Below are 115,343 nucleotides of genomic sequence, written 5' to 3' on the forward strand. Positions count from 1 at the left end.
AACAGGCGCTGTACGCGCTCGATAATTTCGACCCGTTTGGCCAGGCCAATGTCTTATCCCGCGGCATGATCGGCGATATCGGCGGCCAGCCGATGGTCGCCTCACCGCTGTACAAGCAGCATTTCAACCTGGCAACCGGCGCGTGCTTTGAAGATGACACCGTCAAAGTCGCCACCTATCCCACCCGGATCGCCAATAACCGGGTCTCAGTCTGTGTCCAGGATGTCCCATGAAATATCATTACTCTATTGCCGACGTTTTTTATTGAAAAAATCGCGTCATCCTGCTTCGTCATAAACCTCTGTAGGGACGTAAAATCTTGCGTCTCTATCTTCCTGGTTTAATCTCCTTTCAACTCACTTTAAAAGCGATTTTTTCAAAACTCTCTTGAGCTTAAGCATTTCTTGGGTACATTGTTAAGGTCTGTACGAATGCCAAAGGTTTAGCAACCTGAGCATACAAACCACATCAACAAGGAATTCATTCTATGGCTGGCAAAATTCTGATTTACGGCGGTTATGGCGCAACCGGTTCGGCAACGGCTCGCGCTCTTGGTGAGCGTGGCAATGATCTTCATTTGGTTGGCCGAAATGAGGTCAAACTCAAGGCTCTTGCAACAGAGCTGGGCGCCGGTTATACCGTCGGCGATATCAATGACGCCACTCTTTTTGCCCGCGCATCAAGCGATGCGGGAGAGATTTTGAAAGGCTTAGTCTATGCCGTAGGTTCAATCAATTTACGAGGGCTTCAACGCCTCACCGAAGCCGATTTTCTCAATGACTTCAGGATCAATGCTTTGGGAGCGGCATTAGCCGTGCAGGCGGCTTTGCCGATGCTCAAGAAGAGCGTCGAAGGCGCATCGGTGCTGTTTTATTCCAGCGTAGCCGCTTTACAGGGTTTTGCCTTTCATGCCTCAGTCGGCATGGCTAAAGGCGCGGTGTCGGGCTTGACATTGTCGCTTGCAGCCGAGCTTGCTCCTAAAATACGCGTTAATGCGATAGCGCCTTCACTGACCCGAACACCTCTGGCTGATGGCATTCTTGCCAATGAAAAATTAGCCGCCGACATTGCCGAAATGCATGCCTTACAACGATTGGGAGAACCCGAGGATATTGCGGCTCTCAGCGCCTTTCTATTGTCATCTCAAGCCAGCTGGATAACCGGACAGATCATCAGTGTTGACGGAGGCCGATCAACTTTGCGCGTCAAAGGCTGATCAACCCGGATTGCCGGATAAACTCAGAACCGGCTATAAACTTCCTGATTAGCAAGCTGTTTAAGATCAAACGCTTTATCCGTTTAGTCGACCGAGTCATTTCTGCAGGGATTGCCAAAATCCAGACCCCATGGATAGCTCGAAGCTTACCCTCCATGACACTGGATGCCCGTTTCCAGGCGGGCATCACGGGCTTTAGCTTTAGCTGAAACAGCTTGTAATCAGGTTAAACTTTGACTCAAATGGCAATGAAGCCGCCTGATTATTTAGCCTGATCAATGTCACCTGAAATTCCAGCAATTCTCAGTTTGATCTTTTCGCCGTCATTTTGGTCTGGAAAAAGCCTTTTGAGGAACGCCGTAAACCCTTCCATGAGGACTTGACTGCAGCATCTGACCGCCAAGGAGGGTGGAAATGCAGATTTTGTCCGGAATAAAAATCTGCCCTGCTGCCGACATCCTCAAAAAGCTTCCCCAGCCCCTTTTTTGTTCAAATTGAGAATTGCTGCTGAAATTCACATTGACACTTTTATTGTCAAAGTGTCTTGTTTATTTACTATAGATGTTTAGACTTACCCCCCTGGTTAGTAAGCCGGGGTATTCTCCCGGCTATTTTATTTATAGATTTAAATCTTAGCGTGGATATGGATGAAAAATTGGTTTCGTTTTCTGTGTTTTTTTGTTCTAAGCTTCTTTGTTGCCGTTTTTATCTGGGCCAGCCATGCTGTTTTTGTCCTCGATAATGTCAATGTTTATTCAGAAAACGGACCGCTTGAAAACATGCAGGTTGGCTTGATAGCCATCAGTTGCTTCGTTTTTTTAACACCACTCGCACTGAAAAAGAGTTCGGAAAAACTGACCCACCTTTTTTGTTTTTGGCTTTGTTACAGTTTCCTAGTAAGGGAGTTAGACATTGAAAGACTTGACGCACCTGATTTCCTTGTGTTGATAGGCTCCGGTATTGGCAGAAATATTATATTGGCAGTGGGATTTATTTCACTAACGGGCTATGCCTTGTCTAAATTCTCTTACTATAAAGAAGTCGCTTTAGCCTTTCTTAAATCAAAGACAGGCTTATTATTAATGCTTGGCGGGCTGTTTCTAGTGATTGGAACGCTGTTTGAAATAAGTTCTTCAATTAATCAAAATGTCTTATTTGAAGAACTTTTTGAACTGGGCGGATACTGTTTTATTTTGGTGTCAGCTTTGTCTCTTAACTTCATTTCCACTCCGGAAACAAGTTCCGTCACAATGCCAGGCAAAATCTAAACTAGCTGGGTTTCCCAAGCCCTCGAGGTCAGTGCTTACGGCGCTGACCTCGCAAAACATTGAAGCGGTCAGGCAAAGCTAATGATGGTGAATGTGTTCGCGAATAACCGATTCATCCTCAACCACCAGATTTTTATTCAGTGACTGGGCAACCAAATCTGACACATGACTATTCAGTGACTCGCGCAACACCCCTAAAAAAGCAGGTGGCGCGACTAAAATCAGTTTTCCGTATTCGTTGTTGACGCGGCCCTGGTCAAGTTTAACGCCTATTTGTTTGGCAAACACCACCGCTTCGTGGTGTTTAAAATCGGTGGGGGCTTCAAAAGTATGGTCACCTTCACCATGGCCTCCAGCGATACCTCCCTGCCTATCGGATAGCTCATTCAACTCGCGCATTCTACCTTCGACATGAACCATTCCATCAAACTCCTGCATTGGCTCGGTCAGACTGGTCGATGAGAAAAATCTTGCTCTGGAACTATCAGCGACTACAACCCAGGTTACCAACATAAAACCCCCTACGCATTAAATTATCGACTTGCAAAATCTAGAATTGGATTAGTCATAACTTTCCCGAGGCAGACATGCCCAGCAGCATCAAGAAAGAAACAGTGATTTCGAAGCGGATTTTATACTTTGGAAATAAGGGCGTCTTAAAATTGAGTTTGAATTGAGTTGGAACGCAGATAGATGGTTTGTTTCCTGCACGAAAGCCCGTCTAAAAGCCAGCAGTCTACAGACTGGCTCAGCTGGAACGGGCCAGATCGTCAATGGCTGTTTTAACAATGCCATGAAGCGCTGTGCCGTCTTTTTCGCAATAGTCAATGATCTCGCGGCGCATTCTCGGATCCCAGGATCTTAAAATATGATTTCTGATGCCGACAGATGCCGCCTCTTTGTCACTTTCTGCGTTAAAAAAATCGCCTATGTCATTGGCCATTTTGATGAGTCTTTCTATATTCATGGTAATTCGTTCTTGATCAAGGAAGGATAAGGGGGATGTGTCAACCTACGGGAGTGAGCATAAACCACATGCTGATCATCGCGGGCAAAGCCGACCAGCGTCAGTCCGGTTTCTTCCGCCAAACGTATTGCCAAGCCTGTAGGTGCAGAAATGGCCGCCAGCATAACGATGCCCACACTGGCCGTTTTTTGAACCATTTCGTAGCTGGCCCGACTGGTCACAATCACAAAACCACCGGCTAGATTCTCTGCATTCGATAATAGCGAACCTATCAGTTTATCCAGCGCATTGTGCCGACCTACATCCTCGCGAATGTTTTGAATGCCGGAACCGGGGACAACCCAGGCTGCGGCATGGACGGCTCCGGTCAATTGATTAAGCCGCTGATGCAGCTTGATTTTATCCAATGTATTCAAAAGCTCGGCTGCGGTTACCGTCAACTCGCCTTGAACGGGCTCAGGACTGCGGACGGCTTGCTGCAGCGTACTGGCACCGCATAAGCCGCAACCGGTGCGGCCTGTTAAATTTCTGCCTTTATCTGACAAACATTGGAAGCGCTGCTCCGGAATTTTCAACCTGACTTCAATGCCATTGGAACGCGTCACGACGCGCGAATTAAGCAATTCGGAACGGTCCTTGATAATTCCTTCGGTGATACTGAAACCCAAGGCAAAATCTTCAAGGTTAGTCGGTGTCGCCAGCATCACAACATGCGGCTGACCGTTATAAACCAGAGAAACGGGGACTTCCTCGGCAATATAATCCTGCTGCACAATCTGCTCGCCCCCGGTCCAGCGTTCGACCCGGCTTTGCTGGTAACTGGGCCAACCCAGTTCCAGCGACGACGGCATAACAGCAGAGCCGTTAAGCATGGTGACTACCTTGTTCCAGCAATTCCAGTTGCTGCTGTGAAAATGCCTCGTATTTTTGCTGCCATTCTGATGATTGGCTTACTTTAGCGACCTGCACCGCGGTAACTTTATATTCCGGACAGTTGGTTGCCCAATCAGAGTTATCGGTGGTAATCACATTCGCACCCGATTCAGGAAAGTGGAACGTGGTGTAAACCACGCCCGGCTGAACCCGTTCGCTGATCAACGCACGTAACACAGTTTCACCGGAACGACTTTTAATTCCTACCCAATCGTCATTAACAATACCTCTGTCTTCGGCATCATGAGGATGAATTTCCAGGCGGTCTTCGGAATGCCAGGCGACATTTTCGGTACGTCGGGTTTGCGCGCCGACATTGTATTGCGACAGAATCCGGCCGGTGGTCAGAATCAGCGGGAACATGCGGGTTGTACGTTCCTGAGTCGCGACATACTCGGTCAGCATAAACAAGCCTTTACCACCGGGACGCATAAAGCTTTGCTCATGCATGGTCGGTGTGCCGTCTGGTGTTTCATCATTACAAGGCCACTGCACACTGCCCAGGCGGTCAATTTTTTCATAGCTAACGGACGCAAAAGAAGGCGTTAATCGGGCAATCTCGGCCATGATTTCGGAAGGATGCGAATAATTCATTGGATAGCCCATCGCATTGGACAGCAGTTGCGTAATCTCCCAGTCTTCATAACCACCCAAAGGTTTCATGACTTTACGCACGGGTGAAATACGGCGTTCGGCATTGGTGAAGGTGCCGTTTTTTTCCAGGAAAGACGAACCGGGCAAAAATACATGCGCAAATTTGGCGGTTTCATTCAAAAACAGATCCTGCACGATCACGCATTCCATTTCCCTTAGTGCATGGTGGACATGCTGAATGTCGGGGTCCGATTGCGCAATGTCCTCGCCTTCGACATAAAGCCCTTTAAAAGTGCCGTCACTGGCGGCATCGAACATATTCGGAATGCGCAAACCGGGTTCGGATTCAAGTATGACATTCCAGTCATTTTCAAACAGCGTGCGCGTTTCGGTATCGGACACATGGCGATATCCGGGGAACTCATGCGGAAACGAGCCCATGTCGCAGGAACCTTGAACGTTGTTTTGACCGCGCAACGGATTGACACCCACCCCTTCCCGGCCCAGATTACCTGTTGCCATCGCCAGATTGGCAATGCCGATGACTGTCGTTGAACCTTGACTGTGCTCGGTAACCCCCAAACCATAGTAAATGGCGCCATTGGCTCCGGTAGCATAAAGCCTGGCCGCTGCTCGCACATCAGCAGCCGGCACACCGGTCACTGCTTCTGTCACTTCAGGCGCATGGCGCGGATCGGCGATAAAGGTTGTCCATTTTTCGAATGCCGCCTTCTCGCAGCGTTCTTGCACAAAGTCTTGATCGACTAAATTTTCAGTGACGACAACATGTGCAATGGCATTGATCAAGGCAACGTTAGTACCGGGCCGCAGTTTCAGATGATAATCGGCTTTGACATGCGGGGTTTTGACCAAATCGATGCCGCGAGGATCTATAACAACCAGTTTTGCGCCTTGACGCAGACGTTTTTTCATCAACGACCCAAAAACCGGATGACCGTCCGTCGGGTTAGCACCGATAACCATGATGACATCAGCTTTCATCACCGAATCAAAGTTCTGGGTTCCGGACGATTCACCAAAGGTTTGTTTGAGCCCGTAGCCGGTGGGCGAATGGCAGACGCGGGCGCAGGTGTCGACATTATTATTACCGAAACCGGCGCGAACCAGTTTTTGCACCAGATACGTTTCTTCATTGGTGCAGCGCGATGACGTGATGCCGCCTATTGCACCAATACCATAATTTGCCTGGATGCGCTTCAACTCGGATGCGGCATAACTGATAGCCTCTTCCCAACTGACTTCCTGCCAGGGATCTTTGATGCTTTTACGAATCATCGGTTGGGTAATACGATCTTTATGCGTCGCATAACCGAACGCAAACCGGCCCTTGACACAGGAATGGCCATGATTGGCTTTGCCGTCTTTGTGCGGCACCATACGGATAACCTGATCGCCTTTCATTTCTGCCCGGAATGAACAGCCGACGCCGCAATAAGCACAGGTCGTAACAACCGCATGTTCAGGCTGACCATGCTCGATGACCGATTTTTCCATCAATGTCGCCGTTGGACAGGCTTGCACGCAAGCACCACATGAGACACATTCCGAATCCATAAAGGCTTCGTTTTGGCCGGGCGAGACTTTGGAATCAAATCCGCGTCCGTCTATGGTCAGTGCAAAGGTACCCTGGGTTTCCTCGCAGGCTCTGACACAACGGGAGCAGACGATACATTTACTGGGATCGAAGCTGAAATAAGGATTGCTTTCATCCTTCACCGCATTCAGATGATTTTCACCTTGAGGGTTATAACGGACCTCACGTAAGCCCACCGCACCGGCCATGTCCTGCAATTCGCAATCGCCGTTTGCCGAACAAGTCAAGCAATCCAGGGGATGGTCGGAAATATAGAGCTCCATGATCCCGCGGCGAACATCGGCCAGCTTTTTATTCTGCGTGACCACTTTCATGCCTTCGGCAACCGGAGTAATACAGGAAGCGGGCATACCTCGCGCGCCTTCAATCTGGACAACACACAGGCGACAGGAACCAAAAGGCTCGACGCTGTCAGTGGCGCATAATTTCGGAATATCGATACCGATGCTTGCTGCCGCCCGCATCACCGATGTTCCGGCAGGCGCTGTCACCTGAAATCCGTCGATTTCCAGATTAACCAGCGTAGAAGCAGTCCTGGCGGGTGTTCCAAAGTCTTGTTCTTTATTCATGGACATAGTATTTCCTCCAGAAAGTTTAAGCCGCTTCAGCTTGATCGGTCAGTCCGAAATCGAGCGGAAAATGGTTTAAGGCGCTTAAAACAGGATAAGGCGTCATTCCGCCCAGGGCGCACAAGGAGCCATTGAGCAGGGTGTCGCACAAATCGCGCAGTAACGGGATGTTTTTATTGAGTTCGCGGCCATTGATAATGTCATCCAGTACTTCCATGCCGCGCGTCGATCCTATCCGGCAGGGTGTGCATTTGCCACACGATTCTATGGCGCAAAACTCCATGCTGTAACGGGCCATTTCCGCCATATCGACCGTGTCATCGAAAACCACGATGCCGCCATGCCCGACAACGGCCCAAATAGCGGCAAACGCTTCATAATCCAGGGGTGTATCGAATTGTGATTCGGGTAAATAGGCCCCCAAAGGACCGCCGACCTGCACCGCCTTGATCGGTCTTCCGCTGGCTGAACCGCCGCCAAAGTCATAAAGCAATTCACGCAAGGTCAAACCGAATGCCAATTCAACCAAACCGGGACATTTGATATTACCGGCCAGTTGTATCGGTAAGGTTCCGCGCGAACGGCCCATGCCGAAATCGCGGTAGAATTCACCGCCTTTATCCAAAATGATAGGGACTGAAGCCAACGAGATAACATTATTGACGATAGTCGGTTTACCGAATAATCCGCTGATTGCGGGCAGTGGTGGCTTAAATCTGACCAAGCCACGTTTGCCTTCCAGGCTTTCCATTAGCGACGTTTCTTCACCACAGACATAAGCGCCGGCACCCAGGCGGACTTCCAACTCAAAGGTTTTACCGCTACCCTGAATGTTTTGACCCAGATAGCCTGCCGCATAAGCCTTAGCGATTGCGGTATTCAGCGCTTTGTGAGCATGCGGATATTCAACGCGCAAATAGATATAACCTTGCGTCGCTCCCACCGCAATACCGGCGATGGTCATGCCCTCTATCAGCACAAACGGATCGCCCTCCATCACCATGCGATCGGAAAAAGTACCCGAATCGCCTTCATCGGCATTACAGATAATGTATTTTTGATCCGCCTCGGCATTCAATACGGTATTCCATTTGATTCCGGTTGGAAATGCCGCACCGCCACGGCCACGCAAACCGGAATCGGTCACCTGCCTGACAATGTCTGCACCGCTGATGGTCAGCGCATTATTGAGACCACGGTAGCCGTCATGTGCCAGATAATCTTCCAGACTGACCGGATCGGTAAGCCCGATCCTGGCAAAAGTCAAACGTTGCTGTTTTTTAAAAAACGGCAGTTCTTCTGTTAAACCTAAAAACAAGGGGTGCGGACTGCCGCTCAGAAAGCCGGAATCGAACAATCCGGAGACATCATGCACTTGTACCGATCCATAAGCGACCCGGCCCAGCTCAGTCAGCACTTCCACTAAAGGCTCCAGCCAGAACAGTCCTCTTGAGCCATTTCGAATCAAGCGGATATCGATACCTCGCTGTTGCGCTTCCCGGCTGACTACCTGGGCAATTCGTTCCGCGCCCAACGCTAGTGCGCCTGAATCACAAGAGATATAAACAGTGACCGCCATGATTAAGCTCCTATCTCGACTAATGAACGATCAAAGGTTTCCGGAGAAACCCGCCCGAAAACCTCCGAGTCAATCTGCATCGCCGGTGAACAGGAACAAAGTCCCAGGCAATAAACCGGTTCCAAAGAGAACTTGCCGTCCGGAGTGGTTTCGTGAAAATCAATACCCAGCCTGTTTTTGACATGCGCTTCCAAGTGCTTACTGCCCATAGCCTGACACGATTCCGCCCGGCATAAATGAATCGTATGCTGACCCGGAGCCGATTCCCTGAAATAGTGATAAAAACTGATCACGCCATGCACTTCCGCACGCGACAAGTTCAGTTCTGAGGCGATAAAAGTAATGCTGTCTTTGGGAATATAGCCGAATGCATTTTGAATCTCATGCAGGATGGGCAGCAAAGCGCCGGGCTTATCCTTGAGGCGTGTAGTGATGTCTTGCAATGTCGTTTGCATCGAAGCGGTTTCAGTCATATTTATCTCGCTATGCGATCCGGATCGGCTCAGACACTCACGGATCGGAGCCGGGTAATTAAAAGTCACTTGGAATTGAGCCATCAGTCATTAAACCGGACGTTTTAAATTAGACAGGAGCAGTCAATCCTTCTGTAATGAAAGCAGGTCAATTATCTCTACTCTCGAGAATATCATGAGAATACTCTTTTGTAAAAAACACATAATAAAACATAATTTAACAATTTATAAAATGACTCGTTAAATTGATTATTTTTCCTATTTTTTATGTCTTTTAATTATAGGAACAAAGTTTGATCTGTAAAAATCACAATTTTTTGACCTTATTATCACTGATTCTGATAATGTCTTACGGGAAAGCCGGCCATACACTGAGATTGCTTGGACCTGATAAGCTCGCTATATTGTTGGGCCAAGTAATGCTTTTAGCGAGGTCTGTCCCTTGTCCGACATGATGACCGTTCATGAGGTTGCCGAATATTTGCGCGTAAAAGAACGCAAGATTTATGATTTAATTACTCAAAAACAAATTCCCTGCACCCGCGTGACCGGAAAATGGCTTTTTCCCAGGTATTTGATCGATATGTGGTTGATGCAAAACAGCGAGTCGGTCTCACAAGACACGTTATTCAGAACCGTTCCTGAAATTGTCGTAGGCAGTCATGACCCACTGTTGGAGTGGGCTTTACGCGAAAGCAGCCTGCCTATGGCCATGCAGGCCACCGGAAGTATGGAGGGTTTGAGCCGCTTTGCAGCTAGTGAAGCGCTGATCTGCGGCATGCATGTTCTGGATACCGAAAGCGGGGAGTTCAATGTCCCGGTGATTAAAAACGCGTTACCGGATCACAGCGTGGTCGCAATCGAGTGGGCTTGGCGTGAACAAGGACTGGTCGTCGCAGCGGGCAATCCTTTGCAAATCATTTGCATGGACGACCTGATCAACAAGAAAGCGGTTTTAATCGATAGGCAAAGCGGCGCAGGGAGCCGCATTTTGCTCGACTATTTGCTTGAAAAATCAGGGATAGACAAGACACAAATCAAAATCGCTGACAAACCTGCCCGAACCGAAATTGATGTAGGTCTGACCATCTCCAGCGGCAAAGCCGATGCCGGTATCGCGGTAGCTTCGGTCGCGAGGCAACTACATCTGGATTTTATCCCGTTGACAAAAGAACGCTTCGATCTGGTGATGCGGCGTTATGATTATTTCGAAGCTCCGGTTCAACGCCTGCTTGAATTTACACACACACCCGCATTTGCGGAAAAAGCCAGGGAACTGAGCGGTTATGATTTATCGGGTGCAGGTAAAGTCGTTTTGAATTTACGTTAAGTAAAGAGTAACCACTCGTCGGCTTTGAATTGATATCCAATTGGTCAATCGTATTAAAATTGCGCCAAAACCCATTTCATTTATCTCAACATGTCTATTCAATCGACCTTCAAACCGGCCTGGTGGCTTACCAATCAACATTTACAAACCATTTATCCCTCATTGTTCAGAACCGTACCCAATCCACCGGACTATTTCCGGGAACGACTGACGACACCGGATGATGATTTTATCGATGTTGATTTTTGCGGAACCGGTCCAAAGCCTTTAATCATGCTTTTACATGGTCTGACCGGAAGTTCGCAGTCGGGTTATATCAAAGGCCTGCAATCTGTTTTATTAAAAAAAGGGTTTCGAAGTGCTGCGCTCAACTTTCGTGGCTGTAGCGGCCAATCCAACAACAGCGCCCGTTGTTATCATTCGGGCGAGACTGAAGATATCCATTTTTTATATCAAACTCTGCGTGAACGCGAACCTCATACGCCGATTGGCGCAGCCGGTTTTTCTCTGGGCGGGAATGTTTTGCTCAAATGGCTGGGCGAACAAGGTGACAATTTGGATCTGTTTGGTGCCGTGGCCGTATCCGTTCCGTTGCTTCTGGGTCATTGTGCGACCAAGCTGGACCAGGGCATGTCGAGGCTTTACCGTAAGAACCTGTTAAAAGAACTAAAAGAATACATGACGCAAAAAGCGCAGCATTTGGAGCATATAGGCCGGCAAAGGGACTTAGACAGAATCAGGAAGCTGGGTGATTTATCGAATATCCGTTCATTCTGGCAGTACGATGACCGGGTTGTCGCCAGACTGCATGGCTTCAAGGATGTCAATGACTATTACCAGCGCTCCAGCTCACGCCAGTTTCTCAAATCGATTACCGTGCCGGTCTTGTTGATTCAGGCTGAAGATGACCCCTTTATGACACAGGAAGTGCTGCCGGCTTTGAATGAGGTTTCGGCAAGCGTCGAATTGGAATTTACCCCGAAAGGCGGGCATGTCGGTTTCGTTTCAGGCCGCCTGCCCTTGAGACCTGTCTTTTGGCTGGAGACACGCATCCCAGCCTTTTTCGATGAGAAATACAAAAAGCCAGAAGCGGCTAATTGATATCGATTGCGTGACAGTCTTTATTCCCGTTGCTGTCTCCAGCGGTAATAAACCTGACCGTCATCACATTGCCAGCTTAAGCGCTGGGTTCCGGTCTCACTGACAAGCTGTTTGCATTGGTGATCTTGTTTGAATTGCTCCCATTGCCCTTCATCCAGATTAGCACTGGCATAAAGACTCCAAAGCTTGAAAATAACCAGCGCGAAAATGCCTGCAATCATAATATCAACGGGTTTCGCGCGAAATTTCCGAAAGTTGAAGCTATTGGGAAGTTTGAAATTCATAGGTGCTCCTTTGGAACCAGGATTTAATCATACACGTTTGCAATTGCCTATCCTGCCTTAGGACAGCAATTCCCAGTTTCATAATTTCAGCGTCACTTTGAGCTGAGGGAAAGTTTTTAATAAATCCCCCTCGATCCCCCCCTTTTTTCAAAGGGGGAAGTGATTTGTAGCGATACCCTTAGTCTGAAATAGAAGAAGGCTGACAGTCCTAACTTTCGTCTTGATTGATTAAAGGCGCTACGGACTGCAAAAAAGGCGACAACACCTGATCAACTTCGGCCAATTCCGCCAGAATAATATCCAATGACTGCCCTTGATGGATGGCAAGATCCAACGCTGCAGCTTGACTGTGTATGACTTCTAAACCCAGGGTTGCGGAAACGCCTTTCAGTGTATGAGAAAGGCGTTTCGCCTTTTCCATTTCGCCCGTTGCCAGATGACTCCTCATTAATGCGACATCTTGTCCATGACCCTCTACAAACATTTTGAGCAGTTTGGCATATTTGGTCATATTGCCTCTGACAACGCTCAAACCGGCATCGAGATTCACCCCGTCAAGCCCCTCTAAAAGTGATCTCAAAGCATAATCGTCCTGAGCTTTTTTATCTTCATTGAGCTTAATTGAGCCGATTTTTTGATTTATTAACCACTTCAATATAATTTGGTAAAGCAGATCGGGATCGACAGGTTTGCCGATAAAGTCATTCATACCCGCATTTAAACAAAGCCGTCTATCCTCGTCAAAAGCATTTGCCGTCATTGCCAGAATGGGAACTTCTTTATTACCAGGCGATTGACGAATCAAGCGCGTGGCTTCCATGCCATCCATTACCGGCATTTTCATATCCATCAAAACCAGCGCATAAGACCGCAGCTCCATTTGCTGCACTGCTTTGAGACCATTATCGACAATATCTACCTGCAAACCAACTGCCGCCAGCAATTCGCGGGCTACCTCCTGATTGACAAGATCATCTTCTGCAACAAGAACCCGGACCTCTGCATATTGACTGCGCAAAGTTTGCTCTGCCACGTTACTCTCCTTACACGTCCAGGTCATTTGATCAGGAATATTTTGACTCTGGGTTTTACCTAATAAAACGGAAAACCAGAAAAGGCTGCCTTTTCCCAGTTGACTTTCGACACCTACATCACCCCCCATCAACAAGGCCAAACGCTTGGTAATCGCCAATCCTAGACCCGTGCCGCCAAACCTGCGCGTCGTCGACTCGTCGGCCTGGGTAAATGCTTTGAACAATTTTTTCTTTTGATCATCAGCCAGGCCGACACCCTGATCTTTAACCGCAATACGCAACATAACCGCTGCTTTGTCTGTTTCAATCACCTGGGATGTCACGGTAATTTGTCCGGAGTCGGAAAACTTGATCGCATTACCTAAAAAATTAATCAGCATCTGCCGCAAACGAAGTGCATCACCGATCAAAACCGCAGGAACTGTCGGATCATGTTCCATGACCAGTCGCAAACCTTTTTCTGCGGCTCGCTGGCCCACCATGCTTAGCGCATCACCCATCAAGCGTTGCGGTGCAAATTCACTCTGTTCAATGTTCAATTGCCCTGCTTCAATTTTTGATAAATCGAGAATATCATTGATGATAGCTAATAAATGCTGAGCCGCATCTTCAACCTTACCTAATTGGTTCCGGGAATGAGGATCGGTAATAGCCTTTCGCAGCAAATGCGTCAAACCAAGAATAGCATTCATTGGCGTCCGAATTTCATGGCTCATATTGGCCAGGAACGTACTTTTCGCCTGATTGGCTTCTTCAGCTTGCCTTTTGGCCTCAACCAGCTCAACGGTTCGAGTCTGCACCAGCTCTTCTAAATGCCCCCGATAGTTATTGAGCTCCTGCTCGGCTATTTTTCGTGAAGTTATATCCCGGCTAATACAAAATACCAACTTTTCGCCATCCCAAACGGTACCGCTGGCGCTGACTTCAACATCGAAAAGAAAACCATCTTTACGGCGATGCTGTGTTTCAAAAATAGTCTGGGTCTGTAACAGATTGGAAAAGTCTTTTTCAACCTGCTCTTGAGTAAAGCACGCATCGAAATCCCAAGTATAAAGATCCATCACCTCCTCGACGGTGTACCCCAGCATATCGGCAAAACGCTGATTAGCCTCACGCACCCGATGCTGCTGATCAATGATGACTATGCCGTCCCTTGAATTATCGATCAGCGCCTGACGACGTTCCATCTCGTACGCCAGTGATTTTTCAAGCTCTCTGTGCTGAGTGATATCCGTCCAGATCGCAACGATAAAGTAACAATTCTGCAGTTTGATCATCTGCTTGCTGATATTCATGTTTCGCAGGCGACCGTCTGCGTGCAGTAAAACCGTTTCAAAATTATCATTACCTGCTTCAAGCATACTCGAACTGCTATACTTGGCCGAAGCGGGCACAAGATCCTTAATCCCTAAAAGCTTGAAATCTTCCCGGTCATACCCTAATCCCAAGCAAGCTGCCGAATTGAATTCGACAAAGCGGCCCATAACCGGGTCAATCAACACTATCCCTACCGCCGCCTGTGTAACGATAGAACGGAAAATTTCGTTACGCTCCCGAAGCAGTCTAGCCGTTTTCCGCCTGTCCATAACACTCGCCAAACGCTCAGCTATGCTATCGATCAAGATGCGTTCTTCTGGTAAAAACAGCGACTCCACTTTAAACGGCGGCTCTGCTGTATAGATAACACTGACACTCCCTATCAGTTCCTGCTGGGATTTGATAGCCGCTGTCTGGACATAGGGACTATCCTGATAAAGATCACTGGTGTAAAACGTTCCACACCATTCAATACAAGCTCCGGCGATGTCGTTATATCGCCAACCATCGGGCAACAGATCGACTACTCCTTGCAGCATCACCTCCAGATCCTGCTCCACATTTTCAGTAATGCTGTACACAGCGTGCAAACATTTCTGCTCTTTGATACGCTCGTTAAGCGCCAACTGAATTTCCCGCCTGTCAGTGATATCCCGAGTAACACCTAAAACGCCTATCAACTGATTAGCACTGTCGTACATCGGCGTTTTTATTGTTTCAAAATACCCCCTGTAACCGCCGTCGGCAAAAGTCAGCCATTCTTCATTTACGCGAGACTGATTGGCTTTTATCGCCTCAAGATCATTTTTTCTGAAAAAATCAGCCTCTTCCTGACTGAAATAATCGTAATCTGATGTTCCTATCGCATCTTGTTCGGAAACGCCTAAAAGTCGCTCAAACATCCGGTTGCATGAAATGTAAAAACCTCCGGGATCTTTTACCCACACTAAATCAGGTATCGTTTCAATGAGGGTTCGCATCCTTACTTCACTCAGTTTTAAAGCAGCATCATTCTGCTTGCGTTCACTGATATCCCTGACAATCACCTGTATAAAAGTTTGCCCCTCCATGCTAAACGAATTTAAGTGAATCTCTGCATCAAATTCAGCGCCAGAAAGCTGTTTATGCCGCCATTCAAACAGACTAAGCTTTCCCTGCATGACTTGATCAATTTTAATTTTGACCAATTCGACAGAATCAGAGCCGTCCGGCTGAACCTGTGGCGAAAACACCGCCGGTGAGGCGCCTATAAATTCATCACGTTCACAACCAAAAAGCTGCAAGGCTTTTTCATTGCACGCTACAAACAGACCATCCTGGATTATCGCAATGGCATCGGCTGAGTTCTCGAATAATGTGCGGTATCGGATTTCGCTGGCATGGATTAGCGCTTCAGTCCTGGTACGCTCGGATATGTCGCTCCAAATAGCGACCAAGAAAGGCCGCTCTCTAAGATAGATCAGAAAGTTATTGGCGCGTATATACATCAACGCACCATTTTTATGTCGATGTACCGTTTCGAAAACATACATCCCGGCTTTAGCTATTTCTCTAATTTTAATCGCCACCTGATTGGCATCCATCTCGCCTTGTATATCAGGAATACTCAAATTAGAAAATTCCTCACGGGAATACCCCAACCCATGACAAGCCGCCTCGTTAAATTCTACAAAACGAAACGTATCAACATCAATCAGGCAAATGCCATCCGAGGCATTAGTCACTATGGCGCGATAAATTTCCTCACGTTCAGCCAAAGCGGTTTGTAAATATTCCTGGGGAGTAATGTCTTTGTAGGAAATAACCCGGCACGGGGCGTCTTTAATAACCAGGGACTTACTGCTGCGCGTTAGTACTCTGCCATCCTGACAATACAGCTTGTCGCGGATGACATCCCGGTCCAGATGAAGGCTTGAACCAAAAAAATCTCGATGATCCGGATCAATTAACTGATCCAAAACGTGTTGATGAAGAACTGTGTAGTCTGGTGTATTGACCAAATTAGCCGGAATTCGCCAAAGTTCGAAATAGCGATGATTGGCAATCAAAACTTTATTGTCTTGAGTGATGACCAGAATGCCCTCGTCGGTAGAATCCAAGGTCATCTTCAATAGCGCTTCCGTATGGAGTAACTGATCTTCCGTCCTTTTTTGCAGCGTAATATCGGTAAGCATCGAAAAACTACCGGCAAACTGATCATTTTCATCGGTAATTGCCGAGGTCGTGACTTTGACCCAAACGACTTGCCCGTCTTTGTCACGCATACGTTGTTCATATTCAGCCGGCAAGCCTTTTTTTACCTGCGCCATCAGCCGTCGATGATCATCCAGATCCTCATCCGGAATAAACCGGCTAATAGCCAGCCCAATCAGTTCAGGTTCAGACCAACCTAATAGCGCCGCGATACGCTTATTCACAAACGTGATTCGCTCGCTTGCATCCAGTGTCAAAATACCCTCGTTTGCCAGTTCCATAATGCGCTGATTACGCAGCTGACTTTCGGCTAAAGCCAGTTCGTTTACTTTGCGCTCCGTGATGTCCATCGATGTGCACAGACTGAGTTCAGGACGCCCCAACTGATCACGCCTGACCACCCTTGATCGCGTGTGTAACCAAAGCCAATCCGAGAGGTCAGATCTCATCCGGTAAACCACATCTACCAGGGGATTGTCAGCCTGCATCGCTTGATCAAACTGGAATATGACGCTGTCTTTATCATCAGGATGAACGAGCGCCAGCCAGTCATCAAAAGTCTTGGCCGCTTCCGCTGCTTCAATCCCCAATATTTTTAAACAGTTTTCCTGAAAACGCAGCCTGCCACTAACAAAGTCAATTTCCCAAAAGCCCAGATGGGTGACTTCTACCGCTAAACGTAAACGCTGTTCAATATGCCGACGACTCGCCGCTAACTTGTCCTTTTGATGCTGGGTCGCCGCCAACAAAATATTGGTACCAATTCGCTCCATTAAGCTGTGGCGACTGATAAGACCTTCCACTTTGCTTTGCTGATTAACAACCACCAGATGCTGCAATGATTGGCATTGCATAAGCTCTAACGCATCAAGAACCGCTGTAGTGCTTGGCACAGTCATAGCCGGCTGATGCATTATTTGCACGACCGGAATCAAGTTTAAAGGACTGGAATTCATCGCTGAAATGACAGCAGGAATATCTCGCTCAGTTAAAATCCCCAGCGATTTTTCGTCTTCCATGACCAACACATAGGAACTTTGTTTTAGCAACATCAAAGCTATTGCTTCATCTAAAGATGACGAAGAATGTATGCGCGGCAACTCCTTATCCATAATGCCATTAAGATCTCCCAACTGCCTTACCAACGTCACGCCCATATGCCTGAAAAAATCAGACTCACTGACGATACCGGCAACCAACTCGTGCTCATCGACAACCACAAGATGGCGGATTGGACGATCCAGAAACAGCGTTAAAGCTGTCTCAATAGTGCATTTTTTCTTAATCGTTACAACAGGCGAGGTCATGACCTCATTAATCGGAGTAAGAGGGGAAATATGCGCGTGAGCCAGTTTCAACAAATCCCGCTCAGTTAAAATTCCCAGCGGTTTGCCGTGTTCCGTTATAACAATCGAAGAAATTTGATCCTCAGCCATTTGTCTGGCCGCTTGACCCAGCAAACAATCCGAAGAGACCAGGCATACCGCAACGTTCATGATGTCGGCAGTGGTCAAATCATAAACTGATTTCAAGTGTTCACCCCTTTAAAACGAATGCACGATGGAGCATTAAATCCATGCTAATTGGAAAGCGTCATGGATCTTAAATTTTACCGCAAAACGTTGACTCATTAACCAAGCAACAGAATCAGATACAAATATCGTTTAAATTATGAAAAAGATATAGGCGATTAGAAATAAATCTGCTGAAAACTTGTGCGACAACACACATATTTAAATCAGTAAGAACAAAATCCGGGGCTTAGAAATCAGGCCCATGATTTATAACACCCTTATCTGTGAATTCAGCGATTAGCCCAGTCCTTTCTCTCCTTCAAATTGAGAATTACGCTTAAGAGCATTTCAAGCTAGTTTAATCTCAGTTTTAGGTTACAATATGGGGTTTTTCGATTCTGGACGCGTTTTGTAGGGGATAGCTCTCGCAGGTGAATGCTTAAACACAGTCACTCGAGCCGTAAGTAGTGCTGATGATCTTCATTTTGGATTTTAGCAGTGCAGACCCATTCCCACTGCAGAAACCGGTGATTAAAAGCGTTTCCCTAAGAAACCCGGGCATGTCCTGATGAAAAGTTTTTTATGCCTTAAGCCTTAACTTTTAGAGTACAAACATGACAGATCTATCGCTATACAGAAACATCGGCATATTCGCGCACGTGGATGCCGGGAAAACAACTACGACAGAGCGGATTCTTAAACTCACCGGAAAAATCCACAAAATTGGTGAAGTGCATGACGGCGCTGCGACCACAGATTTCATGGAACAAGAACAAGAACGCGGCATTACCATTCAATCTGCGGCGACTACCTGTTTCTGGAAAGATTATCGCTTTAACATTATTGACACTCCCGGGCACGTTGACTTTACCATTGAAGTTTACCGCTCGTTGAAAGTTCTTGATGGCGGGATCGGTGTTTTCTGTGGCTCCGGGGGCGTAGAACCGCAATCCGAAACCAACTGGCGCTATGCAAACGACTCAAAAGTTTCACGTGTTATCTACGTCAACAAACTGGATAGAACCGGCGCAGATTTCTACCGTGTGGTTAAGCAGGTTCAAGATGTTTTGGGTGCGGTTCCGGTTGTCATGACCCTGCCTATCGGCACTGAAGATGAGTTTGTCGGTGTTGTCGACTTGTTAACCGAAAAAGCCTGGATTTGGGATAACTCCGGCGACCCAATGAATTATGAAATCACTGACGTTCCTGCCAACATGCTGGAAGACGTTAAAAAATGGCGCGCCGAATTGATCGAAAAGGTTGTCGATCAAGATGACGATGTCATGGAAAAATACCTGGAAGGCGAAGAACCCGATATCGAAACACTGAAGCGATGCATCCGCAAAGGCGCTATCAAGATGGATTTCTTCCCAACTTTTTGCGGCTCATCGTTCAAAAACAAGGGCGTGCAATTGGTTCTGGATGGCGTTATTGATTATCTGCCATGCCCAACCGAAGTCAATCCCCAACCGGAAGTTGATTTGGAAGGCAACGAAACTGGTAACTTCGCTATCGTTGATCCCAACAGACCATTACGGGCACTGGCATTCAAGATCATGGACGACCGTTACGGTGCATTGACGTTCTTACGCATTTATTCCGGTCGTCTTGAAAAAGGCACCAACGTTTTAAATACGTTCACCGGCAAAACCGAACGTATTGGCCGTATCGTAGAAATGCATGCGGATAACCGCGCAGAAATCGATTCAGCACAAGCGGGTGACATTGTTGCCGTGTTGGGCATGAAAAACGTTCAAACCGGTCACACATTATGCGACCCGAAAGAACCGGCCACTTTAGAGCCTATGGTTTTCCCTGATCCGGTCATCTCAATCGCCGTGGCTCCAAAAGATAAAAGCGCATCAGAAAAAATGGGCGTTGCACTGGGCAAAATGATCCAGGAAGACCCTTCATTCCGCGTTGAAACCGATATCGACAGCGGTGAAACCATTCTTAAAGGGATGGGAGAACTGCATTTGGATATTAAAGTTGATATTCTGCGCAGAACGCATGGTGTTGACGTTATCGTTGGTAAACCCCAGGTGGCTTATCGCGAAACGATCACTCGCCGGGTTGAAGACAGCTACACGCATAAAAAGCAAACCGGTGGTTCAGGCCAATACGCGAAGATTGATTACGTTATTGAGCCAGGCGAACCGGGCAGCGGCTATGTTTTCGAATCAGCGGTTACCGGTGGTAACGTACCTAAAGAATACTGGCCTGCTGTTGATAAAGGCTTCAAAAACAGCCTGGACAAAGGTGTTTTGGCAGGATTCCCCTGCTTGGACTTCAAAGTTATTCTTACTGACGGTGGGTTCCACGCGGTTGACTCCTCGGCGATTGCTTTTGAAATTGCCGCCCGTGCCGCTTATCGCCAAACGGTTCCTAAAGCCGGCCCACAATTGATCGAACCGATCATGAAAATAGATGTATACACACCTGAAGATCACGTAGGTGATGTCATCGGTGACCTTAACCGCCGCCGCGGCATGATCAAGTCACAAGAAGCGGGCGTCACTGGCGTCCGGATCAAAGCCGAAGCACCGCTGAGCGAAATGTTTGGCTATATCGGTGATTTACGGACTATGACTTCAGGTCGCGGTCAGTTCTCCATGGAGTTTTCTCATTACTTACCTTGTCCGAAAAACGTTTCGGATGAGGTCATTAAAGAAACTTTGGAACGCAACGCTAAAAAGTAAGAATCGCTATTAATTAGCCGATTCAAAGCCCCTGGCAAACGTGTTTGCCAGGGGCTTTTTTTTACCTTAATTTTCACTGATCATTACCCAACCAGTGCCGAGAATATTCTGTTTCTCAGGATTATTTGGATTAAATCAATACACCATCAATCGATCAGCAATTCTCAGTTTGATCTTTTCGAAGTCAATTTGGTCCGGGAAAAGCCTTTTGAGGAACGCCGTAAACCCTTCCATGCGGACTTGACAGCAGCACCTGACAGCCGAAATGCAGATTTTGTCAGGAATAAAAACCTGCCCTGCTACCGACATCCTCAAAAAGATTCCCTCAGCCCTTTTTTCTCTTCAAATTGAGAATCGCTGTCAATCGATCAATGGAGGTTTTTTTGATCTTTAGCTTAATTATCAGTATGCTCGAGGTGTGAACTGAACTGAGGATTGACTTATGACCAAATCGACTTACCGGGAACGGTTACTTGCTCTGTCCAATCAGTTAATCAAAATCCAAAAACCGATTCAAATTTTGGATTCGATCAAATGGCCACGCGAGATAAGAACTGAATTTTTTGACCATAAATTTCGAAGACTACCCGCTGTTGACGCAGCGTTTTATCAGAAACAAACACCTAATTACGATGTCTCTGCGGTTTTTGAAGCGCTGAATGAGCTTCGCCTGACTATCGCACGCGAATTGGGTAAAACCGATCCGTTAGGCCTGATATTGCAAGACACAACAACCCAGTACATGCGGGTTATCAGCTTACTCCGCACACGCGGCACGCCTGATTTCTTAATGCACAGCCAATCACTCTACGGTTCGGCCAAAGACCATCTGTGCGGCGACAATAAAAGCCTGCTGGAACTCGGCGAAAGTTTATGCGGTATTTTTTCGTTACCGGGCGCCAAACATCTTAATCGCGCCTATCCCAAAGTATTTTCAGCGGAGGATGCCGTACAACGCTTATCTCAACGTTTGTCGAATCATTTTGGTGACGGTGCTCTGAGCGTTGTGCTGGATGATGGCATTGTTTCGGATGCCTCAGCGGGGGGAGATAAAATAAAAATCAATAAAAATGCCAGCTTTTCAGAACTAGACCTGCAAGTTCTGGAAGTTCATGAAGGCTGGGTGCATGTCGGAACAACCCTAAATGGTCGCAACCAGCCCTGGGCTACCTGGCTGAGTGTAGGTTCGCCCCGCATTACGGCGACACAGGAAGGTTTAGCCGTTCTAATCGAGACATTAACCTTTAGTTCATTTCCGAACCGGGCCAAGCGCATAAGCGATAGAGTGATTGCTATTGATATGGCTGAACAAGGTGCGGATTTTCTGGAAGTTTTTCACTATTTCTGCGACTCCGGCATCAGCCCAAGCGACAGCTATACGATTGCGCAGCGGGTCTTTAGAGGCGGCATGGTAAAAGGCGGGGCATGTTTTACCAAGGACTTATCGTATGTCAGAGGCTTTATTGAACTGGTTAACTTCATCAGAACCGCGACATTGGAAGGCGTACCTGAAATCTTACCGATGCTCTTCGTAGGCAAAGTGACGCTGGACGACATTCCCGTAATTTATGAACACTATCTTGATGGTTTAATCAGCCCACCTGAACATCTGCCACCCATGTTCAGAGACTTGAATGGACTTTATGTGTGGTTCGGTTTTTCATCGGGCATAGCTCAAATCAATATCAATAATGTACAAGACCATTTCAGCGAAATGTTCAGCCATATTGCCCGATTGCCCGCTGCTCCCAGTCCCGATTGTGAGCTAAGTTAATTCATTTCAAAAACTCACTGTATAATGAATCGGTTAATTTTTATTGAATATCAAGCCCATATCATTACACCTACCTTCACTTTTTTCTTCAGGAGCATTTTATGCAAAAACAGCAGTTTTATGCGTTAAGTTTAATCATTTTTTCAGCATGTTTTTTTTCGAAACTGTCTTTTGCCGCTGAAGACTTAGTAGCCGCCCAGCGCGTCATTGAAAAAAGCGCCACGCAAATTCAAGACAATCTGAAACTCCCCATTTATCAGAATGATTTCAATAAAGCGGCAAACTTTGTTGATGGAGTCGTCTCGCAATTTGTCGATATGCCAAGAGTCTCTTTACTGGTGCTGGGTAATAACATTCGCAAAGCGTCACCTGATCAAAGACAACGGTTTATGAACGAATTCAAGACGCTTCTTGTCCGGACATATACCCAGGCATTTCTTGAATATAAAGAGTGGCGGATTTCTTTTATGCCTAACAACGATTCAAAAGACGATGGCAGAACCATAGTCAGGGCCCAAGTCATTCAGCCCGGTAAACAACCCGTCAATATCAGTTACCGGATGATACTGAACAAAAAAGGTGAGTGGAAAGTTTATGACATCATGATAGAGGGCATTAGTCTTATCACCAATTACCGGACTACCTTTAATCAGGAAATTGCCCAGACCGGTTCTATCGACGGCGTAATTCAAAGTTTGGTAGACAAAAACAACAGATCCCGCCTGAATTAACAATCATTGTCATGAGTGCCCTGCATTAGTCTGCTTAAGTCGCTTTTTTGCGGGGGACATGCGGGCGCTTCAAAACCACCCCAACTCACAACATAAAGGCTGAAAAGTTTAAACTAAAGCTTCAGATCAAATTTACCTTTATAGTTGAACGGCAGCTTGATGAATTGATTGGCGAGTTGAATATCGCCTCTTAATTCATAACTCAATTTTTCATGCCTGGCTCTTTTGAGCAGGCGCAGCAACACACTGAGGTTTGAACTGACGGGCAAAGATATGACTTGGTCGCCGAATTCGGGGATGGTGATTTCTTGATCTGAAACACCCTGAGCAAATTTATACCCTTCCACATCAAGGAAATACTGCATGCCTTTTATGGATAAAGCGGCATCATTCGGATTTTGAACACGAAGTTTGAGTTTAAATCGCTGTTCAAACAAGCCTAGAGCAATGGGTGAGATACCGACCAGAGAAAGATGAGGTGTTTTAAAGTCACTGACAAAATAAGAACAAGCAGAAAGCCAACACGTAAAAAAGACAATTCCAATCAATTTTATTTTTTTCACAAGCCTCTCGTCGGCGGGCTGATTTTAAGATTTTTTACCCTGGAGGTTTATTGAATTTATTCGTCGGAATTGTCGAGAATCTTGACTTTTAGTAGATGGATGCGCCGACTGTCAGCCTTTAGCACTTCAAATCGAAACCGGTCCTCCACGACTTTCTCGCCTTTCTTGGGCAGATGACCCAGACGCGTCACAATAAAACCACCGACTGTATCGTATTCATCTGTCGCGAAATCAGTGGAAAAGTATTCGTCAAAATCTTCAATCGGAGTCAGCGCCTTTACCGTATATTCGGCATCGCTGCGTCTAAAAATATAATCTTCTTCATCGCCTTCCAGATCGTGTTCGTCTTCAATTTCACCCACAATCTGTTCCAGAACATCCTCTATCGTCACCAAACCGGCAGCAGCTCCGTATTCATCGACCACAATAGCCATATGATTGCGGTTGGTCCTGAACTCTTTGAGCAAAATATTCAATCGCTTGCTTTCCGGAACCACACTGACCGGGCGCATGATTTCTTCAATCTTGATGGTCAGGTCTGACAAAATATGGGACAACAAATCCTTTGCCAATAAGACGCCAACCACTTTACTACGGTCATCTTCTATAACCGGAAAACGAGAATGCCCATGTTCCAGCACTAAAGGCAGTATGGATTTAAGTTCGGCATCATGAGGAACCACCACCATTTGTACGCGCGGAATCATGATATCCCTGACGCGCATTTCAGAAACCTCCATGACACCTTCAATCATTGCAAACGCGTCACTGTCGATCAGATGATTATCTTTCGCTTCCCTGAGAATATCCATCAAATCCTCTTGATCCTGGGGATCACCGCTGAGCATTTGTCCGATTTTACTTAACCAGCTTTTTTGTGTGCCACCATTACTACTGTGAGGAGATTCCTCGCTCATGATTCGCATACCTCGTTATACGGGTTTTGGATATTTAATCGGGCTAAAATAGCAATTTCATGGGACTCCATTGCTTCGGCCTCAATCTCGTCAATATGATCAAAGCCTAACAAATGAAGCACGCCGTGTACAATGATATGAGCCCAATGGTCGTTTAGCAATTTATTTTGTTCAGTCGCTTCTTCCGCTAAAACCGGAGCACATACAACTAAATCGCCTAAGAGGTTAACTTCCAGAGAAACGCCCTCCGGCACTTCAAAAGGAAAACTTAAGACATTGGTGGAGCCGTTTTTATGACGGTATTGCTCGTTGAGCTCCGCGCTCTCTTCTTTATCGACAACCCGCACTACCAATTCCGCATCGTGGGCATGGCCGTCCAATGCTTCATCAACCCACTGGTGAATCAGTTCTTCGCTTGGTAAACCTGACGGATCAACCATCCACTGAATTTCAATATGATTCATTGAGGCGGCTTGTTATTTTTTTCAAAAGCCTCATAGGCGAGCACTATTCGCTGAACCAGAGGATGCCTGACCACGTCCTTGGCAGCAAAAAAAGTAAAACTGATGCCCTCCACATCTTTGAGCACCTGGAGCACATGACGTAACCCGGACATTTTTTCCGAAGGCAGATCAATTTGCGTGACATCACCGGTAACTACCGCTGTAGAACCAAAGCCGACCCGGGTCAGGAACATTTTGATCTGCTCGACCGTGGTATTTTGCGCCTCATCAAGAATAATAAATGAATCGTTTAGCGTTCTTCCCCGCATGAAAGCCAAAGGCGCCACTTCAATAACGTCTCGTTCAATCAATTTTTCGACACGTTCATAGCCCAGCATTTCGTACAAAGCATCATACAAAGGCCGCAGGTAAGGATCGACTTTTTGAGCCATATCGCCGGGCAAAAAACCCAACTTTTCACCCGCCTCTACTGCCGGACGCACCAAGATAATACGCCTGACTTTTTCAGCTTGTAAGGCATCGACTGCGCATGCAACCGCCAAATAAGTCTTACCGGTTCCCGCAGGCCCAACGCCAAAATTGATGTCGTGGGACATAATTTTTTTAAGGTAATTTTGCTGATTGGTACCGCGCCCTTTGACAACACCACGCTTGGTTTTAATCATCACATGATTATTGAGCTCAGTATCGGCATGCCCCGCATTAACGGCATCATCAATACTTGATTCCTGCATCGCCAGATGAACCTGTTCCGGCGTCAGGAGTTCCTGACCCGTGGATTCAAACAATTTGTGCATCACGGCACAGGCGGCTTTGACTGATTCGTCACCGCCTGTAACCTTGAAGTGATTGCCGCGATTGGCTATTTCGACTTTGAGCCGCGTTTCGATTTGCCTCAGGTGGCTATCAAATTGACCGCAAAGATTGGAGAGTCTGCCGTTATCCGACGGCAACAGGGTGATTTCCTCAGAATACATCTAATGTTTCAGCTTGATTTTTTATCTTATCGACTGAAGATTCAACCAGTCGGCCTCTAAGTGAATTGGGCAATGCCTCAGTAATAAATACGTCGACAAATTGTCCGGTCAAACGCGGATGCCCGATAAAATTAACCACGCGGTTATTTTCAGTTCTACCTTGCATTTGTAATAAGTTCTTTTTTGATTGCCCCTCAACCAAAATGGTTTGAGTGGTCCCAATCATGTTGTTTGAAATAGTGACCGCCATGTCGTTAATCAAGTCCTGCAATCGCTTGAGCCTCAACTTTTTGACATCCGCAGGCACATCATCCGGTAAATCGGCGGCCGGCGTGCCCGGTCTTTGGCTGTAAATAAAACTGTAGGACAGATCGAAACCGACTTCCCTTATCAGGCGCAGGGTATCTTCGAATTGTTCATCTGTCTCACCCGGAAACCCGATTATAAAATCAGACGACAAAGTCAAATTAGGCCTAACTTTACGCAATTTACGGATGGTTTCGATGTAGTCAGCCCGCACATGACCACGCTTCATTGCCTTAAGAATGGCGTCACTGCCGCTTTGCACCGGTAAATGTAAATGATTGACCAGTTTTGGAATTTCCGCAAAGGCATCGATTAAGCTATCGGTAAACTCAACAGGATTAGAGGTTACAAAGCGGATCCTGTCGATACCGTCAATCGCAGCCACATGATGCAACAGTAAGGCAAAATCGGCAATATCGCCGTCCGCCATCAGACCTCGGTAGGCATTGACATTTTGACCTAACAAACAGACTTCCCTAACGCCCTGGTCTGCCAAGGCCGAAATCTCGGTAAGCACATCATTCAGAGGACGACTGATTTCCTCTCCACGCGTATAGGGGACGACACAGAAAGTACAATATTTGCTGCATCCTTCCATCACCGATACGAATGCTTTTGGTCCCTCTGCTCTCGGTTCAGGCAACGCATCAAATTTCTCTATTTCAGGAAAACTGATATCGATAACCCGCCGCTTTTTACTACGCGCTTCATCCAGCAATTGCGGCAAACGATGCAAGGTTTGCGGGCCGAAAACGATGTCGACAAAAGGTGCACGTTGCTGAATCGCCGCACCTTCCTGACTGGCCACACAGCCACCGACGCCAATGATGACATCAGGACGCAGTTCCTTGAACGGTCGCCACACACCCAGCGCTGAAAATACTTTTTCCTGCGCTTTTTCGCGTACCGAACAGGTATTTAATAATAAAACGTCAGCCTCATCCGGCTTATCGGTCAACTCCAGTCCATGCGAGGCTTTGAGTACATCCCGCATCTTGTCGGAATCGTACTCGTTCATCTGGCAGCCGTTAGTCTGAATATAAAGTTTTTGGGTCATACAACACTGCAAATAAAGTTACACATCAAACACCGAACAACCCTTCCATCGTTATCCGGTATTTATAAAAAACAAGCAAAAAAGCCCGAGCTCTTTAAACACGGGCTTTAACTTTGGAATTAATTATACCCTGAAAAAATGATATTCAAACAAATCAGTATGATCTGCAATCTGATCCGGAATTCTTCTTAACTCAGTAAACTTCGAGCATTTGGCTAAACGGCGATCTAATTCCTGCGGACTTGCGCCACCTGTTTATAGGGGTTTGACGATAGCCACCACCCCAAATTTGGGGTGATCAAAATAATGTTGTTCGTTGAATTTAATCCGGCGCACTTCATTCAGTCGATAGAATTGGTTGGGTAACGGCTGAAATTCAAGGTCAAGAATCAACTCAAGATATTCACCTCGTTGAATACGGACAAACCCGCTAACTTCCCCACTCACATCCTTGATACGCACCGCTTCTCCGGTTGCATTGGCACTGAGAGTCTGTTGCCAGGCAGCATGCATCAAAACATTGTAGGAAAGCTGTACGGCCAATTTATCGTAAACCGGCTTAAGCATTTTTGCAGTTTCGGCAACGCTTCCCAAAACATCAATATCCAGAACGGCATCAGGCCATTGAATCCTGGTTTGCGTCTGATCAAACAATTCGGTGCTGGGCATATCTTGAGAAAACACAACCAGTTCGACTTGAAAGCTGTCTTCGGCGCAAACCTGAAAAACACATAAAACCAATCCGAAAAAAACACTCAACCGCATTAACTTTAACATCAAGATACCCTATGCTCTGGAGCCAACACTAAAACCAGCCTTTACGTTTAAAAATCCAATAAGGTGCAATTCCGGACAACACCATCAACAAAAGTGCACCCGGATAACCCCACAACCACTTCAGCTCGGGCATCATCTCAAAGTTCATCCCATAAATACTCGCAATCAGCGTCGGGGGCATAAATACCACAGCAGCGATGGAGAACGTCTTAATAATCTGATTCTGCTCAATATTAATGAAACCTAAAGCTGCATCCATCAAAAAGTTGATTTTTTCAAACATAAACGTGGTATGCGACAACAAGGTATCCATGTCGCGCATCATATCGTGAATAGGCAGTTGGACTTCCTTATCCAGACGCATATGCCGCTGTAAAAATGCGACTGAACGTTGCGTATCCATTAAACAGAGACGGATTTTACCGTTACTGTCTTCAAGCTTGGCCAATTGATCAATCCCATGTTCGTGGTCTGCATCATCTTCCTCAAGAATCTGATAACTGACCTGCTCCAGCAGGCAAAACACATCTTCAATCGCATCAGCCAGATTCTCAATTTTTTGACCAAATATTTCAATTAACAGGTTCTTAGGTGAATCAACTTCAACCTGTTGACGCCGCGCCCGCATCCGCAGCAGCCTGAAATCGGCCAAATCCAGTCCTTCTCTGAGCGAAATCAAGCGCTCGGGCTGTAAAATAAAGGCTACGGAAACCGTATCCAGGCGGCCTTCACTTTGGGCTAGAAACAAGGAATGGATATGAATTCCGTTCTCATCGATAAAATACCGGGCGGATGCCTCAATTTCATCGACTTCATCAGAATCAGGCAATTGCGTATGTAAAAACGTCTGCAGCTGGGTTCGCTCAAGCTCATTCGGATCATGCGCATCAATCCAGTGCGCTTCATAAAGCAGTTGTTTACGGATTTCCTTTGGCAGATATTGTGCGTTGAGAACGCCGTCTTTTATATTGCATAGTCTCAGCATGAGGCTATCTCTTTACCTGTATTTATGTGATAGATGTGATGTGCGAGCATTTTACCTGAAGCCTTGACGGATGAAGCATTTATCCGAAAACAGACCATCAATTCAGCACGCACTGGTATCTGCTCAGCCCCTCACATTTTAGTGGGTGTAGGTAGTTGATTGAAAAGGCTTCTGCAAGAAGGATGTTGCAGAGAGCTACAGGGACGTATTGATGCATCCTTTGAAATCAAGCACCTGCCCCTTAATTCAAAACGGGCGAGAGTTATACACACTGAATAACACATCAATCGTCAAAATAATGTAATGCTCCCAATAACGGTGTTTTCGGATTGAGTGATAACTTGACGGACACTTTGTCCAGCAAAGGCGTAAAACGGCCTTTTGCTTTAAACGCATCCATAAACACACCGTTCTGCAAGAAAGGGCGTATTTTCGGGCCGATACCTCCGCCGATATAGACGCCGCCAATTGCAAAGGATTTTAACACCAGATTTCCGGCTTCCGCCCCATACAACTCGGCAAACAACCGGACAGCCTCGGCACAAAGCGCGTCTTCTCCATTAACCCCCAAGCGGGAGATGATGGCATTCCGATCCACGCCTTCATTATAGAGGGCATTGACAGGAGGAACAGCAGGGCATTCCGGAGCAAATTGCTGCTCGCGTAGGAAATCGTATAAATGACTGAATCCGATACCGGAAATAAGCCGTTCGCAACTGACATGATCATTATATTTTCTGCGCATGTAACTCAGCAGCAAATCCTGTTGTGTATTTTGGGCAGCGAAATCGCAGTGGCCGCCTTCGGTCGCCAGCGGATGGTATTTTACACCGTCCCAGTACAATATGGCTTCACCCAGACCTGTTCCTGCGGCGATCACTGCGATATTGCCTGCGTGGCGCTGTGCATTAGGGTTGAGTTCCAGTAAATCTTTTTCAGGCAAATGCAACATACCCAGTGCCATCGCTTCCAGGTCATTCAATAGTCTGACCTTGGCCACATTCAGTTTAACTTTCAAATCTTCTGCATCCAGAATCCAAGGCAAATTGGTTGGATGACAACGCTGATCCAGCACAGGTCCGGCAACGCCAAAACAAACAGCTGAAAGGGTAACGCCATCCGGCAGAAACGCAGCAAGCAGTTGATCGAACTCCATAAAATCGGCGCTCGCATAGGTTTCTTCTCGCTCGCATACCAATGAACCGTCGGCTCCTTTTTTAAACAATGTCAATACTGTTTTGGTCCCACCTATATCGCCTGCAAGAATCATAGAATACCTTCTTGTTCTGAGTGTTGATTATTATCCAGTAAATGTATAAGGGCATCGAGCATTGCGTTTGCGACTTTATGCGGTGGTAACTGATAAAAGGCCTGCCAGGCGAAGGACACCTGTTCTTCATAATGCTCCTGCGCTTCAGGGTGACTTTCCAGCCAGGTTATGCGAACAGCATGACCAATGATGACATCAATAATCAAGGTATCGTCAATCTGCAAAGCCGGGTTTTCCTGCATTATCGAAGCCATAGCCAGAAGCGCCTCGACGGTCAGTTGCCGATAAACCGGAGACTGTATTTTATTGAGTAGATGACTGACAAAAAGTTTAAAGCTTTGTTCACCCGAGGTCATATGCGCCAAAGTGGTTTCACTGTCCAGACGTCGATTACTGTTGAACTTTTCACCTATCATCAAGCCTTTGCAGTGATGCAAAATTTCCCACACGCAGGCAAAGAAAGACTCATTTTCACGGCCGACGCTACCTTGCCGCTCCCGCCATTCATACCAATCTTCCGCATCATCCCTGCGGGCATCCATAGCCGGAGAAAAACGTGCGGTAGCCAACTCGCGCTGTTCACCATCAATATGCAACAGCTCGACCCGGCCTAATTGATCTTGAACCTGACTGTAATTCCTGAGTGTATCCTCAACTTTGGCTGCCAACTGATGGGGCGGCATGGCTAATATTTCGTTAAATGCCTGATCCAGCGTGCCATCGGAAAGCCGTTTTCGCGTCGCCAGAATTAATTGCAGAATATGTCCGACCCTGATGGTATGCATATCGGCAAACAACTCGGGATCGGATTTGATCAGCATGCCCAAATAGATAATCAGTTCCTGGATAAGAATCTGTTCACTGATATTTCCGGTGCTGTTATAGGTTCTGATCGTTTGCAGTATTTCCGAAGAATCTGCCGGACGCTTCAAAGTGGCTTTACCGCTGTATGCCCGACCTACCGTCAATTGATGCTGCCTGACTAATATTTCAGTAGCCGCCTGCTCAAGATTAATATCGTATTTACCCAGCAAACCGGCACAACGCCTGACTATATCCCAGACATGCAGGTCACCCGCCCTGGCATAAATCTCTTCCAGTAAATCTTTGACCGAGCAGTCTTCTGAATCGGGCGCCGTCAGGTTTAACGCGTAATCAAGCCCATGACGTAACGTTAATTGAGACAAGGCTTCCAACTGCCCGTAGAGGGACTGCCCTGACATCAAATAATCGATTAAACCGGCATCATCATTGATTTCAAAATCCATCGCGGCTTGAGCAGTCAAAAGCATCGGCGTCGAATTGTCACTGGACAATAAATGCGCGAACGGCCGCTCGGAGGTATCCGATAACGGCTCTGAAAACTCAAAATCATGCAAGTAATCAATTTTTTCATGGCTGGTCGCCGACGCCATATCGGATAAAGACCCCAAACGCACCGGAATAGTCTTGATCAAACCGCCTTGCAATTCCTTGATAAAATCAATCAGGACATCCCTGCCTTGATTTTTCAACATATTCCCTTTGATCGTCATGACCATCAGCGGATTGCCCTGCCTGTCCCAATGTCGGTAAACATAAGAAATTTCCAGACGTAACCGCTGAATCAGCAAGCGATTATCCATAGCCAGATAGAAACCTTTCTGGCTTAAAAACTGCGGCAAAAATACCAGGCGCTGATTGGCCAACACATAAATCTGCGAAGTCGCCAGCGTTCTTAACTGTCGGTCGGGACGCCCGGTCAAGCCAATCCGATCATTTCTGCCGATATGGGTATACGCTCTGGCCAGTTCACTCGCCTCACGCATCTGTATTGGAGCAATTTCAGCCAAGGTCTGCGTTGGAATACCTGCGCTCAGCAAATCTTTCTGGACGGCTTCATCCTCAGACAGCAAGGCAAACTGCATGGTTACTTCCTGAGTTTTTTTCGCTGTTTTGTGACGACCCAGCGGGTCGATATCATTGATATCAAGCAACCCGTCCTGAATCAAACTACCCAGCACATAAAGACTTTGCGCCCACACCAGTGGAATATTTTCATTGGGTTTACGAGGCTGACTGTGTGGCAATGCTTTTTCCGCCTCAATTAAATCACGCGGCACGCTATAAAGCTCGGGCAGCAATTTTTGTCCGTTCTGTTCAACCATGAGACGGTCAATTTTTTCACGGTAGTCTTTTGCGCCTTCCTGATGATTCGCGAAAAGCCGGTTCAACAGTAAATAAGTAAAAAACAGCGGCCATTCGCATTCAATGTCCATAAACTGCTTAAGTTCATGCGGATCATAATGCAGCCGGTGACTGTCCTCTATTTCTGTTTGATGCCCATCGAGTAAAAAACGCTTACAGCCGTAACGGCCTTGCAATTTATCGATAATAAGTTGTTCGGTCCTGTTACGCAGCGAATCCTGGTCAACAGCGAACGCGGGATAACCAATCACGCTAAGAACCGCAGAATCAACCTCTTTTGACAAGGATTCTCTGGGTAATAAGGATTCCAATGCGATACGGGTTCGGGCGATATCATCGCTAATGACATGGATCACAGCAGTTTGTCCGCCATTTTTACCGAACAGATTAAAACCGGACATGGCTTCCAGAGCCGCTTTAGCCATGCCGATTGAACTGGCGTTCAGCTCAGCAATACCATGATTGATCTTATTGCCTCGCTCCCATATGCCGTAATCGGGAGTTCGGTAAGTCCGACTGATGTAGTGAACCAGATTTTGGACAAAATTGACTTCGTCTATCGTAAAAATGATGCGTAATCCGGACGCGGTCATCTGCGCAAGCATCAACAAGAAGAGCGAGGTCGCATCGAGTTGCAGATGTCCCCATTCGCTGTCTCCCACCACAACATTCCCGGTTTTGGTGTCGTATTTGGCATGCAAGGCATCCAATGGATCCTGCGTATGCTTGAAGCGCTCGACTTTAAACGCCTGTCGCATCATCGCCGTCAGCAAGCCGCGCATCAGCTTGACAACGCTTTGCTCCAGTAGATAGGTTTTACCCTCTGCTTCACCAAGCCGCCGGTAAGCCAGTGCCAGGCCCCAGGCAGATAAAATACTGTAGACATTATCCCTGACCCACGCATCGGTATAATTACCGTGAATATTGACGGCCGTACTCGCCGGCAGCAATCCGCTGACCCAATCCTGTCGCTGCAGGATAATTTCGTTAACCTGACGGTAATAGGCATCGAGTTGAGCCAATTTTCCGTTGCTATTCTCTTCGCTAGAATCTGTCATATTTAAACGGTCTGTATTTTAAGAAATTAAGGATAAACACACATCTGAACCGTTTTAATAGTATGGTCTTCCTAACCCGTGCCCAATCATAAACCGATTGATTGCCTTGCACCAACTGACTTTTTACACAAAGGCGATTGATCTGCAGTGGTTGCGCACCATATTGCTACAAACTGTCATCAATCATCACGAAGCACTGGCTCAGGTAAATTGAATGACCGGCAAACTCAACGTCTTTGCAAACTGTTCCAATTGTTTTGTTGCCACATCGTCGACCCTGGCTTTGTCTGATGCCCATAAGACGATTGTGCGCGAAGTATCGACATGAACCAGCTCTATCCAATACAGCGTAATGAGCTCATGTTGACGAAGCTTTTTCTCCAGTTCTGTATAAAAAGGCTTTCGCCATCTGGGAGGCGGCCTATAGGTCACTCTATATCTTAACGCAAGTCCAAGGTAATGAGCGACTGGCTCCTCCCACTGTCCCTTCGATGATTCCATCCTGACCTTATCAACAGACAAACGCAGTCGAAACCAGGCAGGCACACCTCTATAAATCCAACGCACCCAAAGAACGCCCGTCAAAAGCGTCAAAGGAACTGACGAAACACCGAAAGCAAACATAACAGGATCAAAAGGCTCATCCGTCAACCATACCCCCGAACTGATCAAAGCGACGAATCCTAGTGCAATTTTGAGTATCAGGCGTTCGTTATTGCGTCTATCAAGTCCGGGCTTTAACTCGACTATCCACGGTAATTGCCGGGGATTAAACGGCTTTTTAATATTTCGGAATAATTCAGCATAATAGGCTTGTCGAGCCGACGGCTTCTTCAAAACTATTGTGCTGTTATCGACAGGCAATGATGACTTGCTCATGAGTCCTCTATAAAGAAATGTACTTACCCTTCAGCGAGTTGATACAAAAAGTAAGATTTAAAAGATCAAGGCTTAGTCTTGATTTCTTGATATTCAATAATAAGCCGTACTTGCGCATCAAAGGGCACTTTTTCACTTTTTGATAAGTCGCTGTGATGAACCGTTGAATCGCCGATCAAGACTTTTTCAACATTCACTGCGATTACGGTATAGGGCGAACCTTCAAAAAACGCTTGTAGTCGCCGGATAAAAACCGGTTCCGATAAGATGCGGGAAACAAACCGGTTATCTCCCCCACTTAAACTCCGCCCTTTGTGAATATCCCAATCAATTGAAGCAAGTGATGCTTCAATAAGATAATCGACCAGCCACGGATAATTTATTGCCCGCCCCAGGTTGACACTGCGCACTTTCCAATCCAAGTCTGCCCATGCATTTAATTGGGTTTTAATCCCCTCACGTAAAGCTGTCTCGCTGACTAAACACTGGCTATAATCTTCACCAACAGGCCTTACTCTGGCCTCTCGACTCTTTTCAGATAACTCAATAATCAATTCGCATCCCTGCTGTTGCGCCAAAATCTGAGATTGAGGAAACAGGGCAAGCGTTAAAATCCATAACATAGCGTTCATCTTTTTACCGTCATTTTAACTTCTCGCCCGCTTTGATTTAAGGTCGTAGGCGATTGATTTTAAAGGACGCACCAATCCATCCCTGTTGCAGAAGCCTTTTCAATCAACCATCTACACCCAATGAAATAGAAAGGGGGGGTGAGCTGATACCTTAATTTTGTGACTTAATTAAGCATCAAGCTTGCAGAAAAAGGCAAGCAATCCTATGCTCAAATTATTGGTTTAATAAGACTCACCTCCTTTTCAATGTCCGATTTCGACCCTACATACGGCTACACCCTGGATCAACTGCTACGGATCGAACCGCCAACGCCGCCGGAAGATTTTACAGCGTTTTGGCAGTCGCGCTATCAACGAGCCGTGCAGATAAAACCAAACGCGCGCATCACCCTTGAAAACACCAGTCATGATGATTTTGAGTGCTACGACTTGAAATACCGCTCCACAGACGCTGTCGAGATTGGCGGCTGGGCTTTGATCCCCAAACATAGCAAGGTCAGGCGGGGCATCATTGTCGGACACGGTTATGGCGGTCGGGATGAACCGGATTTCAATCTGCCTGTTTCCGGAGCGGCCTTTCTGTTTCCTTGCTTTCGAGGGATGTCTAAAAGCCGGTGCGAAACGATTTCTGACGATCCCAGTGTTCATGTTTTACATAACATTGACGATAGGGATCGCTACGTTTTAGGCGGTTGCGTGGAGGACCTTTGGCTTGCGGTTTCTGCATTGCTTGAGTTATTTCCATCCGTTGCCGGACATGTTGCCTATCTCGGCATCAGCTTCGGTGGAGGAATTGGCGCACTGGCATTACCCTGGGATGCCCGCATTCAGCGCGCACATTTCAACGTACCCAGTTTCGGAAATAATCCGTTGCGCCTGCAATTACCGACCTGGGGTAGCGCGGCGGCGGTGCAAAACTATCAGCAGCAATACGGTCCTATTCTGGCAACATTAAACTATTATGATGCCGCAATATCCGCCCGTCACATCCAGGTCCCCGTATATATAGCAGCGGCCCTGGCTGACCCGGCGGTTGCTCCGCCCGGACAATTCAGCATTTACAATGCGCTGTCCGGGGAGAAAAAGCTATTCGTACTCGACAGGGGCCATTCGGAATACTTGGGACAGGCAGAGCAGGAACGTGATTTGTTATCAGAATTGCAGGCATTTTTCAGCGAATTATAAACTCACGCGATTGATAGCCCGGCTCATCGTTCAGTCAGGCTCTCATGACCGTACTGCATCAGCGGACTAAGGAAATATTCAATCACACGGCGTTTGCCGGTCTTTATCTCAACCGTAACCGCCATTCCGGGACTCAGATTCACCTCGGTTCCCTCGATATTCATCGTCGAACGGTCCATTTTTACTCGAGCCGAATAGATCAAGCCGCGTTTTTCATCATTGATTGCATCATGCGATACAGATGCCATCTTGGCATGAAGAGTCCCGTATTTAGTGTATTGAAATGTTTCAATTTTAACCTCGGCGGCCTGATTGGCCTTTACAAATCCTATGTCTTTATTTTCTATAAAGGCTTCCACTTCAAGCGGATTATCACTTGGCACCACGGACATCAACGGTTGTGCCGGCGTCACCACGCCGCCTACCGTATGAACCGACAGTTGCTGAACAGTGCCGTCTACGGGCGAAGTCAGCTTCATGAGTTTACTGCGTTGGGTGGCTTTGAGTACCTCTTGCTCCAAAGTTTCGACTTTTTGCTGCCCTTCGATCATGCTGTCCAGGGTTATACGTCGTGTTTCAGCAGCCAACTCCGTCCGTTGTGCAAGCATCCTGGATTTCATCGCATCAATTTCCTTAAGCCGGCTTTTTAGATTGGCAAGGTTGCCTTCCTGCTCTATCCGGTTTTGCTCCTGCTCCAAAAAGTCATGCCTGGATACAAAATGTAGCTCAACCAAATTCTTATAATCCTCCGCTCTTTGCCGCGCAATAGGCACGATCAATTCCAGCTTGCGCACAAGTATTTGGGTTGAATGCAATTCAGCTGCGTACCGAGAAATTTCCGAGTTGATCACAGCATTCTTGGCAAGGTATTCGCCAAATTGTGCCGACAGCAATCGTTTGGCCTCCTGAAACTTATCCTCATCATTGACATCGCTATCAGGATGACGTTTTAAACTGGGACTTGTCCCTTTGTCGAGTGCGGCAAGCATAGCCAGACCTCGGGCAACTTGAAGACGAGCGCTAATCAGGTCACTTTGCAGACGATGCTGATCAGCCAATGCTGTGGTTGGGTCCAGCTCTATCAACACCTCGCCGGTCATCACAAACTGGCCATCGGTCACATAGATAGCTTTAACAGTAGCCGCTTCCAACGATTGAATCGTCTTGATGCGGTCATTGGGAACAATTTTGCCTTGAGCGCTGGCAACCACATCAATCCTGCCGAAGACAGCCCACAAAAATGCGAGTCCAGCAAAAGCAACCAACATCCCCGCTGCAAGCCTCGGTGTTGGAGAAACGGGAGTTTCCTGCAAGGCCAATGCCGCAGGAAGAAACTGAGCCTCATCTTGTAAACGTTTTTGAAGATCATGTTCTGCACGATGTTCCCAGGCATACACAAATATGGCGCCGTAACGTTTGAATAAATCGCAACATGCATCAAATTGCAAACTCATGCTCATGATTTCACCCCTGCTGCAAACTGAACAATCGCGAATAGTAGCCCACGCTTTGGGTTAAAAGTTCGGCATGAGTGCCTTCTTCAACGATTTGCCCGCGATCCATCACGATGATGCGATTCGCATCTCTCACCGCACTGAGCCGATGCGCAATGATAATGACAGTGCGTCCTTTACTGATCGCTTTCATATTAAGCTGAATGATGTGCTCACTCTCGTAATCCAGCGCACTGGTGGCTTCGTCAAAAATTAGAATGCGCGGGTCGTTGATCAAGGCGCGTGCGATCGCAATGCGTTGCCGTTGGCCTCCCGAAAGTGTCGAACCATGCTCACCGACCGGAGTATCATAGCCTTCCGGCAATTCCGAAATAAAACCATGCGCGCCAGAGAGCTTGGCCATATGAATTATCTTTTCAATCGGCGCACCAGGATTGGAAAGCGCAATATTGTCACGAATACTTCGATTGAACAGGACATTCTCCTGTAACACTACACCGATTTGTCTGCGCAATGAAGACGCATCCACCAAGGCTAAATCCATACCATCGACTAATATCCGACCTCGTTCAGGTACATAAAGTCGCTGCATCAGTTTTGCCAGCGTGCTCTTACCTGAACCGGAATGGCCGACCACACCAATGACCTCACCGGGAGAAATATCTAAGCGGATATTTTTAAGCACTTCCGGCCCGCCTGGGGTATACCGGAAAACAACATCATCCAATGTCAGATGGCCAGTTATAAGCGGTAACGCGCTTTTATTACCCGAAATCTCGGTATGCGTATTAAGAATATCGCCCAATCGCTGCATCGAAATGCCAATCTGCTGAAAATCCGTCCACAATGACGCCAACCGGATCACAGGCTGCGCCACTTGACCCGCCAACATATTGAAAGCAATCAACTGACCTACAGTTAATTGGCCGTCAATCACCAGGCGCGCACCCAAATACATCGTAGCGACTGTAGCCAGTTTGCTGATTAAAGTAACGCCACTGTTAGCTAAAGTCCCCACTGTAGCCGCGCGAAAACTTGACGATACATAAGCTGCGAGCTGATTATCCCATTGGCGCAGCCACTGCGGTTCTACCGCCATACTTTTTACCGTATCAATACCGCTGATGGTTTCAACCAAAAATGCCTGGTTTTCAGCGTTTCGATTGAATTTTTCATGCAATCTGGCACGTAATAGCGGCGTAAAAACTACGGACAAGATAATGTAGCAAGGCAAAGATGCTAGTACAATCAAAGTCAACCAGCCGCTATAAAGCAACATTACCGCGATGAAAACCACGGAGAACATCAGATCCAATACCAGGGTAACGGAATTACCGGTCAAAAATGATCGAATATTTTCCAGTTCGCGTACCCTGGCAACAGAATCACCCACGCGTCTAGCTTGAAAATACGCTATAGGCAAATTCAGAAGATGTCTGAACAGCCTCGCACCCAGTTCCACATCCATGCGGCTGGTGGTATGGGAGAACACGTAACTACGCAAGGCACCAAGCGATACCTCAAATATAATGACAACAGCCAAGCCGATGGCGATGACATCCAAGGTCACTAAACCCCTATGAACCAATACCTTATCCATTACCACCTGAAAAAACAGCGGCGTAATCAGCGCAAAACATTGCAACACAAGACTGACCAGCAGAACTTCGGCCAACAGTTTTCGATATTTGACGACAGCGGGAATAAACCAGGTAAAGTCAAACTTGCTGAGCTCTCCTCCCAATGATGCACGTGAAGTCAGCAAAATCAACTCTCCTGACCAACATGATTGAAACTCGGCCAAGCTCAGCATTTTAGGGCGGCCCTCCTCAGGTGACTGGATTAACACCTTATTACCTTCGAAGCGCGCTAAAATAAAAAACTCGCCCGCCTCGCCTATCGCAATGGCCGGTAAAGGCGTTTTAGCTAGCCGATTCAACCCCGTTTTGATCAGTTTGGCTTTCAAATGTAAATGTTTGGCGGCCAGTAATAAATCGACGGTACCAAACATCCGGCCATGTTCTGCAAATTGATGAGCCAATTGATCCGGGTCCGCCCCAATACCGTGCAACCTAGCCATCATGACAAGACAAGTTAAGGCGGTATCCAGCTTTGATTGTGATTCAGTTGATTCCGGCGCAAAAGGATCAGCGTCCGTCGATCGGTTGCCATGAGACTCTTGATCGTTTGCTTTAAACATGATTGCTCCGATCCTTTTGAAAAATGTAAACCGGCAACAGTGCTTCGCTGCGATTACCGAAATCATCATTGCCTGATAATGGAGAGCAAGGTCGCCAGGCCCGCTTTGATGACACACGCTGAAAAATGAGTCTATATGACACCACAAACTCTAACGTACAAACTTAGTCTATACGCTTTTTTTAGCTGTGCGTTGGGATTAGTCAAAAAGCATGAGAATAGCCTCACACTTTTTGCTTTTGGTTATTAAGAATTTCGGATTAGCGCACAACAGGGATGACTCATCAGCAATTCGAAAAAAGGGCTGAGGGAAGCTTTTTGAGGATGTCGACACAGGGGATGCTGCTGTCAAAATGGTTTACGGCGTTCCTCGAAAGGCTTTTCCCTGCCCAAAAAAGACGCTGAAAATATCAATCTGGGAATTGCTGATGACTCATACAGAACACTACTTATCACTAAGCGATACACCCTCCGAACTAAAAAATCGCAGACCCTCGATTTACATTTATTCCTTTAACTTCCCTGTTTTGTTACGTCCAATCAATAGATGGTTGCGGCTTGCGGCCTGATAATACACATGACTTCATAGGCTTGAAATAATGCGTCATCTATTGCGCCTTGAATGACATTGGGTGTTAATTTCAGGAAGGCCAACACGTCTGAATTCAAGGTCGGCTCGAGAATATCAAAATTAAAATCGAATTTTGCGCAAGGCTCTATGCTATTCACAATTTTTCTAGCCACATTAATAATGCAGACATCTTCTCTTGGAGTATTGGCTTTAAGTGGATCCAATTGAAACGCGATTAACTCCCAAATGTTGGGTGGTAATTTCCATTGTTTAAGTAATTCCGCCCCCAGATCAGCATAGTTAAAACCAAAATGCTCTATTTCAGCCGCAGTCATCACTTCATCGCCCTGTTCTTTAAGCGCAAGAATTTCAGCCGATTCTCCGGGATAAGTCGAAAAAAATATCAGTTTACCTATACTGCTTAATAAGCCGGCAATAAAAAAACGCTCCTGGTCCGGATGTTTCAGTCGTTTGGCTAGGTTTCTAGACAATACCCCACAAGTGACACTGTGGTACCAAAACACATCCATATCGACTAATTCAGCAGGAATCCCTTTAAACCGGGTTGCTACGGAAGTTGCCATAACAATATTTCTTAATTCATTAAAACCAACCAGAGTGATAGCCCGTGAAACGGTGTCTATTTTTCCCGGCATGCCGAAGTAAGCGCTGTTGACTAATTTAAGAATATTGGCGGTCAATGCGGGATCGTTGATAATGACACCCTCAAGTTCGAGGATGGAAGGTTCTGGAACAGTCAGCAATTCGTTAACACGTAATGCGATTTCCGGAAGCGAAAACAGAGACCTGACCTGTTTAACTAATTGTATGGCATCCATTAATAACCTCTTTATTACACTTAATATTAAATTAACTCTTTATTTTCCCTAAAAGCAATAAAAACACCTATGTCCCTATATTCTGGAAAAGAGCCGTTGCTGCCTGTAATCCTATACCAAGGCGACTATCAGCCTAAGGACCTTATGTGAAAACAATAGCAGGTTGCCTTACACTTTTTTTATTTATTTCGGAGTCACCCGTGAGCGCTCAAACAATGAACACCCTTATTGAAGATCAGGTTCTTGATTTATTATCAAAAATGACCCTGGAAGAAAAAGTTGGGCAAATGACGCAGGTTGACTTTACCGTAATCGGAATACCGCCGGATCAAAACCCGACCTTTCCGATCGACCATCAAAAGCTTGAAGAGGCGGTCTTGAATCATCATGTGGGATCCATTCTCAACACCCCATTTACGCCTGATAACAAAGCACAATCAATTGAATCCTGGCGAAAAATGCTGATGACCATTCGTGATGTTTCGCTTAAAACACGGCTAAAAATTCCAGTCATGTACGGTATAGACGCGATCCACGGCGCGTCTTATACGCAAAATTCGACTCTATTCCCGCAAGCGATCAATATGGCGGCTACTTTTAATACCGATTTAGCCTATCAAGAGGGCGTTATAACCGCCAGAGAAGTCCGTGCATCCGGATTACACTGGAATTTCTCACCGGTAATGGATATCGGCAGGCAGCCTCTTTGGCCGCGTTTATGGGAAACCTATGGTGAGGACGTCCATTTGTCTAGCGCCATGGGTTCGGCCTATATCAAAGGCCATCAAGGCGATGATTTTTCTGCGCCGGACAAGGCTCCCACCTGTTTGAAGCATTTTGTCGGATACAGCTTTCCTATTAATGGCAAAGACCGCTCGCCAGCCTGGATAGGCGAAAGAATGTTGCGTGAATATTTTTTACCGGCTTTTGAAGCCGGCATCAAGCAAGGCGCACCAACCATCATGATCAACTCGGCTGAAGTCGATGGTATTCCAGGTCACGCCAACTTCCAGTACTTAACGACGATTCTCAGAGACGAACTGGGTTTTAAAGGATTCACTGTTTCGGATTGGGCAGATATCAATCGTCTTTATACGCGTGATAAGTTGGCGGCCTCGCCCAAAGACGCCGTTAAAATGGCGGTGATGGCCGGAGTCGATATGAGCATGGTGCCCTTTGACTTTTCTTTTTACGATTTACTGCTGAATTTGGCCCGTTCCGGCGAAGTGCCTCTATCTCGTATTGATGAGGCGGTCTCTCGTATTCTGACAGTCAAATATCAAAGTGGATTATTCGACTTTGACCGCCCGACGCCTGATCCAAAAGATCATTTTGCAACACCACAGGCGGTCGAGACGAATCGACAGGCGGCTCATGAATCCATCGTATTGGCAAAAAACGTTGACCAGGTGTTGCCTTTAAAAAAAGAGGCCCGCATTCTGGTCACCGGGCCCACCGCCAATTTATTGAGCGTGCTAAACGGCGGCTGGACTATCACATGGCAAGGCGATGCCGAGGAATTGTACCCTCAAGAAAAATCAACCGTACTGGAAGCGATCCGTAAAAAATCGTCAGGAACTGTCACATATATAGGAGGGCAATCATTTGATGATGAGATTGATATAGATCGGGCGGTTAGCGAGGCGGCCAACCATGAATTTATCTTACTGTGTCTTGGCGAAAAGCCGTATACCGAAACACCGGGTAATATCGATTCATTGATGCTTGAGCCCCGGCAACAAAAGTTGGCAGAGGCTCTGCTGAAAACCGGCAAACCGGTTATCCTGCTGACCTTGGGGGGTCGTCCGCGTATTATTACCGCACTTGCCGAAAAAGCGGCCGGGGTTATTTTGGGTTTCTTACCGGGCATGGAAGGAGGTGACGCTATTGCAGACATTCTGTTCGGTGACTATAACCCGAACGGCAAACTGCCTATCACGTATCCCAGAAACACAAATGATATCGTGCTCTACGATCACAAACCCATAGAAGCCTTCGAATGGAATGTCTATAACCCACTCTACCCCTTCGGCCATGGATTAAGCTATACCCAGTTTGAAACCACTGGCCTGACGCTGAGTAAACAGCAACTGCAAATGGGAGAAAATTTGGATGTCAGCGTCAATGTCAAAAACACCGGAAACCGGACCGGCAAAGAAACGGTTTTGTTGTATTTAAACGATGTCGCCGCAACGGTCTCACGGCCCGTAAAACAGCTTAAAGCCTTTAAAAAAATCGAATTGACTCCGGGACAACAACAAACCGTCACGTTAACCTTGATGCCGAATGATTTGTCCTTTATTGGTGTCAATCTGAAACGCATCATCGAACCCGGAGAGTTCAAAGTCATGATAGGCAATGAATCGAGATCGTTTACCTTAATCGGCTCCGCTGAATCTTCCCTTTAGGCACACTCATGTCGCTTTTTACCGGCCTTAACAAAACTTCGCTTCATACTGATCAAAACAGGGCAACGCTGACATTGTTGACTTCCTTGTTTTTCATTTGGGGTTTTATCACCTGTTTGAATGACATTCTGATTCCACATTTGAAATCGTTGTTTACGCTCAGTTATACCAAAGTCATGCTGGTACAGTTTTGCTTTTTTACTGCCTATTTTCTCGTTTCAATGCCTAGCGGTTATCTGGTCAAAAGAATCGGCTATAAAAACGCCATCGTCAGCGGATTGGCAATCGCTGGTTTTGGTTGCCTGCTGTTTTATCCGGCTGCGGCACTCAGGTTGTATTGGTTATTCCTGTCTGCATTTTTTGTATTGGCATCCGGCATCACCATGCTGCAAGTCGCCGCAAATCCTTACGTCTCCCAATTAGGAAGCTCCGAAACCGCCTCAAGCCGCTTGACGTTGACACAGGCGTTTAATTCTCTGGGAACCACTGTAGCGCCTTATTTTGGGGCTACATTTATTCTGAGCAAGACGCTTATCACCAATTCAGCCGTTAACCCTTCCGCAATAGCCTCTCAGCGCGCTATAGAAGCAGCCGCTGTACAAAATCCGTATTTATTGATATCGCTGATATTATTCACTACAGCCTTGGTGTGCTGGCTGTATAAATGGCCCGTTTTAAGCCGGGATCAAGCCCCATCAACTATTGAAAGACCGTTGGTTACTGTAAAAAAAGAAAGAAGCGTTTGGCAGGAAAGACATCTTATTCTAGGCGCCATTGCGATTTTTCTTTATGTTGGGGCTGAAGTGTCAATTGGTAGTTTTATGGTAAATTTTTTATCAGAACCTAAAATTATCGGCCTGCCTAGTCATGAAGCGGCCAGTTACCTTTCCATTTACTGGGGCGGCGCCATGATTGGACGATTTTTAGGTGCTGCACTCATGGCGAAAATCAAACCCAACAAAGTATTGGTATTTCACGCGGTGGTTGCTGCTTTGCTGATCACAGTCGTTATTTTTGGCAGCGGTAAAGTGGCTATGATTGCCATTTTATCAGTCGGTTTTTGCAACTCGATTATGTTTCCCAGCATTTTTTCGTTGGGAATCAAGGATTTAGGAGGGTTGACCCAGCAGGGTTCCGGAATCTTATGCGCAGCGATTGTGGGCGGAGCAATCATTCCTGTTATTCAGGGCCTGCTGGCCGACGCCTTTGGTATACAGCACGCCTTTGCTTTGGCCTGCCTGTGTTATTTATACATTGCTTACTTTGGGTGGTCAGGCCACGCCGTTAAGACCTGAGTTGCATCAGTGATTGCGCTCGCCAAGCCAAACCTTTGGTTAAATCCAGCCAAGACGATTTATGCTTCTGGTAGTTGAGTATCAACTCTGCCTGATAAGTCAGTTTATTGTCGTTTTTAACCGTGCTTAAAATAAATTGAGCCCTGTTATCACCTGAAATGCCGTCTTTAAAATCATCCGGTAACTTAAAATTCACTCGTCCGGACGCATCAGTCCGGCCCTGCTGACGCGACCCATTCGTCGTCTCAAGCAATACCGCTGTATTGGCCATGGGCTCACCGTCCAAACTCACACTGAACGTATAAGGCTGGCTACTCTCATAGCCTATTTCAGGCTTTGGCAATACTCTGGGTTCTATTTGTAAAGGCGATTTAACAACAGCAATCAAATCATCAGAGGAGGCTTCAATATCACGTCCTTCCAGAAAAAAATACCGCGTTTGCGTACGAATGACCTTACCTTGCTGGTGCTGAGTCACCAATGCATGGTAGCCCTTGATTTCAGTAGAGGGCAACAACAGTGTTCCAGAGAAAACGGATACATAATTTTTGGTTAGACTCGGCGTCCAAAAGGCGACCCGCCCTGATGAATCAAGCTCAATACTCATTTTCTCTTGATTTTGCAAGTCAGTACCTGCCAACTCTTTAACTTTGATCTTCACCTCGGATATAACTTGAGGAGTCGTTGTCGTTAGAGCGATCATAATCAGTGTTAGGAGAATTTTGTTCATGCTCATACCCTTTTCTTGTCGTAGCAATAAAAAGATTTCAAACTTTATTTATCACTACTTAAATAAACCGCACAATAAAATCTAGTATCAAATTTTCCTCATTTTGAAAAAATACCTGATGAAGAAAGCGTTAAGGTACCGAATTATAAATTGTCCTTACCTTGCCTTAACCTGATAAAAATTATAACTAGCTATCAAACTTGGCGACAACCATTGTACTTAAAAAATATTACAGCAATATTTACACCATTGTTAAACAACGTTAACAATTGTTGCAGTCATCATTGGTTGATGGCTCAGAATGGTCAGCAAAGGAATTAAACTGTGTTATTTATCTATAAAAATAACCGGCCTTTGCCTCACCCTACTTTTCACTCCAACACCTCTATTCATAAAAAGGTCCATAAGAGTGCATTCCGGGCTTCATCATGAGGCACTCGTTGAATTGAAGGGGGTAAAGCAGATGCGATAAAAAAATCAATCGGTTAATTTAAAAACCATTGTAACGATTTTGTAAACGCCTGGACTTCGTTACCGGGTAAGGGCTTACAAAATAAAAAACCTTGCCCACAACCGCATCCGTATTTCTGGAGAGTATCCAGCTGATCTTGTGTCTCTATACCCTTGGCAACAACAGCCTTACCGACAGGCATAGCAATACGAATGACATCCTGAATAAATTTTACACTTTCCGTGTCACCGGGAATGTTCCTCAATAATCTGCGGTCCAGCTTTATCAGATCAACCGGCAATTCTGCGAGGGACTTCAAATCGGTAAATGTCTGCCCGCCAAAATCATCGATACATACAGTGACGCCGGCTTCTTTCAACAAAGAAATTTCAGGCGTTAAAGCCATACCGTCGTTCAAAAAAGCGGATTCTTTTAAATCGATAGTAAACCAGGCAGGATTTACTTTTAACTGCTCAAGCTGAGTCAGTATTTTACCCGCCCAATTCGGCGTGTTAATCTCGCTCAACGCCAGATTAACACTCATTTTTGGAGGTCTGACCCCCTCAGAATTCCAAATTAAAAGCTGCGTACAGACCTGATTAAACATCCATTGAGTGATACTTCCTATATAGCCTTTTTCCTCGGCCAAAGGTAAGAAGTCAATGGGTCCTATGGCACCCAACACAGGATGATTCCAGCGAATAAGGGCTTCATAGCCCACTATTTGATTGTTGGTAAGTGAATGATAGGTCTGATAGTACAAAGAAAACTGAGAGGTCGGGCATTTCACAGATCCGGCTGAAAACTCATTTTTTTCATTTAATAGGCTGAATCGAACCGCTTTAACCAAATCTTCGGCAAGTTGCGCCTGACTAACCTGTAACTCCTGCATCTCTTTAGTATAGAAAGCATAGCCAAGCTTCTTCTCTTTAGCAGAATACATGGCTGTATCAGCGTAATTGATCAACGTTTCCCCATCGGTTGTATGCTCCGGATAAACGGCAACACCGATACTGGCACCCAAGGTCAGAATATGTTCGTCAACATAATAGGGCAACAAAAGAATCTTAAGCAGTTTTTCAGCAACCCTAATCGCAGAATAAGCATCTGTTTCGGGCAACAATAACAAAAATTCGTCTCCCCCCATGCGCGCAGCGACATCGGAATCGCGCAGCACTGAAACCATGCGCTTTGCCGTTTCTTTAAGTACTTCATCACCGGCAGAATGTCCGTAACTGTCATTTACAGACTTGAATCGATCAAGATCCAAATAAAACAGAGAAACGGACCATTTATTTCTATGAGCCAGATTTAACGTTTGCTGAAGCCGATCAGAAAACAGGCGGCGATTGGCTAAACCGGTTAATTCATCGTAGTAAGACAACGAAGTAAGAATTTCCTGAGCCTCTCGTCTGGCGGTGATGTCATGGGCAATAGTATCAACCCCGACGCAGTCCCCTTTTTCGTTGTAAACCGGTGTATTAAGAAGCTCAAGCCAGTGTAAATCGCCATTGGCATGATAGATTTCGATCTGGTAAAGAGGCTGTAAGTGACCTTGAACACATTGCGCCAACTTTTCTTCAATTTCTTGATTGGCGGGATTATCAGAGAGGTAATCTTTAAAATTAGCCTTAAACTCATCCTGACTAAAGCCCAAAATCGAAGTGACCGAAGGGCTGACATAAGTAAATTTCCCCTCCGGATCTTGCCTGTAAAAAAAATATTCATCCTGGAGATTTTCTACCAGACTGCGAAACTTTTGCTCGCTGACCCGCAACTCTGACGTTCTCTGAGCGACCAGCGCTTCCAGTTCCATTTGCAGCTCTTGTAATTTCTTGTTGGCTAAAAGTGCGTCCTGATTGGATAGCTCGATTTTTTTATTCTGCCTTCTAATCTGGATGAGCCATGAAATCAGCAAGATCAAAACGATCAGCATGGCTCCCAACAGCTTGGCAATGAAAGCAAAATCAACTATCGGTTCAGCCTGAGGCACCCATTTATCAAAGATATCCTGTTTTTCATCTGCTGACAGCGAATCCAGACCTTTATGAAGAATGTCCGCCAGTATCGGCCAATCTTTTCTAACCGCGATACTCTCATTCGCGCTGTTGTGATCGTAAAAAGTCACCACTTTGAGGCTGGGAAATAAGCCTCGCTGAGAGAGAAAGTACCCCACACCGGAAAACCCGATAAATGCTTCGGCTTTACCGGTATCGACTGACTCCAGTCCCTCAGTAATACTGTCAACAAAAAAAGGAGTTAGCGAAGGAAACTCCTCTAAAACACGATCCACATACTGATAATTTCTTATCAAGGCAACGGTCTTGCCTGCGACATCGGCCCGGCTGTTAATCCCTTTAATATCTTTTCTGGCAATAATGACCAGCGATTTAGACAGATACGGCTGAGTAAAATTAAACCATTCTCGTCTTTCGGGGCGATCTACCATCGTTGCCACAGCATCTATGTTTTTAGTTGCCGCCGCATCATAAAGTTCGTTCCAAGTGTTATAGGGCACGACCTCTATGTTGATAGACAAACGCTCACTGATGACTTTGATGATGTCAATGGCAACGCCCTCAATTTGGCCGCTTTCTCCAACAAAACTGTAGGGCGGAAAATCGCTATCAAAACCAACTCGAACAGTTTTGTGCCGGCTCAACCAGACAAGTTCTTCAGGGGTCAATTTAATTCTTGATACGGTTTGGACGCGTGTTTCCTGGTTGTCAGTCAACGCAGCTACTGCCAAGGATGAAAAAGTAATTGATAGTATTAAAGTAAGTACGCGCACAATGGAAGTTTTTTCCAATTTATTAAGACCGTAACCCCGCCCATCGCCAAGGACGAACCGTTCACATAGAACCGAAGTATAGTCATTTCTATGAGCTATTTAAATTTAAACTATGGATTCATAGAAGTTCGCCTACCTATCGGCTAAATAACCACATTAGGCATCCAAAGACAACAGAATTGATTGACCTAGATTGACTCAGGGGCTGCAAAGCATCGAAGAATCTCTGCAATCAGAACTGAAAGATAAAAAACTATCTGTACATAATGAAAAAAAACCAGCGATGATCGCTGGTTTTTATGAAGAAAATACCGAACCCATCCGTCCTGGAGTGATTCAGAAGTAATAACAGCATGCTCAGCCATGCCGAGAGAGTCAGGCCTGTTAGGCTAAAGCCTAAACTTCATGATAGATTTTTGCACCTTCTTGCAAAAATTCTTTTGATTTTTCATCCATGCCTTTTAATAAGGCCTCTTCATCGGCCAGACCTTTGGCTTTGGCATAATCACGCACGTCCTGACTGATTTTCATCGAGCAAAAATGAGGCCCGCACATTGAGCAAAAATGGGCTACTTTAGCCGTATGCTGAGGCAGTGTTTCATCATGAAAGCTTCGTGCTTTCTCTGGATCCAAACCGATATTAAACTGGTCTTCCCAGCGAAACTCAAAACGAGCTTTTGACATGGCGTTATCGCGCGCTTGGGCACCCGGATGTCCTTTTGCCAAATCGGCAGCATGCGCAGCAATTTTATAGGTGACGATACCTTCCCTGACATCTTGTTTATTTGGTAAACCCAGATGTTCTTTCTGAGTGACGTAACACAACATCGCACAGCCATACCAGCCGATATTAGCTGCACCAATCGCCGAAGTAATGTGATCATAACCGGGCGCAATATCGGTGGTTAAAGGCCCCAATGTGTAGAACGGCGCTTCATCGCACTCTTGCAGCTGTTTTTCCATGTTGATTTTAACCATGTGCAACGGCACATGACCGGGTCCTTCAATCATGGTTTGCACATCATGTTTCCAGGCGATTTTGGTCAGCTCTCCCAATGTTTCAAGTTCTGCAAATTGGGCTTCGTCATTCGCGTCATAAATAGATCCGGGACGCAAACCATCTCCCAGCGAAAAGGAAACATCATAGGCTTTCATGATTTCGCAAATATCTTCGAAATGAGTGTATAAAAAGCTTTCCGTGTGATGCGCTAAACACCATTTGGCCATGATGGAACCACCGCGAGACACAATTCCGGTCATCCGCTTGGCAGTTAACGGCACATGTTGCAGCCTGACTCCGGCGTGGATAGTAAAATAATCGACGCCTTGCTCAGCTTGCTCGATCAGGGTATCTCGAAAAATTTCCCAGGTCAGCTCTTCCGCTTTACCATTCACTTTTTCCAACGCTTGGTAAATAGGTACCGTGCCGATTGGAACCGGAGAATTTCTCAGAATCCATTCGCGGGTTTCATGGATATGTTTACCCGTTGATAAATCCATAATCGTATCGCCGCCCCAACGGATGCCCCACAGCATTTTTTCAACTTCTTCTTCAATAGAAGAAGTTACCGCCGAATTACCCAGGTTACCGTTGATTTTAACCAGGAAATTACGCCCGATGATCATCGGTTCTAATTCAGGATGGTTAATATTCGCAGGAATGATAGCCCGTCCTCTGGCGACTTCATCACGCACAAACTCCGGCGTTATGACAGAGGGTATAGATGCGCCAAAAGACTCGCCGGGATGTTGATCTTTCCATAATTCTTTCATTTCCTCCATGCGTTGATTTTCCCTGATCGCTACAAACTCCATTTCAGGCGTGACGATGCCCTGTCTCGCATAGTGCATCTGACTGACGTTAGCCCCGGCTTTTGCTCTACGCGGTTTGCGAATCAACTCAAAGCGCAGATGCGAAGTGGCCGGATCATGCAAACGCTCATGACCGTATTCTGAGGTGGGACCGTCAAGTATCTCTGTATCACCACGCTCTTCAATCCAGGGCGTTCTAACCGACTGCAAGCCTTTTAACAGGTTGATCTCAACGGCAGGATCAGTATAAACACCGGACGTATCGTAGACATAAAGCGGTGGATTGGTTTCGGCACCAAAATGGGCTGGGGTATCGGATAAATTAATTTTCCGCATCGGCACCCTGATATCGGGACGACTCCCTTCTACATAGATTTTCTCGGAAGCCGGATAGGGCTCAATTTTGACACTGCTGACAGTTGCGGATGGGATTTCTTGTCGGACTGCGCTCACGCTTATCTCCTAAATCATTTGATAAATCAGGGCGCTGGGAAGATGGCTTCCCTACGCCGGTATTAGCCGGAGTCAGGTTCAAAGGGTTTTTCTCAGCAACAAGACAAAGCTTGAAGCACCCCTAGCCTTACGGTTATAGGTTTAAACTAAAGGATAATCAGGCATATTGCAAGCTTGAAAAAGCGTCTCAGGCTCTTAAGCTTTTCTTTACAGGCTCCACAATTTCAAAATTTTGGGCTAAGTACACGACTCGGGCTATCTGGTTAAAGAAAATTCCGGTTTAACGTTCCTGGCTCAGCAATTCCCAGTTTGATATTTTCAGCGTCACTTTGGGCAGGGAGAAGCCTTTCGAGGAAGGTTGTAGACCCATCCGTGGAGACTTGACGGCAGCATCTTTGCTGCCGACATCCCCGCAAAGCTTACCCCCTACCCTTTTTTATCAGCCACCTGGGAATTGCTGATCTTTGTTTAGCTGTTGGGTCTTTGCTGACAGATTTGCAAGCAGGTATTTATGACAATTTGATGAACTGTATTACGGATCTATGCAAGCCACTCATTTACATTGAATTTCTGCATCTGTTTTACCATTAGGATAAAATGCCCCGCAAATTAGCAGCTCCGAGGTGTAAACAGGTGGACTTAAAAAACATCAACCAAATTGAAGAAGCAAGCACATTAACCAAAAAGGACCTTATTAGATTAGGTCTTGCCGTCATTTTTATGATCTTTGTTTGCTTGTATGTAGGCAACATCACTGATCAAGTCGCAGGCCATAATCTCCTTATTGTTGCCGCTGTGATAGGGGGCTATATGGCGCTTAACATTGGAGCCAATGATGTTGCCAATAATGTCGGTCCAGCTGTCGGTTCCAATGCGTTGACATTGACGGGAGCAATCGTCATAGCTGCTATTTTTGAGGCGTCAGGCGCTATGATCGCAGGAGGTGAAGTCGTCAACACCATCAAAGACGGTATCATTGATCCGGACATGATTAAAAATCCTGATACCTTTGTCTGGCTGATGATGGCTGCATTGTTGGCTGCAGCAATCTGGTTGAATATAGCTACTTTTTTAAATGCACCGGTATCAACGACTCATTCCATAGTGGGTGGCGTTATGGGCGCCGGCATCGCGGCAGGCGGAACCGAGATTGTCGATTGGCCTGTATTAAGCCAGATTGTCCTGAGCTGGATTATTTCGCCCTTATTAGGCGGCTTTTTCGCTGCTCTGTTTTTGTTTTTGATCAAAAGAAAAATCACTTATCAGCAGGATATGCTGGCTGCAGCGCAAAGACTGGTGCCGCTTTTGGTAAGTCTGATGGCTTGGGCATTTTCCACCTATCTAATATTGAAAGGGCTGAAAAACATCTGGAAAACAGATTTATTAACGGCAACAACAGTGGGCTTCTGCATTGGTTTAGCCACTTTCTTGATCGTTAGACCCGCACTTCAACGTGCCGCAGTAAATATGGATTCAACGAAAGCCGGTGTTAATTCGTTATTTACCTTACCTTTGATCTGCTCGGCGGCGTTACTCAGCTTTGCCCATGGAGCCAATGACGTAGCCAATGCCGTCGGTCCTTTGGCCGCTATCAATGACGCAATCGTCAGTCAAACCGTATCCAGTAAAGCCTCGATTACACCCTGGGTTATGCTGGTAGGCGCAGTAGGCATATCGCTGGGACTGGCATTGTATGGACCCAAATTGATTCGCACCGTGGGCAGCGAAATTACCGAACTCGACAAAATGCGCGCGTTTTGCATTGCGATGTCAGCCGCCATCACCGTCATATTTGCCAGCCAGTTAGGACTTCCTATCAGTTCGACGCATACCGCCGTTGGTGCTGTTTTCGGCGTGGGTTTTTTACGTGAATACCTGAAACACAGTAACGCCAAGCGAATGGAGGAAATCAGAGCGCATCACGAGCATGATGCTCCGGAAAAAATCGCAGCATTCTTGAACGAGTTCAAAAAAGCATCGATCGACAAAAAAGGCTTGATGTTGAAAGAACTGAAACTACAAGCCAAAATCGAACAAGAGCATTCCTTTTTAACCAAAAAAGAACGCAAAAGCCTCAAAAAAGTCTATCGCCAGGAATTGGTCAAACGCTCGCATCTTTATAAAATTGCTGCAGCCTGGCTTATCACTGTGCCTTTATCAGCGCTGCTTGCCGGCCTTTTATTCTTCACTATCAGGGGCATTATGCTGCCTTGATACGAATACGTCAGCCGACTGTATAACGAGGGCAGTGCCGTTAACTAAACGGCATTGATTTCGAGAAAATGGGGTAACTAAATCCAAACAATAGGCACCCCCCTTTGTTGGGACAGGATAGCAGCATTTAATGCCTATCTAAACCTGCATCTTAGTTACCTACAATCACCTAAGGTCTGTTACTTGCTTGTAAATTACCCGGTTTCTAATAAACTTGATTTAGATCACACTTTCCGGATTCTATCAGGTGCAGTTTGTAAACAGACTTTTTGGTAAAAAACAGATCTCCTTGGGTATTGTAGGCCTCAGCTTTTTAACAAAAGGCATCAGCATTGCCATATCCAAATACAATGAGAGCAATGAATTAAGACTGGTTCATTGCGAATTCATAGCCACAGATCAACCGCCTGATTTAACCGTTGCCTTAGCCGGCTTGTTCCAACTGTATCCTCTAGAACGGTTCGATTGCCATCTGGTTTTAACGCTTGATAATTACCGGCATATCAACATAGAAGCCCCACCGGTGGCTGATAATGAACTCGCCGAAGCCATACGCTGGAAAATTCAGGACTTGATCGATTTTCCGGTAGATAAAGCGGTTATCGACTATTTCTCAACGCCGCCAACCGGGCGCGTCAACAGCGGAAAATCACTGGATATCATCGCAAGTCCTCTTGATACGATTAAACATCAGGTTGAGCTTTGCCAAAAAGCCAATCTGAATCTCAAAGTCATTGATATTCAGGAAACCTCCTTACGGAATTTAGCCGCCTTATTGCCCGAAAACGACCGAGGCGTTGCCATTTTGTATCTGCAGGACAGCAACGGCATGATCATCCTGCAAAAACAGGCCACTATTTACTTATCCCGCAAATTTAATACCGGCATCGACAAATTGGGACTAAACATTAATACGTCTGACAATGACAGAGCACAATCCGAACAAAGCTCTTTGGCGCTGGAAATTCAGCGTTCACTGGATTATGTGGAAAGCGTATACGGCATCCCCCCTTTTTCCGGGTTAGCTGTCATACCCATCGCCCAAAACACACAAAGACTCTTGGAAATCCTGAATGACCATCACGGCATCACGGCACGAATTATGGACCTCTCCACCATTCTCGACAGCGACATCATGCTGGACGACCTGACACAATCGCTATGCGCCCCTGTCATCGGCGCAACCTGGCGTTATACAGTTGAAAAACTATGCTCCAGCAAGTAAATCTTTATCAGGATATCGTCAAGCCGCATGGAGACAAAATCCGGCCGTCCCTTTATGGGTGGCTTCTGCTGACAGGCTTGCTGCTAATCACCGGTATGACACTGCACACCGTCTGGACAAACCATTCACTCAACAACGCAGTCGAGTTGGCCCAGCAGCAACTTAAAATCGAAACAGCTCATGTAGAGCAATTGATTGCCCTGTTGCCTCCCGAAAAAGAAGAGGCACGAATACGGCTGGAAATAGAACGCTATCAAGCTCAATTGAAAGAATTAAGCCAGAGTCTGCAATTGCTCAAATCAGACAACGCCATGCAAATCCAGGGCTTCTCAGGTTATTTTCAGGCCTTATCCAATCAGGCTTTTCAGGGACTCTGGCTAAAACACATTTACCTCAGCTCCGAACCGCCGCTTTTCAAATTTGAAGGCAGTACGCTAAAACCCAAATTAATCGCAGGATTTATTCAGAAACTGCAAAAGGAAGCGGTCTTTCAAGGTCAACATTTTTCTTCACTGACAGCAGAGCAGTCACCTACAGAAAAGACCTCTATTGATTTTTCTCTTGCCACCACATCTGAATTACTTTTGGAATCGGAGCCTCATGCTAAATAACTACAAAGAGCGTTTTAATGCGTTAAATCAGCGCGAAAAAATTCTGGTAACGGCGGCCGCGCTGATGGTGGCATGGGGCATATGGGATAAGGTTATTTTACAGCCGCTTGCAATACAACAAAGCCAGCTCGAAAAATCCTTGTCGGCCATTGATCAACGTATTGCCACACAAAAGCTAACTGCACTTGAACTTGAAAACAATACTCTTGAAGGCGGACCCAAATCCTCTAAAACGGTATTAAGCGACTTGAAAAATCAATATTCCCAACTTGAAAACCAGCTTAGCAAAGAAGACAAAAAATTCGTACCGCCAAAATTAATGGCAAAACTGCTGAGTGACATGCTGAATCAGGCGCCTGATCTGTCATTGATTAAACTCGAAACACTACCCATGATTCAACTGACCCAGGCAAAAAATACGTTCCCTGTTTATAAACATGGATTGAGCATCAGTTTTACGGGCAATTATTTCAGCACTCTCCAGTATCTGAAAAACCTGGAATCCCTACCCTGGCATTTTTACTGGGAAAACATCGACTACCAGGTCAAAGACCATCCGCAGGCTTTAACTACTTTTACAATTTACACCTTGAGTTTTGAGGAGACTTGGCTTGGCGTTTAACCTGCTGCTAGTCTTTTTTATCAGCGTTCTGACGACTGCCTCGGCATTCGGACAGGGCTATGACCCGACTCAACCCGATACCACACAGACACAAACACCGGATAATGCCACAGACGCAGAAGCCCTGACACTTTCCGGGATTTGGCGAACTCAAAAATCCAGACACGCAAGGATTAACGGCATACTCGTCAAACAAGGCCAAATTCTGACCAATGGTGCACAAGTCATCAGCATCAGGACTGATAGCGTTATCGTTGAATATAACGGCGCCCGTCAGACGCTGCATTTAATTCCTCATTCGATCAAAAAACGGTAAACAACAATAGACTCAACAATGAAAAAAAGCATACTCTCATTCAGTCTCACACTCACCGTTTTCGTTGCATCTTGCGCAAACATAAAGTCTCCCGAATCACAGCAAGTTGCCAATTTTTTCTCGGAAGTAAACGAGTCGGCCACCTTAACACAAGAAGCTGAAATCAGGGCGCAGCAAACGAAGTTAGCCAACCTAACAAAGACTCAGGAGGCTGATAGGAATTTTGGGTACCAACGAGAGCGCCTGCCTGTGTTTGACGTTTCAGTGCATGGCGTAGATGCGCGCGAATTCTTTTTGGGTCTGGTCATTGATACCGAAGAAAACATGCTGGTTCATCCTGAGGTCACCGGAAATATTACGCTGGAATTAAAACACGTCAGCGTACCGCAAGTACTCGACGCGGTTCGAAAAGTCTATGGTTATGACTATAAAAAGAACGAAATATGTTATATGGTTTATCCTGCGACTTTGCAAACCAAAATTTTCAAAATCAACCGGCTGGATTTAGTCAGAGAAGGCCGATCCAATACCCGGGTTTCATCGGGGCAATTAGCCGACACCTCCGATACAGCGGCAACGGGAACCGACAGCTCCGCCAATGAAAATGGCCGAAGCATCGGCACCAATACCACGGGCAGCTCCATCAACACCAAAACCGATACGGACTTTTGGTCTGAATTGGACATGGCTTTACAATCGATTCTCTCGGTAGACAAGCAAGCCACAACGGTCATCAACCGGCAATCCGGCACTATTGTGGTAAGAGCCAAGCCTATGCAATTGCGTGAAATCGAGGATTTTATCAGCATGACCCAAGCCCAAATTAGCCGTCAGGTTGTCCTGGAGGCGAAAATTCTGGAAATCATTCTGGATGAAGCCCATCAAACCGGCGTCAGTTGGGAAAGCATTGTCAGGGAGGGTATTGACAAAGCACCGTTGGTCACGGGTAATCCACTGGGCGCATTAAGTAAGGCTGGAGAAGTATTTGATGTTTTTACTATCGGCGCTACGGCAGGCGACTTCAGCGCGTTTGTGGAATTGCTGGAAAGCCAGGGCAAAGCCAACATTTTATCGAGCCCTCGCATTTCGACGCTCAACAATCAAAAAGCCATCATTAAAGTGGGTCAGGATGAGTTCTTTATCACCGATGTCTCATCGACCAACTCGACGTTGGCCAATGCGCCCAGCCAGGCGTCCAACACCATTACTCAGGACATCACCTGGACGCCGTTTTTTTCCGGTATTGTTCTGGACGTAACGCCGCAAATCGATGACGACGAGGATATTACCCTGCATATCCATCCGTCTATCACCCGAGTGGTGGAGCAAACGAAAACATTTATTATTAACGCTCAAGAAGGTCAGATTCCTCTGGCTCTAAATACAGTCAGAGAATCAGATAGCGTCGTTAAAGCCCGAAATGGCCAGATCATCGTTTTGGGCGGACTGATGCAGGAAACGATTGAAGAAGATAAAGAGGGTGGTGCCGGTTTGGCCCGGATTCCTTATCTGGGCAATTTGTTCAGAATCAACAAAGGTAAAACGCAAAAAACCGAACTGATCATTTTGCTAAAACCCACTATCATTAAAACACAAAGCGACTGGCAATCCGATCTGACTCCCAGTCAACAGCGTTTCGAACAACTTAATTCGAAACAATTATGGAAGTAATCGAACTCCGGATAGTGATTCTATGGATCTGAAAAAAAAAATCCGTATTGGTGATTTACTGGTCCAGAACCGGATCATCAGCCATGAACAATTATTGACCGCACTGGCCGAGCAGAAAAAAACCGGCCGGAAAATTGGCCGGACGCTCATCGATTTGAATTTTATTAAAGAAATCGAATTGCTCAATTTCCTGTCACGACAACTGCAAATTCCGTTTTTAAATATTTCTCAATACCCCCGCAAAGCCGAAGTCGTCAAACAGTTGCCCGAAAGTCTGGCGCGTCGTTTCCGGGTCATGCTGCTGGAGGACAATGACAACGATGTGTTGCTGGCAATGGCAGACCCTACCGATCTATTGGGCCTGGATGAACTATCCCGTATCCTGCAAAAATCCATTCGCGTTGCCGTCGTCAAAGAATCGGATTTATTGACTGCAATCGATCAGTCGTACCGTCACACCGATGAAATCTCCAATCTGGCCGAGCAACTTCAGGAAGAAATCAGCGCCAATGATGTGGATTTGGGTCATTTGCTTGCAAGCAATGAAGTCACCGATGCGCCGGTAGTCAAATTACTGCAATCATTATTTGAAGATGCCGTCAAAGCCAATGCTTCGGATATCCATATCGAACCCGACGAAAGCGTTTTGCGGATAAGACAGCGAGTTGATGGCGTTCTGATTGAACAAATACTCAATGAAATCAGCATTGCTCCGGCAGTAGCGGTAAGGCTCAAGTTGATGGCCGGGCTTAATATCTCTGAAAAGCGTTTGCCCCAGGACGGACGGTTCAATGTCAGAGTCAAAGGACGCACCCTTGATGTCAGATTATCAACTTTGCCGATACAACACGGTGAATCCATCGTCATGCGCCTGCTAGACCATTCTCAGGGTTTGTTAAGCCTAGATACGCTGGGCATTCCTGCCGGCATACTCAATACCTTTAGACGACATATTAAAAGTCCGCATGGACTGATTCTGGTGACCGGCCCTACCGGCAGCGGTAAAACAACCACGCTTTATGCGGCACTTAATGAAATCAATGATCCGCACACCAAAATCATTACCGCAGAGGATCCGATTGAATACAGCCTCCCCCGTATCAATCAAACCCAGGTCAATGCCAAAGTCGGACTGACATTTGCAGGCATCCTGCGTTCGGCACTCAGGCAAGACCCCGACATCATTTTAGTGGGTGAAATGCGGGACACCGAAACTGCTGATATAGCCATTCGCGCCTCGATTACCGGTCATTTGGTATTCTCTACGCTGCACACCAACGGCGCGCTAGAAACAGCGACACGCTTGATGGATATGGGCGTGGAAGGCTACATACTCGCCAGCTCCTTGCGCGTCATTATGGCGCAACGGTTGGTCAGAAGAATCTGCGAGCATTGCGCTGAACCGTCGACACCGGAACCCGGCCAACAGATTTGGCTAGACCGAATGAACTTTCCCAAGATCGGCTTTAAACAAGGAAGCGGCTGCCCTCATTGCAATAATACCGGTTATAAAGGCCGCATTGGCGTTTATGAACTACTGGAACTCAATGCGTTGACCCTGGATGCCTTGCGGAGAAACGATTCCGCTGCATTCACTCGCGATGCGCTCGAAACGCCCGGCTTCAAACGCTTCTCGCATTGTGCCCTCGAGTACGCAATACAGGGACTGACGTCCTTATCCGAAGTACTGCGTATCGCAGGCGAGTTGGATTGACATGGCACACTTCAAATATAAAACCCGCAACCCGTCCGGTCAGCTACTTGAAGGCGTAATCGATGCCGACACCCCTCAAATAGCCGCTCAAATGTTGGCCAACCGAGGATTAATCCCGATTTCCATCCAGCCCACGCTGATTAATACCGATGTCATGGAGCAATTTTATCGTTGGCAAGCACTTAGAAGTCTGAATTTGACCGATCTGATTTTGTTCAGCCGTCAAATGTATAGCCTGACCAAAGCAGGCGTCCCGCTGATAAGGTCCTTGCGTAGCCTTTCCGAATCGACCCGCAACAAAGCGCTGACTGAAGCGCTTAAAAATATTTCGAAGCGGCTTGAGTCCGGCTCATCGCTGAGTCAGGCCATGATGCAACAAGGCAAGATTTTCTCGCCACTGTATGTCAGTATTATTAATGTCGGTGAAACCACGGGCGGACTGGATCAGGCTTTTGCTCAACTGGCATATTATCTTGAACGGGAAAAAGAAACCCAATCACGCATCAAATCCGCATTCCGCTATCCATCGATGGTTTTATCGGCAATCGGTATTGCTTTAATGATGGTCAATATTTATGTAATACCGTCTTTTAAAAGTGTATTTGAAAAAGCACATTCTGACTTACCCTGGCAAACTGAATTGCTTATCACTATTTCCGATTACTCCGTTGCCTATTGGCCGCATATTGGCGTTGGCCTGATCGGCCTATTCTGGCTTGTGACCAGTTTCATCAACACGCCGTCTGGAAGACTGCTCTGGGATAGAATGCTTTTGCGCATTCCGATCATCGGCAGCATTGTAGAGCGAGCGACGATGGAACGCTTCTCACGGTCTTTTGCCATGATTCTGCATTCAGGTGTGCCTTTAATCCAGGGCATCATGATGGTATCGGATGCGATCGGCAACACCTATGTGGGCTCCAAATTAGCCAAGATGCGCATCGGCATTGAAAAAGGCGACTCCATCAGCCGGATGGCCAGAAGCACTCAGCTCTTTCCCAGTCTGGTACTGCAGATGATCATGGTGGGCGAGGAAACCGGCAATATCAGCGACATGCTTGTCGAAGTGGCCGATTTTTATGAATTGGAAATCGATGCCGAGTTGAAAAATCTGGCTACCTCGATTGAACCGATTCTTATCGTGATTATCGGTATGATGGTGCTGGTCCTGGCCTTAGGCATATTCTTGCCGATGTGGAATCTTTCCAGTGCCATGCATTGACGCGAGATTGCATAGAAACCAGCATACTTCGGCTTCCACCAAAAATTCAAGGCGACTGTCTGAGTTCCTTCGTGCAGGGCTGATCTAAGCTGCTCAACTGATTTTTTAGAATCATTCGCCCATCACAATAGATACGGCCAATTCCCGTGCGGCATAATCAGGACTTTGATAGCTCCCGTATTCACTGAGCGCATTTAGCTGATACACGACAGGTTTGGTCTCTCCCTCACTAAAACTGCGACTGCTGCAGCGGATGCTGACGGTAAATCCCGGCATCTCTTCGAAAGATAAAGGCGACTGGGCGATAATCGCTTTGCAGTCACCGCTGTTGAGCAAGCGGGCCACCGACCAGCCCAGTCCGGCGCGAGCAGCTTGATAGGCTCGAGCACTCTGTAAGGCATGCAAGACCGTGGCATGCTGGACACTGGACATCCTCGCCATATAACCTGCCAGTAAGCCCAGCACCACCAGGATAAAAACGGCCATGACCAGGGAAAATCCTGTTTGCCTTTTCATGGCACATTATCAACATGAATTTGTTGCACTAACTGGATTGCTTCATCGGAATGCTTTCCCAGCGTCAGGCTCAACGAAACGAGTCCCGAACGGGTCGCCGAAGCTTCAGCATAGCTAAACCGGCAATGACGGACCTGATTGGATAGCTGATTCCCTGTTGTTTTTTTAGGTGGACTCAGCAGTGTTGCATTGATCGGATACCCGGAGTACCTGAGCAATTGCCCGCTTTTGAGATCGCAGCGATACTGGATTGGCGTATCGACAATAAAAAAGCGCTGTTGGGGCGAGCGCAAGGGAAAAATCAGCAGATCAAACTTGATAATCCCTGACTTGCCGGAATTTTGAACTGTGGTTCGATTACTTCCCGTATAGGCATCGCCTTCCCCGTAACCCAGATTATAAATAACGAGACTTTGCCCCGACGTGGCTTGAGGGTTGAATTGATTCAACTCATTCATTACCTCAAAACAATCATCGACGCCGGTAAAATCCAAAACGTCATCCGCCGGGTTTTCAGCACACAGTCCCGCTCCGGATGTTGCCGATATGTCAGGCCTATCCCGGTAACGACCGCCGTCCAGGGTATGCAGCATTTCCAGCGTAAGGCCATCGTTTGAAATCCTGATACTGTTCGGTAAGGCTCTGCGGATATCCCTTTGCATTCTTCGCAAGGCCAGTTCGGCATTGTCGGTCAGTGAAGCACGGTTTTCCATAGTCAAATAAGCTTTGACCGGTTTTGTAATGACATCGCCGCTTACCGCCACCAGAATACCGATGATGACCATCACCAGGATCAGTTCAACCAAGGTAAAGCCTTGAGTTTTACGCATCGTCAAAAAGCCATCCGATAGCCTATTAATTCAATCGAGTCGGCCCCGGTTGATGCCACGGTCACCTTGATTCTTTTTGCCGAGACACCATCGACCAGGGTTATTGGAGCAGAAACGGAGACGGAAACGGTATAGCGAGACAAGTTGGCATCGTCCTGTCCCTGCCGATTTTGTACACCGTTATCGGTGAGTCCATTGTAGTCATCGACATCATCGAAGGTTGAGCGGGTTTCTCCAGCTTCATTGCCGTCAGGATCGGCATAAGCCTGCAAGATGATTTCTTCAAGATAGGCTTCAGCAACAGCAATTGCCTGATGCTGCACCATCGGATCGCTACTATGACGGATGGTAAAAGTCATGGCGCTGAACAAGCCTGTTATGGCAATGCTGATAATCACCATAGATAGAATCAATTCGATCAACGTGACACCGGTTTGGGCTTCAGGATGAACTGTCATAAACAAAACCGGTATCGGAGACGATTGTCATTTTTTTCCGGCCTAATTTTATCTCGATACTGTTTGAGGCCTGACCCAACGCATTGAAATAAATAACGGCATCAGTGATAGTAATACCGGGTTGAATGCCGGTATAGCTTTGCCCACTACTGCCCGGATGAAAAACAGTCTGCGTGAAATGGGATGAATCAGTCGAACGGCATTGACTTCTATCGCCTGCATCAGGCCTATGCAGTGCGTACTGATTGTTGGCGATACTGACTTGCACATTGCAAGCCGTGGCAATGGCCAATTTCTGTGCGTAACGAAATGCTCCAAGGGTATCGTCAAAAAAAGCCTTCTCCTGGTATTCATTCAACTGAAAAAAACGAGGGATTACATTCAAAGACAGTATGCTCATAATAACCAGCGTCATTATGAGTTCAACCAGCGAGAAGCCTGCTTGAAAGGATAATTTAGCCGATAATTCACAAGATCCGGATACCTTGAGCGAAACAGCCGCCGGCTTCCGGCTAATTGACTCTATGGCAGGCACTGTCAACGTCAACCATACCTATGATTTACAGACAGAATCAAGAACAATCCAAGCCGTCTGCTAATGATGCCGATGCGGGTGTAACTGCCGTCGTATCTTTCGCTATGCTCGCCGCGGTATAGATGACATTGCATTTGTCGTTTGATGCAGGACCTGAGGTAAAGCCAATAAGAACACCGTCTTTAATAAATGTTAAATCACCTGTTAAAGAGATAGCTGCTTGAATACCGTCTGCTGTCGCTGCCGGATAGCCATAAACCATGGCAATTGACTGACCTTCCAGTTCAATTTTACCTTCCTTAGCGGTTTGAGCTTTCAACAATGCCTGCGAATGCGCAATCGCAATGGCTGAATTGACTGCCCCCAATGCGGCTTTAAGCGCAGATTCTCTGGCATCACGCTGCATATCGGCAAATTTGGGCAGTGCCGTTGCAGCCAAAATACCCAAAATAACGATAACCAGCACCAACTCTATTAGAGTGAACCCTTTTTGATGATTAATACTCACATTGACACCTGTAAATTGAATTAAACCTCTAACGGCGATTAAATTGCCTATACTTCAGAACCAATAGTAGAACACTCTCAGCCTAATTCAACTGAGTTTAAATAATTCTTCCGTATCAATATCGACAACTGCGACTGACATGAGCATACGCAAATTTATTTTTTGTGACATCTGCAATCCTCAAGGCTTGCGATCAATCGAGTTTCGCCGGTCCACTCGCATAGACGAACGTAACGGACGCAGAATTTCCGATGGCCGCGCCTGGTTTGAAGGGGATGTTGGCAGCGCACTTAAAAACGGCTGGCAAGTCACGCCTGAAGGCACGCATATTTGTCCTGCCTGTCAAAAATAGCCGGCTTACATGAGCACAAAATTTACCTGGCTTATTGTTTTTGCGATTGGGCTGATTTATCCCGGTTATCAATTATCAGCAGCAACATACAGCAACACTCCCACGCCAATCAGTTGGATAGACGAAACCAGACACATTAAGCTGGGGCCTACGAAAGGGGGCATTTATTCGCCATTGTATTCATTCATTAACAATGCCGGTTGCGGCACTGTTCCCCCGGTTATAGACGATTCCATTACCAGCGCTATTCCATTGGGTTTCACTTTTACGTATGGAGACAAGTCATTTACATCCGCGCGGATCATGAGCAACGGCCGTTTGCAATTTAACAATACCACCTGCGGCTTCGGCAGCCCTGTTACGCAGCTACCCTACCCCGATGTGGGTCTTAATTATACGATGCGGATTTACGGAAACGATCTTGATCCAACATCCTCTCAAGAAGTAAAAGGCTACGACACCTCGTGCAATAGCCCAAATCGCAGTAGTTGCTTTATCAGCTATGCCTCCCTGGGTTCAGCGCCGAATCGCCGCTTTGTCGTTACCTGGAATAAAGTTCCGGAATGGACAGCCGCCTCCAAAGCTTCCGGAGAATATAATTTACAACTTATACTTCAAGAAAATGGTGATTTCATTTATCAATACGGCCTATCAAAACCAGCCGCCACATCAGAACCGGCACAAATCGGCTGGCAAATTAATTCGACCGATTACGATGTAATCAGCACCCAATTTCCAGTCAATAACTCGGCCATCAAATTTTTTATTCCCAAGCCCGTTGTAATACCTACCCGGTTTAATGCAATTGAAGTCAGCGGCAACGCTTTTACCAGCCCCATCAAAACCAAAATTGCCGGTGATTCTTTTAGTTTGGATCTGGCTGCACTCGATGATGCCACTTCCAGCGTTTTGACCTCATTTACCGGCGACGTGTCTCTGGAACTGGTCAATTCCGAATCAGGAACCTGCGCTAACCACACAGTCATCGGCACACCGCAAGTCATTAACTTTACTGAACCCGACCAAGGTAAAAAACGGATCTCCATCACTGAACTTAATGCCTGGCGTCAGGTTAAATTGCGTATCAACTATCCGGCATCAAAGCCGACAACGACGGCGTGTTCAGCCGATGCATTTGCCATTCGTCCGGCAACTTTTTCGCTGTCCATAACCGATCAGGATTGGTTGACACCGGGCAATAGCCGAAAATTAAACTCAGGTACGGCATCGGCAGATCCAACTCATAAAGCCGGTCAACCCTTTTCAATCCAGGCGACGGCTAATAATTCTAAAGGATCAGTCACCACTGGTTATTCGGGCATGCCCCTATTGAAGATCTCGCGCTGCATCCTCCCTAACGTTGACTGCAAGCTAGGACAACTTTCAACCGGAATAATCTCAGCGAAGCAAGGAACCCTCAGTTCAAACACCGCTACCTACAGTGAAGCCGGTGTGATTGAAGCCGTTCTTATCGATGACAGTTTTGCAGAAATTGATGCTTCAGACGGATCGTCAACTGACGAGCGCAGAATCAGCTCAGCCAAGATTACCGTAGGCCGCTTTGTGCCGGATCACTTTACCGTCAGCGCAAATACGCCGTCATTTAAACCCGCCTGCAACCGCTTTAGTTATATCGGCCAGCCTTTTGGCTTTGGCACTGCACCGGAACTGACCGTTACCGCCAAAAACAGCACCGGCGACATAACCCTAAACTATGACGGTGTTTTATGGCGCATGCCGGCAAATGGAGAAACCTTTGGCGAACAAATTTGGACAGCATCTCAGGGTGAAGTGAGCGTAGTCAGTACTTTACCGTTACCCGACATCACGCAAACCGCTCGCGGCACCGGACAAATCAGCATTTCGGTGGGTGATCCAGAAAACAATCACGGTCTGAAATTCACTCGAAACACTCCGGTTGAGCCTTTTGACGGACAGCTGACTTTTTCAGTAGACATCAAAGATAGCGACAATGTGGCCTATGCTGACAATCCCTTTGTCTTAAAAAACATCGGCTTTGATGATAGTGACATCACAACAGGTTATGACAACCAATTTCGTTACGGAAGGCTGGCAATATCAAATGCGCATGGATCGGAACGGTTAACCTTGCCCGTTGGCATGACGGTTCAATTTTATAGCGACGCTAACTTTAGTGTTACCACCGATGATCAATGTTCAACCGCCGAGTTGACGATCACCGGCCAGAAAGATGGTTCGTTATCGCCACAAGATACCTGCATCTGGGATAGCACTAAAACGAGCGGCAACTTTTATTGCTCGGTCAGTGGACAGGCAACAACTAACTTTGGTGAAGCAGATCAACTTGTAAATGGTTCATTTAATCTGCATTTAAAAGCCCCGAAAAAAACAGGCTCACTGGATTTAACCGCTGAGGTTGCAGACTGGCTCAAGTTTAGCTGGCAAGGAAAGGAAAACGAAAATCCAAAAGCGAGAGTCACTTTCGGCATTTTCAAAGGAGATTCCAAGCAAATTTATTTTCAGGAAATTTACTGAATTACGTTTCATTTTTTTCTCACTTTTCTCGGTATTTCAATTCAATCTGCCCCTATTGACTTGAAAATGCGAGGTTTATTCTTCCTTGAAAATGCTTTTTTTTAAAAGCAGTGTTAAAATTTGCCAAAATCCCTGATTTAACAGAGAGAAAATGTCGAAAGAGTCTCAAATCCACCCTTATCATAGACCCGATCTTGAATTCAAAAGCAGTTCTCTCTCTGTGCCGGTGTTAGTGTTAGGCACAAACGATTTATCTGTCATCGAGCAACAATTGCTGTTAAAAATCAAGCAGGCTCCGGATTTTTTCCGCTATTCCCCATTAATTATTGACTTGCAGGAACTTAACAAACTTGACCTGAACTTGGATTTAACTGACGTTATAGCCCAATTAAGAAAACAGGATTTGTTACCCATCGGGATTCGCGGCGGCACGCAAGAGCAAAACCAAGCTGCTTTAAAATTAGGCATCCCTAAAATGTCGGCCCAGAGCGCCACGGCTTCGCCCCAAGCCAAGCCGGTTCAAAAATTGCCATTGGAACCCGAGCCTGAACCGGAACCGGTCAAGAATGAAGCTGAGGCAACAGTAACCCGCGTGATAACACAACCTGTTCGCTCAGGACAGCGTATTTACTCACATGGAGATTTGATCGTGCTGGCACAGGTCAGTGCCGGTGCTGAAATCATGGCGGAGGGCAATATTCACGTTTACAACACGTTGCGAGGCAGAGCCTTGGCGGGCGTTCAAGGCGACACTGAAGCCCGGATTTTCTGCTCCGACTTACAAGCGGAGCTTATCTCGATTGCTGGAAACTATAAGATAAGCGAGGACCTTGATTCATCGGTTCGAAACAAGCCCGTCCAAATCTATTTGAATGAACTCGCTTTAATCATTAAAGCTTTATAATTTTACTGTCTCGTTGGAGGACAAACAGTTGGCTAGAATTATCGTCGTAACATCTGGTAAAGGCGGTGTGGGCAAAACCACAACCAGTGCCGCCATCGCTATGGGGCTTGCCAAAAAAGGGCATAAGACAGCCGTCATTGATTTTGATGTGGGCTTGCGGAACCTTGATTTAATCCTGGGTTGTGAACGTCGCGTCGTTTATGATTTCGTCAATGTCATCAATGGGGAAGCTTCGCTAAATCAGGCGCTCATCAAAGATAAACGCTGTAATCAGTTGTATATCCTCCCTGCCTCTCAAACCCGAGATAAAGACGCGCTGACTGTAGAAGGCGTTGGTCGGGTCCTGGAAGAACTCTCAAAAGATTTTAAATATATCGTCTGCGATTCGCCTGCAGGCATAGAAAAAGGCGCGCACCTGGCCATGTATTTTGCCGATGATGCGTTTGTGGTTACCAATCCCGAAGTTTCGTCTGTGCGTGACTCTGACCGAATGTTAGGCATTATGGCCAGCAAGTCCAAAAGAGCCGAAAATAATGAAGAACCCATCAAAGAATATCTGCTTTTAACCCGCTACTCACCTGAACGCGTTAAATTGGGTGAAATGCTGAGTGTGGAAGATGTGCAGGAAATTTTGTCATTACATTTATTAGGCGTCATACCCGAATCAAAATCAGTTCTTAATGCCTCAAACTCAGGCATTCCGGTGATTCTTGACGATAAAAGCGATGCAGGTCAAGCTTATGAAGACATTGTTGCCCGCTATTTAGGCGAGGACAGGCCGCACCGTTTTATCGACGAGGAAAAAAAGGGTATTTTTGGGAAGCTATTCAGGAGTAAATGATGAGCTTACTGGACTATTTTAGAACCACAAAAAGAGGCACTGCTTCCTTGGCCAAGGAAAGGTTGCAAATATTGGTTGCACATGAGCGTTCATCAAGAACCCAGCCCTCCTATCTCCCTCAGTTACAAAAAGAGTTACTGGAAGTCGTGCGAAAATATATCAATGTAGAACAGGATGCTATTTCGATTAACTTTGAACAAGATGAAGACCAGGAAGTCTTGGAACTGAATATTGTCTTGCCTGACGAACACAACAAATCTTCTAAATAACTTAAAGGTGATAAAAATGGTTGAAACAATTGGTCAAACTGCCGGGAAAGTGTGGAAATTCCTTGAGGATAACGGCACTGCAACTGTCAATAAAATTACTAACGAAACCGGATTGAGTAAAAACGATATTCAACGCGCAATCGGCTGGTTAGCGAGAGAAGAAAAAATTATTATCGAAATGGTCAACGGCCGCATCGAAAATATTTCACTGGTTTAAACCGGATTGACTAACAGATGAGCGAAACGGATTTCGCCGTTTGTGGCTTAAAAAACACAAGTTGGCCTGCGTCAGTCAAGAGCATTCATGCTTTAAATCTAATGTGATCAAAAGCTCTCAACGCAGTTCGCGATGACGGACAATCACTTTCAGCGATTGTTGTGAAAAATGCTGGGCTAACGCTTCTGCTAAATAAACTGAACGATGCTGCCCACCGGTACAACCTATCGCAACCGTTAAATAACTGCGGCCTTCGGCTTCGAAACGGGGCACCCAACGATCCAGGAAGTGGGTAATATCTTCAAAAAACTCACGAACCTGCGACTCTCTTTCAAGAAACTCAATTATCAGTTCATCTTTACCGGTAAACCCGCGCAATTCGGGCACCCAATACGGATTGGGAAGCGCTCTGGCATCAAACATAAAATCAGCATCCAAAGGCACGCCGTGTTTGAATCCGAACGATTGAAACTGGATAGAGATATGCCTGACATTTCTCTCGCCTACCTGATCCCTGATCAGATCACGAAGCTGATGATAGTGCGTTCGACTGGTATCAATGACCAAATCGGCGATTCTGGCCAACGGCTTGAGAATTTCCTTTTCAATACCCAGCGCTTCTCTTAACGGCACATTATTGTTGGTTAAAGGATGTCTGCGCCGGGTTTCACTGTAACGTTTTAATAACGTTGCTTCCTCGGCCTGCATATACAGGACTTCGCAATCGATACCTTTTGCGCGAATCAGATTCAGGCTGTCCGCAAAATTGACTAAATTCTCGCTTTGATTTCTGGCGTCAATGCCTATCGCTGTTTTGTTATACGTTTTTGGATCGGCGAGCATTACTTGATTAATAAAGCCCTCAAGTAAACTCATGGGTAAATTATCGATGCAATAATAGCCACAATCTTCCAGAGTCGCTAAGGCGATACTTTTTCCTGATCCGGAGAGTCCGCTGACAATTAAAAGTCTCATAATGGAAAATATTCGATAACGGCTAGTCAGTTGGGAGGAATTTAAGCGTGTTGCTGAAATGTAAACGCTGTTCTTGCAACGTTAACCAACGGCAAAAGCTGCCGTTGGTTCTCAAAATCAATAAGTCAGTGCTTCATGATTTTGTCTGTGCCTAATTTTGAGGAACAAATTAACGATGATTACTGATTTTTTCTTTGTGTTTCAAAATTTGTCGATCCAATTTGTCGACCAGATTATCGATCGACGCATACATATCTTCTTGTGTATCTTCAGCAAAGATTTTGGCTCCGCTAATTTGTACAGTGGCTTCGGCTTTTTGATTCAGTTTTTCAACGGTCAAAATAACGTGTACGTCGGTGACATTATCAAAATGCCTTTCTAATTTTTCAAATTTAGTTTCAACGTAATCTCTCATGGACTCAGTTACTTCGATATGGTGGCCTGTTACACTGATTTGCATGGAATAAACTCCTTTAGTTGTAATTGTTGCGTTATAAGGTACGCTTTCTCTGGCTAGATGAAGCAACATTCATTGCTTCACGGTATTTGGCAATCGTCCTTCTTGCGACATTGATGCCTTTTTCTTGTAATAAGTCGGCTATTTTACTATCACTGAGCGGTTTTGCTTGATTTTCATTATCCACAAGCTCTTTAATGAGCGCTCTAATCGCTGTGGAGGAACACTCCCCCCCTCCGGTGGTGGAAACATGACTGGAAAAAAAGTACTTGAATTCAACGATACCATTGGGGGTATGCATGTACTTTTGCGTCGTAACCCGCGAAATGGTTGACTCATGAAGCTCCAATTCTTCAGCAACATCCCTAAGCACCATCGGCCTCATAGAAATTGAACCATGCTCAAGAAAATCCTGCTGTTTATCAACAATACAGCGCGCCACTCTCAACAGTGTTTCATTCCGACTGGTTAAGCTTTTAATAAACCATCGCGCCTCCTGCAAATGATCTTTCATACGGCTATTGTCGACGCTGTTGTCGGCCCTTTTTATCATGCCGGAATAAAAAGGATTAACCCGCAATTTAGGCGCAATTTCAGGATTCAGATTGACTGTCCAGACTCCGCCCACCTTAACCACGTATACATCGGGAATAATGTATTCGGAATCACCTTCACTTATTTGCGCACCCGGTCTTGGGTCCAAGGTTCGGATCAGCGCGATAACACCCGCCAAATGCTGCTCGCTGACACCTAAACGCCGCAGCAGCTTTACCCTATCATGCGTTGCCAGCAAATCCAAATAGCGCGTTACCAGGACCAAAGCCTCTGCCTTGTATTGCGTATCATCAGGCAGCTGTAACAATTGCAAGCGCAGACAATCCTGCAAATCAGCGGCAATGACGCCAGGTGGATCAAAATTTTGCAGCCGGTGCAATACGGCTTTTACCTCATCAAACTCCAACTCATCCAACTGGGCCTGTAAACCCTGAAAAATATCATCAATTGAACTGATGAGGTAGCCATCTGCATTGACCGAATCGATGATCGTGGTGGCAATAGCTCGATCTCTATCTGAAAACGGCGTCAGTTCCAGTTGCCAGAGCAAATGATCCTGCAAAGAAACCGACTTGCTGCGTTGACTTTCAAATTCAACGTTCTCGGAAGAACTGCTGTTGGATGTTTGCGAGTTATCAAAAACATCTTCCCAGTTCGAGTCAGTGGGCAACTCATCGGGAATATCGGTTTGGGAACCTTCCGCAGTTATTTCATCATATTTTTCGGTTTTTTTCTCTAACTGGCTGTCATTGATGTCCAGAGGATGATCTTCCTCAACTTCAAGCATCATGTTTGATTCTAGCGCTTGTTGAATTTCCTGTTGTAAATCCAGAGTGGAAAGTTGCAGAAGCTTGATGGCTTGTTGCAGCTGAGGGGTCATCGTCAGCTGCTGACCCAATCGAATTTGTAGAGACTGTTTCATGAGCTAATTGCCGTTAAATAAAGTATGACTTGTGTGTCGTGAGTTGTATAACGTCCAAAACTAAACCGTATTGATGCCTGTCTTTAGTATTTAGTAAGTGGAAACATAGCCAGGCTTTCTCCTGTTTCATTATCCTCCATAGACCGAAACAGTGTGCGCCAATAGCAAAAGCCAACTGAATCACGTTCCTAAAGGCTAAAGTTTTCACCCAGATAGACCTTGCGAACTTCCGCATTATTTACAATAGCTTTTGCATCACCCTCGGCGATAACCTTGCCATCATTCAAAATATAGGCGCGGTCACATATTCCCAGAGTTTCTCTGACATTATGTTCAGTAATCACGACCCCTATTCCCCGTTCTTTAAGATGTACGATAATCTGTTTGATATCTTCTACAGAAATGGGATCCACCCCGGCAAAAGGCTCATCAAGCAAAATAAACTGGGGTTCCGTCGCTAATGCTCGAGCTATTTCTACTCGCCTGCGTTCACCACCCGATAGTCCCAGAGCAATCTGGTGACGCAAATGCTCGACATGAAATTCCTGCAACAACTCCTCTATGGTCAGTTCTATCTGGCCGTTACTTAAGTCGCCTCGAATCTGGAGGACTGCACGCAAATTGTCGGCAACGCTTAATTTACGGAACACCGATGGCTCCTGAGGCAAATAACCCAAACCCATCTGTGCTCTGACGTGCATGGGAAAATGGGTAATCACTTGATCATTCAGTGTTATTTCACCGGCATCGGCTTTTATCAAGCCAACCAGCATGTAAAAACTGGTCGTTTTACCGGCCCCATTAGGACCCAGCAAGCCCACGATCTCGCCCGTATTCACATCGAGCGTGACACCGTTAACGACATTTCGTTTATTGTAGTTTTTAATCAGCGCAGTTGCCGCGAGTTTCGTCATGTTTTTTATTGTCCTTTCGGTTTCAAGATGACTCGCACACGTTTCGAATCAGACGATTGCTCACCGGCTTTGACAATAGCATTTTTACTGTCATAGCGGATTATGTCACTGGCATAGGTATTTCCATCCTGCCAGACAACCGCTTCGTTTATCAAAATCAACAACGATTGCTCCGGGTAATATTCTCCGGTTAACGCCTTACCCGTTATTTCGCCGCCATTATCGGGCTGCTGTTTGAATCGAGCAGGATTTCCGGTTGCAACCAGTTTATCGACATTCCCGTTCTTAAAGTAAACCACCAATTTATCTGATTTAACCTCAAGACTGCCTTGAGTCGAAATGACATTACCCGTGTAGGTGCTGATTTCGGTGTTATTGTCATAGCTTGCGGCATTTGAATCGATATAAACCGGCTGCTCTGCATCACTTTTCAGTGAGTAACCGATCGGACTGTAAATCGCCATTGCGATCCAAATGCCCCAAAATAACCCTTTATTTTTTCTTAAATTCATACTTCCCTCGCACCTTTGCAAACAATTTGACACGAATGGGGTCGCCATAATTGAGCTGCATTCCGACACCTTCTGTTCTATTGGGCGGACTGAGTAATTCAGCCCACTCATCTGTTTCTGCATAGCTTTCTTCAGGCTTGACTCGTAAATTGGAGCTGTTAATTTTCATTGGCCTGCCCCCTTGAGCGCCCTCTCTCTTAACAACGGCTTTACCATTTAGAAAAATCAGCTTCCCATCACCGGACACTTTGGCCGTCTCAGACTCAATGACCCATGGCGGAGTCGTTTTGTTTATCAACGTCATTACCGGTTTTGTTAAATGGATAGTGCCATCGTCGCTATAATGCTTCATCTCGTCAGCTATTAATTTATTTTTTAATTGACCGTTAGTGCCCATTTCCCATTTGGTATAGCCGTTGCTAAAATAATCCGGACTGTGAACGCCTGCCCCGGACAATAGGCTTGCTTGCTCGGTTTCATTGAGCAATAACAGCCACCAACTGATTAATGCAAAAGCGGCTGCATAAACATAGATCTTATAGTTTCCAGACATGATTTAAAGATACGGTTGGAGCGCCAAATCAAAAGTGCCTTGAGCCAACATGATCAGATCACACACTTCCCTTACCGCGCCTTGCCCGCCCTGCATACTGGTGCACCAATCTGCGCGCTGTTTCACTGCAAAATGCGCATCCTGAACTGCGACAGCCAATCCGGCGCGCAGCATGACTGGCAAATCCAGTACATCATCTCCGACATGAGCCGTTTGTTCCGGTTCGATATTAAGTGCCTGCAACATTTCCTGAAAAGCGGCGAGCTTATGCTCATGCCCCTGGTAGACAAATTGAATGCCCAGACTTCTCATGCGCAGTTCTACGGAATTTGATTTACGTCCTGAAATGACGGCTACTTCCACACCTGATTGCCTTAAAAGTTTAATGCCGTGACCGTCCCGCGCATGAAAACATTTATACTCTTTGCCAAAATTATCAAAAAAAAGTCGGCCATCAGTCAGCACGCCATCCACATCCAAGATAAGTAACTTTAATTTTTTTGCCTTGTCCACTATCGCTGGATCAATCGAATTTATATCCATCATACGATCCCTGCATGAATCAGGTCATGCATATTTAGAGCGCCTATTGCGCAACGTTTATCATCAACAACAATCAGCCCGTTTATTTTTTTGGACTCCATGATCTGCATGGCTTCAGCCGCCAAACGATCTGAACCGATCACAGCACATTGCCGGGTCATGACCTGACCGATAAGCGTAGTATTAAGATCAATATTCTTCTCCAGCATTCTTCGCAAATCGCCATCAGTAAACACACCTGCCACTTTTTGGTGGTCATCGACAACAACGGTCATCCCTAATTTTTTGTTGGTCATCTCAATCAATGCCACTTTTACCAATGCGCTTTCACTAACTATAGGCATATCTGCGCCCGTATGCATCAGATCACTGACCAAAATCAGCAAGCGCTTGCCCAAGCTACCGCCCGGATGAGACATTGCAAAATCATCACGGGTAAAACCTCGCGCCTCAAGCAGGGCAACAGCCAGTGCATCACCCATTACCAACGCCGCAGTAGTACTGGAAGTAGGCGCCAAACCCAATGAGCAGGCTTCCTTGGCCACACTGACATTAATATGCCGGGAGGCAAACCTGGCCAGTGTCGAGTCAGGATTCCCGGTCATCGCTATCAGAGGCACGCCAATGCGTTTGATTAAAGGCAATATTGTCAACACTTCGCCGGTTTCTCCCGAATTTGACAAAGCCAGCACGACATCCTGACGGGTAATCATCCCCAGATCGCCATGACTGGCCTCTCCGGGATGCACAAAAAAAGCGGGCGTCCCGGTACTTGCCAAAGTCGCGGCAATTTTACCGCCGATATGACCTGATTTACCCATGCCGGTAACAACCACCCTCCCACGGCAGTCAAACATCAACCGGCACGCCGCTTCAAAATCTTCGTCGATGCGCTCCGATAGTGCGGCTATAGCAGCCAGCTCGATATCTATGACTGTTTTTGCCCGCTCTCTCAATTCTAATCCATTGATTTTCATTCTAAGCAAACCCAATAATAGAAACCACACTCGCCTGCCCCTGTTTTTGAGCGCTCGCTGCATGCTTCCCTGAGCCAAAATCCGGTTTTCTTTTAGCCATGATTATCACACTTCAACAGTAAGAATTCATTCTTATGGTTCGAAAATTGCTAATTATGGCACGAATTAATGACCATTGTCGTCCGAGATAGAGACGTTTGTTGACTTATTTAGTCCAGGTCAGACAAAATAGACCGTTTATTTCTTAGCATTATTGAAGCTTACGCAATGGATGAGGACGATAGTATCATCAGCACGAGTTTAGTATCCGTTCGTAATTTGTCATTTCGTCGCGGCAATCGTGTCATATTTGACAACCTGTCGCTGGACATTCAACGCGGCAAAATCACGGCCATCATGGGACCCAGCGGTACCGGAAAAACCACCCTGCTAAAGCTGATAGGCGGGCAATTATGCCCCGATCAAGGCACAGTTACGGTGGACGGGATAGATGTGCACAAATTAAAACGTAAAGATCTGTTTGAGTTACGCAAGCGTATGGGCATGCTGTTCCAAAGTGGTGCACTGCTAACCGATATCAATGTGTACGATAACGTCGCCTTTCCTATCAGGGAACACAGTCATTTGACCGAACCCATGATTCGCACCCTGGTATTGATGAAACTCCAGGCTGTAGGTTTGAGAGGCGCCGCCAAATTGATGCCCAGCGAACTATCCGGAGGCATGGCTAGGCGGGTGGCACTGGCGCGAGCTATTGCCCTGGATCCGATGATGATCATGTATGACGAGCCCTTTACCGGCCAGGACCCCATTTCAATGGGCGCGCTTATCCATTTGATCAAATCTTTAAACACTACTCTGGGATTGACGAGCATCATTGTTTCTCATGACGTACAGGAAACATCATTGATATCCGACTACATCTATGTCATTTCCGACGGCAAAGTGGCGGTTCAAGGGACGCCTGCAGAAATTGAGGCATCCGATTCTCCCTGGGTTCAGCAATTTATGAAAGGCGAGCCTGATGGCCCTGTGCACTTTCATTATCCAGCCAGTGATTATGTAAAAGACTTATTTTATTCACCCGAAAAGCCTTTAAAAAGGCCATCAAAACCAAGAGGCCCAAGTTTTTTTGGCAAAAAAAGCAGCCCAAGCCCTAAAACTGCCGAATCTAAAAAAAGCAGCCGGTCGCGATACCATAGCCAGGATTAGCATGATGGATTTTTTGACACAATTAGGAAAAACGACGCGTGCTGCCTTTAACAAACTCGGACGGGCCACCTTCTTTTTAATTCATACCCTGTTTGGCATCGGTGATGTCATCATTCGCCCCCGGTTGTTGATCAATCAAATTTATTCCGTCGGGGTTTTGACTTTTTTGATTATTACCATCTCCGGCCTGTTTGTGGGCATGGTACTGGGACTTCAAGGTTACAACATTCTTTCTGATTTTGGTTCGGAAGAAGCGTTGGGCGTTATGGTCGCCGCCTCATTGGTCAGAGAACTGGGCCCTGTTGTTTCGGGACTTTTATTTGCGGGCCGAGCCGGCTCAGCCCTGACGGCGGAAATCGGACTTATGAAAGCGACTGAGCAGCTTTCAGGCATGGAAATGATGGCAATAGACCCCATCAAACGCATCATGACCCCCCGCTTTTTGGCAGGATTTATTTCAATGCCTCTACTGGCGGCTTTGTTCAGCTCTGTCGGCATATTGGGCGGGCATTTGGTTGGCGTAGGTTTGCTGGGCGTAGATGACGGCTCTTACTGGTCACAAATGCAGGCTAATCTGGATTTTCAGGATGACATTATCAACGGAGTGATCAAAAGTATTGTTTTCGGTTTTGTCGCAACCTGGATCGCCATATTTGAAGGGTACGACGCTATTCCTACTTCAGAAGGAGTCAGCAGGGCAACGACTCGAACCGTTGTCAATTCTGCTTTCAGCATATTAGGATTGGATTTTATATTAACGGCTCTCATGTTTGGAGATCAATAACATGCAGCACACCCATTCCCAAGATACTCTGGTAGGACTTTTTGTCGCTGCCAGTATCACAGGTTTGTTTTTTTTGGCTATGCAAGTCAGCAACCTCAGCTCATTTGGCTCTGAAGATACTTATAAAGTCACGGCACGATTTTCCAATTCCGGCGGATTAAAAGTCAAATCACCGGTTTCGGTGGCCGGAGTTCGCATCGGAAGGGTCAGTGCGATTTCGTTTGACAAAGAAACGTTCGAATCCATCGTGGAAATGAGCATCGAGTCCAAATATGACACCATTCCCGAAGATACGTCAGCCACTATTTACACGGCCGGTCTGCTTGGCGAGCAATACATCAATCTTCAACCGGGAGGCTCCGATGAACGCCTTGAAAATGGCGGGCAGATTGAAATTACTCAATCAGCCATAGTTCTGGAAGAAGTGATAGGCAAATACCTTTTCAACAAGGCAGAAGAAAAAAAGTGAGTAGTATCAATATTTTGCCTCAAGGAGGCGGACTTTATACCATTCAAGGTGACCTGACTTTTTCGACTATTGATAAAAAAATTGTCAATTCATTTGCTTTTTTAAAGCCGGACTCAACCGTCACCATTGACCTGAGCCAAGTCGTGACCACTGACAGCGCGGGGCTTGCCCTCATCATTGAATGGATAAAATACGCAAGGAATCACAAGGTTAAGATCAAATTTAACAATATCCCGCAGCAATTATTAAAATTGGCCACGCTGTGCGGATTGGAATACGAGCGTTATTTTGGAGGCAGTCCTGCAGAAATAACTCCTTTGGACCCTCCCCTTTTCTCAGAATAAAATAGCATTTTCTATGGATAAATTACTCATTACCGGTGGCACGACACTCAACGGCGAAGTACGCATTTCCGGTGCAAAAAACGCGGCTTTACCGATCCTCGCCGCAACCTTACTGTCCGAAACACCCGTGAGTATCGGCAATATTCCCCACCTGAAAGACATCACCACAACCATTGAACTGTTGGGACGCATGGGCGTACAAATGGTGCTTGATGAAAAAATGAACATGGAAGTTGATACCCGTACCATTAACAACTACCAGGCGCCCTACGAACTCGTCAAGACGATGCGAGCCTCCATTTTAGTATTAGGCCCATTACTGGCGCGCTTCGGTGAAGCTTATGTTTCTCTGCCTGGCGGTTGCGCTATCGGCTCACGCCCTGTGGACATCCATCTTGACGGCTTGATGAAAATGGGCGCCGATATCAGCGTGGACGGCGGCTATATCCTTGCTAAAGCTAAAAGACTGAAGGGTTGCCGACTGGTACTGGAGCAAATTACCGTAACAGGCACCGAAAACCTGCTGATGGCAGCAACACTGGCATCCGGCACCACCATTATAGAAAATGCCGCAAAGGAACCGGAAGTATCGGATCTGGCTTACTTTCTCAATAAAATGGGCGCCAAGATTTCAGGCATCGGTACCGATGTGTTGATCATTGAAGGCGTAGAAAAACTGGGTGTCGACAATCTGCATTATGAGATCATGCCGGACAGGATTGAAACCGGCACCTACCTGATTGCTGCAGCCATCACTGGCGGCAAGGTAAGACTCAAAGATACCCGCCCTGATATTCTGGATGCGGTTCTGGCTAAACTGGTGGAAGCCGGAGCTGAAATAACGTCCGGAGAAAACTGGATTGAATTGGATATGCATGGCAAAAAACCCAAAGCGGTTTCCGTGCGCACCGCGCCTTATCCGGCTTTTCCGACCGACATGCAGGCCCAGTTCACCGCCATGAATACCGTAGCCGATGGCGTGGGCATCATCACCGAAACCATTTTTGAAAACCGTTACATGCATATTCAGGAAATGCAACGCATGGGCGCCGACATCCGCCTGGAATCCAACACAGCGATTTGTACCGGCGTCGCAAAACTGACCGGTGCCCCGGTCATGGCTACCGATCTGAGAGCTTCCGCAGGCCTGGTTCTAGCCGCTCTGGCCGCTGAAGGCGATACCTTAGTCGACAGGATTTATCATATCGACAGAGGCTACGACCACATCGAAGAGAAACTGACGCAACTCGGTGCAACGATTCGCCGGGTCGCCTGCTGAGAGATTGGATATGATTACAATAGCTGTCTCAAAAGGACGAATTTACGAAGAAGCCCTGCCTTTACTCGAAGAAGCCGGCATCAAACCCGTTGATGATCCTAAAACCAGCCGCAAACTTATCTTGCAAACCACACGTGAAGACGTTCAACTGGTCATCATACGCGCGACGGATGTTCCCACTTTTGTAGAGTACGGCGCTGCAGATATGGGTATTGCGGGTAAAGATGTCTTACTGGAACATGGCGCAGAAAGTCTTTATGAACCTCTGGATCTTAAAATCGCCACATGCCGCCTGATGACGGCAATGCACAAAGATGCTCCGGAAATCAAGCGTCGAGTCCGAGTAGCGACCAAGTACGTTAAAACCGCCAAAAACTATTTTGCCCAGCACGGCATCCAGGCCGATATCATAAAGCTCTATGGCTCAATGGAATTGGCACCCCTGGTCGGCCTGGCTGACTGCATTGTCGACTTGGTCGATACTGGAAATACACTAAAAGCCAATAACCTGGAACCCCGTGAATTAATCATGAATATCAGCTCCAGGCTTGTCGTCAACAAAGCGTCAATGAAAATGAAGCACCAGGCCATTCAAACGCTGATCGATCAATTTGAAAAAACCCTTTCGCAACGGTAATTTGCAATGAGCGATTTTAAAATCACCCGGCTCGATCATGCTGACGCCAATTTTAAGCAACAACTGGCAGAGCTCTTGGCGTGGGATGAAACCGACGACCTGGAAATCCATCAGCGGGTACTGGACATCATCGCAAACGTCAAAAAAAAGGGTGACTCGGCCGTCATCGAATACACCAATCGGTTTGATCAACGGCAGATTAGCCAGGCAGATGAACTTGTCATAACTCAAGAGCAACTTGAGCAGGCTTGGCATTCCCTTAAGCCTGAACAGGCGCAAGCACTGGAAACCGCCGCCAACCGCATCAAAGCTTATGCAGAACATCAGAAAATCGAGTCGTGGCAGTTCACCGAAGCCGACGGCACTATTTTAGGGCAGAAAATCACCCCGTTAGACCGTGTAGGTCTTTATGTACCCGGCGGTAAAGCCGCTTATCCCTCGTCGGTTTTGATGAATGCGATACCGGCTAAAGTGGCCGGCGTTTCCGAATTGATCATGGTCGTCCCCTGTCCCAAAGATGAAATAAATTCATGGGTGCTGGCGGCCGCGTTTCTTGCCGGTGTCGATAAAGTATTTACCATCGGGGGCGCACAGGCAGTTGCTGCACTTGCCTACGGAACTGAATCGATCCCGGCTGTTGCGAAAATTGTCGGCCCCGGCAACATCTATGTCGCCACGGCAAAAAAACTGGTATTTGGCCAAGTGGGCATCGACATGATCGCCGGTCCTTCCGAAATTCTGATCATTTGTGACGGCAAAACTGATCCGGACTGGATTGCAATGGATTTATTTTCTCAAGCGGAACATGACGAAAATGCCCAGTCAATTTTGATTTCCGATGATGCCGATTACCTGAATCAGGTTGAACAAAGCATCCATAAATTACTGCCCGAAATGGAACGTGCCGAGGTCATTAAAACCTCTCTGAGCAACAGAGGCGCGTTTATCAAAGTCAATTCGCTGGATGAAGCCGCAAATGTCGCCAACACCATTGCTCCGGAGCACTTGGAATTATCGGTCGCAGACCCGGCTGACTTATGTGCAAAAATCCGTCACGCCGGCGCCATTTTTATGGGCAGGCACACGGCCGAGGCATTAGGCGATTATTGCGCAGGACCCAATCATGTATTGCCCACCTCAGGTACTGCGCGTTTTTCATCGCCCTTGGGTGTCTATGATTTCCAAAAGCGAACCAGCTTGATTAACTGCTCCGAGTCAGGTGCGCATGAACTCGGCAAAACCGCCTCCGTTCTCGCCCGGGGAGAAAGCCTGACCGCCCATGCCCGCTCAGCGGAATTCAGAATTAAATCATCGTAACGATCGCGTTCACGCCTTCGCCTTAAACCATGTCATTCTTTTATGAACAGCGAGCAAATCAAAACACTTTTCAGAGCTGAAGTCCTTGCCTTGTCAGCTTACAAGGTGACAGATGCCCGTGGCTTCATTAAACTTGATGCCATGGAAAATCCTTTCTCATGGCCTGAAGATACCAAACAGCAATGGCTTAAAAGCCTCACTGATTGCGCGCTAAACCGTTATCCTGACCCTGAAGCCCGTCAACTGTGCCTGACATTAAGACAAAATAACGGGATTGCCGATGAACATGGCTTGATATTGGGCAACGGCTCGGATGAAATCATCCAGATGTTACTGATGGCGTTACCTTCGGGTGCCAGTGTCTTGGCACCTGATCCCAGTTTTGTCATGTACAAACAAGTCAGCCTGTCGCTTGGCCTTAACTATCTCGGTGTGCCGCTAAATAGCGAGACTTTTGACCTTGACCTGAAAGCCATGCTGGACGCCATCGCTCTTCATAATCCTTCTCTGGTGTTTCTGGCTTACCCCAATAATCCTACCGGCAATCTATTTGAAAAAGAGGCAGTTATCGAAATCATTAAGGCCTGTAAAGGCTTGGTCATAGTGGATGAAGCTTACGCCCCTTTTGCGAACGCCAGTTTCATGGGTGAGTTGGGGAAATTTGATAATCTGCTTGTGATGCGCACACTTTCCAAATTGGGCTTGGCCGGTTTAAGGCTGGGTTATTTGGCAGGACATCCTCTTATAATTCAGGAACTCAACAAAATCCGCCTGCCCTACAACATCAATATTTTAACGCAGGCCACCGCTGAATTTGCGTTACAGCATAGCGAACTGTTTAACGCTCAAACCGCTATTCTTTGCAGCGAACGAAGTCGCGTACTTAGCTCATTGGAAGCGATGAACCGCTTTTGCGTCTACCCCAGTGCCGCCAATTTTATTTTATTCAGAACCCATCCAGACCAGGCAAACACGCTGTTTGAACACCTTAAAAAACAAGGTGTGCTCATTAAAAACATGTCACCTCAAGGAGGACTGATGAAAGATTGCCTGAGAGTCACGATTGGCAAACCGGAAGAAAATGACGCCTTTTTACAGGCGCTGTAACTACTCGCCCGCTTGAAATAGAAGGTGTAGGTGCTTGATTGAAAAGGCTTCTGCAACAGGGATGTTGCAGAGAGCTACAAGGATGTATTCATGCGTCCTTTGAAATCAAGCACCTACACCCAATAAAATAGGAAGGGGTGAGCAGATACCAAGCGCTATCAGCCTAATCCGAAACCTTTGTGTAATAAGGACTGGTTTTTAGTATTGCCAAGGCCTTTTCGTAGTCAAAAATCTCGAGTTGATGCATAAAATCTGTATAACGATCACCAAATATTACGCGCAACTGATCATCTGACTCAGATGCAAGCCGTCCGGCCCGGATATTACTTTGGGTCAAAAGGCTTTCCATTTCTGCAAGTATTTGCTTGATAGGCCCTGGATCAATTTCGCCGCCGCAAGTTTGTTGTGGCGCATTGGGCAAATCAAGTATCACCTCTGCCAATCGTCTCAACTCACTATCACATAACCGGACCAGTTCCATACACTCGTTCATCTCAGCATTTTTGAGTAAGGCATTTTCCAGTTGAGTTACCAGAGCACAGACCCGATAAGCACCCAACGTCGAGGACACGCCTTTTAGGCCATGCGCCAAATGCCGGACCGCCTGTGTATCGCCATCGGCCAGCAGTTTTATCGCAGCATGCATATCATCTTTATGCGACTGCGCAAAAAGACGAAGCAAGGCTTTATATTTGGTGATATTGCCGCGGAGAACCAGAAGGGACGGGGCATAGTCCATTCCGTCTATCGGCGGCAAGGTTTGTGGTATGGCGGAGTCCTGGGGAGTAGTCAATGCCGATGCAGCTAAGGTTTTGTCAGCGCTTTCGGGCTCTGCAGGGGCAACCCCAGGTTGTCCCTTTTTTGACAACCAGCGCAACAATGACGCATAAAGCTCTGCTGGCATAACCGGCTTGGCGACAAAATCATCCATACCTGCAGCAAGACAAGCCTGCCGGTCTTCATTAAAAGCATTAGAGGTCATTGCCAAAATCGGCAAGGAGGCCTGCCCCGGTTGCGCCCGAATCATTTGGGTTGCCGTCAAACCATCCATCACAGGCATCTGTACATCCATTAATATCAAATCGTAATCCATTTTGCTCGCCTTCTCTAAAGCTATGAGGCCGTTTTTCGCCGTATGCACGGCCAGACCCACCCCATACAACAGCTCCAAAGCCACCTCGCGATTGATCAGATTGTCCTCCACCAACAACACGCGTGCGCCACTATGGTCCCGGCGTAAAACAACCTCGGCGGCCTCTGCTGCTTCCGATCTTTCCGGCATTTGACCTTGCCCTCGTTGAAGACGGGACGTAAACCAGAAAGTGCTGCCTTTTCCCACGGTACTAATTACACCTGCATCGCCACCCATCATGCTTGCCAAACGCCTGGTAATTGCCAGCCCTAATCCGGTGCCACCGAATTTACGAGTGGTCGACGCATCCGCTTGAGCAAATGCTTCAAATAATAGTGGCAATTTATCCTCTGCTATTCCGACCCCGGAATCCTGAAATTCAAAACGAATCAATAAGCCTTCGCCGCTCTCTTCCAGAACGTGGACACCCAGACAAATTTCGCCGGATTCAGTAAACTTGACCGCATTGTCGGCATAGTTAAGCAAAGCTTGGCGCAAACGGGTTGGATCACCCCGCAGCCACTTCGGAACCTGTTCGCAATCAAATCGAATACTTAAACCTTTAGCCCGAGCTTTATCGGAAATCATTGAATAGATATTATCCAGCACCACGCTCAGTGAAAAATCGACTTCTTCCAACTGCATATGACCCGCCTCAATTTTCGATATATCGAGGATGTCATTAATGATAGAAAGCAGATGCTGTGTAGCCGTATCTATTTTATTCAAGCGCTCATTTTGCTCGGCTGACAGACCGCTTCGCCTGAGTAAATAAGTCATGCCGATGATGGCATTCATGGGCGTGCGAATTTCATGGCTCATGTTGGCCAGAAATGAACTCTTGGCACGATTAGCCGCATCAGCTGAAGCCCATGCTGTTTCCAGCTCCAAAGTGCGCTGCTTTACCAACGCTTCCAGATGATGACGATGCTGATCCAGCTCTTCATTGAGCCTTTTCTTATCAGAGATATCCTCTTTCAAACCGGCATAGTGGGAAATGCTTCCATCAGCGTCACGGATAGGAATAATAATCGCATATTCCACATATTCGCTGCCGTCTTTGCGTTTATTGACAAACTCACCCTTCCAGGTCTTGCCGGACTTAAGCGTATCCCACAATTTTAAATAAATCTCGGCCGATGTCTTGCCTGACTTCAAAACACGGGGATTTTGACCCATCAACTCCTCACGGCGATAGCCTGAGACTTGAATGAACGCCTCATTGACATATTCAATATTGCCATCCAGGCAGGTGATAATGGTACTTACCGGGCTTTGCTCGACTACTTCAACCAATTTGCGTAATTGCTGTTCACTATTTTTGCGTTCGGTAATATCCAGATTGATGCCGGACAGTCTGATCGGTTTGCCGTCCTCGTCATATTGAGCCTGCCCCTTACTGACTAACCAGCACACCTCACCCGAATCGCGCCTGAAACGGAACTCTACCTCGAAAGGCTTGCCCTGCATGATATGTGTCGCCCACACCGCCTCAAACAATGGCAAATCATCAGGATGCACCCGTGCTAAAAAATCTTCATTCCTTTTTAATTCACCTGGGGCAAGTCCGTAAATCCGAAAACATTCGGGCGACCAATAGGAGTGATCATTACTAATATCCCAATCCCAGATACCGACATGGGCGCCTTCCTGGGCCAGCATCAACCGCTGCTCGCTCTCGAGTAACGCAGCATTAATGGTCTCTGCCTGATTTCGCGCAATGATGGCATCTTCCATCAAATTCATTGCGGCCAATTGCGCCTGACGCTGCACTTTCAAGGCGCGTTCCTGAGTTTCGTGCAACACCTTTTCAGCGGCGTGCCGAATGCGGCGCTCATTAACCTCTTCTATCGCACGCCGCATAGCCGGCACCAAGCGGATAAGGTTATTCTTAAAGACAAAATCAACCATCCCCAAGCGTAGCAGTTCTACCGCCATTTCTTCGCCTACGCTACCGGACACTAAAATTACAGGCAATTCAGGATTAGATTTGTGGATTCGTTGCAGAGTGATACGGAAATCCATACCGGGCACGTTATAATCCGATAACACGACATCCCAAGAGGACTGTAAAGCGCGCTCTAAATCTTGATTAGAAGCGATACAAAGGAACTCGCCGTCAATTCCATTCAGTCGGAGAAATCGCTCCAGCAATAAAAAATCTGAGGTGACATCTTCAATGATTAAAATTTTCATCGACATGGACCCGCGTTAGTCGCCAGCCAATAGACCCCTAAACGCGCCACAGTCTCGCCGAAATCGTTAAAATCCACTGGCTTTCGGACAAAATTAAAGCTGATCAAGCGAGCTTCTTCTAATAAAATGCTTTTTGTCGAACTCATAACAACTCCGATTTATACTTCTCAGCATGAAAGGGTGCTCCTGAAAGCGAAAAACAGATGACCGCGTCTTCACCTGATTCATACTTAGGTCCAATTACTCCACCTTGGCGATGCTACCTCAGCCAGCTCGGAATTAGTTACAAAACGGAAGTCATTTTGTGCAAAGTCTCACTCAGCATAGTCCCTAGCACGCCGTTGATACCTAAAATTCCCCACTAAAATAAAACATAACCCAATGAAATAGCTAAATTGCTTTGCAGAACCGGAAAAATAAGTCTTAGAAGTTGCCGTCATCAAGATAATGGATATAGATTGATACAAACCCAGTTGGGTTGTCACCTTGTAAGCTGTTCATGCCTCGCCGCCTTCATCCGACTCATCCAAAAAAGACAACTTGAAAGGCGGCTCCTTACTCAGTTGCCGGGACAGTTCGTTAATCTGTTGTTTCAAGGCAATCATGTCCAGTTCTCGGCCAACTGAGGCACGATTGAAACGTTCCATTTCTGCGTTTCGCTCAGCCAATTCCTCCGTTTGTTTGCGCAGCGCGTGTTCGGTAACCTTTGCGGCACTTATATCGGTAATCGTCCCTATCATCCTGAGTGGTTTACCCTCGACCGTCCGTTCGACGACTCGGCCTCTTTCTTTAACCCAGGTGATTTGCCCAGCCGGGTTTTGAACTCGATAATCGACATCAATACAGGGAATACTACCCAACAAGTGATCGTCTAGGGCTTTCAATACAAAAGGCCGATCGTCCGGATGAATGGTGCTTTTAAAAAAGGCAAAATCAGACGTCACCTCATCAGCCCGGTAACCGGTAATTTCATAGTAACGGGGCGATAGATAGGCAATATCGCTCTGAATATCCCAATCCCAAAGCCCTAAATTCGTAACTTCAAGCGCCAACTTCAGACGTTCCTCACTGATGCGGAGTCGTTCTTCCGCCTGCTTACGCTCGGTGATGTCCCGCGAAATACCAAACAAACCGATGACATGACCTTCTCCATCATACAAAGGCCCCTTGATCGCAGAAAACACCCGCACTCCATCCACCGTCGTAAGTGTTTCTTCCTCAATAATGGTTTTATTCTCTTCCTGTACGCGGCGGCCTAAAGCCTTGATCATTTCAGCCTGAGCCGCCGGAAACAAAAAAGCATCATCCTGACCGAGTACCTCATCAACCGGCTTACCGGTAATAGAGCTGGCTGCAACATTAAATAGAATATAGCGGCCCTGTAAATCCTTGGCAAAAATAGCATCGGAGGAACTATCGGCGATAGCGGACAAAAGATTCAAAGTGCGCAGCTGTTCTGCCTGAGATTCCTGCACAACTCGAGATAATTCCAATTGCTGGCTCTGTCGCAACAAATAATGACCCGCTCCGGCCATAAAAAGAGACAATAACCCTACCAAGCCTATCCAGACAATATCTGCACCGGCTTCAGCATAAAGTTCAGCCATATCCAGCTTGCAAATCAACACCCAATCACTGCCTACGACAGCCTGCGCCACACCAATAACAGGTTCGTTACGGTAATCAACGCCTTCAATCGCATCACCCAAGCGAACTTCGTTGCGAAATAACTGGGCGGCTAATAGCTTGGGTGTCGCGACCGGTAAACGGAGATTGACTTCAGCATTAGCGTTATCCTTTAGCGGATTAAGATAAAGCACCTGATCATCGTCTTTTCTGATCAATAATGTTTCGACACTAGCGCTGAGCCTAGGCCAATGAGTCAGCGTAGGAAAAAGCCACTTATCCAGCTCAAAATGCTGAATAACAACCGGTGCCGCACCGGCATTAGAAAAACGATTAAGTGGTACCACAAAATCCAGCCTGGCAGTACCTGTCGCGTCGCGATAAGGGCCGATTTCACGCACTTTTCGATCGACACTCGTTAAAAGAACCGCATCCATTAGTTTCTGTGAAAGGACGGCCGAATCAGAATAAGAACTCCATAACCGAACGCCTGCCGGACCGATTAAAGTGACACCGTCAGACATCCGGTTTCTGGCTGATTGCTCCAATCGGATTTTTAACTCTTCCCCGCTTTGCTGATTACCAGATTCTTGCCACAAACGGTATTGTCTGGCATGAAAAAAGCTGGTTTGGACAAATTCCGCATAACGCTGCCGTTCCTGCCGCCAATCTCCAATTTGCCGTGACTTTAGATCGGCCACTGCCTGCAGTTGACTAATCTTTTGTTCTTTATGATGTTTCATAGCCAATAACATGGCGGAACAGGTCAGCACAATAATGACTACCGCCAACAACCCAAACAACCAGGCCCGTCGAATAGTCACTTTTGCTTCAACGGCAACTTCTTCAGGCCCCAGAAACCAGCGCCGCATCAAGCCATAGAGCATCAGCGAAGTAATAATGACGAATAGCCATCCTTTTAACAAACTGACGAGAATAATTTTCTCCGGCTCATCAAAAAATAGGCGAGTCAATTGATCGGAAAGTAAAATCCAACCGGTGGCAAACAGCGCATAGATGAGAACGATAGAAAGTATTTTGCCGCGTCTGGCGACATCAGGCGATTGGGTTGTCAACGAGTTAGAGGACATAATGGATTTGCTTGGACATAGCTCTATTGACCCGAAAATGATTTGTTAAATAATGAGCTCACTTTACGACTCCTATCTAATCGAAAATCGTCTGGCTTACAATAGTATTTGGCGAGGATATCGACAACATGAATGCTGCCGCCAAGCCCTTCCACGGAAGGGTTTATAATCCAAATCAATGGCTGGACCCTAGTCGTGTAGTGCTGTTTTTCCGGCCAAATGGCGTTACTCGGCTAGGAGTCCGAATGAGAATCGCGGTATCGATCGGCAATTTTACAAAAGACATCAAATTGGGAAATGAAGATATCGACCACATCCGGGTCAAAATGCGTGCCCCGTCCATTCAGGATGATGTCTTTGGCCTCCTCATAAGGCATAGGTAGTTTATAGACGCGTGGAGAAATCAAGGCATCAAATACATCCGCTAAAGCCATGATTCGAGCCGAAATGGGCGTAGCATCGCCAATCAAGCCATCAGGATAACCGCTGCCATCCCATTTTTCATGATGCCAACGGGCAATTTCTTTGGCTAATGAAAGAAACTCCACAGGCTCGGCCGCATCCCGCTCAGCAAAGTCTATTGCATCGCTCCCCAACTGAGCATGAGTCTTCATAATTACCCACTCCTGCGGCGTAAGCGGCCCTGGTTTTTGGAGTATCGCGTCAGGAATTCCCACTTTGCCGATATCATGCAATGGTGCCGAACGAGTCAATAACTTGATATAAACATTTGTTAATGCATCGGCATAATCAGGATTTTTTTGCAGGCCCAAGGCCAATTGTTCTACGTAAGCTTGCGTACGAAGAATGTGATAGCCGGTTTCCGAATCGCGAATTTCGGCCAGATGGGCCAGCGCACGAATACTAACCTCCTGGATAAGCTCATTTTCCATCATCCTTCGCGTTACCTCGGTTTCCAACCACGCATTCTGATTGGCCAAATATTCACGCGCTTGTTTTAATTCGAGTTGGGTATGTATCCTGGCTAAGACAATCGGAGGAACAACCGGTTTGGTAATATAGTCGACAGCCCCTACGTTGAGTCCATGCAATTCCGCTTCCTTGCTGTCCATGGCGGTAACAAAAATTACGGGTATATCATGGGTAGATGGATCTGCCCGCAGTTGTTCGAAAACCTGATAACCATCCATTCCCGGCATCATCACATCGAGCAAAATGAGGTCCGGGTAAGGCTTTATATGCGCCACACGTAAAGCTTTTTCGCCCGAAGTGGCCACTCGCACATCGTAATAGGGTTGTAATAATTCACTAAGGACGGTCAGATTCTCGGGTAAATCGTCAACAATCAGTATGATTGCGTGAGGGGCTTGCGCCGACATAGGGGCTCCGCGATTGAATTATTATTTGAATGATCAAAAGGGAAGATCAATAAAGCTTTTGCCTAACAATACTAGCACCTCTGCCACGGAATGACAGGTTTAAGTTATCCAGTGACCGGTGCAACAAACTGCAGCGCCTAATCCATAACCCACTGCCGTAAGATGTTAGTCCGCATCCTTATTTCCAAACTCTCAACATCCGTCAGGAAAATCTAATTTGACCTTAAATATCAATTACATAAATAGAGCATGAAGGAAGTATTTGACTTAACGCATGGGTAGAACACCTGTTAACTCGCTGAGTTGAGTTAATTTCAATTTTTATTACTTCAAATAACCTCAGCTGAAGTGGTATATTGACTCGATAAAAATAACAAAAGAGTCACCTGTAGCTCAGTAATAACCAGGAGTGTTACCTATGAATAATGAAGGCGTCGACAAATCAAAACGCCAATTTCTGACCTCGGCCCTCACTGTAGTCGGTGCGGTTGGTACAGGCTATTTGGCCGTTCCATTTCTCGCGCAAATGCAACCCAGCACGAAAGCCATGGCTGCAGGCGCTCCAGTACAAGTCGATATCAGCAAAATGGAAACAGGGCAACTTATCAGAGTCGCCTGGCGTGGAAAGCCCGTATGGATAGTCAATCGCACAGAAGAAGTTTTAGCGACTCTTTCGACGCTTAATGACAAATTAAGAGACCCTCTTTCAAACGAATCAACTCAACCGCCTTACAGTAAAAATCCCAACCGATCGATCAAGCCTGATATTTTCATCGCAGTCGGCTTGTGTACGCATCTGGGCTGCTCACCGACCTTCAGACCTGAAATAGCCCCCGTCGATTTAGGCAATGATTGGAAAGGCGGTTTTTTCTGCCCTTGCCACGGATCTTGGTTCGATCTGGCCGGACGCGTCTACCGGGGAGTCCCGGCACCGACTAATCTTGAGATTCCCCCTCATCGCTATGTCAGTGACTCCTTGATAATCATTGGTGAAGACACTATGGAGAAGACAGCATGAAATCAAATCGCTGGACTGATTGTGGCAACTGGGTCCTGGACAGGTTCCCACTGACCAAACTTTGGAATGATCACATGGCGCATTACTATGCGCCCAAAAACTTTAACTTCTGGTATTTTTTCGGCTCACTGGCCTTACTGGTTCTGGTTAACCAATTCCTGACCGGCATTCTGTTGACGATGAACTACAAGCCGGATGCCAAATTGGCTTTTGACTCGGTCGAGTACATCATGCGAGATGTCAACTGGGGATGGCTGGTTCGCTATATGCATTCAACCGGCGCCTCGGCCTTTTTTATCGTGATTTATCTGCATATGTTCAGAGGCATCATGTACGGCTCATTCAAGCAACCGCGTGAGTTGATCTGGATATTCGGCATGCTGCTGTTTGTCGCATTGATGGCTGAAGCGTTTATGGGTTATTTGCTGCCTTGGGGACAGATGTCCTATTGGGGTGCTCAGGTTATTATCTCTTTATTCAGCGCCATACCTATTATAGGTGACGAATTGTCCTTATGGGTCAGAGGCGATTATGTTGTCTCTGATGCGACACTGAACCGCTTCTTTGCCTTCCACGTCATTTCGGTCCCTCTGGTATTGGTCTTGCTAGTTCTGCTTCACATCATCGCGTTACATGAAGTGGGCTCCAATAATCCGGACGGCATTAATATAAAAGAATTCAAAGATCCATGGGGACATCCTGTCGACGGCGTTCCATTTCACCCTTATTACACCGTTAAAGATCTTGTCGGTGTTGCGGTATTTTTGTTCTTTTTTGCCACCGTCATTTTTTACATGCCGGAAATGGGCGGATACTTCCTTGAACACGCCAACTTCATACCGGCCGATCCGCTAAAAACACCGGAACATATTGCACCGGTTTGGTATTTCACACCTTTCTATGCCATTCTCAGGGCGGTACCGGATAAATTCGCCGGTGTAATTGCGATGGGAGGCGCCATCGTTGTGCTGTTTCTTCTGCCTTGGCTGGATCGTAGCGAAGTACGCTCTATCCGTTACCGGGGTGGAATTTACAAAAAAGCCTTACTGTTGTTTGTTATCAGTTTTGTCAGCCTGGGTTATTTGGGCACTCAACCAGCAACACCAACAGCGACCACTTTTGCACGGATATTCACCGCGATCTACTTCGGCTTCTTTTTGTTGATGCCGATCTACTCTCGCTGGGAAAAATTCAAGAAAGTGCCGTCCCGATTAACCCCGGTGATCAGCCTGGAAGACCGAATACCGGCCCTGATTGAGACATTCGAAGAAGTTACAGTCAAAACCCCGGTGACCAAGGAGGATGGAACTACTGTAGTGAGGAGAAAACCTAACTTTAACGGCATGGCAAACGTAGTTGTTCGTTTGGCAAAAAAACTAAAAGAAAGCCTCGATTGATTATGAATAAATTACTCACATTATTTTTAATATTCATGCTCCCCTTCACAGTGCTTGCCAGTGAAGGCCTTCAACTACAGAAAGCAGACATTGATCTGACGAATAACGCATCCCTGGAACGGGGTGCGAAGCATTTTGTAACCTATTGTTTAGGCTGTCACTCCGCCAAACACATTCGCTATTTGCGAATTGCTATCGATTTTGATCTCAAGGAAGACAAAGTACTGAAAGAAATCGCTCCATTGGGTGCCAATATTTACGACAAGATGACCTCGGCCATGAATGCGCACGATGCGGAGAAATGGTTTGGCATCATGCCGCCTGATTTGTCTTTGATCGCCCGATCACGGGGTGAAGATTGGATTTATAGTTACCTTAAAGGGTTCTATACCGACAAGTCCAAACCCTTGGGCGTTAATAACACTGTATTCCCTGATGTTGGGATGCCTAATGTGTTATGGCAACTTCAAGGCGAACAAACGCCTATCTATAAAAACGTCGATGGCAGAGAAGTCATAGAGAAACTGTCTATCAAAGAAGCCGGTCAATTATCAGAAAAGGAATTCGATGTAATGATCAACGACTTGACCAACTTCCTGGTCTATGTCGGCGAGCCGGTTAAACTGGAAAGAGAGCGAATGGGCAAATATGTTTTATTCTTTATTTTTATGATCTTCATACTTTCGTATTTGCTCAAAAAAGAATACTGGAAAGATCTGCATTAACATTATTTTGAAAACAGGGACGTTTTCCAGCTTTACGTTGGAGCCGAGGTTCGGCAAATAACACTGTTTTTTCATGATATACTCACCTCTTTTTTGTTGTGTATTCGAAAGAGGTTTTGTTTTGTGGCCAATACCCATACTCGTAGATCAGTTATGACGCTTTTTTCATCACCCACTTGCGCATTAAGTCACGGAGCCCGCCTCGTCCTGCACGAAAAAGGAATAACGGCCGACATAGAATATTACGACACCAATGAACCGCCTGAGGATCTGCTGGAATTAAACCCGACCGGTGTTTCGCCAACGCTCATAGAACGCGGCCTGGTACTCTATGATTCACGCATTATTATGGAATACCTGGACGAACGCTTCCCCCATCCCCCGCTACACCAAATGGACCCCGTCTCACGCGCTAACGCCCGAATGATTATCAAGCGAATTGATCAGGATTGGTATTCTTTAATGGATGAAATTCTCGTTTCCGGCGAAAAGAAATCGGCACGCGCCAAAAAATTACTCAAAGAAAGCCTGCTTTCCGCTGGTCAAATTTTTGAAGCCCGGCCATTTTTCATGAGCGATGAATTTTCTTTAATCGATTGCACAATGGCGCCTCTGTTGTGGCGGCTTCCAAGCATGGGCATAGAACTGTCGACTACCGGCGAAGCATTGCGTAATTATGCCAACCGCTTATTCAGAAGACCTGCTTTTATTGCAAGTTTAAGCAGCGCTGAAAAAGAAATGGGTGAATTACCTAGATGACCCCGATAAAGCCTTATTTGATTCGTTCGATCTACGAATGGGTCTTGGATAATGATCTTACGCCTCACATGCTGGTTGACTCTGAAACAGAAGGTACCGTTTTACCCAGAAATTATGTGGAAGATGGCAAAATTGTTCTGAATATCAGGCCGGAAGCAATACACGGCCTAACACTGGGTAACGAAACAGTAGAATTTAATGCCCGCTTCAGCGGAAAACCCATGCATATCATCGTTCCCATCAAAGCGGTTCTTGCCATTTATGCAAAAGAAAACGGCAAAGGGATGATTTTTGATCAGGAAGAATACGATGAAACCGACCCACTCCCCACGCCACCCGGCAAATCCCCAAACAGACCTAAACTGAGAGTGGTCAAATAATCTGATTTCGGCTGAGCCTAACAAGGCGCCCTTTTTCGACTTGCAGATGCTGGTCGCTTTGTTTTAGATACACGGATTACTTGAAAGAAATAACGAATATCGCCTGCATGAGTTGAGTTTTGACAACAGACCCTTCTGGAATCAATAAAACTATAATAGCGTCCTGGATTTTTGACCCGCCCAACACCTAAAAAATGATGCCAAATAAGCGGCATTTTTTAGACTGTTTGTACAAAAAACCGCTAAGTGGTTAACCTTATTGAATTTATCGAGTTACCCACAAATATTGGGGATAACTCTGTGAATATCTTGCTAGCACTTGAGCCGACACTGCGTGTTTTTTACCATTTTGTTAAATTGTCCACTTTTTATACAAAATTGTTAATTACCAAAAATCAATTGCTTAAGTATCTTTTTTTGCATTAAATGCACATCAAAGGCTTTAAACAAAGTAGACCAGTCAATATTATTAATAATGTGAATAAAAGAAAAAAACTGACCGGGAAATCACAGCAATTCTCAATTTGAAGAGAAAAAGGACCGGGGAAGCTTTTTGAGGATGTCGGCAGCAAGGCAGATTTTTATTCCTGACAAAATCTGCATTTCCACCCTCCTTGGCGGTCAGATGCTGATGTCAAGCCCCCATAGAAGGGTTTACGGCGTTCCTCAAAAGGCTTTCCCCAGCCCAAAATGACGCCGAAAAGATCAAACTGAGAATTGCTGGGGAAATCAAGTTAAACACATCACTTAATTAAGTCGTTCCTGAGTTATAGGGAAGTGTAATTAAGTGCACCAACTGCCATATATTCCCTTAAAATCTTTGAGCGATAGACGGCGTTCTCCTAAATTTGCTAAACTTAAGTTTAATTTTTTAGCCCCAAGGGAATTGTTAAGTTTTTTACAATTACCGCATTGCATTGACGAAAAGTTAAAATCAATAGCTCAATGATATTGATTTTATAAATCTACAGCTAACCTAGTTGTCTGTGGGTGATTTCCGAAAAAACCTATAAGGTTTTTGTCGGCTTTTTCCTTGGCGGCGTTGCTTCCACCTCAATTGAAATTTTCAACCAACCGGAGAAACTCTATGCCAATCAAAGTTGCAATTAATGGTTATGGTCGTATTGGGCGCAATATTATGCGCGCAGTGTATGAAGCAGGCCGCACCAATGAAATCCAAATCGTTGCTATCAACGACCTGGGTGATTCAGCAACAAACGCACATTTAACTCAATTTGACAGCGTGCACGGCAAATTCCCCGGACAAGTCGGCGTTGACGGCGACTATTTGGTAATCAACGGTGACAAAATCAGAGTTTTCTCTGAAAGAGATCCGTCTAAACTGCCTTGGGGAGAGTTAGGGGTAGACGTTGTTCATGAATGTACCGGCTTTTTCACAAGCAAAGCCAAAGCTTCTGCACACATCGCTGCCGGCGCAAAAAAAGTGATCATCTCTGCACCCGGCGGCAACGACGTTGATGCAACTATTGTTTTTGGCGTCAATCACCAGGTTTTGAAAGCATCCGATACCGTTATTTCGAATGCATCATGCACCACTAACTGTCTGGCACCTCTGGTTAAGCCATTGCATGATGCTATCGGTGTTGAACATGGATTGATGACCACTATTCACTCGTACACCAACGACCAAGTACTGACTGACGTATATCACAGCGATTTACGCCGCGCCCGTTCAGCCACACAATCAATGATCCCTACCAAAACAGGCGCTGCTGCCGCTGTTGGCTTAGTACTGCCTGAATTGGCCGGTAAACTGGATGGCTTTGCGATGCGTGTACCTACGATCAATGTATCCGTGGTCGATTTAACTTTCCAGGCATCAAGACCGACCACAAAAGAAGAAGTGGACAGCGTTTTAAGAGCTGCATCGGAAAAATCTAACGGCATACTGGCAGTTAACGATCTTCCTCTGGTGTCTATAGATTTCAACCACAATCCTGCTTCTTCTATCTACGAACCCGCTCTGACCAAAGTTACCGGTGGCAACTTCGTTAAAGTCTTATCCTGGTATGACAATGAATGGGGCTTTTCTAATCGCATGTTAGACACTACGGTTGCTCTTTTTAATGCCAAATAATTCAACCCCCTCTATGCTAAGAAGAACCAAAATATTGGCCACACTTGGACCGGCAACAGACAAACCCGGCGTCCTTGAAGAACTCTTCAATGCCGGACTCGATGTCGTCAGATTAAACTTTTCACATGGCTCTGCACAAGACCATATTGACAGGGCTAATCAAGTCAGAGCATTAAGCAAAGCAACGGGGCGTCGGGTCGGCATATTGGCTGATTTGCAGGGCCCGAAAATCCGCATTGCACGGTTTAAGAACACCAAGGTTTTGCTCAAAGAAGGCCAAGCCTTTGCACTTGACATGAACCTGCACATTAACGACGGCGATGAAACCCAAGTAGGCATCACTTACAAACCCCTGGCTAAAGAAGTCAAACCAGGAAGCCGATTGCTGCTTGATGATGGAAGAATCGTTCTTGATGTTGTCAAAACCGATGGCTCGCGCGTGGATTGCGAGGTAGTTGTGGGCGGTGACTTATCCAATAACAAAGGCATCAACTTGTTGGGTGGTGGTCTATCTGCCGCAGCCTTGACCGAAAAGGACAAAGAAGACATTAAAACCATTGGCAAAATCGGTTGCGATTTTGTCGCCGTGTCTTTTCCTCGTTGCGCCGCCGATCTTCATGAAGCACGCGAACTGCTATTGGCTGAAGGCTGCCATGCCGGCATCGTCGCAAAAGTAGAGCGCGCTGAAGCACTGGAAGTGATTGATGAAATCATTCTTGCCTCGGACGTGATCATGGTGGCTCGTGGAGACTTGGGTGTGGAAATCGGCGATGCTAACCTGCCCGCCGTACAAAAACACCTGATTAAACGCACGCGGGAACTGAATCGTGTGGCCATCACGGCAACACAGATGATGGAATCCATGATCGAAAACCCTATCCCAACCCGGGCTGAAGTATTTGATGTCGCCAACGCCATTGTTGACGGTACAGACGCCATCATGCTCTCTGCTGAAACCGCATCCGGTAAGTACCCGGTCAAAGCGGTGGAAGCGATGGTGCGGATTTGTATGGAAACGGAAAAGCAGCCTAGCGTCAGGGTTTCGGATCACCGTCTGGATGTTCAATTCGACCGTGTTGACGAAGCCATCGCAATGTCTGCCATGTATATGGCTAATCACACCACGATCAACGGCATAGCCACATTGACTGAATCCGGCTCCACGCCTTTGTGGATGTCCAGAATCAGTTCGGGCATTCCTATCTTTGCGTTCAGCAGCCAAGAGGAAACTCTGGGAAAAGTAACCTTGTACCGGGGTGTTTTTCCGTTTTACTTCAAAAATGACCAGCTGGATCATGCAGAAGTCAACCGGTCCATCGTAAATCGTCTCCGCAAACGTGGACAGGCCAAAAATGGAGATAAGTTTATTATCACCAAGGGCGACCTGACCGGTATCGAGGGCGGCACTAACGCACTAAAAGTCATAACTGTCGGTGAAGGTTTAACACCTTAAGCTGATAATCTTATACGCGGCCGGTTTCTATATTACCGGTCGCGTATCTTATTTTTACCCAAAAGTCACTCAACCTTTAGACCGAATCAGATGATATAGGTCATTACCGATTATCACTTTTTGATGTTCTTTTTTACAGAATGCCCAGAATAGGTCGAAATTAAGCAGCCCGTCATATTTGCAAGCTACAATCCTAATAATAAAAATAATTGAAATTCAGTTTGCCGGACGACATTCCCTATTTGAGATGACATTAAGCCAGGAGATTCGCTCTTTTGGACTCTCATCGGCGAGAAAAATGCACTTTTAAAGAAAAATCCAACATAATTGAATAGCAGAAAAATAGTTATTTCCAGAAAAAATGCGGATCAATTCACAGTTTGACCGGCTAATTAACCTTAACTTTATATTCAGCCAGTCATTGATGGCTTATGGTTTGCAGCACTTTATTCTGAACGCGTCAGGAAATATTCTATGATTCGCCGGTATATCAACAACCTGTAAAAGATGGGTACTTTCCCGAAACATAAAGTAAATTGAAGTAATAAATTTAATTTTTGGTATCACCTTATGACGAGCTTAGACAAAGGATTGATAAGACAATTTGACACCCAACTAAAGGCCTTATTCCGCCTTTCTGATATGGTCATTATTTCTGCTGTATTAGGCGGGATTGTTGAATACTACTATCTGGAATGGGACACCAACTATTCTCTGTGGCTTTTGTTATCCACATTAAGCTTTGCATTTTTCGCAGAATTATTAAGAGTCTACGATCGATTTAGAGGCAACAGCTTCTCCAGCACAGGACGCAGCCTTGCTTTATCATGGATCGGCGTTATTTTTGTCATTTCTATGGCGCGATTTTATTACCCTGTTATCGATGAAGATCAGGAATTTTACTTCATGGTTTGGGTTAATCTTGCCCCGTTAACCTTATTCATCTGGCATTTTACCATTTTTACCGGCCTCACCCTGATCCGGTCTTTAGGCAGAAATTCAAGAACCGTAGCCATTATAGGCTCCACCCGCCTGGGCCACGAAATTGCGCAAATCATAACCGCTGAAAGCTGGCTCGGACTTAATCTGACAGGCATATTCGACGACAGAAGAATTAAACAAAAACAAAGAATATTGGCAGAAAGCCAAGATCTGGCCGGCAATATTAACGATGTCGTCATCAGAGCAAAACAAGGCGAAATCGACATCGTTTACATTACATTGGAACTCAAAGCACAAGATCGGATTAAGTTTATTCTGGGTGAACTGGCCGATACCACCGTTTCCGTATTTTTTGTACCCGATCTATTTGTATTTGATTTATTGCGTTCCCGTTGGAGCCATTTAGAGGGCATCCCAATCGTCAGTATTTACGACACGCCTTTTTACGGGATAGATGGCGCAGTTAAACGTATGTTTGACATCATCGCTGCATCCATCATTCTGATCATCATTGCAATTCCCATGCTGATTATCGCCATCAGCATCAAATTGACCAGTCCCGGCCCCATCATCTTCAAACAACGGCGGTACGGCTTTAAAGGTGAAGAAATACTGGTTTGGAAATTCCGCTCCATGACTACCTGCGATAACGGTGACAACGTCAAACAAGCCACACAAAATGATGCCCGCATCACCAAGTTGGGTGCATTCTTAAGACGCACGTCATTAGATGAACTACCTCAGTTTATCAATGTATTGCAAGGCCACATGTCGATCATCGGCCCCAGGCCCCATGCCGTTGCCCACAACGAACTGTACCGGACCAAAATTAAAGGCTACATGCTGAGACACAAAGTCAAGCCGGGCATTACCGGTCTAGCACAAATCAAAGGCTACCGGGGCGAAACAGACACCCTTGAAAAAATGGACGGCCGTATCAGATACGACCTTGAGTACATCAGTAAATGGTCGCTTTGGCTCGACATCAAGATATTCTTTTTAACTGTGTTTAAAGGATTTATAAGCAGCAAAGCCTATTAGTGCCGAAGACAACTGTTCGTGCTAAGCCAAACGCTGTATGAAGAGCTTGTAACTCTCTCACTTGCAAGGTGAAGCTCCAAAACAACAGCAATAATGATCCATTCATTTAAAACTAAAATTTGACCTGTTTTTCTGATTTCCATTCAAGCGATGCCATAACCAAGCTATCAGACATCCGTTTATGATGCCGCCACTATCAATCAAAACATCACCCAACTGGGCGGTCCGTCCGTCCATAAACAACTGCAAAACTTCGCTAATCAAAGCAAACAACACCAAATAAGCCAGCAGAGAAGCTGTAGATTTTTTATAAGGCCGGCCGCCAAAAACAGCAATTGATAGCAAGGTAAACAGCATAAAATGCCCGACTTTATGTATGTCCAGTTCCGGCAAATGCGGATTCAAGTTAAATGATTGCGTATTGTTGAATTGAGTGGGAATGTAGGTGGTAGATGCCACGGTATCAGATGCTGTGATTGCCGCTCCCATTGACTCCTTCATACTTTCCGGCATAAGAACCCCGACAATAACCCCTATCCCCAGCAATAGAACAAAACCATGTTTTACACTACTGAATCCGGATTTAAAAAAGGGAACAGTTACCCAGAACAAAATGACTACCCAGATTAGCATCAGTGCTAGCCGATAGTCTCTGAAAGCAGTTTTAAGCGTTACAGGATGCAAGCTGATCGACTTTATCCATAGACTTCCCGTACTCTTGATAACCTGCGCAGCCACCATTATTTTTGATACATCACCAGGAATCGCAAAAACCTTTTCGTGCCGCCGCCAATCACGACTACCTTGCTGACGCACCAACACATGAGGAAGACTGTACATCGCTTCACCTGCAGCATTAAAGGAAACCAAAACTATTCGGGCAGTTTTCCAGCTAGTGTCGCCATTGATGATATCTTCAGTTTTTATCTCGCAGCCTAACTTTACTAAACGAGTATGTCCGCTTGGGCGGATAAACTGGGAAATGAACGCGGATTCGATCGGAACAGTCGTTTCCAGTTTTGCAATCATTTCGTTATTCAAAGCAAAAATACTGACATTACCGGTGTGTTGCCAATGAGCCAAGCCTTTGCTGAAATCCGCATTTTCAATGAGCTCAGGCCCAACAAGTTGGTACCTTTCGTAACCATTAAAAAACAATATCGAACAACAACTCATCAATATGAGCATTGAAATTTTGAAGATAGCGGAATTTAAGCAGGACATGGCTTATAAGAAACGAAAGGAAGATGCGCTTACGCGAGGTGCAAGCAAGTCGAGGAACAATTACCCATCAATCATGTAAAAAAGTCAGTTTTCGGTATTGACTGTCAGCTATGGATTAGCACACCAACAGCCGGAATTGAGGTGAACTTCACTTTTAGGTCGAAAGATGACAATCAGGAAACTATTAATAGGATGATTTCCAGTGTTTACTTTTTCAGTCATTTTAGCTTAAGTAATGGAATTATAATCAATGACAAAAATCGTACCCTTCTGTTCAAATGCGACCTAGGGTTTAATGGAAGAAGTCAGGTTACTTTTACCACTAAAGCTGATTCGTGAAAACGTTTGTTAGACACGAAATACTGTTGACGGCAGCAGTAATCGATCAGACTGACCCGGCAATGATATACAGCCAAAATGCTGGTAAAAACCAACAGTAGCCTTGTTTTTAGCATGAACAACGTTGCCGACCACTGCCAACGTTGTAGTGACGCTTATCACTTTTTGGCAGGCATCTACCAAAAGAATTGACCCTAAACCTTTTCCCTGAAAGTGGCTGTCTCAGGCCAGCGCCCAATCAGCTCAACTGGAACAGGATAATGGGGAAGCGTCTTGGCTAATGACAGCGGCAAATCTGAGCAACTCACGCTACCTGTGCTCAACGTATAAATCCAGCCAATCGATCAGCATCATGAACCGAAGTAGCAATAAATACTCTAGCAACATTTCGTTTAATGCCTTGTAAAGGCCTTTTTCAATGCGGGAGTGGGCTGTGTTTGGACATCGAGTACTGCCAAAAGCCACGAAAATCCTCTGGTCGTAACGTAACACTTTCGTTCGCCTGTACAACTTTCTCTACGGAGGTTATCGCGTGGAGATAGCACGAACTCAGAAATACTGACATGAGAGTAAGTAGCCGCTTTGTTGAGCAATTCGCTTGCACGAATATCCCAGCGAATATTAAGAAGGTTTTCTTCGACAGTAGAATTTGCCATTCGAAAATCCAAATTTATTTATATACTGTAATTGTGCGATTATTGTGAGTTCAGTTCAAGAGGTATCTGACGGCAGTATACTATGCCAGCTCCAGACCAAAACTTTTAACGACGACTTTCCGTCTTGATTAAGGTTGTTCTTTAGAATTAACTGTCCGTTTAATGATGAATTGTTGTCATTAAATCAGATGGAACAATTGGCTGAAACGGGGCGTTATGAAAAGCTTTGCATAACGGCAGCAACTCTCAATTTGAAGAGAAAAAAGGGCTGGGGGAAGCGTTTTGAGGATGTCGGCAGCAGGGATGCTGCTGTCAAGCCCCCATGGAAGGGTTTACGGCGTTCCTCAAAAGGCTTTTCCCAGCCCAAAATGACGCCGAAAAGATCAAACTGAGAATTGCTGGCATAACGGCGGCCAAACAAACTGTCGCCGAACAGCACCTGTTACAAAGACGCAAACTGGCTTTATTTAGGACTAACCAAGGTAAGGGTTTTGTGGATTATTTACAATAAAACGGACGGGGAAGCCAGATACCTTTTTTGCTATTGCGTTGCTAATCACTGTTAGACTGTCATCGAGTGGATCACATCCAGACTCAATTTAACTCCCGCTACAGAACCGAAACACTTTTGCACTGAGCCTGATGAAACCTCAAAAACCAATCGCTATATTATTGACGCTCAGCCTGATTCCGTTGCTATGGACCTTTCTAGGCGTTATTTTGATGTTTGTAAGCACTGATAAGATTGGAACCTTATCTGAGGCCTTATCCAACTTGCTGCTGATTTTTTTAAGTGCTTTGCTAATCGCTTTATTACTTAGTCGGTTTTATTCAGGCAAGCTCAAACGCATCATGGATGGGCATGCAGAAAACAGAGACACGAAGGCCAAACAATCCCAAGATATCAGCAAAGAAACTCAAGCGACCCGTTTAGGCAGATCCGCTAACGAGTTAATGGCAAAAACAAATGTTAGCCAGCAGTCTTCCGGGATTGGACTCGTTGAAACCGGCCACCGTAAACTTGAAGTATTGATTGCCGATGACAACGCGATCAACCGTTTATTACTTCAGAAACAATTGGAACCTTATGATTTATGGGTCACGGAAACCAAGGATGGCACCGAAGCCCATGACGCTTTATTAAAAAAACGTTTCGATCTGGTGCTCCTGGATTTGAAAATGCCCGGATATACAGGCCACGAATTGATCAAAATCATCAGAGCAAAGGAATCACTTAACGTGGATACGCCTGTCGTTGCAATAACCGCACATGCACAAAAAGAACAATTAAGCGGCATTATCGCTGAAGGGTTTGATGAATGCCTGATCAAGCCTGTTTTACGCGAACACTTGGACGAAACGCTGAGCTTATGGCTGCCGATGTCCCTGGAAACAGATAAAAAAAGGGGCTATGCCGAACAACTGCTTGCCAAGACTCATAACGACACTAACCTGGCCGCGACATTATTAACAAAACTTTGCGAAGAACTGCCTCAATTATCCGCTCAAGCATCAACCCTGTTTAACAAGAAAGACTTTCATGAGACGCGCAATCTTATTCACAAGCTTCATGGATCGGTCAGTTTCTGCGGACTGACGAACTTTCAAGCTATTGCACGTCAAATTGAGGACGGATTGTTGTCTCAAAATTACGCATCGATAGAAACTGACTTTCAGCAACTTAATACGCTAATACAACACTTATTGGACATAAAGCAGGAAATCCTAAACGTTATTAATGGCGAAAATTCGCAATAGCGCCAGCAATTCTCATTATGAAGGGGAAAAAGCTTTTTGAGCATGTCGGCAGCAGGGCAGATTTTTATTCCGGATAAAGTCTGAATTCCACCCTCCTTGGCGGTCAGATGCTGCTGTCAAGACCCCACGAAAGGGTTTACGGTGTTCCTCGAAAGGCTTTCCCCAACCCAAAATGACGCTAAAAATATCAAGCTGGAAAAGGCTGCAATAGTGCCTAATAAGTTTCAATATTTATTTTTATTTTTTACGAACAACTCAAACTCGCCCGGCGGTAAGGGCCTGCTGAAAAAATACCTTTGTACTTCATCACACCCCTTCTCTGTCAAATATTCAAGTTGCTCTGAAGTCTCGACGCCCTCGGCTTCATGAATGACTTCGCGCGCAAAAGACTGATCGATCTTAATCGTGTAAATAGTGAACCGCTTCAGATAATTTAAGAATGAATGCCGGTACCGAAATCATAAATTGACATCCGGATGCCTGCTTCATAAAGCCTGTTTATTATTGCAATGGCACCAAAACGCAGCGCACTATAGCCTGATTACACAAACTTAAGGCCGCATAAAAATGATTGATTTGCGTTGTTTTTTTCATTGAAGCTGTGGCAGGAAATGTCTTGCAACGATGCGATCAGTTGCAGCGGTCTAGCTTCAGCGTCTCGTAATCATTTGATGTTGAAAAGTACATCAACGGTTTTCCCGCATTTGGTAATCAAGCGTATATCGAACTGACATGACTCGGCTTCTCCATTCAAAAACGAGTGTAGCTCAAGATTTTGCTGCCTTTGCTCCGATTTTCCGCTTTTCTCCATTACCAAAACCTTATCGAGAGAACGATGTGGTTTCAACAGCCTCGGCAAAAAAGCAAGTAAGCAACTGCTGGTCATAATTACACTCAAAACCATCAGAATTTCGGTAAAACCTTCTTGCGGTAAATCGTTTAAAACCCGGGAAAAAAGATAGCCAAAAGCTGCGATCCAGATACATAAAAGCGCAGCGTAAAGAGTTTCGGTAAAATCGGACTTACATAAAGAATATTTGTTCTTCACCGCATTATTCTTATTCATATTGCACGGTTCACGGTATCTGTCAGCCTTGAGTTTAGTTTCAGACTGGCTCGATATTCAATCACCTGTAAGCCGATCCCTGTAGACATCCCAGGAAATTAACACTTAACAGCGTTGTTGGGGCTATTAGACAAGCCGAGGAAAAAGATGAAAAAAATATAAAATGAGATCTCTACTCTTTATGCTAATCTGAATTAATCCAGTTTTTCTGATGGAAGTTTCAGGCAGAATGATGGAACTCAATCGCAATTCTACAACTTATCTTTATCCAAGCACTCGGACTGACTTCCAGTATTTACTCGCCCAATATCGGTCATCCAGACTGGAAATAGCGACGCCTTTGGTAGAGGATACATGCATGAATCGTCTGCGCTCTAGATAAATGCCGACATGGTTTTGCGTGGGCTCGGTCTTGAAAAACACCAGATCACCGGCTTTCAATTCATTCTGGCGAACCGGAAAACCGGTTTGAGACTGATGACCGGAAGAGCGGGGTAAACGAATGCCTAGCTTTTGCTGATAGGTCAAATAAACAAAGCCTGAACAATCAACACCTGTTTTCGATAAGCCGCCATTTCTGTAACGAACGGATGCCCATTCCTGAAACTGCTCATAGAACAGTTTCTTTAATACAGGTTCGGAATAGGTCAAACGCGGCACCGGTACCTCCGGTTTATTTGGCTGACTGGCGCATCCAAATAACATCAGTGCCGGTAAAATGATCTGGATCAATTTAATTAACAAACAGCGCATGGCGTTGCATCACGGGTCAATAAACATAAGAAAGACTATACCGCAGGGTCAATGCCAATAAACTAAAATTTTTGGCAAAACCGAAACCAATGAACCGCAAATTAGGTGCTGAATTACCAGCACCTAAAGATTGCTGAAACCAAGAGCCCTGCACCACTAATACAACCTCATCGAATATAGACTTACCTTGGATAGACCGGTTGCTGTGGATACTGCTGTTGCGGAAATTGTTGTTGTGGGTATTGCTGCTGAGGGTAGCCGCCTTGTGGGGGGTAGCTTTGCTGTTGCGGATAACCTTGTTGCTGCTGTTGTTGTGGGTAAGCACCTTGAGGTTGCTGCTGAGGCGCAGGCGTTTGATTTGCCACGATGGCCAGTTCGACACGTCTGTTGATAGACCGATTTGCCTCACTGTTATTCGGAACTTTGGGCATGGATTTACCCATACCTTGCTGGGTAATCCGATTATAAGCAACACCGCGTTGAGTCAAGTAATTGGAAACACTAGAAGCTCTCTGATCCGATAGCTTTAAATTGTAACTTTCACTGCCTTTGTCGTCAGTATGGCCGGTAACGCTGATCCTGGATTCAGGGTAGTGATTCAACACATTAGCAACAGAATCCAGCGCCGTAAAAGCCTGGGGCGTCAGTTGAGCAGAATCAAAACCAAAAGTAATATTGTCAGGCATGGTCAGATTGAGCGTGTTTTCTGCCGTTCTCTGCACTTCAATCCCTGTACCCTGTAATGATTCACGCATTTCCTGCTCCTGATGATCCATATAAGCGCCAATCCCTGCACCCAGCAAGCCACCTGCCAAGGCTCCCCATCCTGCGTTTTGAAGATCATTTCCTCCAAACAATGTTCCCGCTCCAGCGCCCACTGCGGCTCCAATACCGGCCCCTTTAGCCGTTGTACTGATTCGTGACTCTCCTGTGTAAGGATCTGTCACACAACCTGCCAGCAAAGTTGAACTGATAGCAAACATGACCCATTTATTTTTCATATGAACATACCCGAATAGTTAGAAATAGTTGGTCAACATCGAAATTGGCAACTGATCTTGCCAAAATCAAAGTGATAGCCTAGAAAATAAAAATAAAGCTAAGCTGAATAAAAAGTTTTATGCTGCAGGCGACCAGGCAAATGGACATTGACATTATACTTTTTTAACCCGAAAACCTCGAAACACAAGTCATCTAGCGATCTTATGCCAAAAAGCCGGAACGGTCATAAACGCGTATTTGATATCAAAATTTTCAGCGCCTCTATAACAGTTTGTTGCCTCACTTCACTTCGACCGCCGGAAAACAAGAATTTTTGACAGAAAATCTCATTGCGAATAGAGGCCCAAGCAATATAAACAGTTCCAACCGGTTTTTCCTCGGTCCCGCCGTCTGGCCCTGCAATACCTGTTACAGCAACCGCTTGTGTCGCCGAGCTGTTTTTCAACGCACCCAAGGCCATCTCTGTCGCTGTTTCAGAACTGACCGCACCAAATGTTGCCAATGATTGCGGCTTAACGCCTAACATTTGAATTTTCGAAGCATTGCTATAGGTTACAAAACCTCGATCAAACCAAGCAGAACTCCCGGGGATCTCGGTCAACGTTTGGGCAATACCTCCGCCGGTACAAGACTCGGCAGTAACAATGACCTCGCCTTTACTTTTGAAAAGGACGCCTAAATCTTTTGCCAATCTAACTGAGTGAGTGTCCATTAAGCCTGATTGAAAAAATGAAAGGTGAGATAGCTAGCTAATGATTATAACGATATTTCAGCTCTAACTTTTTTTCCCTAGTCGACCGCATCATGTCGGCAGGGATTGCCGAAATCCAGACCCCATGGACAGCCCGAAGCTTACCCTCCTTGGAGCTGGATACCCGTTTACAGACGGACATGACGGGTTTATGTATTTAGCTAAAACAGCTTGCTAATCAGGTAATGATTTGTGCCTCAACCGGCATGAGGAAATGAGAAAGCTATCCTTCTCATTTCCACTTCATCCGCTTGCTTGATTAACCGCTAACTTGTGCGATCCAATCTTTCAGATTGTAATAGTTGGTAATACGGGCTACTTTATTGTCACGGATTTCAAAAAAAGCACCCGCAGGCAAACGGTATTTCTGACCTTCCGCTTCCGGCAAACCTTCATCCGTTTTTAAATATTCACCCAAAACCACAAACTCAGCCGCGGCCCGCTTTCCATCTGCAGATGCCATGATTACCATGTCAACCAGCTGTTCTTTATAGTTATTATTCATACAGGCCATGAACTGTTTAAACGCCGCCTTGCCGACTTGGCGGTCGCCTTGATTGATGTCATGCACCACATCATCTGTCAACAGGCTTAAAAAAGTATCCATATCACCCGAATTGAAAGCGTTGTAGTAATTTTGTATGAGGTTTATGGTTTCTTGATTCATATCTATCTCGAGTAAGTTGAACTTTAAACGGGGTATTTTATAGTTTTAAACCTGAGTTCGCCTAACAAAAATGGCGACAGACTCGATGAAGAGTAACTATTATTTTTCTAAAGTCATGACAAAAACGGCCTTAAATGCTGCAAGACCTGCTCTACCAGGTTTTCCTCTGCTGATTCAAACCAATGCGCATCCGATTCCCTGCGCAGCCAGGTAAACTGACGCTTGGCTAACTGACGGGTGGCGGCAATACCTTTTTCTACCATTGTTGCGTAGTCATCTTCGCCTTTAAGATAAGACCAAATCTGACGATAGCCCACAGCCCTGATGGAAGGCAGTTTTTCGCTCAGGTCGCCTCGCTGAAAAAGCCCCTTCACTTCATCGATAAATCCCTGATCCAGCATCTGCATAAATCGTTGCGCAATCATCTGATGGAGCTGCTTACGGTCATCTGGAGCAACAATGATTTTGGCCATTTTAAAAGGCAAGCTATTGGCTTGACCGGCCTTGATTAAATCGCTGATCGGCCTACCGGTTAGCTCATACACTTCCAATGCTCGCTGGACGCGTTGCGGATCGTTAGGATGAATACGCAGAGCTGCAACAGGATCAATGAGGGCAAGGCGCCTGTGCATGGCCTCTTTGCCCAATTCCAGGCAGTCTTTATCCAACCGGTTTCTTACCGCTTCATCAGCCACAGGCAATTGTGCCAATCCCTGGGTCAACGCATTGAAATACAGCATGGTGCCGCCTACCAGAATCGGCAGTTTGCCTCGAGCCTGAATTTGATCAATCAAGCTCAGCGCCTGATTCCGGAAAGCGCCTGTTGAAAACGATTCGGCTGGATCGATAATATCAATCAGATGATGCGGAATTTCAGCCCGCTCAGCCAGACTCGGTTTAGCCGTACCTATATCCATCCCTTTGTAAACAAGGGCCGAGTCGACACTGATTATTTCGCCGTTTAAACGCCTCGCCAGTTCCATTGCCAAAGCCGACTTCCCTGATGCGGTCGGCCCCATGATGCCAATCACGGCCATTTCTTCCTGTTTAAACAAGCCTACTGACCTCTTAAAAAAAACTTGTCCAGATCGGACTTCGTCAATTCAACCCAGGTCGGACGACCATGATTGCATTGCCCGATTCTTTCTGTTTGCTCCATATCTCTCAAGAGTGTATTCATTTCGTCGATGGTCAGTTTACGTCCGGCCCTGACAGCACTGTGACAAGCCGCTGCGGCAAGGATTTCATTGATTTTTTCCTCAACCTTCAAACTCGTCTCGTGCTCGATAAAATCGGCTAAGACGTCGCGAATCAATGCCTCCATATCCGCGCCAACCAACAGTGCCGGCACTGATCGCAAAGTGACACTTTCCGGGCCCGAGCGGTTAATATCGAAACCCAGCTGATAAAAAAAGTCATGCTGATCTTCAGCCAATTCGGCTTCGTGGCCGGTCACTTGAATAGTAATTGGCAATAATAAAGGCTGACTGACAATATTTCCTTGTGCAAATTGCTTTTTAAGCCGCTCATAAGTTACCCGCTCGTGTGCCGCGTGGGTATCAACCAGAATGATGCCGGAAGGCGTTTCCGCGAGGATGAATATATTATGCAAATGCGCAATGGCATAGCCTAAGGGCGGCTTCGTCTGGTCGGCTTGTTGATGCCTGATCTCTACGGGTGCCTGATCAATCGATTTCTGATAAAGCGCCGTGTAGGCTTGTATCTGTTCTTCCACATAAACAGGAAGCGGCGCCTGCTGAGGCCGAGATGAATAACCCGAGTCTCTACGAGGCGGTTGAAATTCCCGGGGAGCAGTATTTTTTTCAACGGGATAAACATCGTCAACGGTATCGATCTGAGTCACCCGATGTTCCGGCCGAATATCAGCTAATGACCGGTGCAAGGCTTGAAACAGAAAATCATGGACCAAACGCCCTTCACGAAACCTGACTTCCAATTTGGCCGGATGCGCATTGACATCAACCAAAGCCGGATCCAACGCAAGATAAAGCACAAAGACAGGATGACGCCCTTGATAAAGCACATCCTGATAGGCTTGCTTGACGGCGTGAGAGACCAGTTTGTCTTTAACCAGCCGCCCATTGACATAAAAAAACTGCATATCTTGCTGACTGCGTGAAAACGTAGGCAAACCCACCCAACCCGACAATTGCAGTCCGGATGCAGCAAAATCGATTTTGACTGAATTTTCGATAAACGCCGCACCGCAAACGTCGGCAATTCTGTGCTCTTGCTGTTCGTCAGTCAGTGCGGGTTTTAAATTGAACACTTCTTTTTGATTATGGGTAAGTTTAAAACCCATTTCGAACCGGCTTAGCGCCATCCGTTTTATCAACGTTTCGATGTGTGCAAATTCGGTTTTTTCGGCTTTCAGAAATTTTCGGCGCGCCGGTGTGTTGTAAAACAGGTCGCGCACATCCACGGTTGTACCCGGTGGATGGGGATCCGGCTGTGGATCAAAATCCGTTTCCGTACCATCCGCTGAAACGCGCCAGGCGCAATCGGCCTCCGGCCGTCTTGAAATAAGTGTGAGCCTGGCTACAGAGCTGATACTGGGCAAGGCCTCGCCCCGAAACCCCATGGTCGCAACATGTTCCAAATCATCCAGTGAAGCTATTTTACTGGTCGCGTGACGGGATAATGCCAGCGGCAGATCTTCCTTATCGATGCCGCAACCATCGTCCCTGATTTTTATCAATCTGGCTCCGCCTTGTTCAATATCGATAGAGATCTGCCCGGCACCGGCGTCGAAACAATTTTCAACCAATTCTTTAACAACAGAAGCGGGCCTTTCAACCACTTCCCCGGCAGCGATTTGATTGACAAGTTGGGTAGGAAGCGCGTGTATACGCATAGAACAGCTAATCCAAACAAAAGGGCTATTTTATCTGAAGTGACCTTTGAATGTAGTTCTGATTTAGGAAGACAGCAATTCCCAGTTTAATGATAAAGACGGGGCGGTGTAAGCTTTGCGGGGATGTCGGCAGTAGGGGTGCTGCAGTCAAGCCCCCATAGATGGGTCTACGGCGTTCCTCGCAAGGCTTACACCTCCCCACAAAGCCACATAAAAATTCAAACTGGGAATTGCTGTTAGGAAGAACTGGTAAACTGGATTAAAGCATTATCACAGCTAAAAACTGAATAGATTACACTTTTAAATGACCTCAACTGCCCACCAGACTCGCCGCTGTCGCTTTAATATCCGGCAAGACGTCGTTAATGTCATTCAACGCGGATTCGCAGATTTTTAGATCCAAGCCCAACTCAACGAAAACATCATCCTCACAGTGTTGATTCTGAGCATCACCAATCCCCAGCTTGCCTAACAAGGAATCCGTTAAATAAACCAGAAGATTCAGCAAATAATGCTCTCCCCGGTAATAGGGATTATGGTGATGATAAACAATATCAAGAATGGGTTTGGGCATTGCCCAACTGGTCATCAACCATGCCCCTAGCTGAGTGTGATCAACACCAAAAGTAAACTGCTCAATATTAAAGGTATTCAGCGTGGGATTGACCGAAATGATTTTATTCAGATACAGAAACTCTTCAGGGAACTCATGTCCCAGCAAAGGAAAACCGATGTTATGCATCAGAGCGGATAAAAATAAGACATCCGGCCGAGTTTGTTTCTCCAGCATCAATTGCCGGTTTAGCTGCTTAATCAGGCGCGTTCCCGCCAAGGACTGCACCCAAAGCATTTCTGTGCCGATAACGCCGTGTTTAGGCGCCCGAAGCGGTTGCAATGCACTTAAACCCAAAGCCAGGTTCATCACGAAATCAAAACCCAATACACGACTGATAGCGTCTTTGACCGTCGTAATCTTGCCCCGGAAGCCATAGAGCGGAGAACTGGCCCAACGGATGACCTGTGTTGTTAAAATCGGGTCCAGTTCAATAATGCTTGCCAGTTTGGCCGCATCAGCCAGAGGATCGGCAGCCAATTTTATGACTTTTTCGGCGATGCCCGGCAATGGCGGCAGTTCTTTAATTTTTGAAACTGCACTGCGCATATCTGAAGGATGCGAAAAATGCTCCAGCGGAGCGGCAATATTTGAAAGTGTCCAATTAATTAAAGTTGCATCCATCATATCCGGCCATTTCAATTTAAATTCAAACGATTAAGTTTTCTGTACAACGTTCTTTCACTAACATTCATTTCAGTTGCAATCAATTTACGATTGCCTTGGTACTTACCGATCAACTGCCGGATAAACTCGGCTTCCATAATTTCCATAGGTGTCAGGTTTTTACTCTCAGCCCCTGATCCGGAAAAACCATTGGCCGTTACGTTTACTGAAAAGTCTCCGTCAAAATGAGGGGTACTTTCCTTCATTGGATTAATGTAGGACTGTTGACCCATGGACTGTCCTCTTCTATCCAATTTCATAACGTTTGAGTCTTGAGATTGACGCCGCATTATCAGAACATCCAAGGCTTCAATTTGATCATTCTTGCAAAGACTTGCGGCCAATTGTAAGCAGTTTTTAAGCTCACGAATATTCCCCGGCCATTTGTGATTATTCAGTTTCATTAATGCATCAATAGAAATTCTGAACGTAAGGTTTTCTTTTTGACCGATCTGTTCAAGCAAATGCTGTACCAATAAAGGCATATCCTCGCTTCTATCTCTTAGCGGGGGAATTTCAATCGGAAAAACAGCAAGCCTGTAAAATAAATCCTCCCTGAACCGGCCTTCCTTAACCATGGCGGCCAGGTTACGGTGAGTAGCACTAACGACTCTGACAGTGGACTTTAAGGTTGTCGTGCCACCGACCCGTCTAAACTGACCACTCTCAAGAGCCCTTAAAAGCTTGGGCTGCAATGACAGTGGTAATTCACCGATTTCATCCAGAAATAAGGTTCCCTGATTAGCCAACTCGAACAAGCCTTTTTTTACGCCTGCCGCACCGGTAAATGAGCCTTTTTCATGACCGAAAAGCTCACTTTCAAACAAGTCTTCATTGAGTATGGTGCAATCAACAACAACAAATTCTCCATTGGCATTTTTTGACTGGCGGTGAATGTACTCGGCAGCCAGCTCTTTTCCTGTGCCGGTCTCGCCGTTAAGCATCACCGCGGCATGTGACTGGGCGGCTTGCTGCAATTTGGTTTTCAGCTTCAAAAATCCCGGTGATGTCCCAATCATTCTGGGACTTTCGGTCACAGAACTGGTTGTGCCCGAGATAATCAGCGACTCTCCCAGATACAACTGACCATCCGAGTCAAGCAGCGGATAGCCTCGCACCCTTAACAAGCGTTGCTCTTGGTTATCCAGTTTGTCAGCATAGAGCCCCACATAGGGCTCTATGTTCTTAAAAAGCAGCGAATGCCTGCACTTTCCCGATTCATGACAACAAGGAAGACTCATCCGTCTCTCGCGACTCAAGCCAAAATGCAATTCCCAGGCCTTGTTGACGGCAACCACATTCAACGAAGCGTCGATTATCACAAAAGGAGTGTCGTGCGTTTCTAATAAAGATTCAAGCGTGACTGAATTTTTTAACATAACGCCAGTGAAGTTAAGTCCTTAAAGGTTTTATCTCTAAAATCATGAACAGACATCAATAGGCCAAACGCCTGAATAGCCATCTAAAAAACAATCTGACATGTCACACACCTGCACAGCAAATCTCAGTTTGATCTTTTCGGCGTCATTTTTGGCTGAGAAAAGCCTTTTGAGGAACGCCGTAAACCCTTCCATGGGAGCTTGGCAGCAGGATCCCTGCTGCCGATATCCTCAAAAAGCGTCCCCCAGCCCTTTTTTCCCTTCAAATTGAGAATTGCTGACACCTGCATGACATGATTGACTTTGCAAATGACATATCTGTCAGTCCGGTTTCTAATTCTAGCCTATGAGTCAGGCAAAACCAGTATTTTCAAAATTGGCATCAATTTTGATTAAGAGTAATTATTCAAAACTTTTTACCGGAAAAACTCATGATCAAAAACACTGCAATGATCCTCGCCCTGTTTGCTAGTTCGATGCTAGCGGTTCAAGCCAGCATTACTGTCGACGGCAACTTAAGTGACTGGGGTATCAAACGTAATGGTAACGCAAATGACTGGACACCAAACCCAGGCATTCATTTTACTGTTGAAGATCAAACTGGAAAGTTATCAGATTATCTCAATCCCGGCTATGGCGGTCAGGCTTATGATGCAGAAGCCTTATATGCCTATTTGACTGACACGCATTTATTTATTGCAATGGCAACGGGCCACAATCCCAATACGCCTAATGATCCATCAAAAAACAGTTACGGCGCCGGAGACTTTGCCATCGACTTCGGCTTGGACGGAACTTATGAAGCGGGTATCAATGTAAAACCGGATTGGGATACGTTTGGAGTTGCTAATGGCTTATACAAGGTTGACCAATGGGCCTATGGTTTGTGGAATGACACACCCGGGTATTTAAAATCGGAACATCCTACCGCCATTATGTCCGGTACTTTGTTAGGTATCGCGGACATGGTGATCAGTAGCGCGCAAACGGGTTATGGGCAGTGGTCATCCGACACTCACTATTTTTATGAAATCGGTTTAAGTCTTGATTTGTTGAGACAAGCCGGCTGGAACGGATCCAGTTTTAATATTCATTGGACTCAAATGTGTGCCAATGATTCTATCATCGTTGATCCACCGGCAAACGTTCCGGAAGCAGGCAGCCTGATGTTGATGTCACTGGGTTTGTTTGGTATGAGCTGGGCGCAGAGAAAAAAAACGGGTTTTTAGATTACTCAATCCCCTTGCTTAAACTGAGCGATGGGCAAGTTCGTCATGAACTTGCCCTTTTTTTATTCTTGGATTCGACTTATAAATTATCGCTTCCTGTACTTGCAACGCGTGTTTCCATCGGTGAATAGTGCTTGAAATAACTATCGATGCCGTTAAACACGGCTCTGGCTAACGTATCCTGGTGCGCGCTATTTCTTAGCCGCTCCTCTTCCGCTGGGTTGGAAATAAATGCCATCTCAACCAGAATAGAGGGCACATCCGGTGATTTCAAGACTAAAAACTCGGCTTTTTGAACTGCATTCTGATGAACCTGACCTGCTTTTTTCAAGCTTTTCAAAATAGTCGAAGCTGCGTTAACACTGGCTTCCTGGGTAGCTGTCTGCGAAAGATCAAGTAAAACCTTAGCCAATACATCATCTTTATCAACCAGACTGACGCCTCCGATCAAATCGGCTGCATTTTCCTGATCCGCCAGCCAGCGCGACGCCTCATTACTAGCCCCTGCAGTAGACAGTGTAAAAACCGAGGCGCCTTGAACATCAGCCTGTTGGAAGGCATCAGCGTGAATCGAAACGAATAAATCAGCATTGGCGTCTCTTGCGATATTCATACGC

98 protein-coding genes and 1 riboswitch (1 of these 99 running past the window's edge) are annotated in these 115,343 nt (G+C 46.1%); of the genes, 44 read left to right on the forward strand and 54 right to left on the reverse strand.

The annotated features are described in order from the left end of the window. From nirD to Q7V32_RS01165, 3 genes are all read left to right on the forward strand, one after another. Positions 1-233, forward strand: a 233-nt coding sequence (gene nirD / locus Q7V32_RS01155) for a nitrite reductase small subunit NirD (RefSeq protein WP_304895159.1), incomplete at its 5' end; no start/stop codon positions are given. 254 nt (positions 234-487) lie between these two features. Beyond that, a complete protein-coding gene (locus Q7V32_RS01160) occupies positions 488-1,216 on the forward strand; it encodes an SDR family NAD(P)-dependent oxidoreductase (RefSeq protein ID WP_304895160.1) in 729 nt (242 codons plus the stop codon). Between the two features lie 647 nt (positions 1,217-1,863). Next, positions 1,864-2,484 carry a hypothetical protein gene (locus Q7V32_RS01165; RefSeq protein ID WP_304895161.1) on the forward strand — a complete coding sequence of 207 codons (621 nt, stop codon included), beginning with the start codon at positions 1,864-1,866 and terminating at the stop codon, positions 2,482-2,484. 78 nt (positions 2,485-2,562) lie between these two features. Here Q7V32_RS01165 and Q7V32_RS01170 read toward each other — a convergent pair whose 3' ends face one another. The 6 genes from Q7V32_RS01170 to Q7V32_RS01195 all read right to left on the reverse strand — a co-directional run bounded on the left by Q7V32_RS01170 (position 2,563) and on the right by Q7V32_RS01195 (position 9,214). Further along, a complete protein-coding gene (locus Q7V32_RS01170) occupies positions 2,563-2,997 on the reverse strand; it encodes a host attachment protein (RefSeq protein WP_304895162.1) in 435 nt (144 codons plus the stop codon). A 235-nt stretch (positions 2,998-3,232) separates the two neighbouring features. Then, positions 3,233-3,451 carry a formate dehydrogenase subunit delta gene (locus tag Q7V32_RS01175; RefSeq protein WP_304895163.1) on the reverse strand — a complete coding sequence of 73 codons (219 nt, stop codon included), beginning with the start codon at positions 3,449-3,451 and terminating at the stop codon, positions 3,233-3,235. Continuing rightward, positions 3,448-4,323: a formate dehydrogenase accessory sulfurtransferase FdhD gene (fdhD, locus tag Q7V32_RS01180; protein ID WP_304895164.1), complete on the reverse strand. Its 876-nt coding sequence runs from the start codon at positions 4,321-4,323 to the stop codon at positions 3,448-3,450. The genes Q7V32_RS01175 and fdhD overlap by 4 nt, the downstream gene beginning before the upstream one ends. Beyond that, positions 4,316-7,168 carry a formate dehydrogenase subunit alpha gene (gene fdhF, locus Q7V32_RS01185; RefSeq protein WP_304895165.1) on the reverse strand — a complete coding sequence of 951 codons (2,853 nt, stop codon included), beginning with the start codon at positions 7,166-7,168 and terminating at the stop codon, positions 4,316-4,318. Before fdhF ends, fdhD begins: the two co-directional genes overlap by 8 nt. 19 nt (positions 7,169-7,187) lie before the next feature. After that, the gene (locus Q7V32_RS01190; protein ID WP_304895166.1) at positions 7,188-8,741 is read right to left on the reverse strand and encodes an NADH-quinone oxidoreductase subunit NuoF; all 1,554 of its coding nucleotides are present in this window, start codon (positions 8,739-8,741) and stop codon (positions 7,188-7,190) included. A gap of 2 nt (positions 8,742-8,743) precedes the next feature. Further along, on the reverse strand, positions 8,744-9,214 hold the full coding sequence (locus tag Q7V32_RS01195; RefSeq protein WP_304895167.1) for a formate dehydrogenase subunit gamma: 471 nt from the start codon (positions 9,212-9,214) through the stop codon (positions 8,744-8,746). A 451-nt stretch (positions 9,215-9,665) separates the two neighbouring features. Here Q7V32_RS01195 and Q7V32_RS01200 point away from each other — a divergent pair, with 451 nt between their 5' ends. Together Q7V32_RS01200 and Q7V32_RS01205 are read left to right on the forward strand one after the other, a co-directional pair. After that, a complete protein-coding gene (locus Q7V32_RS01200) occupies positions 9,666-10,544 on the forward strand; it encodes a helix-turn-helix transcriptional regulator (RefSeq protein WP_304895266.1) in 879 nt (292 codons plus the stop codon). Positions 10,545-10,634: 90 nt separating this feature from the next. Next, positions 10,635-11,645, forward strand: a complete 1,011-nt coding sequence (locus tag Q7V32_RS01205; protein ID WP_304895168.1) for a hydrolase — start codon at positions 10,635-10,637, stop codon at positions 11,643-11,645. Between the two features lie 20 nt (positions 11,646-11,665). Here the strand turns inward: Q7V32_RS01205 and Q7V32_RS01210 are convergent, their stop codons facing one another. Continuing rightward, the gene (locus Q7V32_RS01210; protein WP_304895169.1) at positions 11,666-11,929 is read right to left on the reverse strand and encodes a hypothetical protein; all 264 of its coding nucleotides are present in this window, start codon (positions 11,927-11,929) and stop codon (positions 11,666-11,668) included. A gap of 208 nt (positions 11,930-12,137) precedes the next feature. Next, positions 12,138-18,005 carry a PAS domain S-box protein gene (locus Q7V32_RS01215; protein ID WP_304895170.1) on the reverse strand — a complete coding sequence of 1,956 codons (5,868 nt, stop codon included), beginning with the start codon at positions 18,003-18,005 and terminating at the stop codon, positions 12,138-12,140. Between the two features lie 596 nt (positions 18,006-18,601). Between Q7V32_RS01215 and fusA the strand changes: the two genes are divergently transcribed. The 3 genes from fusA (at position 18,602) to Q7V32_RS01230 (ending at position 23,191) form a co-directional block, all read left to right on the forward strand. Continuing rightward, positions 18,602-20,686, forward strand: coding sequence for an elongation factor G (gene fusA, locus Q7V32_RS01220; RefSeq protein WP_304895171.1), 2,085 nt, complete (start codon positions 18,602-18,604; stop codon positions 20,684-20,686). A gap of 442 nt (positions 20,687-21,128) precedes the next feature. Continuing rightward, positions 21,129-22,460 carry a flavohemoglobin expression-modulating QEGLA motif protein gene (locus Q7V32_RS01225; RefSeq protein ID WP_304895172.1) on the forward strand — a complete coding sequence of 444 codons (1,332 nt, stop codon included), beginning with the start codon at positions 21,129-21,131 and terminating at the stop codon, positions 22,458-22,460. A gap of 101 nt (positions 22,461-22,561) precedes the next feature. Beyond that, positions 22,562-23,191: a phospholipid-binding protein MlaC gene (locus Q7V32_RS01230; RefSeq protein ID WP_304895173.1), complete on the forward strand. Its 630-nt coding sequence runs from the start codon at positions 22,562-22,564 to the stop codon at positions 23,189-23,191. A gap of 113 nt (positions 23,192-23,304) precedes the next feature. Here Q7V32_RS01230 and Q7V32_RS01235 read toward each other — a convergent pair whose 3' ends face one another. The 11 genes from Q7V32_RS01235 to Q7V32_RS01285 all read right to left on the reverse strand — a co-directional run bounded on the left by Q7V32_RS01235 (position 23,305) and on the right by Q7V32_RS01285 (position 35,185). Further along, a complete protein-coding gene (locus Q7V32_RS01235) occupies positions 23,305-23,754 on the reverse strand; it encodes an LEA type 2 family protein (protein ID WP_304895174.1) in 450 nt (149 codons plus the stop codon). A 56-nt stretch (positions 23,755-23,810) separates the two neighbouring features. Next, complete coding sequence (locus Q7V32_RS01240) at positions 23,811-24,671, reverse strand: HlyC/CorC family transporter (protein WP_304895175.1); 861 nt, start codon at positions 24,669-24,671, stop codon at positions 23,811-23,813. After that, positions 24,668-25,135 (reverse strand): rRNA maturation RNase YbeY, encoded by a 468-nt coding sequence (gene ybeY, locus Q7V32_RS01245; protein ID WP_304895176.1) that lies wholly within the window; start codon positions 25,133-25,135, stop codon positions 24,668-24,670. The genes Q7V32_RS01240 and ybeY overlap by 4 nt, the downstream gene beginning before the upstream one ends. Then, entirely contained in the window at positions 25,132-26,112 is a 981-nt protein-coding gene (locus Q7V32_RS01250) for a PhoH family protein (protein WP_304895177.1), read from the reverse strand. The genes ybeY and Q7V32_RS01250 overlap by 4 nt, the downstream gene beginning before the upstream one ends. Beyond that, a complete protein-coding gene (miaB, locus tag Q7V32_RS01255; protein WP_304895178.1) occupies positions 26,102-27,475 on the reverse strand; it encodes a tRNA (N6-isopentenyl adenosine(37)-C2)-methylthiotransferase MiaB in 1,374 nt (457 codons plus the stop codon). The genes Q7V32_RS01250 and miaB overlap by 11 nt, the downstream gene beginning before the upstream one ends. A gap of 255 nt (positions 27,476-27,730) precedes the next feature. Further along, a complete protein-coding gene (locus Q7V32_RS01260; RefSeq protein WP_304895179.1) occupies positions 27,731-28,252 on the reverse strand; it encodes a CsiV family protein in 522 nt (173 codons plus the stop codon). 28 nt (positions 28,253-28,280) lie between these two features. Then, on the reverse strand, positions 28,281-29,237 hold the full coding sequence (gene corA, locus Q7V32_RS01265; protein ID WP_304895180.1) for a magnesium/cobalt transporter CorA: 957 nt from the start codon (positions 29,235-29,237) through the stop codon (positions 28,281-28,283). 283 nt (positions 29,238-29,520) lie between these two features. Then, positions 29,521-30,507 carry a glucokinase gene (glk, locus tag Q7V32_RS01270; RefSeq protein ID WP_304895181.1) on the reverse strand — a complete coding sequence of 329 codons (987 nt, stop codon included), beginning with the start codon at positions 30,505-30,507 and terminating at the stop codon, positions 29,521-29,523. Continuing rightward, a complete protein-coding gene (locus Q7V32_RS01275) occupies positions 30,504-33,752 on the reverse strand; it encodes a glycoside hydrolase family 15 protein (protein ID WP_304895182.1) in 3,249 nt (1,082 codons plus the stop codon). The genes glk and Q7V32_RS01275 overlap by 4 nt, the downstream gene beginning before the upstream one ends. Before the next feature lie 201 nt (positions 33,753-33,953). Beyond that, positions 33,954-34,631, reverse strand: a complete 678-nt coding sequence (locus tag Q7V32_RS01280) for a hypothetical protein (RefSeq protein WP_304895183.1) — start codon at positions 34,629-34,631, stop codon at positions 33,954-33,956. Positions 34,632-34,696: 65 nt separating this feature from the next. Further along, complete coding sequence (locus Q7V32_RS01285) at positions 34,697-35,185, reverse strand: hypothetical protein (RefSeq protein ID WP_304895184.1); 489 nt, start codon at positions 35,183-35,185, stop codon at positions 34,697-34,699. Positions 35,186-35,509: 324 nt separating this feature from the next. Between Q7V32_RS01285 and Q7V32_RS01290 the strand changes: the two genes are divergently transcribed. After that, positions 35,510-36,448 carry an acetylxylan esterase gene (locus Q7V32_RS01290; RefSeq protein ID WP_304895185.1) on the forward strand — a complete coding sequence of 313 codons (939 nt, stop codon included), beginning with the start codon at positions 35,510-35,512 and terminating at the stop codon, positions 36,446-36,448. Between the two features lie 23 nt (positions 36,449-36,471). Here Q7V32_RS01290 and Q7V32_RS01295 read toward each other — a convergent pair whose 3' ends face one another. The 3 genes from Q7V32_RS01295 to Q7V32_RS01305 all read right to left on the reverse strand — a co-directional run bounded on the left by Q7V32_RS01295 (position 36,472) and on the right by Q7V32_RS01305 (position 41,511). Beyond that, complete coding sequence (locus Q7V32_RS01295) at positions 36,472-37,908, reverse strand: HlyD family type I secretion periplasmic adaptor subunit (RefSeq protein ID WP_304895186.1); 1,437 nt, start codon at positions 37,906-37,908, stop codon at positions 36,472-36,474. A 4-nt stretch (positions 37,909-37,912) separates the two neighbouring features. Next, positions 37,913-40,102 carry a type I secretion system permease/ATPase gene (locus Q7V32_RS01300; RefSeq protein ID WP_304895187.1) on the reverse strand — a complete coding sequence of 730 codons (2,190 nt, stop codon included), beginning with the start codon at positions 40,100-40,102 and terminating at the stop codon, positions 37,913-37,915. 539 nt (positions 40,103-40,641) lie between these two features. Continuing rightward, complete coding sequence (locus tag Q7V32_RS01305) at positions 40,642-41,511, reverse strand: HDOD domain-containing protein (RefSeq protein WP_304895188.1); 870 nt, start codon at positions 41,509-41,511, stop codon at positions 40,642-40,644. A gap of 200 nt (positions 41,512-41,711) precedes the next feature. On the opposite strand from Q7V32_RS01305, the gene Q7V32_RS01310 reads away from it, so the two are divergent. Then, on the forward strand, positions 41,712-43,919 hold the full coding sequence (locus Q7V32_RS01310) for a glycoside hydrolase family 3 N-terminal domain-containing protein (protein WP_304895189.1): 2,208 nt from the start codon (positions 41,712-41,714) through the stop codon (positions 43,917-43,919). Positions 43,920-43,927: 8 nt separating this feature from the next. Next, positions 43,928-45,214, forward strand: a complete 1,287-nt coding sequence (locus tag Q7V32_RS01315) for a sugar MFS transporter (protein ID WP_304895190.1) — start codon at positions 43,928-43,930, stop codon at positions 45,212-45,214. Here the strand turns inward: Q7V32_RS01315 and Q7V32_RS01320 are convergent. After that, on the reverse strand, positions 45,204-45,944 hold the full coding sequence (locus Q7V32_RS01320) for a hypothetical protein (RefSeq protein WP_304895191.1): 741 nt from the start codon (positions 45,942-45,944) through the stop codon (positions 45,204-45,206). The genes Q7V32_RS01315 and Q7V32_RS01320 overlap by 11 nt on opposite strands. Before the next feature lie 485 nt (positions 45,945-46,429). Beyond that, complete coding sequence (locus Q7V32_RS01325; RefSeq protein WP_304895192.1) at positions 46,430-49,186, reverse strand: bifunctional diguanylate cyclase/phosphodiesterase; 2,757 nt, start codon at positions 49,184-49,186, stop codon at positions 46,430-46,432. A 193-nt stretch (positions 49,187-49,379) separates the two neighbouring features. On the opposite strand from Q7V32_RS01325, the gene Q7V32_RS01330 reads away from it, so the two are divergent. Continuing rightward, positions 49,380-49,532, forward strand: coding sequence for a hypothetical protein (locus Q7V32_RS01330; protein ID WP_304895193.1), 153 nt, complete (start codon positions 49,380-49,382; stop codon positions 49,530-49,532). A gap of 50 nt (positions 49,533-49,582) precedes the next feature. On the opposite strand, the gene thiC is transcribed toward Q7V32_RS01330, so the two are convergent. Then, positions 49,583-51,451, reverse strand: coding sequence for a phosphomethylpyrimidine synthase ThiC (thiC, locus tag Q7V32_RS01335; protein ID WP_304895194.1), 1,869 nt, complete (start codon positions 51,449-51,451; stop codon positions 49,583-49,585). A gap of 31 nt (positions 51,452-51,482) precedes the next feature. Then, positions 51,483-51,584: riboswitch (TPP riboswitch) on the reverse strand. Between the two features lie 500 nt (positions 51,585-52,084). On the opposite strand from thiC, the gene Q7V32_RS01340 reads away from it, so the two are divergent. The 8 genes from Q7V32_RS01340 to Q7V32_RS01375 all read left to right on the forward strand — a co-directional run bounded on the left by Q7V32_RS01340 (position 52,085) and on the right by Q7V32_RS01375 (position 61,046). Next, positions 52,085-53,665, forward strand: coding sequence for an inorganic phosphate transporter (locus Q7V32_RS01340; protein WP_304895195.1), 1,581 nt, complete (start codon positions 52,085-52,087; stop codon positions 53,663-53,665). 247 nt (positions 53,666-53,912) lie between these two features. After that, positions 53,913-54,890: a pilus assembly protein PilM gene (gene pilM / locus Q7V32_RS01345; RefSeq protein ID WP_304895196.1), complete on the forward strand. Its 978-nt coding sequence runs from the start codon at positions 53,913-53,915 to the stop codon at positions 54,888-54,890. Beyond that, positions 54,875-55,501, forward strand: a complete 627-nt coding sequence (locus tag Q7V32_RS01350) for a hypothetical protein (RefSeq protein ID WP_304895197.1) — start codon at positions 54,875-54,877, stop codon at positions 55,499-55,501. Before pilM ends, Q7V32_RS01350 begins: the two co-directional genes overlap by 16 nt. Beyond that, the gene (locus tag Q7V32_RS01355) at positions 55,491-56,123 is read left to right on the forward strand and encodes a hypothetical protein (RefSeq protein ID WP_304895198.1); all 633 of its coding nucleotides are present in this window, start codon (positions 55,491-55,493) and stop codon (positions 56,121-56,123) included. The genes Q7V32_RS01350 and Q7V32_RS01355 overlap by 11 nt, the downstream gene beginning before the upstream one ends. Then, positions 56,113-56,439: a hypothetical protein gene (locus Q7V32_RS01360; RefSeq protein ID WP_304895199.1), complete on the forward strand. Its 327-nt coding sequence runs from the start codon at positions 56,113-56,115 to the stop codon at positions 56,437-56,439. Before Q7V32_RS01355 ends, Q7V32_RS01360 begins: the two co-directional genes overlap by 11 nt. A gap of 249 nt (positions 56,440-56,688) precedes the next feature. After that, positions 56,689-58,110 carry a pilus (MSHA type) biogenesis protein MshL gene (locus tag Q7V32_RS01365; RefSeq protein ID WP_304895200.1) on the forward strand — a complete coding sequence of 474 codons (1,422 nt, stop codon included), beginning with the start codon at positions 56,689-56,691 and terminating at the stop codon, positions 58,108-58,110. Between the two features lie 22 nt (positions 58,111-58,132). Further along, the gene (locus tag Q7V32_RS01370; RefSeq protein ID WP_304895201.1) at positions 58,133-59,824 is read left to right on the forward strand and encodes a GspE/PulE family protein; all 1,692 of its coding nucleotides are present in this window, start codon (positions 58,133-58,135) and stop codon (positions 59,822-59,824) included. Position 59,825: 1 nt separating this feature from the next. Continuing rightward, the gene (locus Q7V32_RS01375) at positions 59,826-61,046 is read left to right on the forward strand and encodes a type II secretion system F family protein (protein ID WP_304895202.1); all 1,221 of its coding nucleotides are present in this window, start codon (positions 59,826-59,828) and stop codon (positions 61,044-61,046) included. Positions 61,047-61,157: 111 nt separating this feature from the next. On the opposite strand, the gene Q7V32_RS01380 is transcribed toward Q7V32_RS01375, so the two are convergent. The 5 genes from Q7V32_RS01380 to Q7V32_RS01400 are packed head-to-tail and all read right to left on the reverse strand — an operon-like array spanning position 61,158 to position 63,893. Next, positions 61,158-61,562, reverse strand: a complete 405-nt coding sequence (locus Q7V32_RS01380; RefSeq protein WP_304895203.1) for a hypothetical protein — start codon at positions 61,560-61,562, stop codon at positions 61,158-61,160. Further along, the gene (locus tag Q7V32_RS01385) at positions 61,559-62,392 is read right to left on the reverse strand and encodes a PilW family protein (RefSeq protein WP_304895204.1); all 834 of its coding nucleotides are present in this window, start codon (positions 62,390-62,392) and stop codon (positions 61,559-61,561) included. Before Q7V32_RS01385 ends, Q7V32_RS01380 begins: the two co-directional genes overlap by 4 nt. Positions 62,393-62,394: 2 nt before the next feature. Beyond that, positions 62,395-62,850: a prepilin-type N-terminal cleavage/methylation domain-containing protein gene (locus tag Q7V32_RS01390; protein WP_304895205.1), complete on the reverse strand. Its 456-nt coding sequence runs from the start codon at positions 62,848-62,850 to the stop codon at positions 62,395-62,397. After that, positions 62,834-63,385 (reverse strand): Tfp pilus assembly protein FimT/FimU, encoded by a 552-nt coding sequence (locus Q7V32_RS01395; protein WP_370691399.1) that lies wholly within the window; start codon positions 63,383-63,385, stop codon positions 62,834-62,836. Before Q7V32_RS01395 ends, Q7V32_RS01390 begins: the two co-directional genes overlap by 17 nt. Before the next feature lie 37 nt (positions 63,386-63,422). After that, the gene (locus Q7V32_RS01400) at positions 63,423-63,893 is read right to left on the reverse strand and encodes a type II secretion system protein (protein ID WP_304895207.1); all 471 of its coding nucleotides are present in this window, start codon (positions 63,891-63,893) and stop codon (positions 63,423-63,425) included. A 139-nt stretch (positions 63,894-64,032) separates the two neighbouring features. On the opposite strand from Q7V32_RS01400, the gene Q7V32_RS01405 reads away from it, so the two are divergent. The 6 genes from Q7V32_RS01405 (at position 64,033) to Q7V32_RS01430 (ending at position 68,993) form a co-directional block, all read left to right on the forward strand. Beyond that, positions 64,033-64,245 (forward strand): hypothetical protein, encoded by a 213-nt coding sequence (locus Q7V32_RS01405; protein ID WP_304895208.1) that lies wholly within the window; start codon positions 64,033-64,035, stop codon positions 64,243-64,245. A gap of 9 nt (positions 64,246-64,254) precedes the next feature. Next, positions 64,255-66,762 (forward strand): DUF6701 domain-containing protein, encoded by a 2,508-nt coding sequence (locus tag Q7V32_RS01410; protein WP_304895209.1) that lies wholly within the window; start codon positions 64,255-64,257, stop codon positions 66,760-66,762. Between the two features lie 151 nt (positions 66,763-66,913). Next, positions 66,914-67,666: a septum site-determining protein MinC gene (gene minC / locus Q7V32_RS01415; RefSeq protein ID WP_304895210.1), complete on the forward strand. Its 753-nt coding sequence runs from the start codon at positions 66,914-66,916 to the stop codon at positions 67,664-67,666. A gap of 28 nt (positions 67,667-67,694) precedes the next feature. Beyond that, on the forward strand, positions 67,695-68,507 hold the full coding sequence (gene minD / locus Q7V32_RS01420) for a septum site-determining protein MinD (protein ID WP_304895211.1): 813 nt from the start codon (positions 67,695-67,697) through the stop codon (positions 68,505-68,507). Beyond that, a complete protein-coding gene (minE, locus tag Q7V32_RS01425; RefSeq protein WP_159658755.1) occupies positions 68,507-68,776 on the forward strand; it encodes a cell division topological specificity factor MinE in 270 nt (89 codons plus the stop codon). Before minD ends, minE begins: the two co-directional genes overlap by 1 nt. A gap of 16 nt (positions 68,777-68,792) precedes the next feature. After that, positions 68,793-68,993: a winged helix-turn-helix domain-containing protein gene (locus tag Q7V32_RS01430; protein ID WP_159658703.1), complete on the forward strand. Its 201-nt coding sequence runs from the start codon at positions 68,793-68,795 to the stop codon at positions 68,991-68,993. Between the two features lie 117 nt (positions 68,994-69,110). On the opposite strand, the gene rapZ is transcribed toward Q7V32_RS01430, so the two are convergent. From rapZ to Q7V32_RS01470, 8 genes are all read right to left on the reverse strand, one after another. Beyond that, the gene (gene rapZ, locus Q7V32_RS01435; RefSeq protein WP_304895212.1) at positions 69,111-69,968 is read right to left on the reverse strand and encodes an RNase adapter RapZ; all 858 of its coding nucleotides are present in this window, start codon (positions 69,966-69,968) and stop codon (positions 69,111-69,113) included. 169 nt (positions 69,969-70,137) lie between these two features. Continuing rightward, complete coding sequence (gene hpf / locus Q7V32_RS01440; protein WP_159658705.1) at positions 70,138-70,428, reverse strand: ribosome hibernation-promoting factor, HPF/YfiA family; 291 nt, start codon at positions 70,426-70,428, stop codon at positions 70,138-70,140. Between the two features lie 31 nt (positions 70,429-70,459). Beyond that, positions 70,460-71,902: an RNA polymerase factor sigma-54 gene (locus tag Q7V32_RS01445; protein WP_304895213.1), complete on the reverse strand. Its 1,443-nt coding sequence runs from the start codon at positions 71,900-71,902 to the stop codon at positions 70,460-70,462. 188 nt (positions 71,903-72,090) lie between these two features. Further along, positions 72,091-72,816, reverse strand: a complete 726-nt coding sequence (gene lptB / locus Q7V32_RS01450) for an LPS export ABC transporter ATP-binding protein (protein ID WP_304895214.1) — start codon at positions 72,814-72,816, stop codon at positions 72,091-72,093. 5 nt (positions 72,817-72,821) lie between these two features. Next, positions 72,822-73,328, reverse strand: coding sequence for a lipopolysaccharide transport periplasmic protein LptA (gene lptA, locus Q7V32_RS01455; RefSeq protein WP_304895215.1), 507 nt, complete (start codon positions 73,326-73,328; stop codon positions 72,822-72,824). Beyond that, positions 73,309-73,881 carry an LPS export ABC transporter periplasmic protein LptC gene (lptC, locus tag Q7V32_RS01460; protein WP_304895216.1) on the reverse strand — a complete coding sequence of 191 codons (573 nt, stop codon included), beginning with the start codon at positions 73,879-73,881 and terminating at the stop codon, positions 73,309-73,311. The genes lptA and lptC overlap by 20 nt, the downstream gene beginning before the upstream one ends. Positions 73,882-73,884: 3 nt before the next feature. After that, complete coding sequence (gene kdsC, locus Q7V32_RS01465) at positions 73,885-74,427, reverse strand: 3-deoxy-manno-octulosonate-8-phosphatase KdsC (protein WP_370691397.1); 543 nt, start codon at positions 74,425-74,427, stop codon at positions 73,885-73,887. After that, the gene (locus Q7V32_RS01470; protein ID WP_304895268.1) at positions 74,424-75,401 is read right to left on the reverse strand and encodes a KpsF/GutQ family sugar-phosphate isomerase; all 978 of its coding nucleotides are present in this window, start codon (positions 75,399-75,401) and stop codon (positions 74,424-74,426) included. Before Q7V32_RS01470 ends, kdsC begins: the two co-directional genes overlap by 4 nt. Before the next feature lie 267 nt (positions 75,402-75,668). On the opposite strand from Q7V32_RS01470, the gene Q7V32_RS01475 reads away from it, so the two are divergent. The 8 genes from Q7V32_RS01475 to hisC are packed head-to-tail and all read left to right on the forward strand — an operon-like array spanning position 75,669 to position 82,550. Next, positions 75,669-76,613, forward strand: coding sequence for an ABC transporter ATP-binding protein (locus Q7V32_RS01475; RefSeq protein WP_304895217.1), 945 nt, complete (start codon positions 75,669-75,671; stop codon positions 76,611-76,613). Between the two features lies 1 nt (position 76,614). Continuing rightward, entirely contained in the window at positions 76,615-77,397 is a 783-nt protein-coding gene (gene mlaE, locus Q7V32_RS01480; protein WP_322275400.1) for a lipid asymmetry maintenance ABC transporter permease subunit MlaE, read from the forward strand. A gap of 1 nt (position 77,398) precedes the next feature. Beyond that, entirely contained in the window at positions 77,399-77,866 is a 468-nt protein-coding gene (gene mlaD, locus Q7V32_RS01485) for an outer membrane lipid asymmetry maintenance protein MlaD (RefSeq protein WP_304895218.1), read from the forward strand. Then, on the forward strand, positions 77,863-78,210 hold the full coding sequence (locus tag Q7V32_RS01490; RefSeq protein ID WP_304895219.1) for a lipid asymmetry maintenance protein MlaB: 348 nt from the start codon (positions 77,863-77,865) through the stop codon (positions 78,208-78,210). The genes mlaD and Q7V32_RS01490 overlap by 4 nt, the downstream gene beginning before the upstream one ends. 13 nt (positions 78,211-78,223) lie before the next feature. Then, complete coding sequence (murA, locus tag Q7V32_RS01495; protein WP_304895220.1) at positions 78,224-79,489, forward strand: UDP-N-acetylglucosamine 1-carboxyvinyltransferase; 1,266 nt, start codon at positions 78,224-78,226, stop codon at positions 79,487-79,489. 10 nt (positions 79,490-79,499) lie between these two features. Then, entirely contained in the window at positions 79,500-80,126 is a 627-nt protein-coding gene (hisG, locus tag Q7V32_RS01500; RefSeq protein WP_304895221.1) for an ATP phosphoribosyltransferase, read from the forward strand. 6 nt (positions 80,127-80,132) lie between these two features. Next, the gene (gene hisD / locus Q7V32_RS01505; RefSeq protein ID WP_304895222.1) at positions 80,133-81,443 is read left to right on the forward strand and encodes a histidinol dehydrogenase; all 1,311 of its coding nucleotides are present in this window, start codon (positions 80,133-80,135) and stop codon (positions 81,441-81,443) included. A 42-nt stretch (positions 81,444-81,485) separates the two neighbouring features. Further along, positions 81,486-82,550, forward strand: a complete 1,065-nt coding sequence (hisC, locus tag Q7V32_RS01510; protein WP_304895223.1) for a histidinol-phosphate transaminase — start codon at positions 81,486-81,488, stop codon at positions 82,548-82,550. A gap of 163 nt (positions 82,551-82,713) precedes the next feature. Here hisC and Q7V32_RS01515 read toward each other — a convergent pair whose 3' ends face one another. The 3 genes from Q7V32_RS01515 to Q7V32_RS01525 form a co-directional block, all read right to left on the reverse strand. Beyond that, positions 82,714-85,878 (reverse strand): response regulator, encoded by a 3,165-nt coding sequence (locus Q7V32_RS01515; RefSeq protein ID WP_304895224.1) that lies wholly within the window; start codon positions 85,876-85,878, stop codon positions 82,714-82,716. A 497-nt stretch (positions 85,879-86,375) separates the two neighbouring features. Further along, positions 86,376-88,595 (reverse strand): PAS domain S-box protein, encoded by a 2,220-nt coding sequence (locus Q7V32_RS01520; protein ID WP_304895225.1) that lies wholly within the window; start codon positions 88,593-88,595, stop codon positions 86,376-86,378. A gap of 233 nt (positions 88,596-88,828) precedes the next feature. Further along, positions 88,829-89,935, reverse strand: a complete 1,107-nt coding sequence (locus Q7V32_RS01525) for a two-component system response regulator (protein WP_304895226.1) — start codon at positions 89,933-89,935, stop codon at positions 88,829-88,831. A gap of 418 nt (positions 89,936-90,353) precedes the next feature. On the opposite strand from Q7V32_RS01525, the gene petA reads away from it, so the two are divergent. From petA to Q7V32_RS01565, 8 genes are all read left to right on the forward strand, one after another. Continuing rightward, positions 90,354-90,953, forward strand: coding sequence for a ubiquinol-cytochrome c reductase iron-sulfur subunit (petA, locus tag Q7V32_RS01530; protein WP_304895227.1), 600 nt, complete (start codon positions 90,354-90,356; stop codon positions 90,951-90,953). After that, positions 90,950-92,350 (forward strand): cytochrome bc complex cytochrome b subunit, encoded by a 1,401-nt coding sequence (locus Q7V32_RS01535; RefSeq protein WP_304895228.1) that lies wholly within the window; start codon positions 90,950-90,952, stop codon positions 92,348-92,350. Before petA ends, Q7V32_RS01535 begins: the two co-directional genes overlap by 4 nt. Before the next feature lie 2 nt (positions 92,351-92,352). Beyond that, positions 92,353-93,075, forward strand: coding sequence for a cytochrome c1 (locus Q7V32_RS01540; RefSeq protein WP_304895229.1), 723 nt, complete (start codon positions 92,353-92,355; stop codon positions 93,073-93,075). A gap of 153 nt (positions 93,076-93,228) precedes the next feature. Further along, positions 93,229-93,834, forward strand: coding sequence for a glutathione S-transferase N-terminal domain-containing protein (locus Q7V32_RS01545; protein WP_206444782.1), 606 nt, complete (start codon positions 93,229-93,231; stop codon positions 93,832-93,834). Beyond that, positions 93,831-94,214, forward strand: a complete 384-nt coding sequence (locus Q7V32_RS01550) for a ClpXP protease specificity-enhancing factor (RefSeq protein ID WP_304895230.1) — start codon at positions 93,831-93,833, stop codon at positions 94,212-94,214. Before Q7V32_RS01545 ends, Q7V32_RS01550 begins: the two co-directional genes overlap by 4 nt. A 1,087-nt stretch (positions 94,215-95,301) precedes the next feature. Then, positions 95,302-96,312, forward strand: a complete 1,011-nt coding sequence (gene gap, locus Q7V32_RS01555; protein ID WP_304895231.1) for a type I glyceraldehyde-3-phosphate dehydrogenase — start codon at positions 95,302-95,304, stop codon at positions 96,310-96,312. A gap of 13 nt (positions 96,313-96,325) precedes the next feature. After that, complete coding sequence (pyk, locus tag Q7V32_RS01560) at positions 96,326-97,765, forward strand: pyruvate kinase (RefSeq protein WP_304895232.1); 1,440 nt, start codon at positions 96,326-96,328, stop codon at positions 97,763-97,765. Between the two features lie 570 nt (positions 97,766-98,335). Next, a complete protein-coding gene (locus tag Q7V32_RS01565; RefSeq protein ID WP_304895233.1) occupies positions 98,336-99,748 on the forward strand; it encodes an undecaprenyl-phosphate glucose phosphotransferase in 1,413 nt (470 codons plus the stop codon). A gap of 102 nt (positions 99,749-99,850) precedes the next feature. Here Q7V32_RS01565 and Q7V32_RS01570 read toward each other — a convergent pair whose 3' ends face one another. From Q7V32_RS01570 to Q7V32_RS01575, 3 genes are all read right to left on the reverse strand, one after another. Further along, positions 99,851-100,972, reverse strand: coding sequence for a VanZ family protein (locus Q7V32_RS01570; RefSeq protein WP_304895234.1), 1,122 nt, complete (start codon positions 100,970-100,972; stop codon positions 99,851-99,853). 731 nt (positions 100,973-101,703) lie between these two features. Beyond that, positions 101,704-101,967 carry a DUF1778 domain-containing protein gene (locus Q7V32_RS20765; protein ID WP_370691398.1) on the reverse strand — a complete coding sequence of 88 codons (264 nt, stop codon included), beginning with the start codon at positions 101,965-101,967 and terminating at the stop codon, positions 101,704-101,706. A gap of 214 nt (positions 101,968-102,181) precedes the next feature. Next, positions 102,182-102,388, reverse strand: coding sequence for a hypothetical protein (locus tag Q7V32_RS01575; protein WP_304895235.1), 207 nt, complete (start codon positions 102,386-102,388; stop codon positions 102,182-102,184). A 221-nt stretch (positions 102,389-102,609) separates the two neighbouring features. Between Q7V32_RS01575 and Q7V32_RS01580 the strand changes: the two genes are divergently transcribed. Then, on the forward strand, positions 102,610-103,725 hold the full coding sequence (locus Q7V32_RS01580; protein WP_304895236.1) for a response regulator: 1,116 nt from the start codon (positions 102,610-102,612) through the stop codon (positions 103,723-103,725). A 664-nt stretch (positions 103,726-104,389) separates the two neighbouring features. On the opposite strand, the gene Q7V32_RS01585 is transcribed toward Q7V32_RS01580, so the two are convergent. The 9 genes from Q7V32_RS01585 to Q7V32_RS01625 all read right to left on the reverse strand — a co-directional run bounded on the left by Q7V32_RS01585 (position 104,390) and on the right by Q7V32_RS01625 (position 113,497). Further along, on the reverse strand, positions 104,390-104,791 hold the full coding sequence (locus Q7V32_RS01585) for a hypothetical protein (RefSeq protein ID WP_304895237.1): 402 nt from the start codon (positions 104,789-104,791) through the stop codon (positions 104,390-104,392). 264 nt (positions 104,792-105,055) lie between these two features. Next, positions 105,056-105,544 (reverse strand): NlpC/P60 family protein, encoded by a 489-nt coding sequence (locus tag Q7V32_RS01590; RefSeq protein WP_304895238.1) that lies wholly within the window; start codon positions 105,542-105,544, stop codon positions 105,056-105,058. Positions 105,545-105,726: 182 nt separating this feature from the next. Then, positions 105,727-106,545: an OmpA family protein gene (locus tag Q7V32_RS01595; RefSeq protein WP_304895239.1), complete on the reverse strand. Its 819-nt coding sequence runs from the start codon at positions 106,543-106,545 to the stop codon at positions 105,727-105,729. Positions 106,546-106,769: 224 nt separating this feature from the next. Then, complete coding sequence (locus Q7V32_RS01600) at positions 106,770-107,258, reverse strand: CinA family protein (protein ID WP_304895240.1); 489 nt, start codon at positions 107,256-107,258, stop codon at positions 106,770-106,772. 298 nt (positions 107,259-107,556) lie between these two features. Further along, positions 107,557-107,964: a ketosteroid isomerase-related protein gene (locus Q7V32_RS01605; protein WP_304895241.1), complete on the reverse strand. Its 408-nt coding sequence runs from the start codon at positions 107,962-107,964 to the stop codon at positions 107,557-107,559. Between the two features lie 113 nt (positions 107,965-108,077). Then, on the reverse strand, positions 108,078-109,001 hold the full coding sequence (gene miaA / locus Q7V32_RS01610; protein ID WP_304895270.1) for a tRNA (adenosine(37)-N6)-dimethylallyltransferase MiaA: 924 nt from the start codon (positions 108,999-109,001) through the stop codon (positions 108,078-108,080). A gap of 20 nt (positions 109,002-109,021) precedes the next feature. Next, positions 109,022-110,839 carry a DNA mismatch repair endonuclease MutL gene (mutL, locus tag Q7V32_RS01615; protein WP_304895242.1) on the reverse strand — a complete coding sequence of 606 codons (1,818 nt, stop codon included), beginning with the start codon at positions 110,837-110,839 and terminating at the stop codon, positions 109,022-109,024. Positions 110,840-111,149: 310 nt separating this feature from the next. After that, on the reverse strand, positions 111,150-112,076 hold the full coding sequence (locus Q7V32_RS01620) for an HDOD domain-containing protein (RefSeq protein ID WP_304895243.1): 927 nt from the start codon (positions 112,074-112,076) through the stop codon (positions 111,150-111,152). A gap of 14 nt (positions 112,077-112,090) precedes the next feature. Continuing rightward, positions 112,091-113,497: a sigma-54-dependent Fis family transcriptional regulator gene (locus tag Q7V32_RS01625; RefSeq protein ID WP_304895244.1), complete on the reverse strand. Its 1,407-nt coding sequence runs from the start codon at positions 113,495-113,497 to the stop codon at positions 112,091-112,093. Positions 113,498-113,928: 431 nt separating this feature from the next. Between Q7V32_RS01625 and Q7V32_RS01630 the strand changes: the two genes are divergently transcribed. Continuing rightward, positions 113,929-114,726, forward strand: coding sequence for a PEP-CTERM sorting domain-containing protein (locus tag Q7V32_RS01630; RefSeq protein WP_304895245.1), 798 nt, complete (start codon positions 113,929-113,931; stop codon positions 114,724-114,726). A gap of 79 nt (positions 114,727-114,805) precedes the next feature. Here Q7V32_RS01630 and Q7V32_RS01635 read toward each other — a convergent pair whose 3' ends face one another. Further along, positions 114,806-115,343, reverse strand: partial view of an N-acetylmuramoyl-L-alanine amidase gene (locus Q7V32_RS01635; RefSeq protein ID WP_304895246.1) — the 3' portion only. 848 nt of this gene lie beyond the right edge of the window; 538 of the gene's 1,386 nt are visible here — the last part of the coding sequence; its start codon lies beyond the right edge, outside the window; it ends in the stop codon at positions 114,806-114,808.

Source organism: Methylicorpusculum sp., from assembly GCF_030651835.1.
GTDB lineage: Bacteria > Pseudomonadota > Gammaproteobacteria > Methylococcales > Methylomonadaceae > Methylicorpusculum.

Bases quoted from the DNA above. Each gene is read 5' to 3' on its own strand.
- Q7V32_RS01160 (WP_304895160.1), top strand. From the start codon at position 488: ATGGCTGGCAAAATTCTGATTTACGGCGGTTATGGCGCAACCGGTTCG.
- Q7V32_RS01165 (WP_304895161.1), top strand. From the start codon at position 1,864: ATGAAAAATTGGTTTCGTTTTCTGTGTTTTTTTGTTCTAAGCTTCTTT.
- Q7V32_RS01170 (WP_304895162.1), bottom strand. From the start codon at position 2,997: ATGTTGGTAACCTGGGTTGTAGTCGCTGATAGTTCCAGAGCAAGATTT.
- Q7V32_RS01175 (WP_304895163.1), bottom strand. From the start codon at position 3,451: ATGAATATAGAAAGACTCATCAAAATGGCCAATGACATAGGCGATTTT.
- fdhD (WP_304895164.1), bottom strand. From the start codon at position 4,323: ATGCTTAACGGCTCTGCTGTTATGCCGTCGTCGCTGGAACTGGGTTGG.
- fdhF (WP_304895165.1), bottom strand. From the start codon at position 7,168: ATGTCCATGAATAAAGAACAAGACTTTGGAACACCCGCCAGGACTGCT.
- Q7V32_RS01190 (WP_304895166.1), bottom strand. From the start codon at position 8,741: ATGGCGGTCACTGTTTATATCTCTTGTGATTCAGGCGCACTAGCGTTG.
- Q7V32_RS01195 (WP_304895167.1), bottom strand. From the start codon at position 9,214: ATGACTGAAACCGCTTCGATGCAAACGACATTGCAAGACATCACTACA.
- Q7V32_RS01200 (WP_304895266.1), top strand. From the start codon at position 9,666: ATGATGACCGTTCATGAGGTTGCCGAATATTTGCGCGTAAAAGAACGC.
- Q7V32_RS01205 (WP_304895168.1), top strand. From the start codon at position 10,635: ATGTCTATTCAATCGACCTTCAAACCGGCCTGGTGGCTTACCAATCAA.
- Q7V32_RS01210 (WP_304895169.1), bottom strand. From the start codon at position 11,929: ATGAATTTCAAACTTCCCAATAGCTTCAACTTTCGGAAATTTCGCGCG.
- fusA (WP_304895171.1), top strand. From the start codon at position 18,602: ATGACAGATCTATCGCTATACAGAAACATCGGCATATTCGCGCACGTG.
- Q7V32_RS01225 (WP_304895172.1), top strand. From the start codon at position 21,129: ATGACCAAATCGACTTACCGGGAACGGTTACTTGCTCTGTCCAATCAG.
- Q7V32_RS01230 (WP_304895173.1), top strand. From the start codon at position 22,562: ATGCAAAAACAGCAGTTTTATGCGTTAAGTTTAATCATTTTTTCAGCA.
- Q7V32_RS01240 (WP_304895175.1), bottom strand. From the start codon at position 24,671: ATGAGCGAGGAATCTCCTCACAGTAGTAATGGTGGCACACAAAAAAGC.
- ybeY (WP_304895176.1), bottom strand. From the start codon at position 25,135: ATGAATCATATTGAAATTCAGTGGATGGTTGATCCGTCAGGTTTACCA.
- Q7V32_RS01250 (WP_304895177.1), bottom strand. From the start codon at position 26,112: ATGTATTCTGAGGAAATCACCCTGTTGCCGTCGGATAACGGCAGACTC.
- miaB (WP_304895178.1), bottom strand. From the start codon at position 27,475: ATGACCCAAAAACTTTATATTCAGACTAACGGCTGCCAGATGAACGAG.
- Q7V32_RS01260 (WP_304895179.1), bottom strand. From the start codon at position 28,252: ATGTTAAAGTTAATGCGGTTGAGTGTTTTTTTCGGATTGGTTTTATGT.
- corA (WP_304895180.1), bottom strand. From the start codon at position 29,237: ATGCTGAGACTATGCAATATAAAAGACGGCGTTCTCAACGCACAATAT.
- glk (WP_304895181.1), bottom strand. From the start codon at position 30,507: ATGATTCTTGCAGGCGATATAGGTGGGACCAAAACAGTATTGACATTG.
- Q7V32_RS01275 (WP_304895182.1), bottom strand. From the start codon at position 33,752: ATGACAGATTCTAGCGAAGAGAATAGCAACGGAAAATTGGCTCAACTC.
- Q7V32_RS01280 (WP_304895183.1), bottom strand. From the start codon at position 34,631: ATGAGCAAGTCATCATTGCCTGTCGATAACAGCACAATAGTTTTGAAG.
- Q7V32_RS01290 (WP_304895185.1), top strand. From the start codon at position 35,510: ATGTCCGATTTCGACCCTACATACGGCTACACCCTGGATCAACTGCTA.
- Q7V32_RS01295 (WP_304895186.1), bottom strand. From the start codon at position 37,908: ATGAGCATGAGTTTGCAATTTGATGCATGTTGCGATTTATTCAAACGT.
- Q7V32_RS01300 (WP_304895187.1), bottom strand. From the start codon at position 40,102: ATGTTTAAAGCAAACGATCAAGAGTCTCATGGCAACCGATCGACGGAC.
- Q7V32_RS01305 (WP_304895188.1), bottom strand. From the start codon at position 41,511: ATGGATGCCATACAATTAGTTAAACAGGTCAGGTCTCTGTTTTCGCTT.
- Q7V32_RS01315 (WP_304895190.1), top strand. From the start codon at position 43,928: ATGTCGCTTTTTACCGGCCTTAACAAAACTTCGCTTCATACTGATCAA.
- Q7V32_RS01320 (WP_304895191.1), bottom strand. From the start codon at position 45,944: ATGAACAAAATTCTCCTAACACTGATTATGATCGCTCTAACGACAACG.
- Q7V32_RS01350 (WP_304895197.1), top strand. From the start codon at position 54,875: ATGCTCCAGCAAGTAAATCTTTATCAGGATATCGTCAAGCCGCATGGA.
- Q7V32_RS01355 (WP_304895198.1), top strand. From the start codon at position 55,491: ATGCTAAATAACTACAAAGAGCGTTTTAATGCGTTAAATCAGCGCGAA.
- Q7V32_RS01370 (WP_304895201.1), top strand. From the start codon at position 58,133: ATGGATCTGAAAAAAAAAATCCGTATTGGTGATTTACTGGTCCAGAAC.
- Q7V32_RS01375 (WP_304895202.1), top strand. From the start codon at position 59,826: ATGGCACACTTCAAATATAAAACCCGCAACCCGTCCGGTCAGCTACTT.
- Q7V32_RS01380 (WP_304895203.1), bottom strand. From the start codon at position 61,562: ATGAAAAGGCAAACAGGATTTTCCCTGGTCATGGCCGTTTTTATCCTG.
- Q7V32_RS01385 (WP_304895204.1), bottom strand. From the start codon at position 62,392: ATGCGTAAAACTCAAGGCTTTACCTTGGTTGAACTGATCCTGGTGATG.
- Q7V32_RS01390 (WP_304895205.1), bottom strand. From the start codon at position 62,850: ATGACAGTTCATCCTGAAGCCCAAACCGGTGTCACGTTGATCGAATTG.
- Q7V32_RS01405 (WP_304895208.1), top strand. From the start codon at position 64,033: ATGAGCATACGCAAATTTATTTTTTGTGACATCTGCAATCCTCAAGGC.
- Q7V32_RS01410 (WP_304895209.1), top strand. From the start codon at position 64,255: ATGAGCACAAAATTTACCTGGCTTATTGTTTTTGCGATTGGGCTGATT.
- minC (WP_304895210.1), top strand. From the start codon at position 66,914: ATGTCGAAAGAGTCTCAAATCCACCCTTATCATAGACCCGATCTTGAA.
- minE (WP_159658755.1), top strand. From the start codon at position 68,507: ATGAGCTTACTGGACTATTTTAGAACCACAAAAAGAGGCACTGCTTCC.
- Q7V32_RS01430 (WP_159658703.1), top strand. From the start codon at position 68,793: ATGGTTGAAACAATTGGTCAAACTGCCGGGAAAGTGTGGAAATTCCTT.
- rapZ (WP_304895212.1), bottom strand. From the start codon at position 69,968: ATGAGACTTTTAATTGTCAGCGGACTCTCCGGATCAGGAAAAAGTATC.
- hpf (WP_159658705.1), bottom strand. From the start codon at position 70,428: ATGCAAATCAGTGTAACAGGCCACCATATCGAAGTAACTGAGTCCATG.
- Q7V32_RS01445 (WP_304895213.1), bottom strand. From the start codon at position 71,902: ATGAAACAGTCTCTACAAATTCGATTGGGTCAGCAGCTGACGATGACC.
- lptB (WP_304895214.1), bottom strand. From the start codon at position 72,816: ATGACGAAACTCGCGGCAACTGCGCTGATTAAAAACTACAATAAACGA.
- lptA (WP_304895215.1), bottom strand. From the start codon at position 73,328: ATGAATTTAAGAAAAAATAAAGGGTTATTTTGGGGCATTTGGATCGCA.
- lptC (WP_304895216.1), bottom strand. From the start codon at position 73,881: ATGTCTGGAAACTATAAGATCTATGTTTATGCAGCCGCTTTTGCATTA.
- kdsC (WP_370691397.1), bottom strand. From the start codon at position 74,427: ATGATGGATATAAATTCGATTGATCCAGCGATAGTGGACAAGGCAAAA.
- Q7V32_RS01470 (WP_304895268.1), bottom strand. From the start codon at position 75,401: ATGAAAATCAATGGATTAGAATTGAGAGAGCGGGCAAAAACAGTCATA.
- Q7V32_RS01475 (WP_304895217.1), top strand. From the start codon at position 75,669: ATGGATGAGGACGATAGTATCATCAGCACGAGTTTAGTATCCGTTCGT.
- mlaE (WP_322275400.1), top strand. From the start codon at position 76,615: ATGATGGATTTTTTGACACAATTAGGAAAAACGACGCGTGCTGCCTTT.
- mlaD (WP_304895218.1), top strand. From the start codon at position 77,399: ATGCAGCACACCCATTCCCAAGATACTCTGGTAGGACTTTTTGTCGCT.
- murA (WP_304895220.1), top strand. From the start codon at position 78,224: ATGGATAAATTACTCATTACCGGTGGCACGACACTCAACGGCGAAGTA.
- hisG (WP_304895221.1), top strand. From the start codon at position 79,500: ATGATTACAATAGCTGTCTCAAAAGGACGAATTTACGAAGAAGCCCTG.
- hisD (WP_304895222.1), top strand. From the start codon at position 80,133: ATGAGCGATTTTAAAATCACCCGGCTCGATCATGCTGACGCCAATTTT.
- hisC (WP_304895223.1), top strand. From the start codon at position 81,486: ATGAACAGCGAGCAAATCAAAACACTTTTCAGAGCTGAAGTCCTTGCC.
- Q7V32_RS01515 (WP_304895224.1), bottom strand. From the start codon at position 85,878: ATGAAAATTTTAATCATTGAAGATGTCACCTCAGATTTTTTATTGCTG.
- Q7V32_RS01520 (WP_304895225.1), bottom strand. From the start codon at position 88,595: ATGTCCTCTAACTCGTTGACAACCCAATCGCCTGATGTCGCCAGACGC.
- Q7V32_RS01525 (WP_304895226.1), bottom strand. From the start codon at position 89,935: ATGTCGGCGCAAGCCCCTCACGCAATCATACTGATTGTTGACGATTTA.
- petA (WP_304895227.1), top strand. From the start codon at position 90,354: ATGAATAATGAAGGCGTCGACAAATCAAAACGCCAATTTCTGACCTCG.
- Q7V32_RS01535 (WP_304895228.1), top strand. From the start codon at position 90,950: ATGAAATCAAATCGCTGGACTGATTGTGGCAACTGGGTCCTGGACAGG.
- Q7V32_RS01540 (WP_304895229.1), top strand. From the start codon at position 92,353: ATGAATAAATTACTCACATTATTTTTAATATTCATGCTCCCCTTCACA.
- Q7V32_RS01545 (WP_206444782.1), top strand. From the start codon at position 93,229: ATGACGCTTTTTTCATCACCCACTTGCGCATTAAGTCACGGAGCCCGC.
- Q7V32_RS01550 (WP_304895230.1), top strand. From the start codon at position 93,831: ATGACCCCGATAAAGCCTTATTTGATTCGTTCGATCTACGAATGGGTC.
- gap (WP_304895231.1), top strand. From the start codon at position 95,302: ATGCCAATCAAAGTTGCAATTAATGGTTATGGTCGTATTGGGCGCAAT.
- pyk (WP_304895232.1), top strand. From the start codon at position 96,326: ATGCTAAGAAGAACCAAAATATTGGCCACACTTGGACCGGCAACAGAC.
- Q7V32_RS01565 (WP_304895233.1), top strand. From the start codon at position 98,336: ATGACGAGCTTAGACAAAGGATTGATAAGACAATTTGACACCCAACTA.
- Q7V32_RS01570 (WP_304895234.1), bottom strand. From the start codon at position 100,972: ATGTCCTGCTTAAATTCCGCTATCTTCAAAATTTCAATGCTCATATTG.
- Q7V32_RS20765 (WP_370691398.1), bottom strand. From the start codon at position 101,967: ATGGCAAATTCTACTGTCGAAGAAAACCTTCTTAATATTCGCTGGGAT.
- Q7V32_RS01580 (WP_304895236.1), top strand. From the start codon at position 102,610: ATGAAACCTCAAAAACCAATCGCTATATTATTGACGCTCAGCCTGATT.
- Q7V32_RS01585 (WP_304895237.1), bottom strand. From the start codon at position 104,791: ATGAATAAGAATAATGCGGTGAAGAACAAATATTCTTTATGTAAGTCC.
- Q7V32_RS01590 (WP_304895238.1), bottom strand. From the start codon at position 105,544: ATGCGCTGTTTGTTAATTAAATTGATCCAGATCATTTTACCGGCACTG.
- Q7V32_RS01595 (WP_304895239.1), bottom strand. From the start codon at position 106,545: ATGAAAAATAAATGGGTCATGTTTGCTATCAGTTCAACTTTGCTGGCA.
- Q7V32_RS01600 (WP_304895240.1), bottom strand. From the start codon at position 107,258: ATGGACACTCACTCAGTTAGATTGGCAAAAGATTTAGGCGTCCTTTTC.
- Q7V32_RS01605 (WP_304895241.1), bottom strand. From the start codon at position 107,964: ATGAATCAAGAAACCATAAACCTCATACAAAATTACTACAACGCTTTC.
- miaA (WP_304895270.1), bottom strand. From the start codon at position 109,001: ATGGCCGTGATTGGCATCATGGGGCCGACCGCATCAGGGAAGTCGGCT.
- mutL (WP_304895242.1), bottom strand. From the start codon at position 110,839: ATGCGTATACACGCGCTTCCTACCCAACTTGTCAATCAAATCGCTGCC.
- Q7V32_RS01620 (WP_304895243.1), bottom strand. From the start codon at position 112,076: ATGGATGCAACTTTAATTAATTGGACACTTTCAAATATTGCCGCTCCG.
- Q7V32_RS01625 (WP_304895244.1), bottom strand. From the start codon at position 113,497: ATGTTAAAAAATTCAGTCACGCTTGAATCTTTATTAGAAACGCACGAC.
- Q7V32_RS01630 (WP_304895245.1), top strand. From the start codon at position 113,929: ATGATCAAAAACACTGCAATGATCCTCGCCCTGTTTGCTAGTTCGATG.